This window comes from Streptomyces sp. NPDC002994 (assembly GCF_040611155.1).
GTDB lineage: Bacteria > Actinomycetota > Actinomycetes > Streptomycetales > Streptomycetaceae > Streptomyces.
The window spans coordinates 115343-226344 of record NZ_JBEXNQ010000012.1 but is presented as its reverse complement, the minus strand read 5'-3'; the positions used below and the strand labels follow the sequence as shown (position 1 = coordinate 226344).

Genomic DNA, 111002 nt, shown 5'->3' with positions numbered 1-111002 from the left:
GCGAGTTCGCCGGCGAGCACGTAGGCGCAGACGACCGCCGCACCGGTCCCCATGCCGCCCATGGTGGCGCCGTAACCCGCGTCGCCGATCAGAACCACCCGGCCCTTGGACAGCCGGTCGATGTGGATCTGCGCGATCGCGTCGAAGTACAGGCTGTCGGCGGCGTCGAGGGCGTCCAGCGCCTTGGGGGTCTCCCACCCCATGTCGGCGAACTTCGCGGCGAGGATCTTCTTCTGCCGGCCGAGGTCGTCGCGGTCGTACGCGAGCTGCTCGGAGGCGAAGATGAAGCCGGCGCCGGCCCGGTCGGGGTCGCCGTCGTAGTTCGCGATGGAGAGCATGCGGCCCGGGTCGCTGTAGATGCGGGCGGTCCGGTCCAGTCCGAGGTGGTTGGGCATCTCGAAGCCGGCGACGTAGTAGCCGAGGTAGCGCAGATACCGCGACTCGTCGCCGAAGGCGACGCGGCGGGTGTTCGAGTGCAGTCCGTCGGCGCCGACGACGAGGTCGAAGCGGCGGGGGGCGCCGTGGTCGAAGGTGACGTCTACGCCGTCGACGTCCTCTGCCATGGTGGCGACCGAGTCCCCGAAGACGTACTCGACGGTGTCCAAGGTGCGCTCGTACAGGATGGCGGAGAGATCGCCGCGGAAGATCTCCACGTCGCCGCTCATCATGGCGGAGGGCAGGTCGACGCGCGGGCTTCCGTCGATGTCGACGACGGTCTGCGTGCCCATGTGGGTCTGACGGCGGTGGACGTCGTCCCAGATGCCGAGCTCCTGGAGGACCCTGCGGTGGACGTGACCGCGGAAGTCGACGGCGAAACCGCCGGTGCGCAGGGCCGGTGCCTTCTCCACGACGGTGACGCGGGCGCCGTACCGGGAGAGCTGGAGGGCGAGGGCGGGGCCGGCGATGCTGGCGCCGGAGATGAGGACGTTGAGGTTGCGCAGCTGGGTGGTCATGGGGCGAGCCTGGCCCCCACAGCTGACCGCCCCCTTACCGTCGGCTGACCGCGACCGGCGACTCCGCCACGCGGAGCCAAGCCCCGGCCCCGGCCCCCCGGACGCCCTCCGGCCGTGTCCTCAATCGCCGGACGGGCTGGGTTTTCCTGGTGGCGGCATGATCCTGCGTCCCGACTTTCCGGCTGCCACCTTTGTGGCTCCGCCACGGGAGCGGGGGCAAGCCCCGGACCTCTGACGCCCTCCGGCCGTGTCCTCAATCGCCGGACGGGCTGGATTTCCTGGCGGCGGCATGATTCCTCGCCCCTCCGGAACTACCGCACGCGGTAGCCTTTCCCGGGCAAATGACCGCGCGGCGCCCCTCCCGAGGCGGCGGCTTTTCCCGTGCGCGGCAAACTTCCCGACCGCAGCACCACTCGGTGTGCGGCAGCCCCCTGGGTCCGGTGTGCGGAGGCCCTCCCGGGGACGTGGCTCCTTCCGTGTTGCGGCGCCTCCTTGCAGCCCGTCCGGCGTTTGAGGACCGGGGTCCGGGGCGGAGCCCCGGTTACGGGAAGGGGCGGGTGGGGGAAAGAACCCTCAGCCCGCCCCGGAGCTCGCGCCCGTGCGCGTACGCCTTCTCGTACGTCCCGGGCGGCAGGCCCGCGCGAGCCCGGTCACGGACACGCGCCACATCGGGGTCCAGAGCGAGCGCCGCCCCGCGCAGCCCCTCCGCCGCGCCGAGCAGCCCGGCGGCGTCTTCGGCGGCGGCCAGGGACGCCATCGCCTCGGCCACCTCCGCCAGGTCGAGCCGCGACCCCGGCTGCTCCAGCGCCAGTTCCCGCGCCTGCCCGAACCAGTCCGCGGCCTCGTCGACACGGCCCTCGGCCCCGGCGGCCCGGCTGAGGCCGACAAAGATCCGCAGGGTCTCACCCACGCTGAACCACGTCGCGGCGACAAGCTCCAGCGCCGCCCCGTAATGCTCCCGCGCCCCCGCGGTGTCACCGGCCAGCCGAGCCGCGTCGCCCAGCCCCCGCACGGCTCCCGCGGCCTTGTCCGGGACGCCGACGCTGCGGGCCAGTTCCGCCGCGCGCGTGTACAGCCCGACCGCATCGTCCGGCCGGCCCGTGTGCAGCAGGACCGCCGCCCGGCGCACCACCAGATCGGCCGTCTCCTCGGGCGCTTCCAGCACCTGTACGAGCGCGAGCGCCTCGTCGAGCAGCACCAGCGCCCGCCCGGCGTCGCCGCGCCAGTGCGCGAACATCGCCAGCGGGTCAAGGGAGTTGGCCATGCCCCAGCGGTCCCCGGCCGCCCGGAAGCCCTCCAGCGCCGCACCGAAGGCGGCTTCGGACGCCGCGGGCCGCCCGGAGAGCATCTCCTGGAAGCCGTGCCCCATGTCGAGCACGGCTCCGGCCCACAGACCGTCGCCCAGCCGCCCGCGCGCCCACTCGATGTCGCCGCTGCGCGGACCGCTCACCAGGGACCACAGCACGAGCGTGAACGGCAGCCGCAGCGGCTGAGCCAGGCCGGTCATCAGTGCGTCGGCGCGCTCGATCAGCCCGTCGTCCCCCGGATCACCACGCCCCGCGACGGCGTTGACCAAGCACAGGACGTACTCCTCGACGAGCCCCTCGGGCGGCTCGGTCCCCACCGCCAGCAGTTCGGCGGCGACCGGCACCAGCTCTCCCTGCCGGCCGCGCAGGCGCACGTACCAGGAGATCGCGGCCAGCAGCCGCAATCGGAGCCGCAGCCGCAGCGCGGTGGCCCTGTCGCCGTAGAGCAGGGGCGGGCGCAGCGCCGCGAGCAAGTTCGCGTGGTCGGAGTCCAGCCGCGCCAGCCACTCCAGTTGCGCGCCGCCCCGCAGGAACGGCTCGGCGGTCTCGGCCAGCTCCAGGAAGTACGCCGCATGCGCCGCCCGCAGCGCGCTTTCCTGCGCGGGTTCCCCCGCGAGACGCTCCGCGCAGAACACCCGGATGGTCTCCAGCATCCGGTACCGCCTGCCCGCCACCTCCACGAACGACTTCTCGGCGAGCGAGGCCAGCACGTCCTCGGCCCCCGGAACATCACAGACCCGCTCGACCGCGTCGAGCGTCGCGCCCCCGGCGAACACGGTCAGCCGCCGGGCCAGCAGACGTTCCTCCTCGTCGAGCAGCTCCCAGCTCCACTCCACGACCGCGCGCAGTGTCCGGTGCCGCGGCGCCTTGGTGCGGTCGCCGCCGCGCGACAGCAGCCGGAAGCGGTCGTCGAGGCGCGCTGCGATCTCGTCGAGCGTGAGCGTCCGCAGCCGGGCCGCCGCCAGCTCGATCGCGAGCGGCAGCCCGTCCAGCGCGGCGCAGATGCGCTCCACGCGCGTGTGGGCGTCGTTTTCGTGTTCCGGCCCGGAGCCGGGGCGTACGGCGGGCGGCAAGACCGCGTTGACCGCCGCCGCCCGGTCCGCGAACAGCGCGACGGCCGCCGGCAGCGCGAGCGGCGGCAGCGGGCACACCACCTCACCGGTGATCCCCAGAGCTTCTCGCCCCGTCGCCAGAACGCGCACACGGGGGCACGCACCGAGGAGCAGACCGGCGAGCCGCGCCGCGCCCTCGACCACATGCTCACAGTTGTCCAGCAGAAGCAGCAGCTCCCGCTCTTCGAGCGCGGTCAGCAGCCGTTGTGTGGCATCACCCGCGGCCGTTCCCTGGAAGCCGCTTTCGCGCACCCCGAGAGCGGTCAGTACGGCGTACGGGAGCTGCGCTTCATCGGAGACCGGCGCCAGTTCGACGTAACAGACTGTTCCCGCCCACCGCCCGGCCGTCTCCACCGCCAGCCGGGTCTTGCCCGCCCCGCCGGGCCCGGTCAGCGTCACCAGCCGCCCGGCGCCGAGGAGCCGGCCGATCCGCTCCAGCTCCTCGTCGCGCCCCACGAAGCTGGTGAGCTGCGACGGCACTCCGCGCGGGGCGGCGGTCCGCTCGGCGGACTGCCCCCGCAGCAGCTCCAGATGGAGTGCGGCCAGCTCGGCGGAGGGATCGGCGCCGAGCTCGTCGGCCAGCCCGCGGCGGGCCTGCTCGTACACGGTCAGCGCCTCGGCGGGGCGGCCGCCCGCGTGCAGTGCCCGCATCAGCTGTCCGTACAGGCGCTCCCTCAATGGATGTACGGCGATGAGCTCCCGCAGCTCCGGCACCAGCTCGGGGCCGCCGCCGAGCGCGAGATCCGCGTCGACGCGGTCCTGGAGCGCGGCCAGCCGCAGCTCGTCCAGCCGGGCCGCCCGAGCCTCGGCGAACGGCACCCCGGCCAGGTCCGCGAGCGCCGGCCCGCGCCACAGCCCGAGCGCCTCCCGCAGCAGCTCGCCCGCCCGCGCGTGAGCTCCCTCGGCCAGCGCCCGGCTTCCCGCGCGGGACAGCCGCTCGAAGCGGTGAGCGTCCACGTCGTCCGGGTCCGCGACGAGCCGGTAGCCGGCCGACAGCGACTCGATGGTTACGCCGAGACGCTTGCGGAGCCGGGACACCTGGGACTGGAGTGCGTTGGCGGCCCCGGCCGGCGGCTCGTCGCCGTACAGCCCGTCGGTCAGCCGGTCCGTGCTCACGGCCCGGCCCGCCTCCAGCACCAGCAGGGTGAGGAGCGCGCGGGGGCGGGGGCCACCCGGATCGAGCGCGTCACCGTCGGCGGAACGGATGTCGAGAGGACCCAGGATGGCGAAGCGCACGCGCCGATTCTGGCAGGTCACAGGCGTTCTGACAGGCTCAGGACATAAATCCGGGCATAAAAAGAACCGGCCCACCGCGAGGGTGGACCGGTTCTTAAGCAACCAGCTAGGTGGCCGCGCTTGGCATACGTCAGCGCGAGACCTTGCCGGCCTTGATGCACGAGGTGCAGACGTTGAGCCGCTTCGGCGTCCGACCGACCACTGCACGCACGCGCTGGATGTTGGGATTCCAGCGACGAGACGTACGGCGGTGCGAGTGCGAAATGTTGTTGCCGAAGCCCGGCCCCTTGCCGCAGACGTCGCAGTTGGCAGCCACGGGTCACTCCAAAGACTTCAGATGCACTTACAGTGGATCCCGGCATGCCGGGATCGAAGAATCGAGTGGCGTAGCCGGGGGAATGTCCCGATTTTCATCGGGCAACCGGAGCAGCATACATCGGCTGCTCCCGTAGAACGAAACTACCACGGCTCCCGAGGGCCCCCGCCCCGTCCCCCGCGTCCGCCCCCGCCTCCTGTGCGGCGCATGGCGCGACTACCCTGCGGTTCAACCCGCTCTCAAGGAGGACGCCAGGTGCCGCAGACCCTCGACGCCGTCGCGGTACGCACCTGGTGCTCGCTGGCACTGGAGGCCTTGGGCAGAGCCCGCGAGGAAATCGACGCGATCAATGTCTATCCGGTCGCGGACGGGGACACCGGCACCAACCTCTACCTGACCGTGGAATCGGCCGTTCAGGCCGTGGAAGCGGTGTTCACCGCTCACGAGACCGTCACGGGCGGCGCCGACGCTGTACAGGCCTCGGGGCCCGCTCTCGCGGACTCCGTACGGGCCATGGCGCACGGCGCCCTCATCGGCGCCCGGGGCAACTCGGGAACCATCCTGGCGCAGTTGCTGCGCGGCATGGCGCAGGTCCTTTCCGACCGGGCCGCCGACGCCGAGGGGCTACGGCGGGCGCTGCGCAGGGCGAGTGAATCGGCGTACCAGGCAGTCGCGCACCCCGTCGAGGGCACGGTCCTGACCGTCGCCACGGCGGCGGCAGACGCCGCCGAGAGCGCGGGCGGCGACGACACCAGCAGCGTGGCGCGCGCGGCGTACGAAGGCGCGCGCGCCGCACTCGACGAGACCCCCCGGCAGCTGGCGGTGCTCGGCCGTGCGGGCGTCGTCGACGCGGGCGGGCGGGGCCTGGTGGCCGTGCTCGGCGCGCTGGTCGAAGCGGTCTCGGGCGAGGCCGTCGCCGTACGCAAGTGGGAAGCGCCGGCGGCGCCGCTGTCCATGGCCGATGAGACCGACTGCCCGGCGGAGGCGGCGCAGGAGGGCGGTCCCGCCTTCGAGGTGATCTACCTGCTTGAGGCGGACGACGCGGCGGTGAGCCGGCTGCGTACCCGGCTCGACGGGCTCGGGGACTCGCTCGTCGTCGTCGGGGGCGACGGCCTGTGGAACGTCCATGTGCACGTGGACGACGCGGGCGCGGCGGTGGAGGCGGGCGTCGAGGCCGGCCGGCCGTACCGGATCCGCATCACGCACTTCGCCGCCGACCGGGTCGCGCCGCCCCGGGAACGGGCCCAGCGGGCGGTCGTCGCCGTCGTACCCGGCGAGGGCCTGGCGGGACTATGCGCCGAGGCGGGCGCGACCACTGTGCTCGCGCGCCCGGGGGAGCCGCCCGCGAGCGGGGAGCTGGCGGAGGCGATCCGGCGCGCCCACGCGCGCGAGGTCGTCCTGCTGCCGAACGACGCCGACCTGCGGCACACCGCCGCCGCGGCGGCGGAACAGGTCCGCGCCGAAGGGGTACGGGTCGCCCTCATCCCCACCCGCGCGGCGGTCCAGGGCATCGCGGCCCTCGCCGTCCACGAACCGGACCGCCGCTTCGACGAGGACGTCGTGGCAATGACGTCGGCGGCGGGCGCCACCCGCTACGGCGAACTGACCGTGGCCGAGCGCCAGTCCTGGACGATGGCCGGCATCTGCCAGGCGGGTGATGTGCTCGGCCTGATCGACGGCGATGTGGTCGTGATCGGGTCCGACCTGACGGCGGCGGCCCGTACGGTGCTGGACCGCATGCTGGCGGCGGGCGGCGAGATGGTCACGCTGGTGCTGGGCGAGGACGTCCCGCCGGGCCTGGCGGAGTACCTGGAGGCGCACGTCCGGGAGTCCCACCTGGCGGTGGACACGATCACGTACGACGGCGGCCGCCAGTCGTCCCCACTGCTGATCGGCGTCGAGTAGACATGTGCGGCTCCGCCGCGTGGGGCTCCGCCCCAGACCCCGCTCCTCAAACGCCGGAGGGGCTGAATTCGCCGGGGCGAGCCGCCGAGCCGGCTTTGCCGACCAGGGCGAGGTGAACCCGGCCGAGCGGCCTCCGCCAAGCCACCGCTTGGCCGACCGGACTCCGCCGGGCCCAGTGCTTCGCCGAGCGTGCTTCCCGGGCCGGCATCTCGCCGAACCGGGCTTCGCCGGGCCCAGTGCTTCGCTGGGCGTGCTTCGTGAGCCAGCGTTTCGTCTAGCCGGGGTTCGGCTGGCGCAGTGCTTCGCCAAGGTGGCCTTCGTAGAGCCGGGGCTCCGGCCGAGGGGGGGTGCTTGAGGCTCCGTCTGAGGTGGGCTTCGGCCCAGCCGAGATTGCCGCGCTCCGAGGATCCACTCCAGCAAAATCCAGCCCGTCCGGCGATTGAGGACCCGCCCGGCGGGCGTCCGGGGTCCGAGGGCCGCCCCGCGCCGGAGGCGCGAATGACGCAGGGGGAAGGGGCGGGGCGGGGAGAAATCCGGCCCTCGCGCCTCCGGACGTCGCCCACTGTCAGTGGTGTGGTGTGCAATGGATCCCGTGCCCGCGCTCGACGAACCACTCAAGAAGACGCTCGGCGGCACCACCGCGAAGGTGATGGCCGAGCACCTCGACCTGCACACGGTCGGTGACCTGCTGCACCACTACCCCCGGCGGTACGCCGAACGCGGTGAGCTGACCCAGCTCGCCGACCTCCCGCTCGACGAGCACGCCACCGTCGTGGCGCAGGTCGCCGACGCCCGCGTCCTGCGGTTCGCCAACGGCAAGGGCCAGCGCCTGGAGGTGACCCTCACCGACGGCAGCGGACGGCTCCAGCTGGTCTTCTTCGGCAAGTCGATCTACCACCACCAGAAGGAACTGCTGCCGGGCCGCCGCGGCATGTTCTCCGGCAAGGTCGGCATGTTCCGCAACATCCGCCAGCTCAGCCACCCCGCGTACGAAATGCTCGGCAAGGACACCGGCGCCGACGCCGTCGAGGCCTGGGCGAACCAGCTGATCCCGCTCTACCCCGCCTGCGCCCAGATGGAGAGCTGGAAGATCGCCAAGACGGTCGACGTCGTCCTGGCCTCGATGGAGGCCACCGGCTGGCAGGAGGTCGCCGACCCCCTGCCGCCCGCCCTGCGCGAGGGCCGCGGGCTCACCGACCTGCCCGACGCGTTCCGCAAGGTCCACCGGCCGCGTACCAAGGCGGACATCGCCGAGGCGCGAGACCGCCTCAAGTGGGACGAGGCGTTCGTACTCCAAGTCGCGCTCGCCCGGCGCCGGTTCGCCGACACCCAGCTCCCGGCCGTCGCCCGCCGACCTTCCCCCGGCGGCCTGCTCGACGCCTTCGACGCCAAGCTGCCCTTCACCCTCACCGACGGCCAGCAGAAGGTCTCCAAGGAGATCTTCGACGACCTCTCCACCGAGCACCCCATGCACCGCCTCCTCCAGGGCGAAGTGGGCAGCGGCAAAGCGCAGCCGCTCGATGCGATGGTTCTGACCCCGCAGGGATACCGGCTCATGGGGGATATGGCCGTAGGCGACACCGTGGTGGTCCCCACTGGTGAACTGGCCGTGGTGGACGGGGTCTTCCCGCAGGGCGAACGGGAGGTGTGGCGCATTGTGCTGTCCGACGGCACGGCCGTCGAATGCGACGATGAGCATCTCTGGATCGTGGGCACCAGCCGCGCCTGGGACCGCGGACAGACACCGAAGGTCATGACGACACGCGAGATCCGACTGGACACCCACAAGGCGAACGGTCATTCCAAGTGGTACATCCCGCCGGCGGCCCCAGTCGACCTCGCCGGCGATGCGGAACCGCCTCTCGATCCCTACCTTTTCGGTCTCCTCTTGGGGGATGGCTCATTCCGTCACCACCTGAGGCTGTCCACGGTCGATGACGAGATCCTCGCTGCCGCCAGTGCGGCCGTTACCCCGGAGTGTGAACTTCGACCGGTGCCCGGATCCCGGTGCGACTACACGATCCAGATGGCTGCGGCGAAGGATGGGACACGCGGAAATCCGGTGATCAGCGCCCTTCGGTCCTTGGGGTTGTGGGGCATCACATCGCACGGAAAGTTCATCCCGGCTGTCTTCAAGAACACGACGATCAAAAACCGCCTGGCTGTTCTGCAGGGTCTGCTGGACACCGACGGCACTGTGCCGTCCAGCGGCATGAATGTCTCGTTCTGTTCCGCGTCGAGACAACTGGCCGACGACGTGGCCTGGCTTGTGCGTTCCCTCGGTGGCAGGGCCAGGGTGCTGCCGAAGAAGGCCGCCTTCAACGTGTCGATCGCCCTCCCTGACTTGTACGCGCCGTTCAGGTTGGGGCGTAAGGCGGTGCGCATGCAGCCCAGGCCGAAGTGCAACACCTTCCGGCGTGGAATCCGCGCAGTGGAGTACGTCGGGCGGAAAGCAGTTCAGTGCATCAGCGTTGCTCATCCGAGTCATGCGTACGTGACAGACCACTTCACCGTGACCCACAACACCATGGTCGCGCTGCGGGCCATGCTCGCCGTCGTCGACGCGGGCGGCCAGGCCGCGATGCTCGCGCCCACCGAAGTGCTCGCCCAGCAGCACCACCGGTCGATCACCGAGATGATGGGCGAACTGGCCGAGGGCGGCATGCTCGGCGGCGCCGAGCAGGGCACCAAGGTCGTGCTGCTCACCGGCTCCATGGGCATGCCCGTCCGCCGCCGGGCCCTCCTCGACCTGGCCACGGGCGAGGCAGGCATCGTCATCGGCACGCACGCCCTCATCGAGGACAAGGTGCAGTTCCACGACCTCGGCCTCGTCGTCGTCGACGAACAGCACCGCTTCGGCGTCGAGCAGCGCGACGCCCTGCGCTCCAAGGGCAAGCAGCCCCCGCACCTGCTGGTCATGACGGCGACGCCCATCCCGCGCACGGTCGCGATGACGGTCTTCGGCGACCTGGAGACCTCGGTCCTCGACCAGCTCCCGGCCGGCCGCTCGCCCATCGCCACCCACGTCGTCCCGGCCAAGGACAAGCCCCACTTCCTCGCCCGCGCGTGGGAGCGCGTGCGCGAGGAAGTGGAGAACGGGCATCAGGCGTACGTCGTCTGCCCCCGCATCGGCGACGACGAGGACGACCCGAAGGCAGCCAAGGGCAAGAAGAAGCAGGCCGAGGACGATCCTGAGAAGCGGCCGCCGCTCGCCGTCCTGGAAATCGCCGAGCAGATCTCCGCCGGCCCCCTCAAGGGCCTGCGCGTCGAAGTCCTGCACGGGCGGATGCAGCCCGACGACAAGGACGACGTGATGCGCCGCTTCTCCGCGGGCGAGGTCGACGTCCTCGTCGCCACCACCGTCATCGAGGTCGGCGTGAACGTCCCCAACGCCACCGCGATGGTGATCATGGACGCCGACCGGTTCGGCGTGTCGCAGCTGCACCAGCTCCGCGGCCGGGTGGGCCGTGGCTCGGCCCCCGGGCTGTGTCTGCTGGTCAGTGAGATGCACGAGGCGAGCCCGGCCCGCGCCCGGCTGGCCGCAGTGGCCGCCACCCTGGACGGTTTCGAGCTCTCCCGCATCGACCTCGAACAGCGCCGCGAGGGCGACGTACTCGGCCAGGCACAGTCCGGTGTCCGGTCGTCGCTTCGGATGCTCGCCGTCATTGACGACGAGGAGGTCATCGTGGCCGCCCGCGAGGAGGCCGTCGCCGTCGTCACCGCCGACCCCGAACTCGAACGGCTCCCGGAGCTGCGCACCGCCCTTGACGCCCTGCTGGACAAGGAGAGGGAGCAGTACCTCGACAAGGGCTGACAATGGGTGCAGCAGGATCTGCTCCACTCACCCCTACCGACCCTAGGAACCGACACCCATGACCCGCGTGATCGCCGGCACGGCCGGCGGACGCCGCTTGGCCGTCCCGCCGGGCAACGGCACCCGCCCCACCTCCGACCGTGCGCGCGAGGGCATGTTCTCCACCTGGGAGTCGCTGCTCGGCACGCTCGAGGGCATCAGGATCGCCGACCTGTACGCCGGCTCGGGCGCCGTGGGCCTGGAGGCGCTGTCGCGCGGCGCCGTGCACGCCCTGCTGGTCGAGGCCGACAGCCGGGCCGCCCGCACCGTCCGGGAAAACGTCCGCACCCTGGGCCTGCCCGGCGCCGAAGTCCGGGCGGGCAAAGCGGAGCAGATCATCACAGGTCCGGCGCCCGAGACGCCGTACGACGTGGTGTTCCTCGACCCTCCGTACGCCGTCACCGATGACGATCTTCGCGAGATCCTCCTCACACTCCGCACCCAGGGCTGGCTTACGCACGATGCCGTCGCCACCGTGGAGCGCAGCACAAGAGGTGGAGAATTCAACTGGCCCAAGGGATTTGAACCATTGCGGGCCCGTCGCTACGGCGAGGGAACGCTTTGGTACGGTCGCGCCGCCTCTACGTGCGAAGACGCACGATGACCGGACCGGAGAGCGAGGGACAACAGATGCGCCGCGCAGTCTGTCCCGGGTCATTCGACCCGATCACCAATGGACATCTCGACATCATCGCCCGCGCCTCCAAGCTGTACGACGTCGTACACGTCGCGGTGATGATCAACCAGTCCAAGCAGGGACTGTTCACGGTCGAGGAGCGGATCGACCTGATCCGCGAGATCACCGCCGAGTTCGGCAACGTCGAGGTCGAGTCCTTCCACGGCCTTCTCGTCGACTTCTGCAAGGAGCGCGACATCCCGGCCATCGTGAAGGGCCTGCGCGCGGTCAGCGACTTCGACTACGAGCTCCAGATGGCCCAGATGAACAACGGCCTCTCGGGGGTCGAGACCCTGTTCGTCCCGACCAACCCCACCTACAGCTTCCTCTCCTCCAGCCTGGTCAAGGAGGTCGCGGCCTGGGGCGGCGACGTCTCCCACCTGGTCCCCCCGAGGGTCCTCGGCGCGCTCACCGAGCGTCTCGCCAAGAAGTGACAGAAGAAGTGCAAAAGAAGTGACAATCTGACGGAGCGTCACCAGGTGTCGGGCGGGGGCCGACTGCCCGTACAGTCGTCCCGTCCGTCTCCAGCCGGAAGAACAGGTGGCGAGCACACGGTGGACGTGCAGAAGAAGCTCGACGAGATCGTCGAAGCGGTGGGCAGCGCCCGGTCCATGCCCATGTCGGCCTCGTGCGTGGTCAACCGCGCCGATCTGCTCTCGATGCTCGAAGAGGTACGCCAGGCCCTGCCCGGCTCCCTCGCGCAGGCGCAGGAGCTGCTCGGCGGCCACGAGCAGATGGCCGAGCAGGCCCGCCAGGAGGCCGAGCGGATCATCGAGTCCGCGCACGCCCAGCGTGGTTCGCTCATCTCGGACACCGAGATCGCGCGCCGCTCCCAGGAGGAGGCGGACCGCATCCTCAGCGAGGCCCGCCGGGACGCCGAGGAGATCCGCGCCGAGGCCGACGAGTACGTCGACTCCAAGCTCGCGAACTTCGAAGTCGTCCTCACCAAGACCCTCGGCTCTGTCGACCGCGGCCGCGAGAAGCTGCTCGGCCGCGGCCCCGGCCTCGACGATCAGGGTTACGCGGACCCCGACTTCGCAGAAGCCCCGGAGCGCAGCCACGACCCGGAGACCCTGCGCCAGCGCGCGGACGAGTACGTCGACACCAAGCTTGGCGCCTTCGAGGCCGTGCTCTCCAAGACCCTCGAAGCGGTCGGCCGCGGCCGGCAGAAGCTGCACGGACGGGTCGCCTCGGACGAGCTCGGCGCGCACATGGTGGCCCAGGACGAGGCCGGAGCGCAGCGCAGCAGCGACGCGGACTTCCTCGCCGACCTGGCCGAGCCGCAGGCCGCCCTCCCGGTGCCCGGGCAGCCGCACATCCCCGCGCAGCAGCCGTACGACCCGTACGCGTACCAGCAACCGCAACAGGAGCAGGACCCCTACGCGTACCAGCAGCCGCAGGACCCGTACGCCGCCCAGCAGCCGGATCCGTACGCCTACCAGCAGCAGGATCCCTACGCGTACCAGCAGCAGGGCTACGACCAGGGGCAGGGCTACGGCCAGCAGCCGCAGCACGTCCCCCAGCAGCAGGCCGCTCTCGACGAGACCAGCCTTTTCGACACGAGCATGATCGACCTGGATCAGCTGCGGGAGTACGAGCAGGGGCGCTAGGGACCGATTGGGCCCTGAGCGAAGCGTCAAGTATCCTGGCACTTCGGTCGCGCGTATGCCCGCGATCACGGCTGCCCGCTTCGCGTTCCGCGACGGCGACACGGCGGCCCACCACAGCGAACCGAAAGCAGGAAGACCCCTGAACGCCCACCTCGACCACCGCAACCCCCTCGTGTTCGACACACACGAGCTGGGCCGGCGTCCCGGTGCGCTCCAGCGGCTGACCCGCTCGGTAGCGGCCCCCAAGGACTTCGGTATCGAAGGGGTCGTCGGTGTGCCGGAGGGCGCGCCGGTGAATCTCAGGCTCCGCCTCGAATCCGTCATGGAAGGGGTGCTTGTCACAGGCACCGCCCGTGCGACGGCCAAGGGGGAGTGCGTAAGGTGTCTGGAGCCGCTGGAGCTGGACGTTGCAGCGGACTTCCAGGAGATGTTCTCGTACCCTGCCGCCGATGACCGGGGCCGCCACAAGGCGGAACCGGCCGACGACGACGAGGACGACGAGGACAGGCTCTATCTCGAGGAAGGTCTGTTCGACCTCGAGTCCGTGCTGCGTGATGCGGTAGTGCTCGCACTACCGATGCAGCCGGTGTGCCGGGAGGACTGTCCCGGCCTGTGCCCGCAGTGCGGGATCAGGCTGGAAGAGGACCCCGAGCACAATCATGACGCCGTCGACATTCGATGGGCGGCACTGCAAGGACTCGCCGGGACCAACCAGGACGGCGAGAAGGACAACATTGGCGACGCCGCCGAGTCGGGCGTCGACGAGAAGCAGGAGAAGTAGCCGTGGCTGTTCCGAAGCGGAAGATGTCGCGCAGCAACACGCGCCACCGCCGGTCGCAGTGGAAGGCTGCGGTCCCCACCCTGGTTTCGTGTGAGCGTTGCCAGGAGCCGAAGCTCCAGCACATCGCGTGCCCGAGCTGCGGCACGTACAACAAGCGCCAGGTCCTCGAGGTCTGAGCGGCTGGTGAGAGGCACTGTGTCCAGCCCCAAGAAGGCGGATGACGCCAAGGCGGACTACGCCGGCAAGTCGGCGGAAAAAACAGCCTCGTCCCACACGCTTCTGGAAGGGCGGCTCGGCTATCAGCTCGAGTCCGCCCTTCTGGTGCGTGCGCTGACCCACCGTTCGTACGCGTACGAGAACGGCGGTCTGCCCACCAACGAGCGCCTCGAGTTCCTCGGGGATTCCGTGCTCGGCCTGGTGGTCACGGACACGCTGTACCGGACCCACCCCGATCTGCCCGAAGGCCAGCTGGCCAAACTGCGGGCCGCGGTGGTCAATTCTCGTGCACTCGCGGAGGTGGGCCGCGGCCTCGAACTCGGCTCCTTCATCCGGCTCGGCCGGGGCGAAGAGGGCACGGGCGGCAGGGACAAGGCATCCATCCTGGCCGACACCCTTGAAGCGGTGATCGGCGCCGTTTATCTCGATCAGGGCCTGGGAGCCGCATCAGAACTGGTGCACCGGCTCTTCGATCCGCTGATCGAGAGGTCTTCGGGCCTCGGTGCGGGCCTGGACTGGAAAACCAGTCTCCAGGAGCTCACCGCGAGCGAGGGTCTCGGCGTACCCGAGTACCTCGTTTCGGAGACCGGACCGGACCACGAGAAGACCTTCACTGCTGCTGCCCGCGTCGGTGGTGTCTCGTACGGCACCGGCACCGGCCGCAGCAAGAAGGAAGCGGAACAGCAGGCGGCGGAGTCCGCGTGGCGCGCGATTCGCGCGGCCGCGGACGAGCGCGCGGCGGCCGAGGACACGGCCGCGGCAACGCCCGTGAGGGACACGGCCGACGACGCGACGCCGTCGGCCCAGACCACCGCCTGAGTCACGCGAGCACTGCCCTCTGTGCCCCCTGCCGGATCCCGGCAGGGGGCACAGAGGTATGCTGCATCCGTGCCTGAGCTGCCCGAAGTCGAAGTCGTACGACGCGGGTTGGAGCGCTGGGTCACCGGCCGCACCGTCTCCGAAGTGCAGGTGCTCCACCCCCGGGCGGTACGCCGCCACCTCGCCGGCGGTGAGGATTTCGCCGTACGCCTCAAGGGGCACCGCATCGGGGCCGCGCGCCGCCGCGGCAAGTACCTCTGGCTGCCGCTCGAAGACACCGCCGCGTCCGTCCTCGGACACCTCGGGATGAGCGGCCAGCTGCTCGTACAGCCGGAATCCGCCCCCGACGAGAAGCACCTGCGCATCCGCGTCCGCTTCGACGATGACTTCCGCACGGAGCTGCGCTTCGTCGACCAGCGCACCTTCGGCGGGCTCTCGCTGCACGACAATTCCCCCGACGGGCTCCCCGACGTCATCGCGCACATCGCGCGCGACCCGCTGGACCCGGCCTTCGACGACGCCGCGTTCTGTACGGCGCTGCGCCTGCGCCGTACGACCGTCAAGCGCGCCCTGCTCGACCAGTCGCTGATCAGCGGTGTCGGCAACATTTACGCCGACGAGGCGCTGTGGCGCGCGCGGCTGCACTACGAGCGCCCCACCTCGACCCTCACGCGCCCCCGCGCGGCCGAGCTCCTCGGCCATGCGCGGGACGTCATGAACGCCGCGCTCGCTGTCGGCGGCACCAGCTTCGACAGCCTGTACGTGAATGTGAACGGCGAGTCGGGCTACTTCGAGCGGTCCCTGGACGCGTACGGGCGTGAGGACGAACCGTGCCGCCGCTGCGGGACGGCGATGCGCCGGCGCCCCTGGATGAACCGCTCCAGCTACTTCTGCCCGCGCTGTCAGCGCCCTCCGCGCGTCTCGTCGTAACGCTCGCGCGCCGTCAGTACCTCCGGCATGCGTCCCTCGACCAGGTCGATCAGGGCGAGCAGCCGTTCCGCGATGTCCTGCCCCAGCGGCGTCAGCTCGTAGTCGACGCGGGGCGGGTTGGTCGGCTGCGCCTGCCTGCTGACGAGTCCGTCCCGCTCCAGCGCGTGCAGCGTCTGGGACAGCATCTTCTCGCTCACGCCCTCGACCCGGCGGCGCAGTTCATTGAAGCGGAGGGTGCCGCCCTCCTGTAGGGCGCCGATCGTCAGGCTGCCCCAGCGCCCCGTCACATCCTCCAGCGTGCCGCGCGACGGGCACAGCTTGGAGAACACGTCGAAGTCGGAGTCGCCGCAGGTCTGCTGCGCGGTGCTGTCCATGCGACCAGCATACTCGGGCGCAGCGCTAACCAATGGGTTGCGCTTTCTGAAAGTTAGTGTTTTTCTTCTGTCGCCAGTCACCGAGCAGAAGCACCGACGAGGAGACCGTCAGTCATGACCACCCCCGCTGTCCCGCCCGTAGTCTCGATCGCCTACCACTCCGGCTACGGCCACACCGCCGTCGTCGCCGAGGCCGTCCGCGCCGGAGCGGCCGACGCCGGAGCCACCGTTCATGTGATCAAGGTCGACGAGATCAGCGACGAGCAGTGGGAACTGCTCGACGCCTCCGACGCGATCGTCTTCGGCTCGCCCACCTACATGGGGACCGCGTCGGGCGCCTTCCACCAGTTCGCCGAGGATTCCTCTAAGCGCTGGTTCACGGACGCCTGGCACGACAAGCTGGCGAGCGGGATTCACCAACTCCGCCTCCAAGAGCGGCGACAAGCTGCACACCCTGCAGTTCTTCCAGACCCTCGCCGCACAGCACGCCATGCACTGGGTGAGCCTGGGCCTCAAGCCCGGCTGGAACTCCACCGAGGGTTCCGAGAACGACCTCAACCGCCTCGGGTTCTTCTCGGGCGCCGGCGCCCAGACCAACTCCGACGAGGGCCCCGAGGCCGTACACAAGGCGGACATCGCGACCGCCGAGCACCTCGGCCGCCGTATCGCGGAAACCGCCAAGGTCTTCGCGGCGGGCCGGGAAGCCGTCGCCGCCTGACCTTCCTGTACGGAAGGAGGCTCAGAAGCCGAAGTTCTGTGTCCACCAGGGGCCGCCGGGGCCCATGTGCACGCCGACGCCCAGGGTCTTGAAGTCGCAGTTCAGTATGTTCGCCCGGTGGCCTTCACTGTTCATCCAGGCGTCCATCACCGCCTGGGCGTCGGCCTGGCCGCGGGCGATGTTCTCGCCGCCCAGGCCGCTGATGCCCGCCTTTTCGGCGCGGTCCCAGGGGGTCGCCCCGTCCGGGTCGGTGTGGTCGAAGAAGTCGCGGGCGGCCATGTCCTGGCTGAAGTCCTCGGCCAGCGTGGACAGGAGGCCGTCCGTCCGGACCGGGGCGCAGCCGGCCGTCGCCCGCTCCTGGTTCACCAGGGCAACGACGGTGGCCTCGGCGGTGGCTTCGGAGCCGGAGCCGGAGCCGTTGCCGAGGCCCGGGATCTTGGCCGGGGGAGTGGGCACGGCGCGGTCGGGCTTGGGGCTCTGGCTCTGGCTTCTCTCGGGCGCGGCCGGCTTTTCGGTGCGGCGGTCCGGGGCGGCCGTCTTGCGCTCGGAAGGCTTCGCCGACGGCTCAGCGGACGGCTTCTGGGAGGGCTGCGTGGGCTTCGGCTTGGGCGAAGGGGACCCCGACGGCGCCGAGGGCGCCTGCGCACGTCCGGTGTCCTCGGCGGCGGGCGTCGTCGCCCGGTCCGTGGGCTCCACCGAGCTGCCGCCCTGCGTCTGGAGCTCGGGCGCGCCTTCGGTGCGCACCTGGTCACCCGAGCCGCCGCTGAAGGAGTAGTTGTCCCCGCCGGGAAGCAGCCCGGAGGTGACGGCCACCGCACCCATGGCCACGGCGGCGGAGACGCCGAGCAGCCCGGTGCGTACGGGCGCGGCCCGCTTCTTCCGGCGGCGCGTACCACCCTGATACCGGCCGGCCGGGGCGTCCGCGTGGTCTGCTGCTACGGGTCCGGCGGCGGAGCGACGATGGCGTCCCATCTGCTGTGCCTTCCTCAATGCTTACTCGACGTGGTCAACGTCAATGCGCCTCACCCGAATGAGTGAGGCCTCATTTCGTCGGGACTGTACGCCATGACGCGTGGGGGCGAAGTGCCTCGTGAGCAATTGGCCAGTTAGCGTGCAGTCATGAACGAAGATGTGCGGCTCACCGCCTGGGTACGCGGTCGAGTACAGGGAGTGGGCTTCCGCTGGTTCACCAGGGCAAACGCATTGGAAATCGGCGGCATCGCCGGCTTCGCCCTCAACCTGGACGACGGCCGGGTACAGGTGGTGGCGGAGGGACCGCGTGAGAATTGCCACCGTCTGCTGGAATGGCTGCGCTCGCCCGACACTCCCGGGAAGGTCGACGGAGTGACGGAGATCTGGGGCACACCGCGCGGCGGTTATACGGGCTTCGCGATCCGGTGATCAATCCCGGCGCGGGGCGCCACCGGCGCATTCCGCAGCTGCCCGTGGCAGGTGCCTGGGACAGAAACGACCTGGTGGTTGCCAAGAAACGCTTGTCGTGGAAAGCTGCCGACTACGGATGATCTCTACGCCCCCAGGGCCCCGCAGAAGAGGCGGCACCGCGCATTCCGCGGCTGCTCGCCCCCGGGCTGCCCAGCGATACGGGGCGTGATCGTGTTGACCGTCAAACTTTTTGGTGAGACTCTGGAAGCCCCGCGCACCTTAGCTGTTTGGCATTGAGAACAACAGAGATGACAAGCACCGCGGGTGCGATTCCCTCACGACCCACCACCGCTTCGGTCGGTCACTCAGTGTGGAGGACCATCCATCATGGCAAAGGCGCTTCTCGGTTACGTCGGCGGCTCCGACCCGCGACTCCTCGCCGAGATGCGACGGCTTCAGCAGCGCGTCCAGGATCTTGAATCCGAGCTCAACCGGATTCAGTCCGAGAACGACGCGCTCAGCGCCGCCGCTCACCACCGCGGAGATTCGCTGCTCGACAGCATCGACATCGACGTACCCCAGGCGGAGCCTGCGCTCACCTGACACGGTTCGTAGGAGAATCCGAGCCCGTCAGGCTGTCCGTATCAGCCGCTTGAGATCTGCATCAAGATCTACCAGCAAGACATTGCAAGGGACGCTTCGGCGTCCCTTCTTTTTTTGCGCCCCGTGTGTAGACCTCTTCCCTTACCGTCTGATGTGCCCTGCACCTTCAGAGGTGAAACCGGCGGTGAAAGGTAGAGTGCGGCGGTGCATCTCAAGGCCATGACTCTCCGCGGTTTCAAATCATTCGCATCGGCCACGACGCTGCGGTTCGAACCAGGGATCACCTGCGTCGTAGGCCCGAATGGCTCGGGCAAGTCCAACGTGGTGGACGCCCTGTCGTGGGTGATGGGAGAGCAGGGCGCGAAGTCGCTGCGCGGCGGCAAGATGGAGGACGTCATCTTCGCCGGGACGACCGGGCGGCCACCGCTCGGCCGCGCCGAGGTCTCGCTGACCATCGACAACTCCGACGGTGCGCTGCCCATCGAGTACGCCGAAGTCACCATTACGCGGATCATGTTCCGCAACGGCGGCAGCGAATATCAGATCAATGGCGATACGTGCCGACTGCTCGATATCCAGGAGTTGCTCTCCGACTCCGGGATAGGGCGGGAGATGCACGTGATCGTCGGGCAGGGCCAGCTCGACTCCGTACTGCATGCCGATCCGATGGGGCGCCGGGCGTTCATCGAGGAGGCCGCGGGAGTCCTCAAGCACCGCAAGCGGAAAGAGAAGGCGCTGCGGAAGCTGGACGCGATGCAGGCGAATCTCTCGCGCATACAGGACCTGACCAACGAACTGCGCCGGCAGCTCAAGCCGCTGGGGCGGCAGGCGGCGGTGGCGCGGCGGGCCGCCGTCATCCAGGCCGACCTGCGTGACTCCCGGCTGCGGCTGCTCGCCGACGACCTGGTGAAGCTGCGCGAAGCGCTGCGCGCGGAGATCGCCGACGAGGCGGCGCTCAAGGAGCGCAAGGACGCGGCGGAGGCGCAGCTGCGGGCCGCGCTCGCGCGGGAGGCGGAGCTGGAGGAAGAGGTACGCCGCCTCGCTCCGCGACTGCAGCGGGCGCAGCAGACCTGGTACGAACTGTCGCAGCTGGCGGAGCGGGTGCGGGGCACGGTTTCGCTGGCCGACGCTCGGGTGAAGAGCGCCACGACGGCCGCCCCCGAGGAGGAGCGGCGCGGGCGCGAGTTCAGAGACCCTGAAAGCATGGAGCGCGAGGCCGCGAAGATCCGCGAGCAGGAGGCGGAGCTCGAAGCCGCGCTGGAGGCGGCGCAGCGGGCGCTGGAGGACACGGTCGAGCACCGGGCCGGACTCGAACGGGAGCTGGCCGCCGAGGAACGCAGGCTGAAGGACGCGGCCCGGGCCATCGCCGACCGGCGCGAAGGGCTCGCCCGGTTGAACGGCCAGGTCAACGCGGCCCGTAGCAGGGCCGGTTCCGCCCAGGCGGAGATCGACCGGCTGGCCGCCGCGCACGAGGGCGCGCGGGAGCGGGCCGTCGCCGCACAGGAGGAGTACGAGCAGCTCAAGGCCGAGGTGGACGGGCTGGACGCGGGCGAGTCCGACCTGGCCGAACAGCACGAGGCGGCCAAACGCGACCTCGCCGAGGCGGAGGCCGACCTCACGGCGGCCCGGGAAGCGGCGACCTCCGCCGAGCGCCGCCGGGCGGCGACGTCGGCGCGGCACGACGCGCTGGCCCTGGGGCTGCGACGTAAGGACGGCACGGGCACACTGCTCGCCGCGCAGCCCCGGCTGACCGGCCTGCTGGGACCGGCGGCGGAACTCCTCACGGTGGCCCCCGGCTACGAGATCCCGGTGGCGGCGGCGCTGGGCGCGGCGGCCGACGCGATCGCGGTGACGGACCCGGCCACGGCCGCCGAAGCGATCCGCCTCCTGCGCAAACAGGACGCGGGCCGAGCGGTACTCCTGCCGGGCGCGCCGGCGGCCCCGGCGACCCCTGAGGCCCCGGCAGCCGCATGCGTCCCGGCGGGGACCGCGGTGCCGGCCGGGTGCGACGGGGATTCTGGTCACGCCTCGGCAGCCGTCGGCGCCTACGGGTCCGCAGCCGTCGGCGGTGTGCCGGACCAAGCGGGCGGCGCCGGAGTCGGCGTGCCGGCCGGGGCCGGGCACGGCGTGCCCGGGCAGGGGCGTGCGTATGGGCCGGGGGACGAAGCTGCCGGTGCCGGGGTGGAGCGTGCCGTGGTCGCCCCCCGGCAGGAGAGCGGTGCGGCCCCGGCTGTTGCCGATCTGGTGCGGGGGCCCGTTGAGCTGATGGCTGCCGTGCGGCGGCTGGTGCGGGACATGGTTGTCGTAGGGACGCTGGAAGACGCCGAGGATCTGGTTGCTGCTCGGCCCTCGCTGACCGCTGTCACCGCTGAGGGCGATGTTCTCGGGGCGTACTTCGCGCAAGGCGGGTCGGCCGGGGCGCCCAGCCTGCTGGAGGTGCAGGCCTCCGTCGACGAGGCCGCCGCCGAGCTGGAGGAGCTGGCCGTACGGTGCGAGGAGCTGGCCGGGGCGCAGCACCGGGCGCAGGAGCGGCGTACCACGTGTGTCGCGCTCGTCGAGGAGCTGGCCCAGCGGTGCCGGGCCGCCGACCGGGAGAAATCGGGCGTCGCGCAGCAGCTCGGGCGGCTCGCCGGGCAGGCGCGCGGCGCCGCCGGCGAGGCCGAGCGGTCGGCCGCTGCCGCCGCCAAGGCCCAGGAGGCGCTGGAGCGGGCCACGGAGGAGGCCCAGGAGCTGGCCGAGCGGTTGCTGGTGGCCGAGGAGGCGCCCGTACAGGAGGAGCCGGACACTTCCGTGCGCGACCGGCTCGCCGCCGACGGGGCCAACGCTCGCCAGACCGAGATGGAGGCCAGGCTCCAGGCCCGTACGCACGAGGAGCGGGTGAAGGGTCTCGCGGGGCGGGCGGACGCGCTCGACCGGGGGGCGCGCGCCGAGCGTGAGGCGAGGGCGCGCGCCGAACAGCGGCGCGCCCGGCTGCGCCACGAGGCCCAGGTGGCGGCGGCCGTCGCGTCCGGTGCGCGGCAGTTGCTGGCCCACGTCGAGGTCTCTCTCGTACGGGCCGACGAGGAGCGGGCCGCGGCTGAGGCGGCCAAGGCCGAGCGGGAGGGCGAGCTCGTGGCCGAGCGCGGTCGCGGCCGGGACCTCAAGGGCGAGCTCGACAAGCTGACGGACTCGGTCCACCGCGGCGAGGTGCTCGGCGCCGAGAAGCGGTTGCGCATCGAGCAGCTGGAGACCAAGGCGCTGGAGGAACTGGGCGTGGAACCGGCGGGACTGGTGGCGGAGTACGGGCCCGACCAGCCCGTACCGCCGTCGCCGCCCGCCGAGGGCGAGGAGGCGCCGGAGGATCCGCAGGACCCCCGCAACCAGCCGCGGCCGTTCGTGCGCGCGGAGCAGGAGAAGCGGCTCAGGGCGGCCGAACGGGCGTACCAGCAGCTCGGGAAGGTGAACCCGCTCGCCCTGGAGGAGTTCGCGGCCTTGGAGGAGCGCCACAAGTTCCTCTCCGAGCAGCTTGAAGACCTGAAGAAGACGCGCACCGACCTGATGCAGGTCATCAAGGAGGTCGACGAGCGCGTCGAGCAGGTCTTCAGCGAGGCGTTCCGGGACACGGCGCGGGAGTTCGAAGGGGTCTTCTCGCGGCTCTTCCCGGGCGGTGAGGGGCGGCTGATCCTGACGGATCCCGACAACATGCTCACCACGGGTGTCGATGTCGAGGCCAGACCGCCGGGCAAGAAGGTCAAGCGGCTGTCGCTGCTCTCCGGCGGTGAGCGGTCGCTGACGGCCGTCGCCATGCTGGTGTCGATCTTCAAGGCCAGGCCGAGCCCGTTCTACGTGATGGACGAGGTCGAGGCCGCGCTCGACGACACCAATCTCCAGCGGCTGATTCGGATCATGGAGGAGCTCCAGGAGAGCTCCCAGCTGATCGTGATCACTCACCAGAAGCGGACGATGGAGGTCGCCGACGCGCTGTACGGCGTGTCCATGCAGGGGGACGGCGTCTCCAAGGTCATCAGCCAGCGGCTTCGCTGAGAGGCTCGCCATAACCTTCAAAACTTGAACGCAAGGCGACATGTCCGGGCCGTGAATTTCACGTTCCCCACCTCTTGACTTCGAAACCTGAAGACATAGTCTCGGCAACGTCGTTTTTACCTTCAAGTGGTGCGCGGCGGGATGTCATGCCCCACTTGAAGTGCTTGCCCCCCACGCCAGGCGACGCGGCCAGGCACCAGGAGTTGATGTGACCAGCACTGCGAAACCACTGGCGTCCGGAGCCCGCGAGGCCCACCCGGACCACCTCGGCCACGTCATCTTCATCACGGCGGCAGCCGCCATGGGCGGCTTCCTCTTCGGCTACGACAGCTCGGTGATCAACGGCGCCGTCGAAGGCATCCGCGGCAAGTACGACGTGGGATCCGGCACCCTCGCCCAGGTCATCGCCATCGCCCTGATCGGCTGTGCCATCGGCGCCGCCACCGCGGGCCGCATCGCCGACCGCATCGGCCGGATCCGCGTCATGCAGATCGCGGCCGCACTGTTCACCATCAGCGCCGTCGGCTCAGCGCTGCCGTTCGCCCTGTACGACCTGGCCTTCTGGCGCGTGCTCGGCGGCATCGCCATCGGTATGGCCTCGGTCATCGGCCCGGCGTACATCGCCGAGGTCGCCCCGCCGGCGTACCGCGGCCGCCTCGGCGCCTTCCAGCAGGCCGCCATCGTCATCGGCATCGCCGTCTCCCAGCTCGTCAACTGGGGCATCCTCAACCTCGCCGACGGCGACCAGCGCGGCAAGCTGCTCGGCATCGAGGCCTGGCAGGTCATGCTCGGCGTGATGGTGGTCCCGGCCGTCTTCTACGGTCTGCTCTCCTTCGCCATCCCCGAGTCGCCGCGCTTCCTGATCTCCGTCGGCAAGGTCGACAAGGCCAAGGAGATCCTGGCCGACGTCGAGGGCAAGAACATCGACCTCGACCTGCGCGTCGCCGAGATCGAGCACGCGATGCGCAGCGAGCACAAGTCCACCTTCAAGGACCTGCTCGGCAGCCGCTTCGGCTTCCTGCCCATCGTCTGGGTCGGCATCGGCCTCTCGGTCTTCCAGCAGCTGGTCGGCATCAACGTCGCCTTCTACTACTCCGCGACGCTGTGGCAGTCCGTCGGCATCAACCCGAGCGACTCCTTCTTCTACTCGTTCACCACGTCGATCATCAACATCGTCGGCACCGTGATCGCCATGATCTTCGTCGACCGCATCGGCCGCAGGCCGCTCGCGCTCATCGGCTCGACCGGTATGGCGCTCGCCCTCGCCTTCGAGGCCTGGGCCTTCTCCGCGAACCTGATCGACGGCAAGCTGCCGCACACCGAGGGCATCGTCGCGCTGATCGCCGCCCACGTCTTCGTGCTCTTCTTCGCCCTCTCGTGGGGTGTCGTCGTCTGGGTCTTCCTCGGTGAGATGTTCCCGAACCGGCTGCGCGCCGCCGCGCTCGGCGTCGCCGCCTCCGCGCAGTGGATCGCCAACTGGGCGATCACCGCGAGCTTCCCGAGCCTCTCCGAGTGGAACCTCTCGGGGACGTACGTGATCTACACATTCTTCGCCGTGCTCTCGATCCCCTTCATGCTCAAGTTCGTGAAGGAGACCAAGGGCAAGGCGTTGGAGGAGATGGGCTAAACCCCCGCTGCCCCGCTCCTCGAACGCGGTACTGCCCCGGCTCACCCATTGAGCCGGGGCAGTACGTTTTCGCAGAACAGATGGAGGCTTCGCCAGCCCTCGTCCACCGGCATGCCGCCGCACAGCGGATGCAGTACGAGACTGTCGGCGGCCAGCGCCACGCACTCGTCCGGCGTCACGACGCGGTAGACCCCCTCCTCGCGCAGCTCCTCGACGCTGGTCGCCCGCGAGCGTACGGCCGACTTGATGTCCTTGGACTGCCAGGAGGCGTACGTCTGCGCCTCGTGCAGGAAGTGCTCGCCGTACTCGGCCCACGTACGGTCCGGATCCTCCGCGACATGCAGCAGCGGCGTCTCGGCCGCCGGCATCATGCAGAAGCCTTCGGTCCCGGACTCCGCCCGTCGCGCGTGGTAGTACGACTCCAGCTCGGGCAGGTGCGCGCTCGGGAAGAACGGCAACCCGAGCCGCGCCGCGCGCCGGGCCGCCGCCTGCGAGGACCCGCCGACCAGCAGGAGCGGATGCGGCTGGGTGTACGGACGCGGCGTGACGCGCACGGTCCTGCCCCGGTACGGGAACGGCTCGCCGGTCCACGCCAGCAGCAGCGTTTCGAGCACCTCGTCCTGGAGCCTGCCGCGCCGCCCCCAGTCGACGCCCAACTGCTCGTACTCCTCCGGCCGGTAGCCGATGCCCGCGACCGTGACCAGGCGTCCCTTGCCGATCAGGTCGAGTACGGCGATGTCCTCGGCCAGCCGCAGCGGCTCGTACAGCGGACCGATGATCGCGGAGACGGTGACGGTGATGCGCCGGGTCGCGCCCAGGACCGAGCCGGCGAAGACGAAGGGGGAGGGCAGCCAGCCGTTGGCGGTGCCGTGGTGCTCCTCGGTCTGGACGGTGTCGAGGCCGCGGTCGTCGGCGTACGCGGCCATCTCCAGCGCGGCGCGATAGCGGGCGGCGTGCGTGTCGGGGGTCGCGTCCGGATCGACGAGATTGAAGCGGACCACTGTGAAGGCCATGACGAAACGTCCCCCTCCGCCGGGTGTCGATGTGGCGAAGGGGGACGTTAGTTGACGTTACGTCAGTTGGACAGGCTTCCGACGCGCTCGGGCTGCGGCGCCTCGGCCTCCGGCTCCGGCTGTGGCACCGGCTTCGTCCTCGGCAGCACCGCGTACAGCACCGCCGCCACGACGACCGTCGCCGCCCAGCCCAGGCCGTTGCGCCCGATCCAGGAACCGGCGAGCGGCCCGGCGAACCAGTCGACCTTGGTGAACAGCAGGCCCGCCACCAGCGCGACGCCCCACGCCGTCATGGCCTGCCAGGCGAAACCGCCCCGGTACCAGTAACCACTGGTGCGGGTGGTGTCCATGAGCGCCTCACCGTCGTACGTACGACGGCTCAGCATGTCCACCCCGAAGACGCCGATCCACGCCGAGAACGCCACGGCCAGCAGCGTCAGGAAGGAGATGAACGAACCGAAGAAGCTCGTCGCCACCACCATGAGCAGGAAGCCGAAGATCAGGCTGATGATCGCGTTCACGCTCACGGCCCAGGCGCGCGACACGTTGATGCCCAGCGTCTGCGCGGTGAAGCCGGCCGAGTACATCGACATCGAGTTGATCAGCAGCATGCCGATCAGGGCGATCAGCAGGTACGGAACGGCGATCCAGGTCGGCAGCAGCTCGCCGATGAACGACACCGGGTCGGTGGCCGACGCCAGGTCCGGCGTACTGACGGCCATGACCGCACCCATCAGGACCATGGGCAGGACGACGACGCCCGCGCCACCGATGGTCGCGGCGACCAGGCCCTTGCCCGACGCCGTACGCGGAAGGTAGCGGGTGAAGTCGGGGCCGGAGGGGACCCAGCTGATGCCGCCGGCCGCGATGGTGCCGATGCCCGCGATCATCATCGCGGTCGAGCCGGCCGGCTTGGCGAACACGGCGGACCAGTCGGTGCCGGCGATCAGGTAGACCAGCACGAGCACGCTGAAGGCGCCGAAGAGATACGTCGACCAGGTGCTGCACCGGCGCAGGGCGTTGATGCCGAGGCCCGATACGAGGAAGGTGCAGCCGACGAAGAGCAGCAGCGTCACGACGATGAGCACGGTGTTGCTCTTGATGCCGAAGAGCAGATCGAGGACCGTCAGGACGGCGTACGCACCCGTCACCGCGTTGATCGTTTCCCAGCCCCAGCGCGCGACCCAGATCAGCGAGCCGGGGAAGAGATTGCCCCGCTGACCGAACACCGCCCTGGAGAGCGCCATGCCCGGGGATCCGCCGCGCTTGCCCGCGATCGAGATCAGGCCGACGAGCCCGTACGAGACGACGGGCGCCGCGACGGCCACGGCCAGTACCTGCCAGATGTTCAGGCCGTTGAAGACGACCAGGCCGGCGCCCATGGTGAGCAGGAGCACGCTGATGTTGGCGGCGACCCAGGTGGGGAAGAGTTCACGGACGCGGCCCGAGCGCTCGCTGTCGGGGACGGGCTCAAGACCGCGGGTCTCTATCGCGCCCTCGGACTCCGGGGCGGACGTTTCAGGCATGGTGGAACTCCGTGCAGGGGTGGGGGGAACGAACAGCATCTTACGGGCACACCTGCGTGCGGTCCCCCCAAAAGGTCCAAATCCTACGCAAGGCCCTCGTGTGAGCCTCCGACAAGGCTCTGCGTCGCGGCTGTGGCTGATACTGGGTGGGTTATGGAAATCCTCATTCTTGCTGTAGTCATCGCCCTGGTCGCGATCGGCGCCATCAGCGGGCTCGTGGTCAGCAGCCGCAAGAAGAAGCAGCTGCCGCCCCAGGCGCCGCCGACCACGCCGACCATCACCGCTCCGCCCGCCGAACCGCAGGTCGGCGAGGACGCGGCGCCACCGCGCGACGAAGCGCGCCGGACCATCGAGGAGGTGGGCCTCCCCGACGCGTCGACCGCCGTCGAGGAGCCCGTCGCCGTCGAGGACCCGGTCGTCGCCGAACCCGTCGCGCCCGAGATCGAGATCCCCGAGCCCACCGCCGGCCGCCTGGTGCGGCTGCGCGCCCGGCTCGCCCGCTCGCAGAACACGCTCGGCAAGGGTCTGCTGACCCTGCTCTCCCGCGAACACCTCGACGAGGACACCTGGGAGGAGATCGAGGACACGCTGCTCACCGCGGACGTCGGCGTCGCCCCGACCCAGGAACTGGTCGAGCGGCTGCGTGAGCGCGTACGGGTGCTCGGCACGCGTACGCCGGACGAGCTGCGCGGGCTGCTCCGCGAGGAGCTGCTGAACCTGCTCGGTACGGACATGGACCGCGCGGTCAAGACCGAGAGCGCCACCGACGTCCCGGGCATCGTCATGGTCGTCGGCGTCAACGGCACCGGCAAGACCACGACCACGGGCAAGCTCGCCCGTGTGCTGGTGGCCGACGGGCGCAGCGTGGTGCTGGGCGCGGCGGACACGTTCCGCGCGGCCGCCACCGACCAGCTCCAGACCTGGGGCGACCGGGTCGGCGCGCGCACGGTGCGCGGGCCCGAGGGCGGCGACCCGGCGTCGGTCGCCTTCGACGCGGTGAAGGAAGGTATCGCCGAGGGCGCGGACGTCGTACTCATCGACACGGCGGGCCGCCTGCACACCAAGGCCGGGCTCATGGACGAGCTCGGCAAGGTCAAGCGGGTCGTGGAGAAGCACGGGCCGCTGGACGAGGTGCTGCTGGTGCTGGACGCGACGACCGGGCAGAACGGTCTGGTGCAGGCGCGGGTGTTCGCGGAGGTCGTGGACATCACCGGGATCGTGCTGACGAAGCTGGACGGCACGGCGAAGGGGGGCATCGTGATCGCGGTGCAGCGCGAGCTGGGCGTGCCGGTGAAGCTGATCGGCCTCGGCGAGGGCGCGGACGACCTGGCGCCGTTCGAGCCGGAGGCGTTCGTGGACGCCCTGATCGGCGACTAGGGCGGGCGGGGCGCCTGCGGGGCGGCTCCGCCGCGTGAGGGGCGCTGCCCCAGTCCCCCGGTCCTCAAGCGCCGGACGGGCTGGAGTGGGCCGGGGGTAGCTGGGGCGCTGCCCCAGACCCCGCTCCTCAAACGCCGGAGGGGCTGGATGGTGCCGCTGAGCGGGGATGTGTCCGTTGCGAGGCAAATCCAGCTCGCGCCGGCAAATCCAGCCCGTCCGGCGTTTGAGGACACGCCCGCAGGGCGTCTGTGTGGTCTGGGGGCTGGGGCTTGCCCCTCACGCGGCGAAGCCGCAAAGTGTCACAGCGGGAAGGGGCGGGTAGGGGAAAAGGCAACGCCCTACGTCGGAGACCGGTGCGCCACATACGCCAGCGTCCCCAGCAGCAACCTCGCCGGCGGCGGCGACTGGGCCGTGTCCAGGGAGGGCGGACGAAGCCAGCGCACCGGCCCGAGGCCGGCCAGATCGGACGGCGGCGCCGTGATGTGGTCGCCGGGACCGAGGCCGCGCAGGTCCAGGTCCGCGTCGTCCCACCCCATCCGGTAGAGAAGGCGGGGGAGCTCCGACGCGGCACCCGGCGCGACGAAGAAATGCGCCCGCCCGTCAGGAGTCGCGGCCACCGGTCCCACCGGCAGCCCCATCCGCTCCAGCCGTACGAGTGCCCGCCGCCCCGCGGCCTCGGCGACCTCGATGACATCGAACGTACGCCCGACGGGCAGCAGCACCGACGCCCCCGGGAAGCCGGACCACGTCTTCGTCACCTCGTCGAGGGTCGCACCCGCCGGTACCTCGGGCGCGAAGCCCAGCGGGTGAGCCCCCGGCGCCCGGCACGACGTATCGCCGCACGAGCACTCCCGCACCGCGGATCCCGTTGCCGAGGCTCTGGCGCCCGGCACGGCCGCCCAGCCCCACAGCCCGGTGTACTCAGCCACCGTTGTGCAGTCCGACATGCGGCCGCGGCGCCGTGAGCCGGACCGCGTCTCCCGGCCGATCGTGAAGCCCATGCCCCCTCCAACGGGTCCGGTGCACCGGTGGTTACGTCTTGGAGTCAATCTGTGACGCTGTGCTTCCGTCGAGGTGGTCCACGGCGGCGCACAGAGGCATAAGAGGTGGTGCGGACCGGACCGAGCGCCCCGGCGCACACCGCTCCGCCGACTCCCGATCGGCGTGTGTCAAGTGAATCGCGCCCGGCGTTGGAGGAGTTCATCCGTTGGGGTGGCGAATGGTGGCGTTTCTGGAATCGCCATGGCCGGAGGGGTGATCGTAGGATTACTTTGAGTACACGAACCTCGGAATGGCCGCGCATGTGGGTATGCCGGAGGCAAGCCGGTTTCCTGTTCGAGGGGGCGCATCCCGGGGACAGCAGGCCGCAAGTCACGGCATTCTGTTTGAGGTTCGGGGCAACGAGGCAAAGAGGCTTCAGCGGGATGGGGGCGTTCCAGTGAGCGGCAGTGGCGCAGGCGGTACGAACGCTGGGAAGCGCCCGAACGAGCAGCTGGGCTCGTGGTTCGTGCGCAGCGGCTGGTCCAAGGGTGAGCTCGCACGCCAGGTGAACCGCAGGGCGCGCCAGATGGGCGCCCACCACATCAGCACGGACACCTCACGGGTCCGCCGCTGGCTGGACGGCGAGCAGCCGCGCGAGCCGATTCCGCGCATCCTCTCCGAGCTCTTCTCCGAGCGCTTCGGCAGCGTCGTCGCCGTGGAGGACCTCGGGCTGCGCTCCGCGCACCAGTCACCCTCGGTGTCCGGCGTCGATCTGCCCTGGGCGGGCCCGCAGACCGTCGCGCTGCTCAGCGAGTTCTCGCGCAGCGACCTGATGCTCGCCCGGCGCGGCTTCCTCGGCACCTCGCTCGCGCTCGCCGCGGGACCTGCCCTCATCGAGCCCATGCAGCGCTGGCTCGTGCCGGCGCCCCCCGGTGAGCCCGGCCGTCCGGAATCCGCCGCGGCCGCGCGGCGGCCGTCCCGGCTCTCACGGCCGGAGCTCGACCTGCTGGAGTCCACGACCGTGATGTTCCGCCAGTGGGACGCCCAGTGCGGCGGCGGACTGCGGCGCAAGGCGGTCGTCGGACAGCTCCACGAGGTGACGGACCTGCTCCAGGAGCCCCAGCCCGAGGCCACGTCCAAGCGGCTCTTCAAATGCGCCGCGGAGCTGGCCGAGCTGGCCGGCTGGATGAGTTACGACGTCGGACTCCAGCCCACAGCCCAGAAGTACTTCGTCCTCGCCCTGCACGCCGCCAAGGAGGCGGGCGACAAGCCCTTCGGGTCGTACGTCCTGTCGAGCATGAGCCGGCAGATGATCCACCTCGGCCGCCCCGACGACGCACTGGAGCTCATCCACCTGGCGCAGTACGGCAGCCGCGACTGCGCCACCCCCAGGACCCAGGCCATGCTGTATGCGATGGAGGCCCGCGCCTACGCCAACATCGGCCAGCCCAGCAAGTGCAAACGTGCCGTGCGGATGGCCGAGGACACCTTCGCCGACGCGGGCCTGGACGGCGAGCCCGAGCCCGACTGGATCCGCTTCTTCTCCGAGGCCGAGCTCAACGGCGAGAACGCCCACTCCTACCGCGACCTGGCCTACGTCGCCGGCCGCAGTCCCACGTACGCCTCGCTCTCCGAGCCCGTCATGGAGCGCGCGGTCGAGCTCTTCGGCAAGGACGACGAGCACCAGCGGTCGTACGCACTCAACCTCATCGGCATGGCCACCGTGCACCTGCTGAAGCGAGAGCCCGAGCAGTCCGTCGTACTGGCCGAAAAGGCACTCGGTGTCGCCAGGCGCGTGCGCTCCGAGCGGGTCAACACCCGGCTCCGCAAGACCGTCGACACCGCCGCCAGGGACTTCGGCGACGTGGCCCAGGTCCTCGACCTCACCGACCAGCTCGCAGCCCAGCTGCCCGAAGCCGCGGAAGCGGTCTGAGGGCCCGGCCGGCGGCCGCCACAGACGCCGGTCGCGACAGCCACCCCGTGAAGCCGACTCGGCTCCCCCACCGCCAGGTCAACGGGTAGCCGTCGCGGCCGGTTTTGGCTGTGCGGGCGCTCCCGTACATGACGTGGGCCGAGGGTATCGGCGGCTCGCCGGCCCGGTCCCGCGGTTCATCCGTACGTAACACGCATGACCTCTTCGTCACTGCGGCGAAACATCGAGCGGCATCGTCGGAAACGGCGCTGCGCCAATCTCATGGCGCATAACCGGCTCATCCCTTTGCTGCCGACAGGCCAACAGGCTCCGCCCCCGCACGGGCCGCACCGACGACGAGGAGACGCCGATGCCTCCAGGCATCATGACGCTCGCCGCAGACAAGATCGAACTGTCTGCCGCCAATACCGGCTTCATGCTCATCTGTTCCGCCCTGGTGATGCTCATGACGCCGGGCCTGGCCTTCTTCTACGGAGGCATGGTCCGGGTCAAGTCCACCCTGAACATGCTGATGATGAGCTTCATCAGCCTCGGGATCGTCACGATCCTCTGGGTGCTGTACGGCTTCAGCCTCGCCTTCGGCACCGACGTCGGATCGGTCATCGGCTGGTCCTCGGACTACGTCGGACTGAGCAACATCGGAGTCACCGAGCTCTGGGACGGCTACACCATCCCGGTCTACGTCTTCGCCGTCTTCCAGCTGATGTTCGCCATCCTCACCCCCGCCCTGATCAGCGGCGCCCTGGCCGACCGCGTCAAGTTCACCGCCTGGGCGCTGTTCGTCACCCTCTGGGTCACCGTCGTCTACTTCCCGGTCGCGCACTGGGTGTGGGGCTCCGGCGGCTGGCTCTTCGAGATGGGCGTCATCGACTTCGCGGGCGGCACGGCCGTCCACATCAACGCGGGCGCCGCCGCGCTCGGCGTCATCCTCGTCATCGGAAAGCGCGTCGGTTTCAAGAAGGACCCGATGCGCCCGCACAGCCTCCCGCTGGTAATGCTCGGCGCCGGGCTCCTGTGGTTCGGCTGGTTCGGCTTCAACGCCGGCTCCTGGCTGGGCAACGACGACGGCGTGGGCGCCGTCATGTTCCTCAACACACAGGTCGCCACCGCCGCCGCCATGCTCGCCTGGCTCGGCTACGAGAAGATCCGGCACGGCTCGTTCACCACCCTGGGCGCCGCCTCCGGCGCCGTCGCGGGCCTCGTCGCGATCACCCCGGCTGGCGGCTCCGTCAGCCCGCTCGGCGCGATCGCCGTCGGCGCCATCGCCGGTCTGCTGTGCGCCATGGCCGTGGGCCTGAAGTACAAGCTCGGTTACGACGACTCCCTGGACGTCATCGGCGTCCACCTCGTCGGCGGTGTCGTCGGCTCGCTCCTCGTCGGCTTCTTCGCCACCGGCGGCGTCCAGTCCGACGCCAAGGGCCTCTTCTACGGCGGCGGGCTCGACCAGCTCGGCAAGCAGGCCGTCGGTGTCTTCGCGGTACTCGCCTACTCTCTGGTCGTCTCCGCGCTCCTCGCCTTCGTCATCGACAAGGCGATGGGCATGCGGGTCCCCGAGGACGACGAGGTCTTGGGCATCGACCAGGTCGAGCACGCCGAGACCGCGTACGACTTCAGCGGAGCGGGCGGCGGTTCGGCCTCCCGCACGGCCGTATCCCCGGCGACGGGCCAGACCGACAAGGCCGGCGCCGCGCAGAACAAGAAGGTGGACGCATGAAGCTCATCACCGCGGTCGTGAAGCCGCACCGGCTCGACGAGATCAAGGAGGCTCTCCAGGCCTTCGGAGTCCAGGGACTCACGGTCACCGAGGCCAGCGGCTACGGCCGCCAGCGCGGCCACACCGAGGTCTACCGGGGCGCCGAGTACACGGTCGATCTCGTACCGAAGATCCGGATCGAGGTGCTGGTCGAGGACAGTGACGCCGAACAGCTCATCGAGGTGGTGGTCAAGGCCGCCCGTACCGGCAAGATCGGCGACGGCAAGGTGTGGAGTGTGCCGGTCGAGACGGCGGTCAGGGTACGGACCGGCGAACGCGGCCCGGACGCCCTCTGACCTGAATGTGACAACGGGAGCTGCTGGGTGACGAGCGTAGAAGTGACTACCGAACCGTCCGACGACTCGGGACCCAGCGGCTACGCGGCGGCCCGGCTGCGACTCCTCCAGGAGGAGTCGCGGTCCGGGCCGCCGCGCCGTTCCGGCCTCGCCCGGCTGACCGACGACTGGCTGGACGCACTGTTCACCACGGCCGCCGCCGAAGCGGGCGTGCGCGGCGCGGCCCTCGTCGCCGTCGGCGGATACGGCAGGGGCGAGCTGTCGCCGCGCAGCGACCTCGACCTGCTGCTCCTGCACGACGGGCGGGCGGAGAAGGGCGCTCTCGCCGCTCTCGCCGACCGGGTCTGGTACCCCGTCTGGGACCTGGGCCTCGACCTGGACCATTCCGTACGCACACCCGCCGAGGCCCGCAAGACCGCCGGCGAGGACCTCAAGGTGCACCTCGGACTCCTCGACGCCCGCCACGTCGCGGGCGACCTCGGGGTTACGGCGGGTCTGCGCACCGCCGTACTCGCCGACTGGCGCAATCTCGCCCCCAAGCGGCTGCCCGAACTCCACGAGCTGTGCCAGGAGCGGGCAGCGCGGTCGGGTGAGCTCCAGTACCTCCTCGAACCCGACCTCAAGGAGGCGCGCGGTGGCCTGCGCGACGCCACCGCCCTGCGCGCCGTCGCCGCCTCCTGGCTCGCCGACGCCCCGCGCGAGGGCCTCGACGCGGCGCGGCGTCGGCTCCTCGACGTACGCGACGCACTGCACCTGACCACCGGGCGCGCCACCGACCGCCTCGCCCTCCAGGAGCAGGACCAGGTCGCCGCCGCGCTGGGGCTGCTGGACGCGGACACACTGCTGCGGGAGGTGTACGAAGCGGCGCGCACCATCTCGTACGCCAGCGACGTCACCTGGCGCGAGGTGAACCGGGTCCTGCGCGCCCGGTCCGTCCGCCCCAGGCTGCGCGCCATGCTCGGCAGCAAGACCGCGCCCGAGCGCACCCCGCTCGCGGAGGGCGTCGTCGAGCAGGACGGCGAGGTGGTGCTCGCCCGCACCGCGCGCCCCGAGCGCGACGCGGTGCTCCCGCTGCGGGCCGCCGCCGCTGCGGCCCAGTCGGGGCTGCCGGTCTCCCTGCACGCCGTACGCCGCCTGGCTGCCGTCGCGCGGCCTCTGCAGGTGCCGTGGCCGGCCGAGGCGCGCGAGGAGCTCATCACGCTGCTGGGCGCGGGCGAGGCGACGGTGGGGGTGTGGGAGGCGCTGGAGGCCGAAGGCCTCATCACGATGCTGCTGCCGGACTGGGAGCGGGTGCGGTGCCGGCCGCAGCGCAACCCCGTGCACACCTGGACCGTCGACCGGCACCTCGTCGAGACGGCCGTACGGGCCTCCGCGCTCACCCGCCGGGTCCACCGCCCCGACCTGTTGCTGATCGCGGCCCTGCTGCACGACTTCGGGAAGGGCTGGCCCGGCGACCACTCGGTGGCCGGCGAGATCATCGCCCGCGACATCGCCGCCCGGATCGGCTTCGACCACGCGGACGTCGGCGTGATCGCCAAGCTCGTACGCCACCACCTCCTCCTCGTCGAGACCGCCACCCGCCGCGACCTGGACGACCCGGCCACCGTCCGCGCGGTCGCCGACGCGGTCGGCGCCACCGGCACCCTCGAACTCCTGCACGCCCTCACCGAGGCCGACGCGCTGGCCACCGGGCCCGCCGCCTGGTCCACCTGGCGCGCCTCACTCGTCACCGACCTGGTCAAGCGCGTCGCCGCCGTGCTCGCGGGCGAGGAACCCGCGGCCCCTGAACCCGCCGCGCCCAGCGCCGAGCAGGAACGTCTCGCCATCGAGGCGTTCCGTACCGGCGGCCCCGTGCTGTCGCTGCGCGCGCAGCCGGAGGGGCACGGGGAGGAGGCGGGGGAGGAGCCCGAGCCGCTGGGCGTCGAGCTGCTGATCGCCGTACCGGACCAGCCGGGTGTCCTGCCCGCCGTGGCCGGCGTACTGGCGATGCACCGGCTGACCGTACGCACGGCGGAACTGCGGGCCGCCGAGCTGCCGGACTGGGCGGACGGCCCGGGTGCGCGGACCGGCGTACTGCTGCTCGACTGGCGGGTCGCGGCCGAGTACGGGTCGCTGCCGCAGGCCACCCGGCTGCGGGCGGATCTCGTACGGGCCCTGGACGGCTCCCTGGACATCCCCTCGCGGCTCGCGGAGCGGGAGCGCGCGTACGAGAAGAACCCGCGCAGGCGGGGCGCCCAGGCACCGCCGCCGCGCGTCACGGTCGCCCCGGCCGGATCCCGCCTCGCGACGGTGATCGAGGTCCGCGCCCAGGACGCGCCTGGCCTGCTGCACCGCATCGGCCACGCCCTGGAGGCGGCGAAGGTACGGGTGCGCAGCGCGCACATCAGCACGTTGGGAGCGAACGCGGTCGATGCGTTCTACGTCACAGGGGCGGAGGGCGCGCCGCTGCCGGACGGTGACGCGGCGGCGGTGGCCAAGGCGCTGGAACAGGCCCTGGGGTGGACAGCGGCGTAACCTCCTGCCGCCTGCGGGTCCGAGAGGGTGTCGAAGCGCTCCCCGCAGCGGCGGGGACCAGCCCTCTCCCGTACTTAGTACGGGCGAGGGCTTTCCGCTTGGCGAGGTCCGGATACCCTGGAGGGCGATTGACCTGCCCCACCCCCGACCTTGAGGACCGACGAGCGCCGTGTTCGATACTCTTTCCGACCGCTTGGCGAGCACTTTCAAAAGTCTCCGGGGCAAGGGGCGCCTCAGCGAGGCGGACATCGATGCCACCGCCCGCGAGATCCGTATCGCGCTGCTGGAAGCGGATGTCGCGCTGCCCGTTGTTCGCGAGTTCATCAAGCAGATCAAGGAGCGCGCCGCCGGGGCCGAGGTCTCGCAGGCGCTGAATCCCGCTCAGCAGGTCATCAAGATCGTCAATGAGGAGCTTGTCGGCATCCTCGGTGGCGACACCCGCCGGCTGCGGTTCGCGAAGAACCCGCCCACCGTGATCATGCTCGCGGGTCTCCAGGGTGCCGGTAAGACGACCCTCGCCGGAAAGCTGGGCCTGTGGCTCAAGGGCCAGGGCCACTCCCCGATCCTGGTCGCCTGTGACCTCCAGCGCCCGAACGCCGTCAACCAGCTGAGCGTCGTCGCCGAGCGCGCCGGCGTCGCGGTGTTCGCGCCGGAGGCCGGAAACGGCTCCGGTGACCCGGTCAAGGTCGCCAAGGACTCGATCGAGTACGCCAAGAATAAGCTGCACGACATCGTCATCGTCGACACCGCGGGCCGCCTCGGTATCGACCAGGAGATGATGCAGCAGGCCGCGGACATCCGCGACGCCGTCAGCCCCGACGAGATCCTCTTCGTCGTCGACGCGATGATCGGCCAGGACGCGGTCAACACCGCCGAGGCCTTCCGCGACGGCGTCGGCTTCGACGGCGTCGTGCTGTCCAAGCTCGACGGTGACGCCCGTGGTGGCGCCGCGCTGTCGATCGCCAAGGTGACCGGCCGCCAGATCATGTTCGCCTCCAACGGCGAGAAGCTGGACGACTTCGACGCGTTCCACCCGGACCGCATGGCGTCCCGCATCCTCGGCATGGGCGACATGCTGTCGCTGATCGAGAAGGCCGAGCAGACCTTCAGCCAGCAAGAGGCCGAAGCGATGGCGGCCAAGCTGGCGAAGGGCCCGAAGGAGTTCACGCTCGACGACTTCCTGGCTCAGATGGAGCAGGTCAGGAAGATGGGCTCGATCTCCAAGCTGCTCGGCATGATGCCGGGCATGGGGCAGATCAAGGAGCAGATCGCCAACATCGACGAGCGCGACGTGGACCGTACCGCCGCGATCATCAAGTCGATGACCCCCGCCGAGCGTCACGACCCGACGATCATCAACGGCTCGCGCCGTGCCCGCGTCGCCAAGGGCTCGGGTGTCGACGTCAGCGCCGTGAAGAACCTCGTCGAGCGGTTCTTCGAGGCGCGCAAGATGATGTCGAAGATGGCCCAGGGCGGCGGAATGCCGGGTATGCCGGGGATTCCGGGGATGGGTGGCGGCCCCGGCCGTCAGAAGAAGCAGCAGAAGCAGGCCAAGGGCAAGCGCAAGAGCGGCAACCCCCTGAAGCGCAAGCTGGAAGAGCAGGCCGCGGCCGAGCGCCGCGAGCAGGCCGCGCAGTCGGGCGGCGCGCTGGGTCTGCCGGCCGGCCAGAACGCTCCTCAGGACTTCGAACTCCCTGACGAGTTCAAGAAGTTCATGGGCTGACACCCCGGACACGTACGCGCTGTGGGCGCCCTCTCCTTCACGGAGCGGGCGCCCACAGCGCTTGTATCGCCGGCATCAAGGGGTACGCGCGATCAAGTAGCGGAACACGTTCGACATCCAGACCGTTCCGTCCCGCCGCACATGGGGGTGCAGCGCCTCGATGAGCTCCTTTTCCACCTGCGCCGGATCCGTGGCCCGTACGGCCGCGTCGAAGAGCCCGGTCGACAGCAGGCCGCGTACGGCGCTGTCCATGTCGGCGTAACCGAACGGGCATGCGACCCGCCCCGAGCCGTCCGGTTTCAGACCGGCCCGCGAGGCCACGTCCTCCAGGTCGTCCCTGAGCGCGGGACGCCAGCCGCGTCCGCCGCCGGTGGCGCGCAGTGTCTCGGTGAGCCGGGAAGCGACCCGCAGCACCGAGGAGGTCGCGCAGCGCTCGGGCGGGCCCCATCCGGCCAGTACCACCGCGCTGCCGCGCTCGGCGAGCGGTATCGCGCTTTCGAGCGCCGCGGCGAGTGTCTCGGAGTCGCCGGCCGCACAGCCGAGCGGTTCGAAGGCGGTGATGAGGTTGTACGCCGGGGCAGTGCCGTCGCACACCTCCGCCGAATCGCCTTCGTACAGGCGCGTGGGTTCGTCCGGCGTGTTCTCGGTACTGCTCAGGCGCTCGCGGGCCAGCGCGACCCGGTCGGGATCGGCCTCGACGCCTGTCACCCGCGCGCCTCGCGCCGCGGCGATCAGCAGAGCGAGTCCCGAGCCGCAGCCGAGGCCGAGCAGCCGGGTGGCGGGGCCCACCTCGAGCCGCTCGTACGCCGCTTCGTACAGCGGGACCAGCATCCGTTCCTGAATCTCGGCCCAGTCGCGGGCGCGCGCGCCCGCGTCCGCCGGCGCTGAGGCTGCGTTCGCGTGGTGCCGGTGGTGCCGGACGAGCGTTGGTGTCATCGAAAGCGCCCCAATCCGCCGAGAGGTCAGTTACGTGTCCTGATGGACGTTCCCCCGTGTGCGTGCGCTTGTACTCCCCGTAGCCAGGGAACTCCGCATCCGTCACCAAGTCCAGGGGTTGAAAGGCAATGCTTGTGTGCCCCTGCCGTGCGCCCCCGCGCCGGAGCGGATCCACGTTCCAGAGTGCCGTCGCCCGGCCGATCCCGCCACGGGAAGGGGTAGTGGCGTGAGCGGGGTGCGCCCCAGGTACTGTCGCCGTCGGTGGCCGGCGTCCATTGGTGCGAGCGGCGCATGCCCCGGCGTGCGGTCTTTGTCTACGCGCTGGGGCGTACGCGCTGGTACGACCCGGGTTGATGCGAGCTGGGCGGGTCCTCCGCAGATCAGCGCACCCGCCCTCGTCAGGACGCATCAAGGGCAACTGACTGGTACGTGCAAATTATTTGGGATGGCCCGGAATAGGAACACCGGGGCACCCCGGCTCGTTGTCACGACGTGAGCACGACACCACCTGTTCTCGCCGCAGAGCTGGCGCAGGCGTGGACCGACATTCAGCGGTACCACCCCGAGCTGCCAGACCTAGCCGCGCCCGAATCCCTGATCGGAGAGTCGTCGTCCGCCTGTGGCGCCGAGCTCTCCTTCGAACGACTGCTGCACGAGGCAGTCCACGGCATCGCCGCCGCGCGCGGCGTCCGTGACACCTCGCGCGCCGGCCGCTACCACAACCGCAGATTCCTCGCGATCGCCGAGGAGATGGGCCTCGACCACCCCGAGGAGCCGCATCCCAGCAGTGGCTTCTCGCTGGTCTCGCTCAACCCCGAGGCGAGGCGGCGCTACCGGCCGACGATCGAGCGGCTCCAGCGCGCCCTCAAGGCGCACACGGTCGCGACCACGTCGGACACCAAGCGCTCCTTCCGCGGGCCTGCCGCCCGGCACGGCTCGTCCGGCGGCGGGGTGCGGGTCAAGGCCGTCTGTGACTGCGGGCGCAACGTCCGCGTCGTGCCCTCGGTCCTGGCCCAGGCCCCGATCGTGTGCGGGGGCTGCGGAAAGCCGTTCCGTATCCCGGAAGTGGTGGCCGCAGCGAGCTGACCGCCTTTTGCTGACTCCATATACGCCCGGTGTACGCCCGTGCGGAGCCGTGCTGGTCGGGCGCCGGTCGGGCGCCGGCCGGGTGATGTCTGTGCCACAGGCGTGTGGCACAATGGCTAGCTGTACTCGACAGCCGCACAGGAACCCTCTCGCCTCCGGCTGACGCGTCCATCGGGCACCCCGAGTACCGCAACCCCACGTGGCATCTTGTTGTGCCCAACCACGTCATAGACCAGGAGACACCACTCCAGTGGCAGTCAAGATCAAGCTGAAGCGTCTGGGCAAGATCCGTTCGCCTCACTACCGCATCGTCGTCGCCGACTCCCGTACCCGCCGTGATGGCCGGGCCATCGAGGAGATCGGCCTGTACCACCCGGTGCAGAACCCCTCGCGCATCGAGGTCAACTCGGAGCGTGCCCAGTACTGGCTGTCCGTCGGCGCCCAGCCGACCGAGCCGGTCATGGCCATCCTGAAGCTCACCGGTGACTGGCAGGCGCACAAGGGCCTCCCGGCCCCCGCGCCGCTGCTGCAGCCGGAGCCCAAGGCCGACAAGCGTGCCGCGTTCGACGCGTTCGCCAAGGGCCTCGAGGGCACCGACGAGTCCAAGGGCGAGGCGATCACCCAGAAGGCGAAGAAGGCCGACAAGAAGGCTGACGAGGCTCCTGCGGCTGAGTCCGCTGAGTCGACCGAGGCCTGAGCATGCTCGAGGAGGCTCTTGAGCACCTCGTGAAGGGCATTGTCGACAACCCCGACGATGTGCAGGTCGCCTCGCGCAACCTGCGCCGCGGACGCGTGCTCGAGGTCCGGGTTCACCCCGACGACCTCGGTAAGGTGATCGGCCGCAACGGCCGCACCGCTCGCGCTCTGCGTACGGTCGTGGGTGCCATCGGCGGCCGTGGCATCCGCGTCGACCTCGTCGACGTGGACCAGGTCCGCTGAACAAGTTGGCCGTTTTACCTAGATACGCCGGCTCGGGCCGGGAAGGGCTCGCGAGCCCTTCCCGGCCCGTAGTCGTACGACAGGAGAAACATCAAGTGCAGCTCGTAGTCGCGCGGATCGGCCGCGCCCACGGGATCAAGGGCGAGGTCACGGTAGAGGTACGTACGGACGAGCCGGAGCTGCGGCTCGGGCCCGGCGCCGTACTCGCCACCGACCCGGCCTCCGTGGGGCCGCTGACGATCGAGACCGGCCGGGTGCACAGCGGACGGCTTCTGCTGCGCTTCGCCGGCGTCAAGGACCGCACGGCCGCCGAGGCCCTGCGCAACACCCTCCTCATCGCGGAGGTCGACCCCGAGGCGACCCCGGAGGACCCCGAGGAGTTCTACGACCACCAGCTGATGGACCTCGACGTCGTCCTGACCGACGGCACCGAGATCGGCCGGATCACCGAGATCACCCACCTGCCCTCGCAGGACCTGTTCATCGTGAAGCGCCCCGACGGCAGCGAGGTGATGATCCCCTTCGTCGAGGAGATCGTCACCGAGATCGACCTGGAGGAGCAGCGCGCGGTCATCACCCCGCCGCCCGGCCTGATCGACGAGAGCCAGGCAGAGGTCGTGTCGTCGCGGGACGACGGCCAGAAGGACGACCAGGCATGAGGCTCGACGTCGTCACGATCTTCCCCGAGTACCTGGAGCCGCTGAGCGTCTCCCTCGTGGGCAAGGCTCGCGCGCGCGGGCAGCTCGGCGTACACGTGCACGACCTCAGGGACTGGACGTACGACCGCCACAACACGGTCGACGACACCCCCTACGGCGGCGGCCCCGGCATGGTCATGAAGACCGAGCCCTGGGGAGCCGCCCTCGACGACGTCCTGGCGGACGGCTACGAGAGCGGGGCGCACGGCCCGGTGCTGGTCGTGCCCACGCCCAGCGGCCGCCCCTTCACCCAGGAACTCGCCGTAGAGCTCTCCGAGCGGCCCTGGCTGGTCTTCACGCCCGCGCGTTACGAGGGCATCGACCGCCGCGTCATCGACGAGTACGCCACCCGCATGCCGGTGTACGAGGTGTCCATCGGGGACTACGTCCTGGCGGGCGGCGAGGCCGCCGTACTCGTGATCACCGAGGCCGTCGCCCGGCTGCTGCCCGGCGTCCTCGGCAACGCCGAATCGCACCGCGACGACTCCTTCGCCCCCGGCGCGATGGCCAACCTCCTCGAAGGCCCCGTCTACACCAAGCCGCCCGAGTGGCGCGAGCGCGGTATCCCGGACGTGCTGCTCAGCGGCCACCACGGGAAGATCGCCCGGTGGCGCCGGGACGAGGCGCTGCGGCGTACGACCGCCAACAGGCCGGACCTCATCGAGCGCTGCGACCCCGCCGTCTTCGACAAGAAGGACCGCGAGATGCTGAGCATCCTCGGCTGGCGGCCCGGCCCCGACGGCCGATTTGGGCGTAACCCCGAGGCCGTGGAAGAATAGGCCGCTGCTGTACGTCCGGCGTGCGCCCCTGCCACAGGGGGAACGACGCCCGCCCGACGCGGACAGCGCCCCGAAACTCTCTTATCGAATTCCGTCGATGACCTGTGGCATCGGCGAGGAAGCAGACTCACATGTCCGGCCTTCTCGACTCCGTCGACTCCGCATCGCTGCGTACCGACCTCCCCGCGTTCCGCCCGGGTGACACCGTGAACGTCCACGTTCGCGTCATCGAGGGCAACCGCTCGCGTGTGCAGCAGTTCAAGGGTGTAGTCATCCGCCGCCAGGGTGCGGGCGTCCGCGAGACCTTCACGGTCCGCAAGGTCTCCTTCGCCGTCGGCGTCGAGCGCACCTTCCCGGTGCACAGCCCGATCTTCGAGAAGATCGAGCTCATCTCCCGCGGTGACGTCCGCCGCGCGAAGCTGTACTTCCTCCGTGAGCTGCGCGGCAAGGCCGCGAAGATCAAGGAGAAGCGCGACCGCTAAGTCGCGCGTTCGGCGCCCGGGACCGGCCGGATAGGCTCACGTCCCGATGGACACCGAAGCACACGTCACGGAGCGCGACCGCTCTTCCAGCCCCGAAGGAGGGGCGGAAGAGGGGTCGCGCTCCGCGCGTTTTCTCGACGCCCCGTGGCGCGGGCCGGCTCTGCTCGGCGCCGCGTGCGTGGCTTTTCTGCTGCTCTTCAGCACCTTCGTCATGCAGCCCTTCCTCATCCCCAGTGGCTCGATGCAGCCCACCCTGGAGATCGGCGACCGGGTGCTCGTCAACAAGTTGGCGTACCGTTTCGGTTCCGTACCGCAGCGCGGTGATGTGGTCGTCTTCGACGGCACGGGGTCCTTCGTACGCGAGGCGCCCGCCGGGAATCCGGTCACCGGGCCGGTGCGGTGGGCGGCCGCGGCCGTGGGACTGGCCGAGCCCGCCGAGACCGACTACATCAAGCGCGTGGTGGGCGTGGGGGGCGACCGGGTCGTGTGCTGCGACAAGCGGGGGAGGGCCGAGGTGAACGGCCGGCCGGTGGACGAGGAGTACCTGTATCCGGGCGACGCGCCGTCGCGGGTCCCGTTCGACATCGTCGTACCGCAGGGGACGCTGTGGGTCATGGGTGACCACAGGTCGCGCTCCCGCGACTCCCGGGACCATCTGGGTGAGCCGGGCGGAGGCATGGTGCCCGTCGAGAAGGTCGTGGGGCGGGCGGACTGGATCGGCTGGCCGGCGGGCCGCTGGGGCTCGCTGCAGCGGCCGGACGCCTCTACGGACGTACGCGCGCCTGGACCGGTCGGGTCCCATGGGTAACCGGGGGCGGGCACGGGCGAGCCACCGTGCGGACACCCGGCTGCCCACGGGTACGCGGCCGACGAGCGGGCCCGCGCTGCCGGGGCGGGCGGACCGGCGCAAGCTGGCGCGGCGGGTCAAGCGGCGGCGGCGGAGGTCGGCCGTCAAAGAGATACCGATCCTGATCACAGTGGCGCTGCTGATCGCGCTCGTACTCAAGACCTTCCTGGTGCAGGCATTCGTGATCCCGTCGGGCTCGATGGAGCAGACGATCCGGATCGGGGACCGGGTGCTGGTCGACAAGTTGACACCGTGGTTCGGATCCAAGCCGGAGCGCGGTGATGTCGTGGTCTTCAAGGACCCCGGCGGCTGGCTGAAGGAAGAGAAGACCGACATCAAGGACGACCCGGTCGTCGTCAAGCAGATCAAGGACGGCCTGACCTTCATCGGGCTGCTGCCGTCCGAGGACGAACAGGACCTGATCAAGCGGGTGGTGGCGGTCGGCGGGGACACCGTCAAGTGCTGCGACAAGGACCGGCGGGTCACCGTCAACGGCGTACCGCTCGCGGAGCCGTACCTGAATCCGGGCGATCGTCCCTCCGACCTGCCGTTCGATGTGAAGGTGCCCCCCGGGCGGCTGTTCGTGATGGGGGACCACCGGTCGAACTCCGCCGATTCCCGTTTCCACCTGGACGAGCAGTTCGAGGGCACGGTCGGGGAGGAGGAGGTCGTCGGGCGGGCCGTCGTCATCGCGTGGCCGTTCAGCCACTGGCGGAAGCTGGAGGAGCCCGAGACGTACGCGAGCGTTCCTGATCCGCGCGGCGGGGCGACGTCGGCCACCGGCCCGTCGAATAGGGTGTCGTCCCAGGATCCGAACGCGATGATCCTGCTCCCGACCCCTGCGGAACTCCCGCTCGTTATGGGAGTGGTGGGCCTGCGTCAGGTTTGGCGTGGGCGGTGGAACGGAGTAAGGAGTGGATGTGGGGGATTTGGCGGTCGGCGCACGATCCGAACGCGACGAGCCCGAGGAACGACCGGAGTCACCCGCAGCCGTGAGCGATGACGTACGGGGCGAAGACCCGAGCAACAGCGACAGCAGCAGCGACAGCAGTGGTGACAGCAGTGGTGAGGGCGCGGGGCCGAAGAAGCCGCGCTCGTTCTGGAAGGAGCTGCCGCTGCTGATCGGCATCGCGCTCCTGCTGGCGCTGCTGATCAAGACCTTCCTGGTGCAGGCGTTCTCGATTCCTTCGGACTCGATGCAGAACACCTTGCAGCAGGGCGACCGGGTTCTGGTCGACAAGCTGACACCGTGGTTCGGCTCGGAGCCGGAGCGCGGCGAGGTCGTGGTGTTCCACGACCCGGGCGGCTGGCTGGAGAACACCGCGGCGCCGGACCCGAACGTCGTACAGAAGTTCCTCAGCTTCATCGGCCTGATGCCGTCCGCGGAGGAGAAGGACCTGATCAAGCGGGTCATCGCGGTCGGCGGGGACACGGTCGAGTGCAAGAAGAACGGGCCGGTCAAGGTCAACGGGAAGGCGCTCGACGAGAAGTCGTACGTCTTCCCCGGTGACACCCCGTGCAACGACGAGCCCTTCGGGCCGCTCAAGGTGCCGGACGGCCGGATCTGGGTGATGGGCGACCACCGCCAGAACTCGCTGGACTCGCGTTACCACCAGGAGCTGCCGGGTCACGGCACGGTCGCGAACGACGAGGTTGTCGGGCGCGCCATCGTGGTGGCGTGGCCGGTCAACCGCTGGTCCACGCTGCCGGTTCCGGGCACGTTCGACCAGCAGGGGCTGGGGGCCGCTGGTGTCGCCATGGCGGCGGCGCCCGGGGCGCTGGGGCTCGCGGGAGCGGTGCCGCTGGTGCTGTGGCGCAGGCGGAAGCTGACCGGCGGGCGTACCGCCGGGTAGGGTGCCGCTCGGATCAGCGATTTTCGATCTCCGAGGTGGGGAGCGCTGCGATGGGCGGAACAGGACGTACAGAAGGCGGCCGCGGCCGGCTCGGCAACGCGTTGTCCGGGCTGGCCGTGGCCGTCGGCTGTGTGCTCTTCCTCGGCGGTTTCGCCTGGGGAGCGGTGCAGTACAAGCCCTACACGGTGCCGACCGATTCGATGACGCCCTCCATCAAGGCGGGGGACCGGGTGCTCGCGCAGCGAATAGACGGCGGCGAGGTGCGGCGCGGAGACGTGGTGATCTTCACCGACTCCGTGTGGGGCGATCTGCCGATGGTCAAGCGCGTGGTCGGGATCGGCGGCGACAAGGTCGCCTGCTGCGGCAAGGACGGCCGGCTGACGCTGAACGGCAAGCCCCTCGACGAGCCGTACCTGGCGGGCGGGGAGCCTGCGTCGACCACTCCCTTCACCTCCGAGGTACCCGAGGGCCATCTCTTCCTGCTGGGTGACGAGCGGCGTACGTCGGTGGACTCCCGGGGGCACATCGAGGACGCCGCGAAGGGAACGGTCCCGGTGGGCAAGGTGGACGCGCGCGTCGATGCCGTTGCCTGGCCGTGGGGCGGGATTCTCGGCAGGCCGGACTCTTTTGAGGCGCTGCCCGGCGGGGTTTCGGAGCCCGGACCGGTCGCTCTGGTGCTGGCGGCTGTGGCCGCCGGTGTGGTGCTGATCTTCGGTGGGGCGGCGTACGGACCTGTCGCGAAGCGGGTCGGGCGGCGGAAGGCGGGTACCGGTGGACGGTGAGGCGACTGTGGAATCGACTGTGGACTCGCAAGCAGCGGCGCTAGAGCCGGTACGGCTTCGGAAGGTCGCGCGGGTGATCCTGCTCGACCCGGACGACCGCGTCCTGCTGATGCACGGGTACGAGCCGGAGGACCCGGCGGTCACCTGGTGGTTCACGCCGGGCGGCGGGCTGGAGGGCGACGAGACGCGCGCCGAGGCCGCGCTGCGCGAGCTGGCGGAGGAGACGGGGATCACAGAGGTCGAGCTCGGGCCGGTGATCTGGCAGCGGCACTGCTCGTTCCTGTTCGACGGGCGGCGCTGGGACCAGGACGAATGGTTCTACCTGGCTCGTACGGCGCAGACCGAGACGGTGCTGGACGGGCTGACCGGACTGGAGCTGCGGAGCGTCGCGGGGTTGAGGTGGTGGACCTCCGCCGAACTGTCCGCGACGCGTGAGACGGTGTACCCCATCAAGCTCGCCGGGCTGCTGCGTACGCTGCTCGACGAGGGTCCTCCTGGTACGCCGATGGTCTTGGCCCCGGAAGTCGCATAGGGGCGCACGGGGCTGGCGCACAATAGGGGGACGCAAGGCTGAAGGGGAACATGCCATGAGCGCCGAGGACCTCGAGAAGTACGAGACCGAGATGGAGCTGAAGCTCTACCGGGAGTACCGCGATGTCGTCGGTCTGTTCAAATACGTGATCGAGACCGAGCGGCGTTTCTACCTCACGAATGACTACGAGATGCAGGTGCACTCGGTCCAGGGTGAGGTCTTCTTCGAAGTTTCCATGGCGGACGCCTGGGTCTGGGACATGTACAGGCCGGCCAGGTTCGTCAAGCAGGTGCGCGTCCTCACGTTCAAGGACGTGAACATCGAGGAGCTCAACAAGAGCGATCTCGAGCTTCCGAGTGGCTGACTTTTCCACAACTGACGGGTTGTCCACCAAGATCCACTAGTTGGCGGTGATCGCGGCACATTCGGTTCCGGAGGTGGAACCGGATGAACGCGAAGAATGCCACAGGAGCACTCGGCCGGTACGGCGAGGATCTCGCGGTGCGCAGGCTGGTCGAGGCCGGAATGACCGTCCTGGAGCGCAACTGGCGCTGCCGCGCGGGAGAGATCGACATCGTCGCCCGGGACGGCGACGCACTGGTCATCTGCGAGGTCAAGACCCGCAGGGCCGGACCGTTCGAGCACCCGATGCAGGCCGTCAGGACCACGAAGGCAGAGCGGCTGCGCCGCCTCGCCGAGCGCTGGACGCACGAGCACGGAGGACCGCCGCCGGGCGGGGTGCGTATCGACCTTGTCGGGGTGGTGCTGCCCCGGCGCGGGGCGCCCGTCGTCGAGCATGTGCGGGGGGTGGCGTGATGGGGTTCGCGCGCACGTGCTCGGTGGCCCTGGTCGGGGTCGAGGGTGTGGTGGTGGAGGTCCAGGCGGACCTGGAGCCGGGAGTGGCCGCCTTCACGCTGGTGGGGCTGCCGGACAAGAGCCTGGTCGAGAGCCGGGACCGGGTGCGGGCGGCGGTGGTCAACTCCGGCGCGGACTGGCCGCAGAAGAAGCTCACGGTGGGGCTCAGTCCGGCCTTCGTACCCAAGAGTGGCAGTGGGTTTGATCTAGCGAACGCCTGCGAAAGACGTACCTAAAGTGCCAGGCTGAGGGCATGGCCGCCACCGATGCCCACTCAGCGCCGCCCCTCGCCGTTATCTACTGCCGAATCAGCAGCGACCGCGAAGGCGCCGGCCTCGGCGTCGCTCGCCAGCGCGAGGACTGTGAAGCGCTCGCCGCGCAGCTCGGCATCGAGGTCTATGACGTCTACGACGACAACGACCTCAGTGCCTACAGCGGCAAGCCCAGGCCTGGATACCAACGAATGCTCGACGACCTACGAGAGGGGCGCGCAGGCACCGTCTTGGCCTGGCACACCGACCGGCTACACCGGTCACCGGCGGAGCTGGAGGAGTACATCGACGTGTGCGAACCGCGGCGAGTCGAGACGCGCACCGTCGTGGCCGGGCACCTCGACCTGACCACCGCGACCGGGCGCATGATCGCCCGACAGCTCGGCGTCCAGGCCCGGTACGAGGTCGAGCGGATGGTGGAGCGCCAGCGCCGCAAGCGCGACGAGATGGCGCAGAAGGGTCAGCACTTCGGCGGCCGCCGCCCGTTCGGGTGGGAGGCCGACGGGATGACCCCCATCGACTTCGAGTCCGAGCACATCCGGGAAGCGGCGAAAGCCGTTCTGGCCGGAGCTTCCCTCCGTTCCATCGCCGCGGGCTGGAAGGCCCGCGAGATCAAGACCAGCACGGGCGGAGAGTGGACGGGCAGCGAGCTTGGCCGGATGCTCCAGCGCCCCCGGAACGCAGCGATCTTCGTGCACCGCGGTAACGAGGTCGGAGCTGCACAGTGGCCGGCCGCGCTCGATGAGGCCACGTGGCGCAGCGTGGTCGCGGTGCTTACAGAGCCATCTCGCCGTACGACACCCGGTGGCGGGCGCAAGCACCTGGGTTCCGGCCTATACATCTGCGGCGTCTGCGGGAACACCGTGCTGGGGGCTACGTCGAACGGTCGGAACCCGGGGTCCGAGACACGGTATTGGCCGGCGTACCGCTGCTCGACTCGCAAGCACTTCAGCAGGCGCCGTGATCTGGTGGACGATGCGGTGCAGCTCGCGCTGCTGGATCGGCTGTCGCGCCCGGACGCTGGTGACCTGCTGGCGGCGCGTGAGGATCCGGTGGATGTGCGTGGTGCTCAGGAGGAGATGCGGGCTGCTCGCGCGACGTTGGACGAGCTGGCCTCTGCGCTCGGTAGCGGGGCTCTGGACCTGCGGTCCTGGCAGGTCGCCTCGGAGGGGGCCAGGACGCGCCTGGCGGGCGCTGAGGTGGTTCTGTCGCGGGCGGTGAAGGCGAACCCGGTCGCAGGTCTCGTTGGCGCTGAGGACATCGAAGCCGCGTGGAACGACCTGGCGCGTGGGCCGGATCTGTCGCGGCAGCGGGCGGTGATCTCGTACCTGATGAGGGTGACTCTGCTACCTGCGAGGAGGGGGCGGTTGCCGGGCGGCGGGTACTGGGACCCGGACGCCCTGCGCATCGAGTGGAAATGACTGCGCCCCCGGCCGTGAAGCCAGGGGCGCAGCAGCCACTCTCCGCGTGCCTGGGGGGCGGTGCGGGGAGCGCTGTTCGTGGTGGGGTGTGGTCCGGGTGGAGTACCCATCCCCCCTTTGATCAAACACTGTAGGTTTTGCCCTACATACATTTGATCATGGACCCTTGAGCGTGGACAGGTGCCGCGCTCCGTCCCTCCGCCCGACTGGGTCATCGCCCGTCGCCGCGCCATCGGGGACCGAATCCGAGCGGCGCGACTTCACGCCAACCTGACGCAGCAATCTGTCGCTGAGCGGATCGGCATGGATCGGGCGGCTTACAACCGGGTGGAGCAGGGCCACAGTGCCGCGCTGATCGACACCCTGATTCGCATCGCCGACGCGATCGGCGTACCGCTCGCCGACCTCGTCAGGCAGTGAAGAGCCCCGGCCGGCCGCCTCGGGGGGGAAGCGTCCGACCGGGGCAGTGGGTCAGCCCTTCGGCGTGGGGACGACGAATCCCCTCACCGGCTTGGGCTGCGGGTCACGCGAGTCGGGCTGCTGCGCGCGCTTCCACGCCGCGACCAGTTCCGCGTACCGGGGGTCGATCCACTCGGACATGAGCCACCTCCTGCGCTCAGGCTAGGGCCATTCAGGTTTGGGCATGGGGCGGATCGTGCACGAGGGGGCGTGCTGGCACTTCGCCGCGACGGAGACGAGCAGGTCGTCGGTCGGCGGGCGCCACAGCTCCTCGTCGACCGCGAACCCTGCCTGCTCGATCATCTGGCGGGTGCGGTCGAGGATCGGCGGGTCGTAGTGCGTCGGGTCCCATCCGGGGTAGTGGTGGACCATCCCGCCGAACTGGGCGCACAGCTTGGCGTAGGCCGCGGAGTGCAGGAGCAGCGCGTGCCATCCCTCGTCGATGATCCGGGACGGGGCCATCCCTACGCCGGGGTTCTGAGCGCAGGCGACGACGAACTTCACAGCCTCGTCGGCGATGCGGCCGGCCATGTCCTCGGCCATGTCCGGGTTGTCGTCGAGAATGGTGCGGCAGACGCTCTTGTGCGTCTCCTCCGGGAGGAGCGCGCGGGCGTTGAGCATGGTGGTATTCATGGATGTGCCTCCGTTGCTTGTGGTGGAGGTGCATGAACCCGTCTCGGCCGCTGTCCTGCCAGGGAATGAGCGTCCGGGGCGGGGGCTTAGTGGGAGTGCTGGCTGAGCGCGCGTTGCGCCGGTGCGGTCGGCCGCGTCGCGCGCGGCGCGAGGGGCTCGGGCGTGAAGTCCTCAGGAGTGATCGGCGGCCCGTGCCAGAGCAGGGTGACGCCGTGCTCGTCGCAGCGAGCGCCCGTGTCGTCCTCGTCGGGGAACTGGTGGTCGCCCATCACACAGCGCGTCATCGCCGTGCCTCCCGCGCTGCTCGCCGCAGACGGGCGCCGTCCTCGCACCCGGTCTCCAGGCAGGTCGGGCAGTCCGCGCAGTGCGCGAGGAGCTCCTCGTACTCGACCTGGCCGACATGGGTAGCGCAGGCGCGTGGGTACCACTCAGTGACGTAGTCGAGCCGCTTCACCGGGCGCGGCCCGAGGTCCACGGCTGTGGCAGGCGTGAGTGTGATGCCGCACCACACGCAGTCCATGCCGCGTTGCTGGTGCTGAGACAGGGTCTCGATGCGGGGTAAGCCCCTCACGACGGCGTTCACGGTCCGCTCCCTCGGCTGCGATGGGAGCGGCACCGGCCTATCTCTGGCGGAGTGGGGCCGGTGCCGCCTCATGCCCATCACGCTACGAAAGTGCGCGATCACAGCCCAGTGACGTAGTGCACCAGTCGGCCCGTCAATTCTCCTCCCACTAGGACGAGTTGTCCTACCCCCCTACAGGGTTGGGTCGACGCCAAGACGCGACGCGAGACCACGCAGAGGCGCGTTCCTGCGGCGCTCCGCCTCCAGCATCTCCCGCACCGTCGCCGCGGCCAGGGTCTGGAAACGGATCCACTCCGGCTGCTGCTCCTCCACCTCCAGCAGGTCGGCCAGCGCCCCGTCAAAGTCGCCGGTCTGGTAGCGGGCCTGCGCGACGTCGACGCGGTGAGACGCGGCGTGCACGGGGCGGGTGATCGCGTCCAGGTCCACGTGCTTGGCCAGCCTCAAGGCCTCCGCCGGTTTGCTCTCCTGCCCGGCCAGAGCGATGTTCACCTGCTGGGTCCGTACGTCCGTAACGGAGAACGCACTGCCGTATATCCGCTGCGGGCCGCTGCGCACTGCTGCGGACTCAGCGAAGGTCAGGAGCTGTTGGGCGTCGTCGCGCTGGTCCCGCCGCGCTGCCGGTGTCGCAGCAGCAATCAAGAGATTGCCGTAGACCGCCCACTGGGATGGCGACGACTTGCGGAAGCTGGGCTCCAGCGCGTCCGCCTTCTTCTCCGCGACGGCCTGCGCCTGCTCCCACCGGCCCTGCCGCAGCAGCACCCACGACAGCGTGGAGACACCCATGCCCTCCATCAGCGGATCGCTCGCCCGCTGCGCCGCGGCCAGCTGCTTCGCGACAGCGGCGAACGCCCAGTCCGGGTGGCCGGCCTGTGTCGCAAGCGACGCTGCGAGCTGGTAGGCGAGTGCCAGTTGCTGCCACACGCCTTCCTGGGGGTGCTCGCGGGTGACGGCCTGGCCGTCGCGGAGAAGGAGCGGCAGCACGCCGGACAGCTCGGAGTAGTCGCCCCGCCAGTACATGCTCGTGGCCGCTTTCACGTCCGCCGTCCATGCTTCCGGGGCCGGCGGGTCCTCCATGTCGTCGTCGGCGAGGACGCCGGGGAGGGTGCCGATGTCCTGGATCGCGTCGCGCAGGGCGAGGAGGCCGCCGTCGTCCTGGAGTTCTTGGGTCACGGTGGGCTGTCCTACCAGGCGCTCAAGTTGCACGTCGAGGGCGCGCGCGAGGCAGCGCAGGGTGTTGATGCGTGCGGACTGCCGGATGCCCTGCTCCAGTTTGCGGACGGTGTCGACTGAGACGCCGGCGCGCTGGGCGAGCTGCTCTTGGGTGACGTCGCGGAACTCCCGCAGGCTGCGGATGCGGTCGCCGATGGTCGTGTTCATGTGTACCCCCGCCAGAGGACTGGGTGTCTACGCTACGCCCGGCGGGAGGTGGGCGGCAGGGGTCTACTGCGTTCCAACGTCCGCGTCCTCGAACGCACGAAAGCGCCCCCTGCCCTCCCCGAAGGGAGAACAGGGGGCGTGGTCGTTCATGGGTACTGGCGGCGGTCAGCAGGTAGCCCCAGCACAGGGTTCTGTGAGGGCGGCGGGTCGGGTTCGTCCGGTGGCGGTGGGGCTCCGTCGCGGCGGCAGACCCGCGCGTCGGGGTCATCAGGCGGGGTCTGCCAGGAAAACCCCTCCTCGCACGACTGACCGGGCGGGCCAGCCGGGCCGGCCGGGCCGCGGTCTCCTTGCTCGCCCTGCTCTCCCCTCTCGCCACGCTCACCTTGTGGGCCCTCGGGGCCTTGCGGTCCCTGAGGGCCGACCGGTCCAGCGGGGCCGGTCTCCCCGGTGTCGCCCGGTCCGCCTGGCGTACCGTCCGCGCCGGGCGCTCCGTCGTCGCCCTCCGTACCGTCCGCCCCGTCACGTCCAGGCTTCCCCGATGCGCCGGACTCGCCCCTCGGACCAGGTATCGGAACCGGTACTTCAACGCGGTCTGGCAGATCCTCGACGGCGGTCGCCGGATCCGGTACCGCCGGCACGCCGCCCTTTGCCTGGATCTGCGCGCGCAGTATCCGCACGTCCGCGGCGAGGGTGCTGACGGCGTCTCCTCTGCGGTCTGCCTCCGCGGCCACCCGCTCCGTACGCCGAGCTTCCGCGTCGACACGGCGTGACTCCGAGTCGATGCGCAGCCAGACCAGGACGATCGCCCCGGACAACACGGCGAGGATCGCGGCGACGGCGAACGAACGCCAGCGTCGGGCCAGGACGCCCTCGGTGCGGTGCCGGGTGCGGGTCACAGCGAGGGCCCTCCTAGGTCGGTGATCTGTCGGTCACGAGCGGCGATCTCTTCACGGAGCGTGGCTATCTGGGCCACGAGTGCCGCCTTGTCGGCACGCTCACCAGCCAGCTCGGCATACGCGGCGGTCAACTTCGCGCGCAGGTCGGCGCGTTCTTCCTGCAGTTCGTTGACCAGCCCGCCGTATCCGGTGAGGACGACGCCTTGGTGGGTGGCCCTCGCGTTGTTCCGCTGCCCGATCCATGCGGCCGCGGCCGCTGCGAGCCCGACGAGGATGGTGCCAACCGCGCCGATGGTCGCAGCGTCCACGCGTGTGCCTCCGGTTGTGCGGTTCGATCAAGCGCTACGCGATGGTGGTCGGCCCACGGTGCGTATGCCGGGCAGCCCACCCAGCGACGAACGTGATCGCCGTCGGGATGAGCGCCAGCACGAACGGCTCCAGTCCGTCAGGCAGGCCGGCCACGAGGCCGCTGTTGTCCTGGATCGCGGTGAGCACAGCCAACAGGCCGGTGCTACCGAGGTATGCGGCGAGCGTCGCCGCGGTGACCTTCTTCTCTACGCGTGCAGCCATGATTCCTACTTCCAGTACAGGCCGCGGGCGCGGCTGCTTGTGATGGGGACGGGGGTCTCGTCGGCGGGGTCGTCCGGGTAGTAGACGGCCTCGAAGCGCACGCGTTCCCCGGTGTCGATGCTTCCGGCGTGGGGGAAGTCGAGGAAGCTGCCGCCGGTGGTGGTGATGCGTTCAGTGATGGGGCTCTTCCAGCGGGAGCCGTCCGGCCGCGAGTGGTAGAAGCGGCCCTGCACCGTGCCGCCGCGGGTCGCGGTGAGGTTGAGCCACGCGGTGACGGTGTACGCGGTCGCGCCGGCCAGGAGGTCGACGTTGCCGATGGGGACGGTCGTCCACTTGCCGGGGGTGAGCTGCCGTTCGCGGTCGTCGCTGCGGCTGAGGTTGTGCGGCACGTCGGTCTCCTCGGGGGTGGTGGTCTGGCCGTTGGCGCGGGCGACGATCCCGGGGAAGACGACCTCGCGGAACTGCTTGATGCGGGCCACGCCGGGGCAGGCGGTGCCGGACGTGGACCACTGGGGGAACATCGAGTGGTAGCCGAATCCGGGGTCGTCGTGGGTGCGGCAGATCCGCAGCGGGATGTCGTGCTCCTCGTGCGCCCACACGCCGAGGTCGATGAGCTCTTCCACCTGCGAGTCGTTCCACGGGTCCGTGGCCGTTGAGTTGGAGGCGGTCTCTACGGAGATCGCCCCGGTGCCGTCCGGCCGCCGGTTGGCCCCGGCGTTGGCGTCGGCTCGGGTTTCGGTGCCGATGTACTGGGCGATGTCCCGGAGTCCGTAGCCGATGCCGAAGTGGGATTCCAGGGTGGTGCTGTCTCGCCAGAACTCGTATGTTCTGCGGGCGGTCCAGTTGGCGACGATGCTGTGCAGGATGAGCTGCGTCGGCCGGATGGCTTCCTGCCGGTCACTCTCCGGCTGGAGCTCCATCTTCGTGGCGCCCGGGTACCAGGCCATGATTCTCCTTGGGCACGAGAGAAGCCCCGGCCGGACGGCGCGGGGCTCGGAGGTGGGTGGGGTCAGGCTGCGGTCTGGTATTCGCCGTAGGCCTGGAGCACGTCCCCGGCGGCACCGGCCCAGGGGCTTGCGTCGGCCCAGGCGTTCCAGTCGCCGATGGTGCCCGGGTTGGCGAGCCAGACGGTGTTGGTGTGGGTCGCCCCGCTCGGCAGAGGGGCAGCGCCCATGACGAAGTTCGGCGACGGGGCGCGGCTGTACGTGAAGTTGAGGACGCCCGGTCCGCCGGTGACACTGGCCCCGGTGAAGGGCAGCGACAGGCGGAGGTTGCCTGAGCCGAAGGTGGACGTGGACCCGATCGTGAGGATCATCGAGACCTTGCAGGTGCGGCCGATCTTCATGTACCGACCGACGAGGGTGCCGTTGCCCAGGGACGGGTTGGTGGTGGCACCAGTCCACGTAGGCGTGAAGGATGTCCAGGCGGCGAACATCGAGTTGAACTGGTCGCGGATCTCCTGGTTCATGATGGCCGCGCTGACGGTCTCGCCGACCACCCAGGTCCTTGGGGTGAACGTCACGGCAGCGGCTCCTCTACCGGGGGCTCGGGCTCAGCGGGCGGCTCGGGCTGCACGGGGTTGAGCGGGTCGTCGGCGTGCCACCAGTGCCGCAGGTGCGGGGCGAGCGGCATCAGCGACGCCTCGACCGAGGCCACGTCCTCGGGGAAGATCAGTGCGCACCAGCCCCAGCCGCATTCAGTGCACGCGTACCGGGTGTCGGTGGGGCTGGTGACCTGCGCCGACCCGCAGATGCAGTCGGCGACCCACCTGTTCCCGTTGATCCGCGCGTAGTACGCCTGGTCGACGGTCCCCTCGGGCGGGACGACGCGCCGCTGCATGCGGTACTCGATCCACCGGAAGACTCTCTCGGCTGCGGGCAGATGGTCCCAGGCGTCGCGGGGCTGGGTGGGCGGCGGGAGGTAGAACGTTTCGGCGCGGACGACAGCGATGGGCATGTGTCCCCCTTCAGTAGGCGAGGCGGGTGGTGGAGTCGAGGACGGAGTAGACGCTGTCGTCCAACACCCAGACGGAGTCGGTCGCGCTGCGCGAGGTGCGGAATTGGATCCGGTGATAGCGGTCGCCGATGGTCTCGCTGTAGCCCTCGACCGTGACCCGCAGCGTCGAGGCCGGCGCCTGCGCGGGTAGCCCCGTCACGCTGAAGTAACTGGAGATCTCCGCGTCGAGGATGTCGAGATAGGTCGCCATCGAGTACGCCTCGACCGGGACCTCGCGCAGCTCAGGCTGCGGGTCGGCGTAGCGGGAGACCAGCCAGTGCGCCGCATCCAGCACGGAATTGTCGCTGGTCTTGAGCAGGTCGAGGGACTCCTCGTAGGCGCCGAACGCGAGCACGCTTTCAGAGGCGGTGACGCGCTGCGTTGCTCCGCCGGGCCTGGACGCGTCAACAATGTTGACGAGCTTCTGGTCGTCGTCGGCCACCTCGACCTCGTTGGTGTCGAGGTCCGCGTAGTCGATCGTGAAGACTTCGGACAGGGGGTCAGGGTTGTAGCGCAGGTCGCGGCTTTGGTAGGCGAGCCCGTACCAGTCCCGCTCGGCGAACAGTCGCGCGGCCTCAGTGGTCTCCACCTCCCGCATCCTGGCCAGCGCCCCAGTGCCGGCAGGCCCTTGCCCGGCGACCGCGTCATGGGTGCTGCCCCAGACTGTGACCGACGACAGTCCGGCGTACCGGGCCAGCCGCTCGATCCGCGAGTCGGCCGTCTCGCCGTTGAACGCGGTGGTGCCTGCGGTGTAGTGCTCGGCCAGCGTCGTTCCGAGCGGTGTGCTCGGCGTGGTGTGCAGCGCGACGTGACCGATCGTCCCGTTCCATAGGCGGGCGTTCTTGAAACCGCCGACTGTCAGAACCCGCCCGTCGTACATGGGCGGCAGCACACTTCCCACGACCTTGGTGACCCCGTCGACGTAGACCTGGGCTGCCACTTCGTCGTAGACGATGTGGTGGAGTACACCGTCGGCGAGGTTCCCAGTGGTTACGGGGATGTGCGTGCTGACGTCGTCGCCGTACTCAATCTGCAGGGACCCGTCCGCTGACAGGGCGAAGACCAGCCGGAACGATTGGTCTTCGGACGCCACGGCGAAGATGACCCGGCCGGTGGTCGACGTGGAGAACCAGGCCTCCATGGCGTTCCATTGGCTGGTGCTCTGCGCCTCGTAGTCGGGACCGAGATTGGCGCTCAGGTATTTGCCGACGCTGGTGGACACGGGGGTGAGCTGCGCGGATGTCTCACTGGTGGCAGCTGGGCCGGGAGCGGAGCCGAATTCGAGGGTCCCGCCGGAGCCGACTTGGGTGATGGCCAGGACCCCGGCGGTGGTGCCGGACAGGTCGCCGGCACTGAGAGAGTCGGCCGGTTCGGTGAGTGGGTAGTAGGCCAGCGGCCCGTCGACGAGAGTCTCCTCAGTGAGGCAGCTCTTCAGGAGCGGGAGCCGGTTCAGGCGTTTGAAGAGATCCGTGGCCGACACCGTGACGGTGGAGTGGAGGCCTTCCCAGTGGACTGGCCAGTCGTTGACCATGCCCCAGAAGCGCGGCCGGATGTGGGCGCCGACGAGGTCCCACTCGACGTAGTCGGTGGTGCCGCCGGTGCGGGTCGCAGAGAAGTCGAGCAGCTGGATTTCGGCGCCGACCCAGGCGGGGGTGGCGAGGGTACGCCGTACCGTCCACCCGAACCCATCGCCGGATGTCTCCCAGTACAGAGTGCCGCCGGACTCCCTGACCCGCAGCCATGCGTGGTCGATCGCGGAGTACGTCAGTGAGGTCGACGCCCCATCGAAGAACGCGGTTTCGGACATGCAGCGCAGCAGGCCGGTGACCGGGCTGTACGAGAACCCGAGACGGGTACCGCTGGTGGTGGAGTTGATCCACATGCTGGCCGAGGCCGAGCTGCTCCCGTTGGCGGCCGGCACTCGTGCCAGCTTGGCCGTGAGCTGGGACCCGGCCAGCGTCCACGCCCGGGCGGTCTGGTAACCCGCGACCACCCCGGGGTTGAGCGGTACGCGGGCGCGGCCGCCGGTCTCGCTGCTGCCGCTGTAGACATTCGGCCACAGTGTCGTGTTCACCCGGTTGTCGTCGAAGTCGTCGCCGAGCTGGGCGAACGGCCAGGTAGGACCGGCTCCGGTGCGCTCGGGGATTACTGCGACCGCGACCCGGATGGGAGCGTTGCGCCGGACGAACGGGTAGTACGGCGAGGTGCTGTTGCCCGGGGTGAAGCGCCCGTCGGAGTTGTCCAGGCGCATGGTGGCGGTGCCGGGCTGGATCTCCGACAGCTCGTCGCTGGCCCCGCGGTTGATCGCCACTCCCTGCATCACGTCAACGTGCTGGGTGATGTCTGTCCACGTGATGGTCGTCGGGGCCTGGACGAGACCGCCCCACCCCGCCTCTACGAGCAGCGGCATCAGCCCACCCCCAGCGTGACGTTCAGTCCGTGACTGCGTTTGAGCTCAAGCAGAACCTTGCGGACCTGTTGCGCTACGGCCAGCGTGTCCATCGACTGGATGTTGAACGTGGCCTCAAGGACCACCGGGTCTCGGTTGCTGCGGCCATTGCCAGGCATGACGACGGGCCGGCCGATGACTGGGCGGGAGGCCTGCACTCGCCCGGTGACGACACCGAGCGCACGGTCGAGGGTGGGCACCGCGCCGGTGAGCCCGGCGGCCAGGCCCTCGGTGCTGTTCCGGCCGACCTGCGCCATCACCGTGCTCGGGCTTTTGATGCCGAGCGCCTTTTTGATGGACTTCTGCATCCCCTTGGCGATCTTCATCATCAAGTCTTCGATGCGCTTCTGCTCACTCTCCAGTCCCTTGACCAGCCCCTTCCCCGCGTTCTTCCCCGCGTCGTACAACCGGTCGGCGCCGTCGCGGCCCAGCGTGGTGCTGGCCTTGTCGATCCCGGCCTGCGTCTTGTTGACGTCCCTGATGACGCTCTTGGACGCACCAGCCAGCGCGGACGCGTAGGCGTACCCGGCCTCCGGCCCCATGTTGAGGATCTGCCGCAACAGGTTCTTGTTGAGCCCGCGCTTACCGAGCGTGTTGATGTACCCGGTGAAGGCTTTGATCTTCTGAAGCTTCGCGGCCAGGCCGCCCTTGATGCTGCCCGCGGTCACCTCCTCAGGCTCAAGGCCCAGGTTGGAAAGACCCGCCCCCTCGCGCGCCTGGCTCGTGATGTCCGCGGCGAACTTCTTCGCCGCCGCGATCTTCGCGGCCAACGCGTCGCGCTGGGACGCGAGCTTCTGCAGCTTCTTCGTGTCGCGGTTGACCATCGCCACGAGCCTCGAGTCCTTGGTGGACTTGGTGCCCTTCCACGCCGCCCAGATGTCCTTGACCAGATCCCGCGCGGTCGCGGAGATCTTCGCCTTGGACCCGGTCAGGCCGAGGAGCATGCCCTTCCCGGCGTCAGCCGCCAGCGCCCGCGTCCGCTTCGAGGGGCTGGAGATCTGCAGCTCGGCACGGATGCCGGAGAGGACCGCGCCAGCCATCGACCGCGCAGACGCAGCGACGCTGGCCGTGCTCGAAGCCATGCCTGCGGACAGGCCGCGGCCCGCCTGCTGGCCAGCGCCTGCCATGCCGCCGCCGCCCGACACAGCGGCCGCCATCCCAAGACGTCCCTCGTTGATGGCGCTGAGGAACTGCACCCCGTACCGGGCGACGCTCTTGGCGCGGACCACGAACTCACCGTTCGAGACGCGGGCGATGATGCTGTCTGACGTGCCGTTACCGGCGCCGCTCACCGGGCCGCCGCCGGGAAAGCCCACCAGGCCACCGGACGCGAACTGGTACCCACTGGCGTATGGGCCGGGCGGCTTGCCCTTCGAGTAGTACAGCGTCTCGACGTTGATGCGGGCCGTAGCCGAACGGCCGTCCATCTCCGCCAACCTGCGCTTCGCCATGCCGACCGCAGCGGTCAGCGCGGCAATGTCCGCCCGCACCTTGGCCTTGCGGCTGTCCGGAACCCGGGCGAGGCGCCCCTTCGCGACGGCCAGCTTCTCCTGCAGGTCGCCGATGTGACCCTTGATCCGCGCCGTCTTGTCCGGCGTCGAAGCAAGGTCCCGCTTAGCTTTCGCCACCTTCGCCTGAAGATCGGCGATGGTCGCCGTCAGCTTGGCGCGCTTACCTGGCGGCAGGTTCTTGTCCGACAGCTGCGCCTTGGCCGTGGCGATCTGCGATTGCCAGTTGCCGATGTTCAGCTTCAGCTGGCCCTTCTCCAGCTTCGGCAGGGTGCCCGCGGCGAACTCGCGCGCCTTCTGCTCCGCAATGTCGAGGCCGCTGAGGAAGCCGGTCGCGAACTTCCCGAAGGCCTGGTCGGCGCTCTTGAGCTTGTCGCCAATCCCAGGGATCCACCCGAAGGCGGAAGCCGCAGCGTGCAGGACTCCGCCCAGCGCGGTGACCATGCCGCCAGTGACCACCCGGAAGATGCCGATCAGGTTCGGCAGATGGGTCACACCGGCCGACACCAGGTCGATGAACGCGCTCGCGCCCATCCGGGACATCTCCTGGATGGCCTGCTTGTTGTTCCGGATCCCGTCCGACAGCCGTTGCAGAGGGCCGCGCGCCTTGTCGACCTCGGCGAAGGACGGCAGCAGGGCGCCGACGATGGCGCCCGCCGTGTCCCGGATCACGGGGCCGATGATGTCGAAGATCTGGTAGACCGACTTCACCCCGAAAGCCAAGTCCTTGAACACGGGCGCCAGTCCCTTGACGACCTGGCCCAGCACGTCCAGCGCTGTCGACGCCCGGCGGCCGCCGAGCTCGAGCACCTCGCCGAGCAGCGGGCCGAAGGTGCGAGCCGTCTCGCCCGCGAACCGGCCGATCGCGGGAAGCACCCGATTGATCATGGAGAACAAACCGTCGAGGAACTTGGCGCTGCCGCCGATCCCGACCTCGAGCCCCTTGAACATTCCGGGCAGGGCTTTGCCCAGCAGGTCACGGATCCCGCCGGAGAGGGCCTTCAGGGTGGGACCACTGGCCGCGCCGAAGGTCAGGAAGCCACGGCCCAGGCCGCCCAGCCCGGACGTCAGGTCACGGACGAAGACGCCGCCCAACCGGAGGGTGGTGGTGAAGTCCCGCTGGAATCCGGCGTCCTTCATCAGCCGACCCGCACCGGCGGCCGCGTCACCGAAGCCGCGGCCCATCTCGGTCATGGAGCGGCCGAGGATTTTGACGACGGGGTCAGCGGCCTTCACGGCCTTGGTGAAGCCGGGCAGCATCGCGGCCTGGACGTCCTTGCCGATCCCCTTGAACTCGCCCTTCAGCGAGACCAGTTCCTTCGTGAAGGACCGCGCCTCGGGCGACAGCTTTTTGAGCGCTGCGGCGTACTCCTTCTTGCCCTTGCTCGCGGCCGCGACCGCATCGCCCACCCCGTTGAAGCCGAGCTTGAGCGTGCCCGCCGCGACGGCGCCGCCGACCATCATCGGGACCAGGGCGCCGAGCGCGGGCAGCAGCGACAGCCCGGCGATCCCGGCGACGCCCTTCATCGTGCCGCCGAGCCCGCCACCGGCGGAGCCGAGCTGTTCGCCGGCGCCCGCCGCCGCGTCGCCTACGTCGCTGAGGGACCCGGGCAGTCCGGCCATCCCGGCCTGGAGTCGCCCGGCCCCGTCCGACGTCGACGAGAAGTGGGCACGCAGGGCGCGGAGCCGGGCCCCGGCCTGCGTGGTCAGCCGGTTGATGGCGGTACTGCTGTTGGTCGTGGCCGCGCTGATCCGGCGGTGCAACCGGTTCGCGCTGTCACCCGCCCCGTTCAGGACGTTGGTCAGCTGGTCACGCCCGTCGAGGATGAAGGACATCCGCTCAGCCATCGGCGGCCACCCCCTTCTGTGCTTGCTCTTGGTGGTGGTCGATCCAGCCGACAAGCCGTTCGAAGTCGTCGACCGTCAGGGCGTCGACATCAGTCGGGGTGAGGTGGAGCAGGTGCGCGAAGAGACCTAGATACTCGGCTCGCTGCTCGTCGATGTCGGGCTCTCGACGGCCTCTGCTTTTGGGCCGCCGTCGGTCATTTCCTTGATGAGGATCGCGGCCGCGTCGGGGTCGGCAGCGTTGCTCTCCAGCTCGCGCAGGGCGCCCTCGCGGTCCTCATCCGTGGCCTTGACCTTGAGGACCTCGGTGACGTAGTTGGCGACCTCTCGCTGGTCGAAGCGCGTGACCATCTCGTCGACCCCGGGGTCGAAGTCGCCGTATCGCAGCGTGGGGTTGGTGCGCTTCTTCATGACCCACACCACGCCGCGCATCGCGTCGAGGTCGTCCTCGACCAGGCGCGCCTTGATCTCCGCCCAGCGCATGTCGACAGTGCGGGACACGATGGACGCCTCGGAGGACAGCAGCTTGCGCGCGTCGTAGCGCTCTTCCTCGCCGCCCTCGGGCGTGTAGATGATGATCAACGTGCTCTCGCTTTCAGCCGCCGAGCTGGCGGCGGACGTCGTCGACGACACGCGCCACCTCGGCGCGCATCCTGGGTTCGTGCCGGCGCACGGTCTTGTCCCACCACAGCGGGGTTGCGGTCTGCGTCGCCCACCGCCGCCGGTTGCCGAACACCGGGTGCCTGATGCGCCCGGTGTTGATGACTTTGGGCATGCCGCGCAGGTCGGGCGGCAGGGACGAGTAGTCGATCCAGACGCGGGCGCCGGGGTTGCCGCTGGTGCGGACGCTGATCCGGATCGCGGCCGCGATCGTGGCCCGCAGCGGGCGGGTGGTCGGCGAGGGGCCGCCGCGCTTCCCTGACGAACGGCCGGTGCTGCTGATCGTCAGGCCACGCATCGTGTCCTGCAGGTCGTTGCGCAGGGGCTCGGCCGCGCGCCGGATACGCCGCGCCATGTTCTGCCGCAGCGGCGGTCCGCCCGCCGCGCGCAGCCGCCTGTTCAGCTGGATGAGCTGCCCGGTGCCGGTGATCTGTACGGAGCCGACAGCCACGGCGATCACATCCTCAGAGCGTGGTGTCGGTGCTGATGTACTCAATGACCGGCTGGTTCGTTCCGTCGTACAGCCCGGTGAACTGCAGGGTCGGCTTGACCACGTCGAACCCCTCGACTGTCGGGGGCGCGTCGTCGAATCGGATGGCGGGCAGCTTGATCCGGAACGTCTCGAAGAACGTGGACGCGATCAGCGGGCCGACGAACTCGACGACGAGGGACGTGGCGGCGTCCGAGGTGTTCAGGTCGTCGAGGATGGTGTCGACGTAGTCCATCTCGATGCTGCCGGAGATCTTGACCTGGTCGTTCGTGATGGGTTCTTTCTTGAGCCCGGCCTGCCCGGCGTAGAACCGGTCAACAGCCTGCGGGCGCTCCAGCTTGACGCTGACCTTGCGGATCCCGTCGCGCGCCGTTTCCGTCCCGAACGCCCCGGTCTTGACCGCGAGCTGGGCGAAGTGGAACGGGCTCATGCTGGGGTACGTGGCGACGGCCAGGGTCTGGGTCTCGTCGACGTCCTTGGCGTCGATCTCGAACGACGCGGTCAGCATGCCGCCGACCTCGCAGGAGAACTCCGCGCTGACGATCTTGCAGCCGACGAACGTCTTGTCCGTAACCACACCGGTGGTGAGCGGCACGCCCTTCTGGATGACGAGGCTCTTGCCCGCGGTGTCCGCGAGGGTGTGGGTCTGCAGGTAGGCCGGCCCTGCGCCCTGCTGCACCGGGGTCACCGTGGTGCCCATGAGCGACTGGAGCAGCACGCCCATGGCCTTGTTGGTGACCTCCATCTCCAGCGACCCGGACCCCTCCCGCTGCGTCACGACACGCCGCGAGGACAGGGGCAGCAGACGCCCCGCTGCGATGCCCGAGCTCTGGGCGGTCGTCTTCTTCAGCGCCAGCGATTCCTTCGTGAACTCGACAAATTTCGTCGGCGCCAGGAACGTCCCATAGGACACCTCCGCCGCGATGCCCACCTGTGCGCCGAGCCCGGATCCGATAGCCATGGGTCAGCTCTCCCTCTGCGGCCGGGCCGCGCTCTTCTTCAGGGCCGCCTGGATCGGCAGCGCCTTCGGTTCGTCCTCGGCGCGTGGCTCCTCGACGGCCTCCCACGTGTGCGGCTGGCAGACGTAGCCCTCGAACCGGGCGTCCGGTACTTCGACGACCTCGTCCGGGTGGATGGTGCGGTCGCCGAGTTCCGGCACGGTGACCGGCTCGGCGCCGATGTAGCGCACTCGCGCCATGGCATGACTCCTTGCTCAGGGTGGTGGGGTGATCAGATGCGGGCGCGGCAGGCCACGGTGAAGGCGATGCCAACCCGCACGCCCTGGTCCGTGTTCGCCTGCCGCAGGACCGAGCTGCTCAGCTGCGAGAACAGGACCGTGCCCAGCAGCGTCGGAGCCTGTGGTGCCGCGCCGGTCGCACGCAGCGAGTCCTCGATGAGGGCGAACAGTTCGTAGGCGCGGGCACGGCGTGCGCCGACGTCCGTGTCCCCGGTCCAGGTGTCGATCCAGCAGGCGATCGAGAAGTCCTCGTCGCGGGTGCGGGCGCCGGCGGAAGCGAACGACTGCAGTGCTTCCGCCGCCAGGTCGTTGCTCTCGGGCTGCCAGCCCACCGCGATGTAGTCGGCGGCGGACTGGTCCCCGGTCGGCGGCCCGTCCAGGACCTGCACCTCGGCCAGGCCGGGCAGGGCGCGCCACACGGTCAGCAGTGCGTCGATCGCGGCAGGCACCGCGGAGGTGGCCATCACGCGATCCCTGGCGGAAGACGGTCCGGGTCGAGCAGCTGCAGCGCCCGGTTGGGAATCGCGTAACCCAGCCCGGGAATGGGCTCGGTCACGGAGTAGTCGTCAGTGCCCATCTGCGGCCGACCCGGCCCCTGCTGCGTGCGCCACAGGTGCTGAAGAATGATCCGGGCCGCCGCACTGAAGTGAGCGGGGATGATGCGCCGCCCTGCCGTGTACGTGATGCGCAGCGGCCCGTGGATGCGGCCGCCGTCGAGACGGGAGACGATCCCGGTCTCGTTGTCGACGTCAAACTCGTCGACGGTGTACGACGTGCCGCCGGACCGCACAGCGTTGAGCGCGGTCACGGCCAGCACGGGTGCTTGCAGGAGGGCGATCTGGCGGGCCCATGGGCGGTCGTGCATCTCGGTGACGGTGCGCACGACGACCGGGCCGACGAACCACTCGACGGCCCGGGTGGTCGCCTCGACCCAGAACCTGACCTCGTCGTCGTCCGTGGTGCCGATCTTGTTCAGGTGCTTCTTGGCGTCGGCCAGCGACAGGATCGCCGGGGGCGTCGCCTCGCGCACGTCGAACACATCGGTGTAGGCCCCGGCGTTGATCCCGGTGGCTAGCCACCGCACGGTGTGCCGCCCGGCCTGCACGCTGGGGTAGTCGTAGGTGTAGGTCCCGGTCGAGGCCGGGGCGACGGCGACGGTCGTGGTGGTGGAGTCCGGCAGGGACAGGTGCAGCTGCATGGCGCCCGCGTTGGCCAGTGCGCCGGCGGCGTCGCGGACGGTCGTGGCGAGCGGCACCACCGCTCCGAGGTCGAACGGCATGGTCAACCCCCCGTCATGGTGGATGTGGTGTGGGCGGCCGGACCTGGCCCGGCTGCGGTGCGGTCGGCCGGGACGAGACGCCCGGCCCGGGTGACGTTCAGGCTGTCGACCTCGGCGTAGTCGGCGGGCCCCGCGTCGCGGTGCGCCTCGATGACCAGGGCCAGATCTGTCTGGGTAGCCCATGCCGGCGTTGCTGCGCTGCGTCGTACCGTCCAGGTCAGCCCGTCAGGGCTGGTCTCCCAGCGCAGGGTCCCGGCGTCCTCGCGCAGCCGCAGCCACGCGTGCGCCGCCGGGTCGTAGGCGGGGAACAGGGCCCCGGGGTCCGCGTATCCGACGCGCAGGTACAGGCCCATGGCGTTCTGGGCCGGGTCGATCAGGAACCCGGCGTCGGTGCCGGCCGTGCCGGTGAGCACGAGCAGCGAGCAGGCCGCACTCGTGGCGCCCGTCGCTGCGGGCGGGATGACCCGGGCCGCGATCTGCGACCAGCGCAGCGAGTACGCAGCAGCCGACTTGTAGGCGGCGTACCCGGTGGTGCAGGGGATACGGGCCCGGCCGCCGGCCTCGACCGGGTTGCCGTAGGACTGCGGCCACAGCACCGGATCGACCACACCGTCATCGAAGCCGTCAACGAGCAGGCCGAAGCCAGGCACCTGCCATCACTCCTTGCGGGCCGTCGTGCGGCGCGGCCGCGCTGTCTTCTCCCGGGTGCGAGTGGTCTCGGGTGTCTGCAGGGGCTCCTCGCGGACGAGCTCGGCACGCCGGCCGTCAGCCCACGCGGCCGCCTCGGAACCGGGCAGGTCGATCTCCTGCCCGCGCTCCCAGACGAACCCCTCACCCGACACGCTGGTCAGCATGCGGATGCGGACCATCAGTCACCCAGCCCCTGGTGGCGGTCGTTGACCTCACGCTCCGCCTGAGACTCGGCCGTCTTCACGGCCTCGTCCTGGGCGTCCTTGAGCGCGGCGATCTCGGGGTCGGGTTCGGCCCGGCCGGTGCCGTCCTCGCCCTGCCCCGCGGTCACGCCGCGCGCCGCGGTGTCGACCGCCGACGCGGCCTGGACGCCGAGTTGCTCCTTCGCGGCGGCGAGCGCCATGTCCTTGTCGCCGATGAACTCCGGGTTGATCTGGTCCATCGACCCGTCCGGGCGCCGGGACGCCATGACGATGCGGTCGTGGTCGCCGTGCACGGCGGCCTTCGGGGTGGGCTTGCTCTCAAGGACGCCACCCTCGGGCGCGTCCTTCTTCGGCGTGATCGCCATGAGACTGCTCTCCTTCTCGATCAGGTCGCGGAGTTGCGGTACGCCTTGTAGGCCGCGGTGTCCTGCGGGGTGCCGTCCGTGCGGGCGAAGGCCAGGAAGCCGACCTGCAGGTAGTCGGCGTAGCGCTCGGCCAGGCGCAGCATCTGCACGTCCTGGACGTCGCGGATCAGGTAGCCGGCGAAGAAGTCGCCGAACAGGACGGAGCGGGCGTTGGCCGCCATCACCGGCATGTCCTGGTTGACGGTGTACTTGTAGCCGAGCAGCCCGTCCGGGACGCCGACCTGTACGGACGGCTCCCACAGCGGGCGGTTCTGGGTGTCCTTGAGCTTGCGGGCGTTGGCGAGGGTCGCGTCGTGGAGCATCCACCCGACGCGACCGCTGTTGCGGTACGCGGGGTCGACGCTGTGGATCAGGTCGATGAAGTCGTCGTAGGTGACCGACGTCGTCTGCCCGGTGCCGCCGGTCTTGCCGATGACCGCGTTGGTCTGCACGCCCTCCGGCTGGGCGGTGCCCGTGCCGGTGGTGAAGTGGGCGTTCTGGGCGCGGCCGATGCGCCGGCCGAGGACTCCGGCGAGCCACGAGTCGAGGTTGAACGCGGAGTCGTTCAGCAGCTGGAGGCTGACGCGCACCAGCTTCGAGGTGTACATGTACGCGCCGACGTCGTTCGTGCCGATGGTGACGTCCTGCTCGGTGACCTGCGTGTTCTCCGAGAGGATCGCGCCGACGTTGGCGGTGTCGTCGTTCGTGGGCCAGGGCAGGGTTGCCCCGGTCTCGGTGGTGATGACCTCGGCGACGTCGCGCATCGAGCTGTAGAACTTCATCGTCTCGATGAGCTGGGCGCGGAACGGTGCGGGCACGGTGTAGCCGCCGGCCGCGCCGGTCGCCACGCCCTGGGCGCGCAGTTCCTTGCCGTCGACCCAGCCGGTGCGCAGCGTCGCGCGCTCCTCGCTGGTCAGCTCGGTGGAGCCCTCGCGGACCCAGCTGCGCCAGGCGTCCGCGTAGGCGGCGGCCCGGTCGGCGCCGCCGTGCTGCTCGGCGTCCGTCTCCTCGGTCGCGGCCACGACCTGGGAGTAGTCGACGTTCGAGAGGCGGGCGTGCCGCTCCTCGCGCTCGATGTCGGCGCCCAGGCGCTCGACGTCGGCGAGCGCCGCGTCCCACGCCTGACGGTCCTCGGCGGACATGTCGGCTTCGCTCGTGGCGCGGGACTGGAACTCCTGCGCCTTGTTCCACGCGGTGGCCCGCTGGTCCAGCAGGGCCTGAAGGGTGGGCATGTGTGCCTCCAGCACGAAGGGCCCCGTGCCGTTCTCGGCAGGGGCTGGGATGGGGTGTGAGAGCTGCTACAGCGCCAGGCTGTAGCGGGCGGAGAGCGCCTTCATGCGCATCGCCTGACGGCCCCCAGTGGTCTCTCCCGGCTGGGTTGCGTCGCTGCCGCGAGTGGACGCACGGTCCGGCTCGCGGCGGAAGTCGTTGAGTTCGGGCCGATACGCGGCCCGGCGGTCGAACGCCGCGCTGTCACCGCGGGCGGCCAGGGCCACCCCGACGGAGCGCAGCCCGGCGTCGGTCTCCTCGTAGGCGGGGAACGTGACGGCGGAGACCTCGAAGAGTTGGACCTCGCGCAGGATCCGCAGCTCGGCCTCGACCTTGGCCCCGTCGACGGTCTCGACCTCGACGGTTTCCCAGTCGTCCTTGATCGTGCGGAACCCGAAGCTCATGCCGGTGATGTTCCGGTTGTCGAGGTTGATGACCAGGTCGTTCACGTAGGACAGCCGCGCGTCCAGGTCTGCGTCGACCGCGAGGCCCACCTGATCCTGCGCCAGGCGCAGGCTGTTGCCGGACACGCGGGAGACGACGAGGCGGGTGTCGTGGTCGACAAGGAACCGGGCGTCACCCTCGGCCAGGGTCTTGGTGAACGCCCCCGGGGCGATCTCCTCGTAGAACCCCCAGGTCAGCGGGTTGCCGATCGCGGTACGCGAGTTGAACACCGCGGCGTGCCCGTCGAACCCCTGCATGGTCGTGTCGTCGCCTGCGGCGCGCAGCTGCACCCCGGCCGTGGCCAGGGCAAGATCGCGCCGCTCCTCAGTCCTCGTCATCGCTGTCACCCTCCGGTGGCTTCTGCATGTCCTGCGGGTCGTAGCCCAGAGGGGCCATGTACGTGGGCTGCAGGTACGTGTCGCCGTTCGCATCGGCCGGCAGCGGAGGCATGTCCTCAAGCGCCCTGATGTCGTTCGCACTCAGCGCCCCGACGTCGCGCATCGCCCGGTAGAACGTGGCCCGCCCCGAGGAGTCGCCGCGCAGCAGGCCCTGCAGCGCGTACTTGGCGTACTGCTTCCCAGGGGGCAGCAGCTCCTTGGTGACGCGCTGCTCGGTCGGCGTGAGCCACGTGGGCCCCAAGTCGAACGTCACGAACCCCTGCGCCTGCTGCTCCAGGCCCGTGCCCCAGCTGGTCGACTTGGTCGACTCCATCAGCAGGAACAGCGGCACCCCGAACATGCGGGCCACCTCGACCACCTGGAACATGCGCGACTCGAGGAACTGGCTGTCCTTGTACGGCATGGTCACCGGGGAGAACGAGGCGCCGGAGTCCAGCACGGCGACGTCGTGGGCGGACTGGTGTCCGCTGAGCTTGGCTTTCCAGCTGGCCTTGAGCTGCGCGGCCTGCTTCGCGTCCAGGCGCTGCTCGGTCTGCAGCACACCGCTGATCATGTTGCCCGACCCGTACAACTTGGCCGCAGACTTCTCGGCGGCCTGCGCCAGGCCGATGCCCTGCGCGGCCGCGCGGATCGGCGAACAGCCGGTGATCCCGTCGTAGCCCAGTGCTGGGGTGTGCAGGATCTCCCGCGACGTGAGCCGGTGCAGCCTGCCCTCGTCGTCCCTGACCCAGAAGACCTTGCCCCCGGGGTTCTCCGGTGTCGGCTGCTCGCGGTCGACCTTGACCCGGTCGGGGCGAACGGGCCACAGCTGGGCCACGTCCCCGCCCCCGTTGCGGACCTTCTGCAGATACCCGTTACCCCACAACAGGCGGTGCACGTAGTTCAGGCGCCACAGCTCGTAGGGCGTCAGCTCCGGGTGGGGGTTCTCCAGCAGCGGGACGGTCACCCTGTCCTTGGTCCCGGCCGCGTAGGTGTGCAGCGGCAGAGACGCGGACAGGCCCGCGATGACTGACACGGCCCGCCAGACGGCCGGCATGTGCAGTGAGCTGGTCTCTGTGACCGCGACGCCGGCGTCCGTCTCCGCGCCGCCCAGCAGCGCGGTCAGGGACTCGGACGTCAACGGGACCGCAGGGTTCTCTACGCTCCGTCGCTCGAAGAGGCCGAACAGGCTCACCGTCGTACCTCCTTCGGCTTGCGTTGGACGGTGGCCCGCTCAACGGCGAGGACACCCAGCAGGCCGCCCAGGACCAGGGCGGAGGGGACGGAGACCATGGCCACACCGGCCACGATCACGAGGACGAACAGGATCTCCAGCACGAGGAGCAGGCGCTCACGGGTCACCACAGGTTCGGCGCTCCCTCGTCCTCGACCTCGACACCGAGCCCCCAGCGGGCCAGCGTGACCGCGACCAGCGGACTGATGTCCGTGCTCACCCCGCGCCGGGCCCACGCCCAGGCGTCGCCCAGCGGGCGCTTGTCCGCGCCCGCCAGGGCCGTTGCGAGCGGCGCCTGGTCGAGGTGCACAAGGCTCTGGTCACTGACAGCGTCGTAGAACTGGCCGCAGGCCTGCGCCACTTCGCGCGTCTTGGGCTGGGCGATCTGCAGGCCGGCCCGTTCCAGGTCCGGGATCAGCGACCCCGCGGGGCCACCTGCGTCGACGACAATGGCGCGCGGCTTCCATCGCTCGCGCAGCTCGACCATGCGCTCCACGACCCAGCCCGTACCGGGCCGGTGGTCGACGACCTCAATGTGCACAGCGTCACCGTTCGAACCGGCCACGCCGATCGCCGTGTGCGTCCGCTCAGGCGTCGTGTCGATCGCGAACGCCACCGGGTCCCCAGGCTGGCTCGTCCCGTCGCCCAGCGCCCGCCACGCGTCTTCACCGATGACCTGCCATGCGTCCGCGACGTCCGACGGATAGGCACCCACGCCGAGCCGCTCACGGGCGTACCCAGCGGGGCTCATGGTCAGCCGCTCGTTCTCGATCTTCTCCAGCGACAGCCGGTACCCGATGCCGGGGTTGGCCTTCAGCGCGGACTCTGGTGCGGCCATGTCGTCATGCTCGGCACAGGCGGGGGTGCACTCGTCCTTGTGCTCGTCGATCGACCACTCGAAGTACGCCAGCGACGGGTCAGGCCGCGCGTGCTCAATGGCGGCCAGGGCCCGGCGGCGCAGGCGCCCGAGCTGTACGGACGGGGCACCGATGCCTGCTGACCCCAGGTACCAGATCTGCGGGTTGTCGATCGCGGCCATGGTCGGCATGAGCGCGTCCATCGCGTCGTCGCCGAGGATCATGTCCTCGTCCATGATGTTGCAGTCCCCGGTGAAGCCACGGCCGGAGCCCTTCGAACGGGCGATGAAGCGCAGCTCCTGCCCGCTGTGCAGCACGATGCCTTCCTCGCCCACCGTCTGCCGGTACTGCTTGACGCGTTTGTGCAGGTCAGGGCACCGGCGGATCAGGGCCTGGATCCGCTTGAACGCGTTCTTCGCCGTCTTGAACTCGTGCGCCGAGTGAAGGATCAGCTGCTCGCCGCCGATGAACAGGCCCCACAACTCGCGGGCCTCGATCACGCCGCCCTTGCCGTTCTGGCGAGGGACGTTCACACAGCACTCGAACGCCGACCAGTCCCCCTCCGCGTCCTCACTCATCCCCTGATCGAGGATGAACTGCTGCCACGGATCGAGGATCAGCCCGGCCCGCGCGGCGAGATCGATCGCTTCCTGGCCGGCGCTGGACACCCGGGTGGGCGGAACGGTGAGGAGGCGGGGACGCTGGTGCCCGTATACGGGTGCGTCAGCCCGACTGCTCGCCGCGCTTGCGGGCTTCTGACCTGCGCTTTTCTCGCTGCTCAGCAATGTCATCGACTGCGTCCCCCTTCACGGCGGGCGGGGCGAGGCCGCGCAGCTTGGTCATGATCGCGGTGAGCTTGTCGGCGACGACCGCTTTCGATGTCGGAGCGTCACCGGCCGGGATCTCGTCGAGCGCCTCGGCGAGGTTGATCGCTACGGCGGCGAGGCCGGGCGACACGATCGTCACGCCGAGTTGATCAAGTTCGGCGCGGATGGCGTCAGCGATCATGGACCGACCCCCGTCACTCTCCGCTATGTCACGCTGAGTGACGGCGAACTTAGTGCTGAAACTGGTTTCACGGTCAAGATCGGCTTTGAAAATCGGCGCGCAAAAATCACGGCGAGAAGGGCGTTTGGGTCGCCCGCTTTCACCGTGAACTTTGAATCCACTCTCACTCGTCGAGCGCCGATGACCTGCGTGAACCGATTACGGATCGCGGTGGCAGAGGGCCCCGACATGCTCACCAGGACCGTGATGCCTGCCGGGTGACGGGGCGTGACCCACCCTTGCGATGGTCGCGGTACCAGCGGGTGACGACGGCTTCCATGCCGGGCTGGCGCATGTCCCGCACGCGCTGCCTCACTATCTGTTCGCCTGGATCGACGACGACGATGCGTGCACCGAGGCGCTTGTACCGTGCGCGCGCCTTCGCCTGCGGCATCGTGTGGATCAGGTAGACGTCGACCTGGTCGAGGTGCTGCTCGGCCTCCCGGATGGCTGCCTGGCGTGCGCGGTGCACGACGCGCAGCAGGACGTCACCGTGTGCGTGGTGGTCGGCACCGGGCCCGGCCATGGCCAGGGCTATCAGGTCCAGGTCGATGACCACGTCGGCCGGCTTCGCGTGCGCTCGGATCCAGCTGCTCTTGCCTGCGGCTGGTGGCCCGGTCACGACGTACAGCATGGGCACCGCGACATGGGCGGGGGGGGCGGAGGGGGGAGGGGGGTGCGTTTGATCGTCAGCGTCGTCTTCTGCGTCACGGTCACCTCCGTGCGAGCCTGGCCACCTCGGTCATGGGTACGTCGACAGACTCGGGCGTGAGGGTCGGGCTCGGAGCCCGACCGAACCACGCCTCGGTGACGTCGACCCCGTCGACCGTGTCCACCCGGATCGGGTTGTGGCAGGTCTCGATCACGGCGACGGTGACGGTCTGCTCGATGACGGGGATCAGGTACCGCTGGACAAGCTTGACGAGGGGGAAGTCGACCTCGTTGTAGTCGATGCCGTGCTCGTCGCAGTAGTCCAGCCAGGTCTCGGGGTCTTCGCCGTCGTTGAAGCCCCACTTCGACAGCAGGTCATCGCTGAACAGCGTCACGTGCCGCTCGGTCATGGCCTCCATGCTGTCACCACCTCCGCGAGGCTCGGGCTTGCTTGACCGACGTGCGGTTGCCGCGGGCGCTGTTGCACCGCCGGTGCGCGCTGCGCGCGTTGGCCGGGTCGAGGAGGTCGCCGCCGCGGCTGAGGGGTACGAGGTGGTCGAGGGTGAACGCGAGCGGGTGACGGCCGGCGAGGGGGCCGCGGATCTCGTAGGCGATGTTGTGACCGCACAGCCAGCATGGGAGGCCGAGCCTGCGCTGCTGGTCACACAGCGTGCGGTAGCGGCGCCCGTTGCGCGGATTACCGGTCACGCCCGAGCCCGTGGGTCCGCTTGAGGTCGATGAGTTGACGCCGGATCTCCCGCGCGACGGCCGTGGGGTCGAGCTGCTCGACACGGACAGTGATGCTGGTGGTCGGCTCGTGGCGCCCGCAGGTGGGGCAGACGTGCTTGCAGGCGGCCACGGGCGTCTCCTCAGGTCAGGGGGTGGTGACGCCTTGTTCGATCAGGTCGTCTGTGACCTGCTCGATGGCCTGGTCCAACTCTTCGTCGGACAGGTCGCCGCATGCGCTGTAGCCGTCGGTGGCTTCGATGCTGTCCGAGGAGTCGAGGAGCTCGCCCTCGATCCATGCCCGGCACTCGTCGGAGAGCTCGGCTGTCTCTGTGGCGGTCACGGTGACGGTGGGCCTCGGCTTGGCGTCGCTGCTGCTGCCGCCGCACGCTGTGAGGGTGGAGAGGAGGATGGCGGCCGCGGCCGCGGTGGTTCTGGTGCGCATGGTCCCCCCAGGACGTTGCGTGATGAGGGGGGAAGCATGGGGCATGTGAGCGTGGCGTGTTCGGCGTGTGGCCGAGCTGTGACATGCGTGAGCCCCGCGCGGTGGCGGGGCTGGTGTGTCCGGGCACAACGGACGTGGGGCCAGGATGCGGGACGATCAGTGGTCACGTCAAGCGAGGAGGCCCCACCACGATCAGTCGGTGGGGCCTCATCCCGGGCGCTACCCGGGGCGCAGTCGCCAGTGTGGCAGGCGGTCAGTGGCTGTGTGCCGGGTAGTGGCCGCCGCAGGTGGGGCAGTACGGGCGCTCTTGGGTCTCCCATGCGAGGAGGATCAACAGGGCGTGGATCATTCTCCGTTCACCTCCTCCCGCGTTACGTGCAACGTGCACTGGACCCCGCTCGCCTTGTACTCCACTCTCGCGAGACGCTCGGGCCCACCTGCGTAAACGTCGCCAGAAGAGCCAACCCCTTCCGGTGGGGGAGTGGCGGACGAATCGGACACCGACCGTCTCGCTGCCCACCAAATCCACGTCACCCCGCACCCCCAGACCGCCAGCACCCCGACGGACGGGGAGGCGGCGAACGCGCCTGCTCCAGACCCGCCGACGACCACCGCGAGCACGCAACCGCCGGCCGCGCGGCTGCTCATCCGACAGCCCCGTACACGGCGTTGCCTGCCCAGTTCGCGGCCTGCGCGAGAGGAGCAGCGGCGAACCCGGCGACGCCGGCCGAGGTGCTCAGGCAGATCCCGCACCAGGCGCCGAGCTTGATGTCCTTGCCGTGGCGGGACTTCTTCACTGCGGCCAGCACGGCGACGGTGAGGATGAGCACCAGGGCGCCCCCGGTCTGGGTGAGGGGCAGGTACGAGGTGCGGGCGGCTGCCTGCCTGGTGCTCCCGCCGACGCCCCACACGAGGGCGACGTCACCGAGCCAGTTGGAGATCCACAGGGCGGTGTCGGCGGCCCACCCGATGAGCCCACCGACGGTGAGGAGAGTGAGGGCCCCGTACGCCCAGGCGGCGAGGAAAGGCGCTACCTGCGCGGCCTGTCCGAGGGGGTCCTTCTTGAGGGCCTTGATGCCCGGCCACCAGGTGACGAGGTAATGGGCGAGGATGGCGAGGCCGACGGTGACGCCGCCGATCGTTACGTAGGTCATGAGGTCCTCAGTGGAGGATGGCCACGCCGAGCGCGGCGAGGGTGACGATGAGGGCGACGGTCCCGGTGATGCGGGGGACGTCGGACAGCGCGACAGCGGCGAGGCCGAGGAGCGCGAGCAGCATGGAGCCGACGAAGAACGCGGCGAGCATGGCGAGACGGCTCGGTGTCTCAGCCTGCGGAGGCGAGTGAGGGCAGCGTCTCGGGGTCGTAGAGGTTGCCAAGCCCGGGGTCGACGAGGGCTGGGGTGACCTTGCCACGGTCCTTCCAGGTGCCGACGGTGGAGGGCTTCACGCCGTACAGGACGGCGACTTCGCGGGTGGTGAGAAAGCGCGGCGCCTCAGGCTGCTCGCTGCCCTGCTCCTCCATCTCGCGGAGGGTCTCGTCCTGCTCAGTCGCCTTCGGGGCCTGCTCGACGGGGGTGGGCGCTGTGGCTCGCACGGGTGTCGCGGCGAGGTGCAGGAGGTGCCCGAGGACGAGCGGCGGGACGCATGAGACGGCGATGACAAGGGCGAGCGGGGTCCGCGGCTCACTGCTGAGATGCCCAGTCACGAACATGTGACTGACGGGCTGGGCGGCCATCGCGGCGCCGAGCGACATGAACGCCCCGGTGACGGCTGAGCGCTTCCCGGGGGCGCCCTTGGGGCGGGCGCTGGCTACGGCGGCGGCGATGCCTGCGTACGCGGCGAGGACACCGGCCATGCCCCATGCGAGTCGGCTGTCCCATCCGGCGAGCACGGCGAGGTGGTGTTCCCCGGGGGCGCACATGCCGAGGACGACGATGGCGATGACGGGGCGGCCGGCGGTGGTGAAGGCTCGAACCCACCAGGGCGCGGGGGCGGTGGGGTGAGCAAGGGGGGTGCTGCCGGGGTTGTCACGGCGCATGAGGCGCGAGATACGATCACGCATAGCCACGAGGAGACCTCCGAGTCTCTGAGTGGTAGCCGGAGGCAGAGTTAGCGCTCTGCCTCGGTCAGGCCCTCGTTCGGTGTTCCACCACCGGGCGGGGGCCGTCTTTTTTGTTGTCTAACGCGGGACTATAGCACGGTAGTTGACTGTCTGTAAGGGTTTGTGGGTGCCTGGTTCGGGTTGGGATGGGTAGCTCACTCGGCCGTCTCCAGGTGCGGCATGGGTGAGTTGGGATGAGGCTGGTGGCATGTCCGTGCTGCCAGTGATCGTGTATCCCCCGAGCCCGACGGGCGGCCGACGCGTCCGAGTCGACGGGGAGATCCTCGGCCTCGCTCACAGCCTGCGGGACGTGGCGGAGTTCCTGCGCCGTGCGGGCATGGAGGGCATCGACGAGACGGACGTTGAGCGGTCTGAGCTGATCGACTGGCGTGGGGGCGGGCCAGACGTGTGGTCCGCCCCCTGAGCGGCTCAGGCGACGAGCTGGGCTGAGATAGTCCGGCCGCACCGGGTGCAGCTGATCGCGGGCGGGTGCCCGTCGCCGCCACCGATGGTGAGCACCCCACCGCAGGCGCACGTCTCGGTGAGCGGGCGGGTGAGCCGGGTGAGCTGGAGCGCCCGGTCGATGCGGCTCACTGACTCGGTGGCCACGTTGGCGATGTGCCGCTCGTGGTGCTCTGCGAGCCGCTCGAACGGACCAGGGCGCCGCTCGACCCTCGCGAGGAGCCACAGCGCGGTGTACTGCGCCCCGGGACGGGTCCCTCGGTAGCGCCAGCGGCGCGGGTCGGCCACATCGGCGTTGGCGAGCTGGTTGCGCCTCGCCTGGTCCGCCGGCGGCCAGCTGCTCGGGGCGAACGACATGGGGGAGCGCTGGACGGCGGCCGCGGTGTGGTCGGCGACCTCGACCAGGGCCGCGTGGACGGTGCGCTGGGTATCGAGGATCTCGATGCGCAGCGGGGCGGGGGACTCCCCGGTGCCGGATCCGTCGCGGGCCCCGCGCTGGGGGACGTCGAGGAGGTCCAAGTCGTTGAGGTAGTCGGCCATGCGCCCGGCGGGGGGCCAGTGGGCGCCGCCGCGGGTGTCGAGCGCGTCGGCGAGGTTCGGCCAGGTGCTGATGATGGTGCGGAGATCACGCGCTGCGGCGGTGGTGTTCACGTTGGCTCCAGTGGTGCGGCGGTCAGGTGGTCGGCTGCTGCTCGGGCCCGGGGCAGATGAACGGGTACGGCGGGTTCGTCCCGTGGCATGCGGGGCAGTCCTCCGCGTTGCCGCCCACGTGGACAGCCGAGGCGGCGAGCCGATCGTGTTCGCTGAGGAGGTGCTCGATGTGGGAGCGGAGGAGGTCTGCCTCGGCCTCGGACTGGACGCCGCGCTGTACGCGCGACAGGAGGACGAGCAGCGACTCGCGGAACTCGTAGCCGATGCCGGGAGTGGCAGGCGTGTGGGGCTCGGTCATCGGGTGCTCCAGGTGTGGCAGTCGGGTGCGTGGACGAGGCCGGCGGACGAGGTCCAGAACGGGCAGCACGGGACGAGGAGGGGCTGCTCCTGGGCGTTGCCGCGGGCCGTGCGCTCCCGGGCCTCGGCGATGCGGTGGGCGCGGGCCTCGCGGATGCTGGCCTCGATCAGGAACACGGCGACGAAGCCGAACATGCCGGCCTCCCACCACAGCCCGTCGAGGGCGCACGTGGTGCCGAAGAGACCGAGCACTGCGGCCCCGCTCGCGGCCAGGGTCTGGTAGCTGCGGTGGCTCATCAGCTGCCGTCCTCATCGATCTCGGGCAGCGGGTAGCCGGCCTGCTCCAGCCGGTCGGTCAGGTCGTTCGCGTCGAGGCCCCCGATGTCGTTCGACTCGATGACGTACTCGGTGACGATGCGCATGACCTCAGCCAGCTGGTTGGTGGGCGGGCGAGCGTTGAGGCAGCGGGTGTCCGACCCGGGGCTGTGGATCCAGCTACGCGGGTCGGCGTCGTCCATGAGCTGGATGGAGTCGCCGCAGACGCAGCGGGGGCCTTCCTCGGCGGCGAGGTCGTGCAGGCCGAGCCGCTCGGTCGTCCTGGTGGTGCGGTCGAAGCGGATGTCAGCGATCGCCGGCAGTGACACGAGTTGCTCAGCTACGGCGAGGACTTCGGGCACTGAGCGGTGGCCGGTGGACCAGTCGACCCAGTTGCCGGTGCGGTCGATGCGGATGACGACGGACAGGGATACGTCGCGGCGAGTCTCGGTCATCGGGGTCTCTTTCTCGTGTCGCGCGGGGTGTGGTGGAACCGAACCGGCGGCCGGTCAGGCAGGGGTGCCGAAGATCGCGGCGTACGTCTGGCGGTAGCGCTCCCGCATGGGCCGGTCCTCGACGTGGTCCGGGGCGACGCACCCGCGGTGTTCGCAGCCGGGCAGGACCTTGCCGACCGGTTCGCGGCCGTGGCGCAGGCGGAACGCCACACGGAAAGGGCTGAACGAGTTGCCACCGGTGCGGAGGATGGGCAGGCCGTGCTGGTCTCGTGAGCCGGTCCACTCCAGGTGCCCGCCGTCGACAGCGATCGTCCGGGCGTGGAAGTGGCTGGCCTTGTCGCGGGGCGCAGTCCCCGGTCGGACGTTGGGCAGCTTCATGGCGCGGCGGGCGGCGCCGACGGCGTGAGGGTCGACGCCGAGTCGATTGCCGATCGCTCGGTTCGACAGCCCGGTGTGGAGGAGCTCGGCGATGTCGGCGCGGATCTTCACGCGGCTGCCTCCTTGCGTGCTGCACGGACGGCCCCGGCGCGCTTCCAGTAGCGCTGTCCGGGGGTGAGGCCGGCGCGGATCCCGTAGCGGCTCTCCTTGCCCTTGCCGCCCTCGTCTGCGATGGCGTCGATGAGGCATTCCCGTTGCACGGGGCAGGTGTTGCAGACGGCGATCGCGGCTTCGGTGAGGCGCTCGTTGCCCTCGTGGAAGAACAGCTCGGGGTCGGTCTGGGCGCAGGCGGCTTCGGTGAGCCAGTCGGTGCGGGGCGTCATGATGCGATCTCCTGCCACTGGAACGCTGCGTGCTGGGCGGGGGTGAGCTCTTGGATGTGGAGGACGAGGCGCCCGCCGCCCTTGGCTACGGGGCCAATGCGCATGTCGGGTCCGACGACGTGGGTGTGGTCGTCGTCCTCGAGGACCCCTGCGTCGACGAGCCCGTCAACGGCCGCCTTGAACGAGGGGTACCAATTGGCCGGGTCGGCTCGGCGGCGCGACGGAGGGTGGATCACTCCGAGGATGTACGCGTGGGCGAGGAGCGGCTGTTCGCCTGCCTCGGCGAGCGCGGCCCGCATGGTCGGGTCCTCGCTGCAGGTGGCCATCGCTGCGGCGCGGATGTTCGCGGTGACGCGGGCTCGGACCGCGTGGTGGGGGCGCTGGTTCGCGTTGAGGAGGACCAGGCCGCGGGGGAGGGTGAGAGTGAAGGCGCGGAGCGTGGTGGTCACAGCAGCGTCTCCTGTACGGGCTGGGGTGGGCAGTGGTGGTCGCGGAGTACGGGGTGCCTCGCGGGTCCGGCGCGGATGTGGGTGGTGCCGCGCCAGGTGATGCGGCGGGTGCCGAGGGCCCCTTCGACGAGGTGCCATGTGAGGCGGCCTTCGAGGAGGGCGAGGATCTCTGCGGCCGTGTCGAGGGGCTGGGGGTCCGCCGTCACGTCCAACGCGGCGATGCGGCCGGCGCGTGCGGTGAGGATCGGGGCGCCGCAGCGGGGGCAGGTGGTGTCGCGTGCGTGGTCGGCGGAGGCTTCGATCTTCGCTGCGATGCCCGGGTGCGGCTGCTTGGTGGTCATCGGGCACCCCTGGTGGGCAGTGCCGTTGCAGTGCCGTTAGGGATGTGAGTGTTTTCGCAGGTCACATGGGGTGCCCGTGCCATCAGTGCCATCAGTGCCTGATTTTTTGCATTAAGGCCCTTGCCTGCGCACGGGGCTGGAATAGGGATTTCAACGGCACTGATGGCACTGCCATGCTCTGACCTGCGGTGACGTTGGTTTTCAACGGCACTTTTGATGGCACTGCAACGGCACTGCAACGGCACTTTGATCATGGTCACTGGTCGTCCCACCGATCTTCAGCGGGCGCCTGGAGGGCGACGTTGATGTACGAGTACGTCCCGTTTGACGGCTTGCGAATGATTTGGAACCGGTCCTTCAACTCCCGGCCGAGCTGCCGCGAGGGCATGGGCTCTTCGCCCTCGGCGCGGCACCAGCGTTCGTACGCAGTGCGGAACACCTCGGTCGCCGTGCGCACTTGGACGCCTCCGCCGACGTGGCACGCCTCGTCGAGGAACCGGGCGAGCGCGTCCTCCTCGGCCGCGTACTGCGCCGTCGCGGCCTTCACCGACTCGGGGTCGCGCAGCCCGTTGCGGAACACGTCGACCGCGCCTGCGATGACCCAGGCGAGGATGCCTGGGGCCTCCTCGGTGATGAGCATCAGGTCCAGGTCCTCGATGACCTCCTGGGGGGTGCGGACGAACGGCATGAGGCGCAGGCGGCGCCAGAACGATTTGCCACCTGCGCTCACGCGGGGCTGGTGGTTGCCCATGAGCCAGAGCTTGTGCGTGGGCTCGAAGGTGAAGTGGTCCTGCCGCATGAACCTTGCGGTGAGCCCGTCGCCTCCGGTGAGCTCCTTCACCTTGGCCTCGTCGAACTTGGCTTCCTGGTTGACCTCGCTCGCGATGACGAGGCGCAGCCCGTGGAGTCGGGCGATCTCGGTCTCGTGGCGCTGCCCGCCGGCCATGAGGAACGCGTTGGGCGCGGTGGCCGCGTAGTCGCCGAGGATGTTGCGGAGCACGTTGAGGAACACGCCTTTGCCGTTGCCGCCGCCTCCGTGGAGGAAGGGCAGGACGTGCCACTTGACGCTGCCGGACGCGGAGTATCCGGCCATGCGCTGCACGTACCGCAGCAGCTCCTGGTCGCCGCCGAACGTCTCGTCGAGGAACCGATCCCACTTCGGGGTGGGCGCGTCCGTATCGGGGGCGACGCTGGTGGACCGGGTGTGCATCTCCTCGGGGTTGGGCGGCCGTACGTCCCCAGTGGCCAGGTCGACCGCGCCCGCGGGGGTGTTGAGGAGCATGTGGTGTGCGTCGAGGGTGGCCGCGGAGGCGACGATGCGCGGGTCGGTCGTCGCCATGCTGACCATGGCGGAGATGCCTGGGGCGGAGAGGGACCGGGCGCGGTGCTTGGCTTGGCCTTCCCCGTTGGGGAGTTGGCGGGCGATGGCGCGGGCCATCTCGCGGACCAGGCCGGCCTCGTCCCATGCCCAGCGGTGCCCGTCCCATCGGAGCCACCGGCCGCGCTGGGGTACGAAGCGGATGTCCTGCTCGTGCTCGTCGACGAGGCGGAGCGCGTTCCCGTCGTCGGTGCGGGTGTACGTGCCGGGGCTGTCACGGGCGGCCGGGTGCTGGACGACGTTGAGCGCGTTCGCCCCGTGCGTCGCAGGCTGCTGGTTGGGCACCGCGGTGAGGTGACGTACTGGCTCGGGCGCGGGTGCCCCGTAGCTCTGGCGGCGCAGCGCGGAGGCGGCGGCCGAGTGGTTGCCTCCGTGGTTGAGGAGGGCGTACGCGCCGAACTTGGTGTAGGGGATCTCTGCGGCGAACTCGGTGCTGGTGGTGAAGACGTACAGCCGATCGCGGTCCATGGACCGCCCGGTGGTGGCCGAGGGTTCGCGCCCGTCCTTCCCGGGACGCTGCCAGTACGACGTCTGGCCGCTGGTGAACATCAGCTTCCACCCGTGCGGCTGGAGGATGTCCGCCCAGGTGGCGCGCTGCTCGAAGTCGTCCCCCGGGGTGAGCCCGCCCGGGGGGAAGTCCCCGCTGGGGCTGCTGCTGAAGAGGAACGCTGCGGCCTCGTCGAGGGGGGCGTTGACCTGCGCGGTGATAATTTCGCGCCCGGAGTTAAGGGTCGGCTCGTCGGCCGGGACGGTGTCGAGCATGCGGCACACGGTGTGGAGCGCCTGGTGCTCGTCCGGGGTGATGGTGGGGATGGTCGCGGGCCCGCCGGCCAGCAGCTCGTAGGGCAGCCCTGTCGCGTGGACGGTGCCGTGGCTGGGTGCGGTGACGACGAACCCGCCTTCGCCGCGGGTCTCGATGAGCGGCCGGATGATGCGCTTGTGCGGGTGGCGTACGAGCAAGTCGCGCTCGGCGTCGGTCAGCTCGTGCTCGTGGGCCAGGCGACTGGCCAGCTTGGTGTTGCCCGGGACGGGTGCCCCGTCGAGGAGGTAGTGGAGGTGGAGGCCGCCGGAGGGGGAGCGCTCCAGCCACCCGGTGGCGAGGCGCTCCCACAGCTCGGCGAGCCCGGACCCGAGGAGGATCTCGACCAAGCGATCGAGGACGCCCTCGGTGACGGCGCGGCCCTCGAGCTCCAGCATTTCCAGGCCACCGGATACGGCGCCGCAGACGATGCCGATGCCCGGGTACCCGTTGGCGAAGATGGCGCGGACCTGTTCCTCGGTGGCGCGCTCGCTCTGCGCCGTCTTCCAGGTGCCACGCGGGTGCTTGCTTCCGTCGGTGCGGACGGGCACGACTGAGCAACCGGCAGTGTGCAGCGTGAGCGCTGCGGCGAGCGTGTCCGGTGACGTGCTCAAGAGGGCTGCTCCTTGCTGTGGTGCTGAATCCAGGGGGGAGTGCCCGCCCCGGGCGTCGAACTCCGGGGCGCCGGCCTGACTACCGGTCGGGCGGGACATCAGGCGGCGACGCTGGTGAGCTGCTCGTGCAGGGCGGCGCACGCGTCGCACGAGCAGGTCCGGACGATGGGCGCACCGCTCATGGAAGCGAGTCCTTCGCCGGGCGGGATGAGCCGCTCGATGGGCTGCCCCTTTGTGTCGAAGGTGGGGATGACCTCCGGGTCCGGGCTGGGTGTGCAGCCTCGGCCGCAGGAGGCGCCAGAAGCGGCCTGGCAGGTTCCGGCGGGTCCTTCTCCGCTGTGCTGGAGGTCGCTGTGTCCGCAGCCGCAGCGGTGTCCGATGTAAGCCATCAGGTGGTTCTCCTTGCTGGTCGGGTGGCCCGCCCGCAGCCGCGTGGCGGGGGGATGGGCAGCGGCTGCGGGCGGTGCTGATGGGCGGGGGACTAGAACGGGGGTGCGGCGCCTGCGGGCTGGGCGGCTGCGGCTGCCTGCTGCTGGGCGAGGAGTGCCGCGGTGGCGGGGTTGGCCATGGCTGCCTGGTGCTGCTGCGGGGTGAGCCCCGGGACGGCGGCCGCCGCGGGGGGTGCGTACTGCTGCGGCGCGGCGGGCTGGACGGTGCCCGGGTCCGGGGTGTGCAGCGCGTTGGTGGCCGCCGGGACGTACTGCGCCGCGTACTGCTTGGCGGGGCTCATGCCGGGGCCGGCCGCCGGGAGTTCGTGGGTGAAGGTGACGGTCAGGGTCCCGTCGACTTCCAGCCCGGGCGCCCCGGAGGCGCGGACCGCGTCGGCGATGGCGTTCTTCATCTGGCCCTTGACGAAGAGTCGCCGGCGCCCGTCGTCGTCCACGTTCTGCGGGTCGCGCTCTTGGGTCTGGACGGTGACGACGAGCTGCTTCATGGGGTTGCCGTCCTTCCAGAACTTGAGGCTGCCGTCCTTGATGTCGCGCTGCTGCTCGACGGTCGGCTTCTGGGTGAGGCGCCCGGTGATGGTGGCTCCGGGGGTGGGGAACTTCCCGGTGGGGGCGCCGCCGCCGCCCATGAGGAAGTCGTCTGCGCTCTGCTGCTGGTGCGGTGTGGTCATGGTGTGTGTGTGCTCCTGTGTCAGGCGATGAGCGCTTCGAGTGAGGCGCCCGCGTTGGTGGATGTGGCCCCGGGGCAGCCGACGGAGAGGTCGGTGCTTCCGGGCTTGAGCCACGGGCAGAACCGGCAGTTGGGCTTGTCCGGGATGGGGATGAGGGACCAGCGCTCGGGGTTGGACTCGGGGTCCAGCTCGATGACGCGGTCGCGGATACGGTCGAGCCGGGCGAGCGCGTTGAGGGCGACGGTCCTGTCGTAGGGCTCGGACCACACGTGGACCTTGAGCTGGTGGTACCGGGCGATGAAGACGACGACGACGCGGTCGACTTGCTCGCCGGCGTTTTCCTGGCCGAGCCCGTAGAGGTGGGCCTGGACCCGGTACTTCACCCCGGGGCCTTGCCTGCGGTACTTGTCGTGGCTGCTGGTGCCGACGAGCTTCCAGTCGAGGTTGGCCTTGATCAGCCGGTCGTACAGGTCCGCGCTGCCCGCGAGCCTGGCCGTGGGGATGGGGCTGTCTCGCACGGTGACGCGGGCCTCGACCTTGTAGCGGGACCCACCCAATGCCTCATTGCGGGCGTCGAACTTCTCGCCCATGTAGAGGTGGAACCCGGTGCCGATGATCGCGGCGATCGGGTCGCGGTCGGTGTTGGTCTCGGGCCAGTCGAGGACCTTGTACGAAAGCTGCCGTTCGCACGGCTCCCCGACCTCGCTCGGGCCGATGGCCTTCTGCATGGTCCGGGCGCTGTTGGCGTCCGCGTCGATGATGAACTGGCCGATGCGCTCGGCCAGGGACTGGCTGTACTCGTCGTTCCCGGTGGCGATCATTCGGCCTCCGTTGTGGTGGTGCAGGTCCAGCAGGTGCGGGACCCGTCGGGGTGGAACGCGTGGACGCGGCGCCCGGGGCAGGTGTCGCACCACGCGGTGTCGTTGTTGTCGAGCTGCCCTGCGGCGAGGAGTGCGGCGATCGGTGCCAGGTCCGCCTCGACCCGGGACGCGCGGTGCTTGCCGCGCGGGAGGACCAGCGACACCAGGCGGGCGATGCGTCGGCCGGCCATCACTCGGCCTCGTGCTTCGCGTAGTTCGGCCTGTACGAGACGCGCCCGGGCTGGTTGTGCTCGATCAGGTAGCCGAGTGCGGCGAGGTGCTGGAGCACGAGGCGGACCCGGTAGCGGGACGCGTTGGGGGCGAGGTTGGCGACGACCCAGCGGTGCGCGCGGCCGGTGGTCCACTCGCCGCCGGTGCCGAGGATGTGGTCGTAGAGGCGGGTGGCCCGGTCGTCGAGGTGGGGAGTGGATTCGCCCTGCTCGGCGGCGCCGGCCATGCGGCGGACCAAGTCCTCCGCGAGTTCCATCCCGTCCGCAGCAGCAGCGGAGCGGCGGGTGTCTGCCAGCATCTCGATGACCTCGGTCAGCACGTCGGCGCGGGACGGGGCCAGCCACCGGGCGACCTTCGCGCGGGTCTCCGGGTCCAGCAGCAGGGCCACCGGGCGCCCGTCCTCGGCGATGCACCCGATGGTGAGGATCGGCTCCTCCTCGGGCGCGGGCTCCATCGCCACGTCGAACCGGGACACGATGAGCGGGTCGTGGTCGGTCATCAGATGCCTCCGAGCAGGATCGAGAGCGCCAGGAACGCGGCGCAGCATGCGGCGAAGAGGACGAGGTACGCGGTGACGATCACGCGGTCACCTGCCTCTGCTGCTTGGCGAGGAGGTCGCGCAGCTTGCGGACGGACTCGATGCGGCGCGGGTCCGGCAGGGCGCCGGCCTTCTCGGTCAGCGCGTACGCGATCGGGTCCTCGTCGACCGTCCGCGTACTCCCGTCACCGGACTCGGCGTCCAACTCGGACGCGCGGAGGGCCAGCGTCAGCTCGGCGAGCGCGGCGTTCGTCGTGTGCCGCTCACCCAGCAGCGAAGCCACCTGCTCCCGCAGGGCCTCCAACTCGGCCGCGATCTCCGGGGACTGGAGCATCCCGGCCGCGTCGATGGCGAACGCGATCCCCATCGGGGTGCGTGCACCGTTGGCCTGTGCCCGGCAGATCAGTTCCGCCAGCTGGTTCAGGGCGCGAGTGTTCATGCCGACACCTGCGCCGTGTCGGCCACAGCCGAGGCCGGCATCAGCGACCAGGCCGTCACCTGCACCCCGCGGTGAAGTCCGCCGCACGCCTCGGTGAACACCCCGTCGTCGTCCTGGACGGTGGTGGTCACGTCCAGGTACAGCTCGTCCGCGAACCGGGCCACGGCAGCGGCGTCGCGGTGGAAGTAGAAGCGGAGCGTCGCCTCGTCCGGCGCGACGTCCGCGCAGGTGACGGCGAAGTGGGTGGGGATGACGGTCGTCTCGCTGAGGATGGTCTCTGCCAGCGACAGGGCCGCCATGTAGTTCATGCGGCGAACGTCGATGCTGTCCGGCTGGACCGGGTCGGTAGTCTGTGTGATCACGGTGTCCTCGTTTCTCGTGTGGATGAGGTGCCGAGGGGCTGCCATGGACCTGATCCGTCCGGGCGGCCCCGCTTTGCGTTGTGGGTCAGGCGGCGCGCGGTGCGGGCACGCTGACCACGGGGTGACGGACGGACTCGAAGACCGCGTGCAGCTGCATCAACTGCTCAGGGCGAAGAGCCGGAGCCGCGTCAACCGATTCCTTGATGGCCTTCACGGCGGCCGGGCCGAGTCGCTTCTCAGCAGCGGCGCGGCTGAACGGGGCGGCGGCGGTCATGTCGTCACCGACAGGCCCGGCATCCGGGAGACGCTCAACTCAGCGCGCTCGATGGGGATGAACAGGACGAGCAGGTCCACACCGAGGGCCGCAGCGATGGCATGGGCGGCGTCCGAGTAGACGCCTTCCTGCTCTCCGGTGAGGAGGTTGCCGATGGTTCCGTGCGGGACGCCGGCGCGGCGGGCGAGCTGTCGCACGCTCACTGCGTCGCCGCGTCCGGTGCGCTTCATCAGCGTCTCCAGGAGACCGATGCTGACGAGCTTGTAGCGGAGTACAGGTGTGGTCACGTCCACCTCGTGCAGTAGTTCGTTGCACTGCTTGGATGGATAGAGCATTGCATAGCTTGGACGGATCGTCCAGCGTCTTGGATGTGGTGTGTTGATTCGGTCAAATACGAGAGGCGACCTAGTCATGGTTGCCTTACTGCATGGACAATCTGTCCAGCGCGTGAAATGACCAGCACGCGCCATCAGGGGGGATGCAGCTCGCGCCACCCTGGCCCCATGGACACCCCACGGCCCATGACCAGACTCGGAGTGGCAGGATGAGCCTCATGGCTGCTGAAGATCGCGCCCCAGCCCCAAGTGGGAGGACCCAACTCACGGACCTTGTGCGTGAGCGGAAGTCCGCACTTGGGCTGAGCTATGACCGCCTCGCGAAGCGATGCATCGACCCCGAAAGTGGCGAGCAAACGGTGAAGTCATCGTGGCTGCACCGTTTGGCCACGGGAGAGCCGGTCATCTCTCCAGACTTGGCTCAGTTGCGCGGCATGGCGGCCGGTCTCGATGTCCCGTTGGGGCGAATTCAGGACGCGGCGGGCAGCCAGTTTTTCGGCATCGACGTGGTGACGGCGCGGTCGGGTGAGGTGCGGGCCCTGGTGGAGCGGGCGGACCGCATGTCCCCTGAGCAGCTCGAACAACTCATGCGCCTGCTGGACGCCTTCACCTCGCGCGACTAACCCGCCTTGGCATATTCCTCTGGCCAAAGCGTGCACGCAGAGTGGTTCCTTGTTGTACGTGTAGTCAGAAGTGATTGAAGGTGACAGGATTCCACTGCATCCGCCTGGGGGGCGCGACGTCAGATAGCCTGCTGAGGCGTTCGGTCGAACGTGCGATCGAACGGTAGGCCGCGCCAATGGGGGTCTCATGGAGGACAGCGGAAGTCACGTACGCCTGCGTGTCGAGCTGAGCGAGCTGGTCCCCGAGGGGACCGGCGTGGTCCGAGTGCAACGGCCAGACGAGACACTGCTGGTAGTGCGGCCCAATGAGCCGCTGACCCCAGCGCTCACCGCCGAGATCAATCGCCACCTCGCCCACGGGCACGCAAGGATCCTTGGCGCCGACCCCTCCCAGTCCGAGGACACGGCCAGACCGCACCCCCGGACTGAATTTTAAGAGTGTCTTTCGCGCGCCTTCGATCTTGCTGTCGCGGTGGCCGTGCTGGGGGCGGCGGAGCGGATCGATCCCCGGGAGATCACAGATCTGGTGATGATCGGGGAGCTGGGACTCGACGGGCGGGTCCGGCCGGTGCGCGGCATCCTGCCAGCCGTCCTCGCCGCGGCCGAAGCCGGGTACCGGCAGGTCGTCGTACCGGAACAGACGGCGGCGGAGGCCGGGTTGGTGCCCGGGGTCTCGGTTCTCGGGGTGCGGAGCCTGCGCCAGCTCATCGCCGTACTGACCGGGGCCGAAGTGCCGGAGGAGGCGCGGGACGAGGAAGGGCGGCCCGACGCCATGCTCGCGGGGCTGATGGTGCCGGGCGCCGGGGTGGGGACCGGGCTGGCCATCGGCGACCGAGGAGGTGACGGCGGCCCGGACCTCGCGGATGTCGCGGGGCAGCACGCGGCTCGTACCGCCCTTGAGGTCGCTGCCGCGGGTGGCCACCATCTGCTGCTCCACGGGCCGCCGGGCGCGGGCAAGACGATGCTGGCTGAGCGGATGCCGGCCGTCCTGCCGCCGCTGACCCGGCAGGAGTCGCTGGAGGTGACCGCCGTGCACTCGGTGGCGGGCATCCTGCCGCCCGGCGAGCCGCTGGTCAGGACAGCGCCGTACTGCGCCCCGCACCATTCGGCGACGATGCAGTCGCTGGTGGGAGGCGGCAACGGACTGCCGAGGCCGGGGGCCGTCTCGCTGGCGCACCGCGGGATTCTCTTTCTGGACGAGGCTCCAGAATTCAGCGGGCGGGCACTGGACTCCTTGCGTCAGCCGTTGGAGTCCGGGCACGTGGTCGTGGCGCGCAGCGGGGGTGTGGTGCGGCTGCCCGCCCGGTTCCTCATGGTCCTGGCGGCCAATCCGTGCCCCTGCGGACGGCACACCCTGAACGGCTCGGGGTGCGAGTGCCCGCCGTCGGTGATCCGCAAGTACCAGGCGCGGCTGTCGGGGCCGCTGCTGGACCGGGTCGACCTGCGGGTGGGCGTGGAGCCGGTGCGGCGGGCCGATCTGCTGGGCCAGGGCGGGCGGGGTGAGCCGACGGCGGTGGTCGCGGAGCGGGTGCGGGAAGCGAGGGCGCGGGCGGCGGCGCGGCTGGAGGGCACCCCGTGGAACACGAATAGTGACGTGCCGGGGCACGAGTTGCGTACGCGCTGGCAACCGGCGGCCGGCGCCCTCGGCGCGGCCGAGCGGGACATGGAACGCGGGCTGTTGACGGCCCGTGGCCTCGACCGGGTGCTGCGCGTGGCCTGGAGCGTCGCAGACCTGGCGGGCCGCGACCGGCCCGACGCAGGCCATGTCGACCTGGCGCTGGAGCTGCGTACGGGGATCGCGCGGGGCGCGCCCGCGCTGATGGGAGGCGCGGGATGAGCGGGCGAGCGGGCGAACAGACCGCCGAGGAAACCGGTGTGGGAACGGGCGAGGGGACTGGCGAGGTGATGTCCGAGGGGGCGGTCGGCGGCTTGGGGCAGGGATCCGGCCAGGCAGTGGGCGATCTCGAGAGGCTGGCGAGAGCGGCGTTGACCCGGGTCATCGAGCCCGGGGACGAGGTCGGCGGGCGGTGGCTTCGGGAGTGCGGGGCGGTGGAGCTGATGCGCAGGCTGACCTCGCTCGATTTCGACGATGCGGCCGAGGTGCTGACCGGCGTGACGGGGAAGCGGCTCGGCGGCTACCGGATGCGGGCGGCGGCCGCCGACCCCGTGCGTGACCTGGCGGCAGTGGCCGAGGTCGGCGGCCGCTTCGTCTGCCCCGGCGACGAGGAGTGGCCCGGGCAGCTCGACGACCTGGGTGACGGCAGACCGGTCGGGCTGTGGGTGCGGGGGCGGCCGCATCTGCGGATGTGGGCGCTGCGGTCCGTCGCCCTCGTCGGGGCACGGGCCTGCACGTCGTACGGCGCGCACATGGCGGCGTCACTGGGCGCCGGGCTCGCGGAGCGCGGCTGGGTCGTGGTGTCCGGGGCGGCGTTCGGGGTTGACGGCGCCGCCCATCGGGGGGTGCTGGCCGCAGGCGGCGCCACCGTGGCGGTGCTGGCGTGCGGGGTCGACGTGGTGTATCCGCGCGGGCATGCGGAGTTGATCGGACGCATCGCCGAACAGGGCCTGGTGGTCGGCGAGTTGCCGCCCGGCGGGCATCCCACACCCAGCCGGTTCATCCTCAGGAACCGGGTGATCGCGGCCCTTACCCGGGGCACGGTCGTCGTGGAGGCGGAGTACCGCAGTGGCTCGCTGGTCACGGCGCGCAGCGCGCAGCGGCTCGGGCGTTTCACGATGGGCGTGCCGGGCCCCGCCACCAGTGGACTCTCGGCCGGCGTGCACGAACTGCTGCGGGGCGAGGGTGTGCTGGTCACCGACGCCGCGGAGGTGGTGGAACTGGTCGGGGACATCGGCGATCTGGCCCCGGCGCGCCGGGGGCCCGTACTGCCCAGGGATCTGCTGGATCCCCTCGCGGCACTCGTGCTGGAGTCCCTGCCGGCCCGGGGCTCCGTCGACGCGCGCGGCGTCGCCCGCGGAGCGGGGACCACCCCCGACGACGCGCTCGGCAAGCTGTACGAACTGCACTCCTTGGGGTTCGTTGAACGCAGGGGTGACGGCTGGCAGTTGACGCCCGGGGCCATACACCATGCGAACGTGCGGCGAGGCGGTACTTGACCAGCGGCATTCGGGTGAAAAGGTACTGGTGATGACCTTCTCAGCCCTCCCGGACCGCTCTCCGGGGCTGTCGTACACGTTGACGGCCCCGGGGCGGGGTGTGCCTCACGGCATTCATCTTGAAGGGGGGCATCCCATATCCTGCGCGGACTGCGACACCTCAGTCACGCTACGCTCACGAGGTTCCCGCCCAGACGCACGATCCCCCCGACGTCACAGCAGAACGGCTCAAGGCAACGCATGCCCCAGCACACCTCCGGGTCTGACCGCGCGGCAGTGCCACACGCGGCGCGTGGCAGCGTGCGGCCCCCCGCACCCTCGTCGCTCGACGAGTTGTGGCGGTCGTACAAGACCACGGGCGACGAGCGGCTGCGGGAGCAGCTGATCCTGCACTACTCGCCGCTGGTGAAGTACGTCGCGGGGCGGGTGAGCGTCGGGCTGCCGCCCAATGTCGAGCAGGCCGACTTCGTCTCGTCCGGAGTCTTCGGGCTCATCGACGCCATTGAGAAGTTCGACATCGAGCGGTCGATCAAGTTCGAGACATACGCGATCACGCGCATCCGCGGCGCCATGATCGACGAACTGCGGGCGCTGGACTGGATCCCGCGTTCGGTGCGACAGAAGGCCAAGGCGGTCGAGCGCGCCTACACGACGCTGGAGGCGCAGTTGCGCCGTACGCCCTCCGAGAGCGAAGTCGCCTCGGAGATGGGCATCCTGCTCGAAGAACTCCATGCTGTTTTCAGCCAGTTGTCGCTGGCGAACGTCGTCGCCCTGGAGGAGTTGCTGCACGCCGGGGGTGAGGGTGGCGACCGGCTGAGCCTCATGGACACGCTGGAGGACACGCACGCCGACAACCCGGTCGAGGTGGCCGAGGACCGGGAGTTGCGCCGGCTGCTGGCCCGGGCGATCAATACGCTGCCCGAGCGGGAGAAAACCGTGGTCACGCTGTACTACTACGAAGGCCTCACGCTGGCTGAGATCGGCAATGTGCTGGGGGTCACCGAGAGCCGGGTGAGCCAGATCCACACGAAATCGGTCCTCCAGCTGAGGGCGAAGCTGGCCGACGCGGGGCGTTGACCGCGGCGCTGAATCGTCCCTGCCGCGCTCGTTGAGTCGTCCGTTACGTCGTCGGGTGCGTCGTCATCGCGGCGGCTCATCCGTAGAGTGGGACCGTGCCAAGGATTCGAGCGGCCTCGGTGGCCGAGCACCGGACGATGCAGCGCGGCGCCCTGCTGGACGCCGCCCGCTCCCTGCTGTCCGAAGGCGGTACGGAAGCGCTGACCTTCCCCGCCCTCGCTGAGCGCACCGGGCTCGCCCGGTCGTCCGTGTACGAGTACTTCCGATCGCGGGCCTCTGTGGTTGAGGAGCTGTGTGCGGTCGACTTCCCGGTTTGGGCTGCGGAGGTCGAGAACGCCATGGAGTCGGCCGATACGCCGGCGGGCAAGGTCGAGGCGTATGTACGGGCGCAGCTGGTCCTGGTCGGCGACCGGCGTCACCGGGCCGTCGTCGCGATCTCCGCGAGTGAGCTCGATGCGGGTGCGCGGGAGAAGATCCGCGCTGCGCACGGTGGGCTGGTGACGATGATCGTCGCGGCGCTGGGGGAGCTGGGGCATGAGCAGCCCCGGCTGGCGGCGATGATGCTTCAGGGGGTTGTTGACGCTGCGGTGCGTCGTATTGAACTTGGTGCGGCCGAGGATCCGGGCGTGATCGCGGATACGGCTGTCGCTATGGCGCTGCGGGGCGTCCAGGGCTGACCCTCGGCTCGCGCCTGCGGCGGTCCTTTCCCCACCCCGCCCTCGTCCCGAACTGGGGCAAGCCCCAGACCCCAGACCGCACAGACGCCCTCCGGGCGTGTCCTCGAACGCCGGACGGGCCGAAGGGGGCCGGGGGTAGCTGGGGCCAGCCCCAGACCCCGCTCCTCAAACGCCGGAGGGGCTGGACTTTGCCCGTCGGTCGGGTCGGCTGCCGTCGGCGCCGGAGGCTGCGGGAAGCCGAAGACCGGCAGCAGCCGTGGCGGACCCCGGTGGAGCAGATGGGGTGGGAGCAGCATCAAGGGGTTCAGGTAGGTCTTGCCTCGGAGTAGGCCCCAGTGCAGGCAGGCGGTCGGGCAGTGGAACGGGCCGGGCTGGAGTACGGCCACCACTTGGCCCGCGGTTACCTCGTCGCCCTTCGCCACCAGCGCGCGCACCGGTTCGTACGTCGTGCGCAGGGGTGGGTCGCCCGTGTCCGGCAGGGTGATGGACAGGACTCCGCGTCCGGCTACCGGGCCCGCGAACGAGACCCGGCCGGCGGATGACGCCCGTACCGGGTCTCCCGGCGCCGCCGCCAGGTCCACGCCGCGGTGGCCCGCCGCGTAGGGGGACGGGGGTGGCTCCCAGGCCCGTACGACCAGGGGGCGCTCGCCCACCGGCCACACCGCCGCCTCCGGGAGCCGGGTGGACATCGCGGTCATGAGGATCAGTACCAGCGCCGTCATGGGGTGCATGACCGAACCGTCGCGTGATCGGGCGATTCGTGGGGATCATGGCCCCGATCTGTGGATTGGCGGCCGGTTGTGGACATCGCCGTCACCCGGCACCGCATAGGTCCCGTACACTTCTTGTGGCGATCCGGGTCACCGGGTCGACTTCGCACGCCCCGCCACCACACCCTCTTTGCGGTCGGTGGCCGCGCCGCTCGGTCCCTTGTGGCACGGCGCATGGGGCGTCAGGCGTGACCGCAATCCTGCGGTCGCGGCAAACCGAGTAACTCAAGGAGTACGGCCATGGCCGTCGTCACGATGCGGGAGCTGCTGGAAAGCGGCGTCCACTTCGGTCACCAGACCCGTCGTTGGAACCCGAAGATGAAGCGATTCATCTTCACGGAGCGCAACGGCATCTACATCATCGACCTGCTCCAGTCGCTGTCGTACATCGACCGCGCCTACGAGTTCGTCAAGGAGACCGTCGCCCACGGCGGCTCCATCATGTTCGTCGGCACCAAGAAGCAGGCGCAGGAAGCGATCGCCGAGCAGGCGACGCGCGTGGGCATGCCCTACGTCAACCAGCGCTGGCTCGGCGGCATGCTGACCAACTTCTCCACCGTCTACAAGCGCCTTCAGCGTCTGAAGGAGCTTGAGCAGATCGACTTCGAGGATGTGGCCGCGTCCGGCCTCACCAAGAAGGAGCTCCTGGTTCTCTCCCGCGAGAAGACCAAGCTGGAGAAGACCCTTGGCGGTATCCGCGAGATGTCCAAGGTGCCCAGCGCCGTCTGGATCGTGGACACCAAGAAGGAGCACATCGCCGTCGGTGAGGCGCGCAAGCTCCACATCCCGGTCGTCGCGATCCTCGACACCAACTGTGACCCCGACGAGGTCGACTACAAGATCCCGGGCAACGACGACGCGATCCGCTCCGTCACCCTGCTCACCCGCGTGATCGCCGACGCCGTCGCCGAGGGCCTCATCGCCCGTTCCGGCGCCGCGACCGGCGACCAGAAGCCGGGCGAGAAGGCCGCTGCCGAGCCGCTCGCCGAGTGGGAGCGCGACCTGCTCGAGGGCGACAAGAAGGCTGATGAGGCCGCTCCGGCCGCCGACGCCGAGGCCGCTGTCGAGACCTCCGCCGAGACCGAGAAGGTCGCCGACGCCGAGCAGGCCGACGAGGCTGCCGCTCCGGCCGTCGACGCCGAGCAGGCCGACGAGGCTGCTGCCCCGGCCGCCGAGGCCGAGCAGGCCTGACACCCGTCACGGTTGACGACGGCGGGGGAGGGCGCGACGAGCGCCCGCCCCCGCCGCCACCCGTAGATCTTCGCTTCGACTTCGAGAGAGATTCACAAATCATGGCGAACTACACCGCCGCGGACGTCAAGAAGCTCCGTGAGCTCACCGGCGCCGGCATGATGGACTGCAAGAAGGCGCTCGACGAGGCCGACGGCAACGTCGACAAGGCCGTCGAGGCCCTGCGCATCAAGGGTCAGAAGGGCGTCGCCAAGCGCGAAGGCCGTTCTGCCGAGAACGGTGCCGTCGTCTCCCTCATCTCCGAGGACAAGACCTCCGGCGTCCTGCTCGAGCTGAAGTGCGAGACGGACTTCGTCGCCAAGGGTGACAAGTTCCAGGCCGTCGCCAACACGCTCGCCGCGCACGTCGCCAAGACGTCCCCGGCCGATGTCGCGGCGCTGCTCGCCTCCGAGATCGAGCCCGGCAAGACCGTCCAGGCGTACGTCGACGAGGCCAACGCCAACCTCGGCGAGAAGATCGTCCTGGACCGCTTCGCGCAGTTCACCGGCGGTTACGTTGCCGCGTACATGCACCGCACCATGCCCGACCTCCCGCCGCAGGTCGGCGTGCTCGTCGAGCTGGACAAGGAAAATGCCGAGATCGCGAAGGATGTCGCTCAGCACATCACCGCGTTCTCGCCGAAGTACCTGAACCGCGACGAGGTCCCGGCCGAGACGGTCGAGAACGAGCGTCGCGTCGCCGAGGCCACCTCCCGCGAGGAGGGCAAGCCCGAGGCGGCTCTGCCGAAGATCGTCGAAGGCCGTGTCAACGGTTTCTTCAAGGACGTCGTCGTGCTGGAGCAGCCGTTCGCCAAGGACAACAAGAAGTCCGTCCAGAAGGTTCTGGACGAGGCCGGCGTCACGCTGAAGCGCTTCTCGCGCATCCGCGTCGGCGGCTGAGTCCGTACGCGATCGACCCAAGACCCCGATAGGGTCTGACGCAGTCGTCCGCGTGCGCGCCGGACGACCGCAGATCTGACGAGGAGGCCATTGCCGTGAGGGAACCGCGAGGATCCACCGGCAATGGCCTTCTTCGTATGTGCACGAGGAGATCTCCATGAAACAGGGCGCGGACGCCAAACAGTCTGCCGACGACAAGATCGACAACGGCAAAAAGGTCGGCCGCTTCATGCTGAAGCTGTCCGGTGAGGCGTTCGCCGGCGGTGGAGGGCTCGGCGTCGATCCCGACGTCGTGCACAAGATGGCGCGTGAGATCGCCGCGGTCGTACGCGACGGCGCCGAGATCGCCGTCGTCATCGGCGGCGGCAACTTCTTCCGTGGTGCCGAGCTCCAGCAGCGCGGCATGGACCGGGCGCGCTCGGACTACATGGGCATGCTCGGTACGGTCATGAACTGCCTCGCCCTCCAGGACTTCCTGGAGAAGGAGGGCATCGACTCCCGCGTCCAGACCGCCATCACCATGGGCCAGGTCGCGGAGCCGTACATCCCGCTGCGCGCCGTACGCCACCTGGAGAAGGGCCGCGTCGTCATCTTCGGCGCCGGTATGGGCATGCCCTACTTCTCCACGGACACCACCGCGGCGCAACGCGCCCTGGAGATCGACGCCGAGGCCCTGCTCATGGGCAAGAACGGTGTGGACGGCGTCTACGACTCCGACCCCAAGAAGAACCCGGACGCGGTGAAGTTCGACGCGCTGGAGTACGGCGAGGTGCTCGCCCGCGACCTCAAGGTCGCCGACGCCACTGCCATTACCCTCTGCCGCGACAACGCGCTTCCGATCCTTGTCTTCGAGCTGCTGGCCGAGGGCAATATCGCGCGCGCCGTCAAGGGTGAGAAGATCGGCACCCTCGTGAGCGCGCAGGGCACCCGGAGCTGATCCGAAGCGCCCTGTGAGGGGATAGACAAAGCCCTGGCGGTCGGACACCGTGCAGGACAAGACGCGGGTTACGCCGGGCCTGAATGCTGAGTTCCGGGCCCACTCAAGACATGCAGGAGCAGTGGTGATCGAAGAAATCCTCCTCGAGGCCGAGGAGAAAATGGAGAAGGCCGTCGTGGTGGCCAAGGAGGACTTCGCCGCGATCCGCACCGGCCGTGCGCACCCGGCGATGTTCAACAAGATCGTGGCCGACTACTACGGTGCGCTGACGCCGATCAACCAGCTCGCCTCGTTCTCGGTCCCCGAGCCGCGGATGGCGATCGTGACGCCGTTCGACAAGAGCGCGCTGCGCAACATCGAGCAGGCGATCCGCGACTCCGACCTGGGCGTCAACCCCAGCAACGATGGCAACATCATCCGGGTGACGTTCCCCGAGCTGACGCAGGACCGCCGCAAGGAGTTCATCAAGGTCGCCAAGACCAAGGCCGAGGACTCCAAGATCTCGATCCGCGCCGTCCGCCGCAAGGCCAAGGAGACCCTCGACAAGCTCGTCAAGGACAAGGAGTCCGGCGAGGACGAGGTCCGCCGTGCCGAGAAGGAGCTCGACGACACCACCGCGAAGTACGCCGCGCAGGTGGACGAGCTGCTGAAGCACAAGGAAGCCGAGCTGCTCGAGGTCTGATGAACGACTCTTCCTGGGGGGCCCCGGCGCGCGGCGGCCACGCCGCTGCGTGGGGACCCTCCGACCAGGGGCCTGCCCCGGCGGGTCCCGCCTACGATGCGCAGCAGGCCGAGCAGACTCGCCCCATGCCCATCGTGCCGCCCGAGGAGCCCATGCCCACCCCGCCGCAGCCCCCGCAGAAGAAGCGTGCGGGGCGTGATCTGCGTGCCGCCATAGGGGTGGGCGCGGGACTCGGCGTGGTGATCGTCGCGTCGCTGTTCATCTGGAAAGCCGCTTTCGTCGGCGTGATAACGGTCGCCGTGGTGGTCGGGCTGTGGGAGCTGACTTCGCGGCTGGAAGAGCGCAAGGGGATCAAGGCTCCGCTGGTGCCGCTCGCGGTCGGCGGCGCGGCGATGATCGTGGCCGGGTACGTCAGGGGCGCGGAGGGCGCGTGGGTCGCCATGGCGCTCACCGCGCTCGCGGTGCTGGTCTGGCGGATGACCGAGTCGCCCGAGGGCTACCTCAAGGACGTTACGGCGGGCGTCTTCGCGGCGTTCTACGTGCCGTTCCTGGCGACCTTCGTCGCGATGATGCTGGCGGCCGACGACGGTGCGCAGCGGGTGCTCACCTTCCTGCTGCTGACGGTGGTCAGCGACACCGGGGCGTACGCCGTGGGCTGGCGCTTCGGCAAGCACAAGCTCGCGCCGCGGATCAGTCCCGGGAAGACCCGGGAAGGGCTGGGCGGCGCGGTTGCCTTCGCGATGGCGGCGGGCGCGGTGTGCATGGAGTTCCTCGTGCACGACGGGACCTGGTGGCAGGGACTCGTGATCGGTTTCGTGGTGGCCGCGAGTGCGACGCTCGGTGACCTCGGCGAGTCCATGATCAAGCGCGATCTCGGCATCAAGGACATGGGCACGCTGCTGCCGGGCCACGGCGGAATCATGGACCGGCTGGATTCGCTGCTGCCGACCGCTCCGGTGGTCTGGCTGCTGCTGGTGATCTTCGTCGGTACGGGCTGAGCTTGGGTTTTCGCTGTCAAGGGTCCGTCGTCCACAGGGCGACGGACCCTTTCTGTATGTCTGCGACACTGGTAAGACCATGCCTGTACCTGGAGAACTCACTTTCGTCGCGCCGCGCGGAGCCAAGAAGCCGCCGCGGCACCTCGCCGACCTCACGCCCGCCGAGCGCCGCGAGGCCGTGGCCGCGATCGGTGAGAAGCCGTTCCGCGCCAAGCAGCTTTCGCAGCACTACTTCGCGCGGTACGCGCACGACCCGGCGGAGTGGACCGACATCCCCGCCGGCGCGCGCGAGAAGCTCCAGGCGGAGCTGCTGCCCGAGCTGATGACCGTGCTGCGGCATGTCAGCTGTGACGACGACACCACCCGCAAGACCCTGTGGAAGATGCACGACGGGACGCTCGTCGAGTCCGTCCTGATGCGCTATCCGGACCGGGTCACGATGTGCATCTCGTCCCAGGCCGGGTGCGGCATGAACTGTCCGTTCTGTGCCACCGGGCAGGCCGGTCTCGACCGCAATCTGTCGACCGCCGAGATCGTGCACCAGATTGTCGACGGCATGCGCGCGCTGCGCGACGGTGAGGTTCCCGGCGGCCCCGCGCGGCTGTCCAACATCGTCTTCATGGGCATGGGTGAGCCGCTCGCCAATTACAAGCGTGTGGTCGGTGCGATCCGCCGGCTGACCGACCCGGAGCCGGACGGGCTCGGGCTGTCGCAGCGCGGCATCACCGTGTCGACCGTGGGCCTGGTGCCCGCGATGCTGCGGTTCGCCGACGAGGGCTTCAAGTGCCGCCTCGCCGTCTCGCTGCACGCGCCCGACGACGAGCTGCGCGACACCCTCGTGCCGGTCAACACGCGCTGGAAGGTGCGTGAGGTCCTGGACGCGGCATGGGAGTACGCCGAGAAGTCCGGCCGCCGTAGCTCCATCGAGTACGCCATGATTCGCGACATCAACGACCAGGCGTGGCGCGGTGACCTGCTGGGCCGCCTCCTCAAGGGCAAGCGGGTGCACGTCAACCTGATCCCGCTCAACCCGACCCCGGGCTCGAAGTGGACCGCGTCCCGTCCCGAGGACGAGAAGGCGTTCGTCGAGGCGATCGCAGCCCATGGCGTGCCCGTGACCGTACGGGACACCCGTGGCCAGGAGATCGACGGAGCGTGCGGACAGCTGGCGGCCACCGAGCGATAGGCCGGTGAGGGGCCCGTGTAACGTGGGCCGCACATTTACATATTCCGACAGGGGAGCGCCACAGCGCTGAGAGTGCGGTACGCCGCAGACCCTCTGAACCTTGCCCAGGTCATTCTGGGTAGGAAGTTCGGTCGCTACTCGAGCTGTTGCGCCCTGCCCGTTTTCTGCGGGCAGGGCCGCGTCTCTTCCTGGATGTGCCATCCCAGGAGGAATTCAGTGAGCACCACCAAGAAGTTCGCGGTCACGGCTCTGGCCGCGGCCCTCGGCGTCTCTACGCTCGCCGCATGCGGGGGCGGCAAGGACGACTCCGGGTCCGGCGACGGGCAGCAGAAGTCCAAGACCGTGACGCTCGTCAGCCACGACTCCTTCAACGCCTCCGACGCCGTACTGAAGGCGTTCACCAAGGAGACCGGCTACACGGTCAAGGTTCTCAAGAGCGGGGACGCAGGCGCCGCCCTCAACCAGGAGATCCTGACCAAGGGCTCACCGCGCGGCGACGTCTTCTTCGGCGTCGACAACACGCTGCTGTCGCGGGCGCTGGACAACGGAATCTTCACGCCGTACGAGGCCAAGGGGCTCGACGGGGTACCGGAAGATGTTCAGCTCGACAGTGGAAAGCACCGGGTCACGCCTGTCGACACCGGCGACATCTGCGTCAACTACGACAAGAAGTACTTCGCCGACAAGAAGCTCGCGCCGCCGAAGTCCTTCGACGACCTGATCAAGCCGGCGTACAAGAACCTCCTCGTCACCGAGAACGCCGCGACCTCGTCGCCCGGCCTCGGCTTCCTGCTCGGCACGGTCGGGCAGTACGGCGACGACGGCTGGCAGGGTTACTGGAAGAAGCTCAGGGCGAATGGCGTCAAGGTCGTCGACGGCTGGGAGCAGGCGTACAACGAGGAGTTCTCGGGGTCTGCCGGCGGTAAGAAGGCCAAGGCCGACCGGCCGCTCGTCGTCTCGTACGCCTCCAGCCCGCCCGTCGAGGTGCTGTACGCCGAGCCGCAGCCCAAGGAGGCGCCGACCGGCGTCGCGACCGGCACCTGCTTCCGGCAGACCGAGTTCGCCGGACTGCTGACCGGGGCGAAGAACGAGGAGGGCGGCAAGGCGCTCATCGACTTCCTCATCGGGCAGAAGTTCCAGGAGGACATGCCGCTGAACATGTTCGTGAACCCGGTGGTCAAGGACGCGAAGCTGCCCGAGCTGTTCACGAAGCACGGCGTGGTCGTCGACAAGCCGCAGACCGTGGCCCCGGACAAGATCGCCGACAACCGTGAGCAGTGGGTCAAGTCGTGGTCCTCGCTCGTCCTGAAGTAATCAAGGCGAAGGCGAAGGCGACCAGAGACGTGCGCGGGAGCGCGGTGCGGTTCGGTCTCCTGACCGTGCCCGTCGCGTTCTTCGCGGCCTTCTTCGCCTACCCCGTGGCCGCGATCGTCGGCCGCGGGCTCAAGGTGGACGGCGTCTGGCAGCTCGGCCGGATCGGTGAGGTGCTCGCCGATCCGCACATCGCGGATGTTCTGTGGTTCACGACCTGGCAGGCTCTCGCCTCGACCGGGCTGACTCTGCTGATCGCGCTTCCCGCTGCGTACGTCTTCGCCCGGCTCGACTTCCCCGGCAAGCAGCTGCTGCGCGCCGTGATCACTGTGCCGTTCGTGCTGCCGACCGTCGTCGTCGGGACCGCGTTCCTCGCGCTGCTCGGGCGGGGCGGGCTGCTGGACGAGCTGTGGGGCGTACGGCTCGACACCACCGTGTGGGCGATCCTGCTCGCGCACGTCTTCTTCAACTACGCGGTGGTCGTACGGACCGTGGGCGGCCTGTGGTCACAGCTCGACCCGCGTCAGGAAGAGGCCGCTCGGGTGCTCGGCGCGGGGCGGTTCGCCGCGTGGCGGCGGGTGACGCTGCCGGCGCTCGTGCCGGCCGTCGCGGCCGCGGCGCTGATGGTCTTCCTGTTTACGTTCACCTCCTTCGGCGTCGTGCAGATCCTCGGCGGGCCCGCCTACTCCACCCTCGAGGTGGAGATCTACAGGCAGACCGCGCAGTTCCTGGACCTGCCGACCGCTGCCGTGCTCACGCTGGTGCAGTTCGCGGCGGTGGGCGCGATCCTCGCCGTACACGCGTGGACCGTTCGGCGCAGGGAGAGCGCGCTGAAGCTGGTCGACGCGGCGCGGACCTCGCGGCCGCCGCGCGGGGCCGGGCAGTGGGCGCTGCTGGGGGGAGTGCTCGCGACGGTGGTGCTCCTGATTCTGGTGCCGCTCGGGGTGCTCGTCGAGCGGTCGGTGGACGGGCCGGACGGGTACGGGTTCGGGTACTACCGGGCGCTTCAGTCGGCGGCCGCGAGCGGGGGCACGTTCCTCGTACCGCCGCTGGAGGCGGTGTGGAATTCGCTCCAGTACGCCGTGGTGGCCACCGCCATCGCGCTGGTCGTCGGCGGGCTCGCGGCGGCGGCCCTGACCCGGCGGGCGGGGCGGCTGGTGCGCGGTTTCGACGCGCTGCTGATGCTGCCGCTGGGGGTGTCGGCGGTGACGGTGGGCTTCGGTTTCCTCATCACGCTCGACCGGCCGCCGCTGGATCTGCGTACGTCGTGGATTCTGGTGCCGCTGGCTCAGGCGCTGGTGGGTGTGCCGTTCGTCGTACGGACGATGCTGCCAGTACTGCGGGCGGTCGACGCGCGGCTGCGCGAGGCGGCGGCGGTGCTCGGGGCCTCGCCGCTGCGGGCGTGGCGGGAGGTCGACCTGCCGATGGTGCGGCGGGCGCTGCTCGTCGCCGCCGGGTTCGCCTTCGCCGTATCGCTGGGCGAATTCGGGGCGACCGTGTTCATCGCGCGGCCCGACAATCCGACGCTGCCGGTGGCGGTGGCGCGGCTGCTGGGGCGGGCGGGGGACCTCAACTACGGGCAGGCGATGGCCCTCAGCACGATTTTGATGGTGGTGTGCGCGGTGGCGTTGTTGGTTCTTGAGCGTGTTCGGCCCGACCGTTCCGGATCCGGGGAGTTCTGATGTTGCGGCTGGACGGGGCGACCGTACGGTTCGGGAAGCGGGCGGTGCTCGACTCCGTGGACCTGGAGGTCGCCGACCACGAGATCGTGTGCGTGCTCGGGCCGAGCGGCAGCGGGAAGTCCACGCTGCTGCGGGTCGTCGCGGGGTTGCAGGCGGCGGACGCGGGACGGGTGCTGCTCGACGGGCGCGACCAGCGCGGGGTGCCGGTGCACCGGCGGGGCGTCGGCCTGATGTTCCAGGATCACCAGCTCTTCCCGCAGCGGGATGTCGGCGGGAACGTCGCCTTCGGGCTGCGGATGCGGGGGGAAGGGAAAGCGGAACAGGCGCGGCGGGTCGGTGAGCTGCTGGAGATGGTCGGCCTGCCGGGCGCGGGGCGGCGCGCGATCAGCACGCTGTCGGGCGGTGAGCAGCAGCGGGTCGCGCTGGCGCGGGCGCTGGCTCCGGAGCCGAAGCTGCTGATGCTGGACGAGCCGCTGGGGCAGCTGGACCGGGGGCTGCGTGAGCGGCTGGTGGTGGAGCTGCGGCAGCTTTTCGGGCGGCTGGGTACGACCGTGCTGGCCGTCACCCATGATCAGGGCGAGGCGTTCGCGCTCGCCGACCGGGTGGTGGTCATGCGGGAGGGTCGGATCGCGCAGACCGGTACGCCGCTGGAGGTCTGGCAGCGACCGGCCTCCGAGTTCGTCGCGCGCTTCCTGGGCTTCGACAATGTGGTGGCGGCGACGGTCAGTGGCGAGGCGGCCAACACGGTGTGGGGCAAGATCCCTGTCCCGGCGGGGACGGCCCAGGGGGAGGCGCGACTCCTGGTCCGGCCGGCGGGCGTCAGGATGGTGCCGGCCGAGGACGGGCTGCCGTGCGTGGTGACGGGGCGGACGTTCCGGGGCAACCATGTCGCCGTACTGCTGCAGCCGGTGGGCGCGCCGCTGCTGGAGGCGGAGTGCGCGTTGCGGGACGCGCCGGACGAGGGGGCGGAGGTGGGGGTCGCCTTCGCGGCGGAGGAGGTTGTAGTGCTGGCGGGGTCCTCCGCCGGCGACGACGGGCCGCGGGGCGGCGGCGATCACAGCGAGCCGCGCACGGCGGATCGCCGCGTCTGACCGGGGCACGCGTATCGCCGTGGAGGTGTTCGGTGCGGGTGGCGCGGGCCGGCGCCACGCCGTACGACAGCGGTGGGGTTCGCGGCTTCGTTCGTACGGCGCGCGTGCTCCCGCCGTTCGTCGCCCGTAGGCCAGGGCCGCGCCGAGTGCGGACACCACTGCCCGTGCGGCGTACGCGATCGGCCACCACCGTGCGGTGCGGTCGGCCCAGGCTTCTGGGCTACTTGGACGAGAGACGGGCTAGCGCCTCCGGGGCCTCTTCGACTGTGTCGACCAGGGCGATGCGGGACTCCATCGGGCGGGCCTTCGCCAGGGACTGGAGGAGGGGCCACGTGGGGAGCTTCTCGGTCCAGTGGGCGCGGTTGACGAGGACCATGGGGGTCGGTTCGCCGCGTGACTCATAGTAGTTGGGCGTCGCGTTGTCGAAGATCTCCTGGACCGTGCCGGCCGCGCCGGGGAGGAAGACGACGCCGGCGTTGCAGCGTGCGAGGAGGCCGTCCTCGCGGGTGGCGTTGGCGAAGTACTTGGCGATGTGGCCGGCGAAGGCGTTCGGGGGCTCGTGGCCGTAGAACCAGGTGGGGAGGCCGATGGAGTCGCCTCCGGCCGGCCAGCGGTCGCGTACGTCGAAGGCGGTGCCGGCCCAGTCGGTGATGGAAGGGGTGAACGACGGGACCTTGGCGAGGAGTTCGAGGGCCTCGTCCAGTGCGGCGTCGTTCTGGAAGGGTGCCATGTACGCGCCGAGGTTCGCTGCCTCCATCGCGCCGGGGCCGCCGCCGGTGGCGACGGTCAGGCCGCTGCGGGCGAGTGTACGACCGAGGCGGGCGGCGCCGGCGTAGGCGCTCGTGCCGCGGCCCATGGCGTGGCCGCCCATGACGCCGACGACGCGGGCGCCGGCGAGGTGTTCGTCGAGGGCGTCGGAGACGGCGTCGTCGTGGATGGAGCGGAGCATCGAGGCGAATATGTCGCCGTCGGCCTTGGTGCGCTGGAACCAGGCGTAGGCGAGGGCGTCGGGTGTGGCCTCGTACCCCGCGTCCAGGTGCTCGAAGAGGGCGCCGGGCGTGTAGAGGAGCCCGCGGTAGGGGTCGAAGGGCAGGTCGGGGACGGGCGGGAAGACGAGCGCGCCGTCCGCGCGGACCTTGGCGAGGCCCTCGGGGTGCATGGGGCAGCCGAGGAATACGGCGCCGGCGGTGGCGACGGCGAGGAGGTCGGGCGTACGGGCCGTCAGGTCGACGGCCTGGACGCGGTAGCCGCGGAGCGAGCCGCGCGCGACGGCTTCGTCGAACTCGGCGAGGGTTTCGATCTCGCGATCGTGGGCGGGGTCCTGGGCGTCGTGGTCCGTGAGTTGAGGCACGCGGAAGATGCTAGGGGGTGGGGGGTGCGGTGCGGTGCCCCGGGACAGGCCCCGGAGGAGTGCGCGGGGTGACAGTGGCTTCGGGGTCGGTGCCGCGCTGCGGCGTCTCCTCGGGTGCCGAACGTTCGGGTACTCGGTTTTCTTCGGGGTGGTTGCGTTCGACACCCTGCGGGGAGCGCCCCAGCAAGTCCCCTCCTGGCACCTCGGTCCGCGAAACGGGGCCATCAATGGGCGAGCGAGACCGGTCAGGTCGTCAAGGGGAAGGCCGCCAGGGCTGCCAGGGCGATGGTGACCGGGGTGAAGACCGTGAGGACCGCTGCCGCGCGCAGGGCCGCTGCCGTACGGAGGGTCTGGGCCGGGGTGCCCAGGCCCGCCAGCGCTTCGGTCGTCGCGGTGCGGGACTGTTTCGCCTCCAGGGCCGCTGTCAGGAGCGTGGCGACCGCGCAGCCCATCACCAGCGCCGCGCCCAGGCCGGTCAGCGGGCCGAAGGGGGGCGGGGTGAGGGCGGAGGCGGGGGAGCCGCCGGCCCCGTGCAGGGTTGCCGCCGCGATCGCCGCCGACGCCACCGCGCACACCACGCCCAGCGGCCGGCCGATGCGGCGGGCTTCGGCCATCAGGACCCGGCCCGCCAGGAGCCGCACCGCGCCGGGGCGTACGGCCTGGAGCATGCGTCCCGAGAGGTACGTCAGGCCCGGGCCCGCCAGCGCCAGGCCGAGGGCGGTGAGGGCCCAGCCCGCCAGGACACCGGCCGGCACGGCGTCCAGCCGGCCCGGCAGCGAGAGGGCGGCCCCGGGCGTACCGCGGCTCGCGTACGTCTCGACCGCGAGGCCCACCGCGACCAGCGCCACGCCCCACGGCAGGCTGGTCGGGGCAAGGGGGCCGGAGGGCTGGTCGTCCGGGTGCTTCGGGGTGCGCGGGCGCAGCGCAAGGGCGCTCGCGGCTGCCGCGGCGACCGGCACCACGCTCAGCAGGGTGAGCGCGGCGGCCAGCGGCAACGGCTGCCCCGCGGCCAGCAGCTCCGCCTGCGCGCCGTCGAACGGCAGGCCGGAGAGGTCGCCCCGCAGGTGGAGGAAGAAGAGGAGGGCGAGCGCGCTGCCCAGGGTGCACGAGAGCGCCGTGGACACGGCCGCGAGAGCCGCCAGGCGGACCGGGCCGAGACCCACGGCGGAGAGCCCCGCGCGCGGCGGCTTCGTGCTCGGGTCGGCACGGGCCACCGCCACCGCGAAGTAGACCGTGGCCGCCAGCGGCGGCAAACACCAGAGCAGGCGCCGCACCGAAGCCGCCGACTGCTCGGGGTGGCCCATGGCGTAACCCAGGGTGCACAGGAGCAGGAAACCTACGCCGCCCGACGCCGCCGCGACCAGCAGACGGCGCAGCAGGACCAGCGGGTGGGTGCCGCGGGCTAGACGGAGAGCGAGCACGCGGCCCGGCCTTCCGCGCCGTCGGTGCCGTCCAGCTGTACGGAATTGACGCGGCGCCCGTCGAGCAGCGACACCGTACGGTCCGCGAGCGCCGCCACCTCGGCGTCGTGCGTGGCGAGGAGGACCGTGATGTCGTGCGAGCGGGCGGCGGTGGTGAGCGTACGCAGGACCTGGGCGCGGTCGGTGCGGTGCAGCGACGCCGTCGGCTCGTCCGCGAACAGCACCGAGGGGCCGCCGACCAGCGCTCGCGCGACGGCGACCCGCTGGCGCTGCGACTGCGGGAGCGCGGCCGGGCGCTTACGCGCGACCGTGCCGATGTCGAGCCGCTCCAGCCACTCCATGGCGGCCTTCTTCGCGGCGCGGTGGGAGGCGCCGTGCAGGAGGAGCGGGAGGGCCGCGTTCTCCCAGGCGTTCAGTTCCGGTACGAGCCCCGGTTCGGGGCCGATCCAGCCGAAGCGGTCGCGGCGCAGGCGCTCGCGCAGCGGCGGGCTCATGGTGTGCACGGGCGCGCTGTTGAACCACACCTCGCCCTGCTGGGGGACCAGCTGCCCGGAGAGGCACCGCAGGAGGGTTGTCTTACCGCTGCCGCGCGGACCGCTGACGGCGAGGATCTCGCCTTCGCGCACTCCCAGCGAGACGCCGGTGAGGGCGGGGGATCCGCCGTGGGAGTAGTGCAGGGAGCGTGCCCACAGCACATCGTTGTCGGGCGGGGCCACCATGGCGTACACCTCACGTCGTCTTGAGTGTCACAGCACGTCTGAGTGTCAGCAGATATCCCGTCCCCCGTATGGGGGAACGAAGACGGGGCCGATCGGTCACTGCACCGTAAGGACGCGAGGCGTGGTGGCGTGGCAAGCGCGCGGCCCGGAGGCATCCGTTCTCACTCGAACGGGCGCATCCGGGCCGCGACTGGGTCATACGATCAGAGCAAGCGACAGGCCGGCTCCGGCTCTGGGATCAGAGCTTGGTCCAGGCCTCCGTGAGCACCTGGCGCAGGATCCCCTCGATCTCGTCGAAGGTCTCCTGGTTGGAGATCAGCGGCGGCGCGAGCTGGACGACCGGGTCGCCACGGTCGTCGGCGCGGCAGTACAGACCGTTCTCGAAGAGGGCCTTGGAGAGGAAGCCGTAGAGCACGCGCTCGGTCTCCTCGTCCGTGAAGGACTCCTTGGTGACCTTGTCCTTCACGAGCTCGATGCCGTAGAAGAAGCCGTTGCCGCGTACGTCGCCGACGATCGGCAGGTCGTGCAGCTTCTGCAGCGTGCTGAGGAACGCGCCCTCGGTGTCGAGGACGTGCTGGTTGAGGCCCTCACGCTCGAACAGGTCGAGGTTGGCGATACCGACGGCCGCGGAGACCGGGTGGCCACCGAAGGTGTAGCCGTGCAGGAAGGTGTTGTCACCCTTGTAGAACGGCTCCGCCAGGCGGTCGGAGATGATGCAGGCACCGATCGGGGAGTAGCCCGACGTCATGCCCTTGGCGCAGGTGATCATGTCCGGCACGTAGTCGAACTTGTCACAGGCGAACATCGTGCCGAGGCGGCCGAAGGCGCAGATCGTCTCGTCCGAGACGAGCAGCACGTTGTACTGGTCACAGATCTCGCGGACCCGCTGGAAGTACCCGGGCGGCGGCGGGAAGCAGCCACCGGCGTTCTGCACCGGCTCGAGGAAGACGGCGGCGACCGTCTCGGGGCCCTCGAAGAGGATCTCCTGCTCGATCTGGTCGGCGCACCAGCGGCCGTAGGCCTCCGGGTCGTCACCGAAGATCGGGGCGCGGTAGATGTTGGTGTTGACCACCTTGTGAGCGCCCGGGACGAGCGGCTCGAAGGGGGCCTTCAGGGCCGGCAGGCCGGTGATCGACAGGGCGCCCTGCGGGGTGCCGTGGTAGGCGACCGCACGGGAGATGACCTTGTACTTGGTCGGCTCGCCGGTGAGCTTGAAGTACTGCTTGGCGAGCTTCCAGGCGGTCTCGACGGCCTCGCCACCACCGGTGGTGAAGAAGACCTTGTTGAGGTCGCCGGGCGCGTAGTCGGCGAGGCGCTCGGCCAGCTCTACGGCCTTGGGGTGGGCGTACGACCAGATCGGGAAGAAGGCGAGTTCCTGAGCCTGCTTGTACGCGGTCTCGGCGAGCTCGTGACGGCCGTGGCCGGCGTTCACCACGAACAGGCCGGAGAGGCCGTCGAGGTACTTCTTGCCCTTGTCGTCGTAGATGTAGGTGCCCTCACCACGCACGATGGTGGGCACGGGTGCGTTCTCGTAGGACGACATGCGGGTGAAATGCATCCACAGGTGGTCGTACGCGGTCTTGGAGAGGTCCTGGCTCACGACTATCGGGTTCCCCACATATAGGTCTGCTTCTTCAGCTTGAGGTAGACGAAGCTCTCGGTGGATCGCACGCCGGGGAGCGAACGGATCCTTTTGTTGATCACTTCGAGCAGGTGGTCGTCGTCCTCACAGACGATCTCCACCATGAGGTCGAAGGAGCCCGCGGTCATGACCACGTACTCGCATTCGGCCATGGCTGTCAGCGCTTCGGCGACGGGATCGAGGTCGCCCTCGACATTGATGCCGACCATGGCCTGCCGCCGCAGGCCCACGGTGAGCGGGTCGGTGACGGCGACGATCTGCATGACGCCCTGGTCGAGCAGCTTCTGTACGCGCTGGCGTACCGCCGCTTCGGAAAGGCCCACGGCCTTGCCGATGGAGGCGTAAGGACGACGTCCGTCCTCCTGGAGCTGCTCAATGATCGCCAGAGAGACGGCATCGACCGTTGGAGACGAGCCGTTCCCGGTTCTGGAGTCTGCGCTTCTACTGGCCACGTCTTCACTGTGCACGACGTCTCGCCTGTTCCGCAACCCCAAACCGATGAAATTCGTTGTTTCGGGCATGGGATCTCACTGAATCCGAAGTTCCTGGCGTGCGGGTATGTCGAAAGCGATACCCGAGCGACTAGGGTGGGGATCTCAGTAATCGGACATCTGACAAGGGAAGGGGTCGCTGTGACCACCGAACTGCGCCGCCTGCGCAACTACATCGACGGAGAGTTCCGCGAAGCCGCCGACGGGCGGACCATCGACGTGGTCAACCCGGCCACAGGCGACGTGTACGCCACCTCGCCGCTGTCCGGCCAGGAGGACGTCGACGCCGCCATGGCGGCCGCCGCCGCGGCCTTCCCGGCCTGGCGCGACACCACGCCCTCGGAGCGTCAGAAGGCGCTGCTCAAGATCGCGGACGCTTTCGAGGAGCGGGCGGAGGAGCTGATCGCGGCCGAGTCCGAGAACACCGGCAAGCCGCTCGGCCTCACGCGGACCGAGGAAGTCCCGCCCATGGTCGACCAGATCCGCTTCTTCGCGGGTGCGGCCCGGCTGCTCGAAGGCCGCTCGGCCGGCGAGTACATGGAGGGTCTGACCTCCATCATCCGCCGCGAGCCGGTCGGCGTCTGCGCGCAGGTCGCGCCGTGGAACTACCCGATGATGATGGCCGTCTGGAAGTTCGCCCCGGCGCTCGCCGCAGGCAACACCGTCGTGCTGAAGCCGTCGGACACGACCCCCGCGTCGACCGTCCTCATGGCCGAGATCATCGGTTCCATCGTCCCCAAGGGCGTCTTCAACGTCGTCTGCGGCGACCGTGAGACCGGCCGCGCGATGGTCGAGCACCCGGTACCGGCGATGGCCTCCATCACCGGTTCCGTACGGGCCGGCATGCAGGTCGCCGAGTCCGCCGCCAAGGACGTCAAGCGCGTGCACCTGGAGCTCGGTGGCAAGGCGCCGGTCGTCGTCTTCGCCGACACCGATATCCCCAAGGCTGTCGAGGACATCTCGGTCGCGGGCTTCTTCAACGCCGGCCAGGACTGCACCGCCGCGACGCGCGTGCTCGTACAAGAGTCGATCCACGACGAGTTCGTGACCGCGCTGGCGAAGGCCGCCGCGGAGACGAAGACCGGGCAGCCGGACGACGAGGACGTGCTCTACGGTCCGCTCAACAACGCCAACCAGCTGAAGCAGGTCACCGGCTTCATCGAGCGGCTGCCGGCGCACGCCAAGGTCGAGGCGGGCGGCCAGCGGGTCGGCGACAAGGGCTACTTCTACGCCCCGACCGTCGTCTCCGGCCTCAAGCAGGACGACGAGATCATCCAGAACGAGGTCTTCGGCCCCGTCATCACTGTCCAGTCCTTCACGGACGAGGCGCAGGCCCTGGAGTGGGCCAACGGCGTCGAGTACGCGCTGGCGTCCTCGGTGTGGACGAAGGACCACGCGCGGGCGATGCGCATGTCCAAGAATCTCGACTTCGGCTGTGTATGGATCAACACCCACATCCCGCTGGTCGCGGAGATGCCGCACGGTGGCTTCAAGAAGTCCGGTTACGGCAAGGACCTTTCGGCGTACGGCTTCGAGGACTACACGCGCATCAAGCACGTGATGACCTCGATCGAGGGCTGATCGGAACCGGCTGATCAGGACGCTGTTCCTGGAGGGCGGGCGATAGACAGACTGTCTATTGCCCGCCCTTCGTGCGTGGGACGAGAGTGGGCGACATGAGTGATCTTGGTCGTGTGTCGCGTCGTACGCTGCTCCGCGGAATCCCGGCGGCAGGCGCGCTGGCGGCGCTCGCGGGGTGCGGGGTGCCGGCGGCGTACGTCGAACCGGGGGACAGAGCCGCGGACGACCGCTCCGAGCGCGACCACAGCCTCCAGTTCGCCAACTGGCCGCTCTACATCGACACCGACGACGCGGACGAATCGCGGCGCCCCACGCTCGACGCCTTCACCGAGCGGACCGGCATATCCGTCCGCTACACCGAAGAGATCAACGACAACGACGAGTTCTTCGGGAAGATCAGCCCCGCGCTGATGAACCACCAGGAGACCGGCCGCGACCTGATCGTCATCAGCGACTGGATGGCCGCCCGGTTCGTACGGCTCGGCTGGGTGCAGGAGATGGACCGGGCCAAGCAGCCGAACGTCGCCAAGTACCTCGACCCGCAGCTGCGTACGCCCGCCTTCGACGAGGGGCGGCTGCACTCCGTGCCCTGGCAGTCCGGGATCACCGGCATCGCGTACAACCGCGGGAAGCTGGGCCACGAGATCCGCTCCACCTCCCAGCTGTGGGCCGACGACCTGCGCGGCAAGGTGACCCTCTTCTCGGGGCTCGACGAGAGCTTCGCGCTGCTGATGCAGGGCAACGGCGCGGATGTCACGCGGTGGACCGCCGACGACTTCCACGCGATGTGCGAACAGGTGGAGAAGCTGGTACGGCGGGGGCACGTCAGGCGCTTCACCGGCAACGACTACATCAAGGACCTGGCGAGCGGCGACGTACTGGCGTGCCAGGCGTACTCGGGCGACGTCATCCAGCTCAAGGCCGACAACCCCGACATCGAGTTCGTTGTGCCGGAGGAAGGGGCGGAGCTGTGGGCGGAGAGCCTGATGATCCCCAACCTCGCGCGCCACAAGCGCAACGCGGAGAAGCTCGTCGACCACTACTACGAGCCCGAGGTCGCTGCGGAGCTGGCGGCCTGGGTCAACTACGTCTGCCCGGTGCCGGCGGCGCGCGACATCCTGGCCTCGGCCAAGGACGAGGAGACCGCCGCACTCGCCGAGGACCCGCTGATCTTTCCCGACGACGCCATGCGAAAGCGCCTGGCGATCGCGCGGGACATCACGGCGGACGAGCGCGTGGGGTTCGCGAAAACGTGGAACTCGATCGTGGGGCTCTAGCAGAATCGCGATCATGAGCGATGACCGCGATGGCCTCAACCCCCTGGTGACGTACGGGCTGTTCGCCGCCTGGGCCCTGCACGACGTCGAGGAGCT

General features: G+C 70.0%; 119 protein-coding genes, 4 pseudogenes and 1 riboswitch (2 of these 124 running past the window's edge). Of the genes and pseudogenes, 54 read left to right on the top strand and 69 right to left on the bottom strand.

Annotated elements, in window-relative coordinates:
• The 3 genes from ABZX79_RS18625 to rpmB all read right to left on the bottom strand — a co-directional run.
• Positions 1 to 953: the 5' portion of an FAD-dependent monooxygenase gene (locus ABZX79_RS18625; RefSeq protein WP_355258255.1), read on the bottom strand. Its footprint begins 241 nt before the window's first position; only the first 953 of its 1194 coding nucleotides appear in the window; its start codon is at positions 951 to 953; its stop codon lies beyond the left edge, outside the window.
• A 541-nt stretch (positions 954 to 1494) separates the two neighbouring features.
• Complete coding sequence (locus tag ABZX79_RS18620; protein WP_355258252.1) at positions 1495 to 4608, bottom strand: BTAD domain-containing putative transcriptional regulator; 3114 nt, start codon at positions 4606 to 4608, stop codon at positions 1495 to 1497.
• A gap of 130 nt (positions 4609 to 4738) precedes the next feature.
• Positions 4739 to 4924 (bottom strand): 50S ribosomal protein L28, encoded by a 186-nt coding sequence (rpmB, locus tag ABZX79_RS18615; protein ID WP_003957616.1) that lies wholly within the window; start codon positions 4922 to 4924, stop codon positions 4739 to 4741.
• Positions 4925 to 5131: 207 nt separating this feature from the next.
• On the opposite strand from rpmB, the gene ABZX79_RS18610 reads away from it, so the two are divergent.
• From ABZX79_RS18610 to mutM, 9 genes are all read left to right on the top strand, one after another.
• Positions 5132 to 6829, top strand: a complete 1698-nt coding sequence (locus tag ABZX79_RS18610) for a DAK2 domain-containing protein (protein WP_355258249.1) — start codon at positions 5132 to 5134, stop codon at positions 6827 to 6829.
• Between the two features lie 583 nt (positions 6830 to 7412).
• Positions 7413 to 10643, top strand: coding sequence for a helicase-related protein (locus tag ABZX79_RS18605; protein ID WP_355258246.1), 3231 nt, complete (start codon positions 7413 to 7415; stop codon positions 10641 to 10643).
• Between the two features lie 58 nt (positions 10644 to 10701).
• Entirely contained in the window at positions 10702 to 11286 is a 585-nt protein-coding gene (gene rsmD / locus ABZX79_RS18600) for a 16S rRNA (guanine(966)-N(2))-methyltransferase RsmD (RefSeq protein WP_355258243.1), read from the top strand.
• A 26-nt stretch (positions 11287 to 11312) separates the two neighbouring features.
• Positions 11313 to 11792, top strand: coding sequence for a pantetheine-phosphate adenylyltransferase (coaD, locus tag ABZX79_RS18595; RefSeq protein WP_206281711.1), 480 nt, complete (start codon positions 11313 to 11315; stop codon positions 11790 to 11792).
• A gap of 120 nt (positions 11793 to 11912) precedes the next feature.
• The gene (locus tag ABZX79_RS18590; protein WP_355258240.1) at positions 11913 to 12968 is read left to right on the top strand and encodes a cell division initiation protein; all 1056 of its coding nucleotides are present in this window, start codon (positions 11913 to 11915) and stop codon (positions 12966 to 12968) included.
• A 139-nt stretch (positions 12969 to 13107) separates the two neighbouring features.
• Complete coding sequence (locus ABZX79_RS18585; protein WP_355258299.1) at positions 13108 to 13749, top strand: DUF177 domain-containing protein; 642 nt, start codon at positions 13108 to 13110, stop codon at positions 13747 to 13749.
• Positions 13750 to 13751: 2 nt separating this feature from the next.
• Entirely contained in the window at positions 13752 to 13925 is a 174-nt protein-coding gene (gene rpmF / locus ABZX79_RS18580; protein ID WP_003965982.1) for a 50S ribosomal protein L32, read from the top strand.
• 7 nt (positions 13926 to 13932) lie between these two features.
• A complete protein-coding gene (gene rnc, locus ABZX79_RS18575; RefSeq protein WP_355258237.1) occupies positions 13933 to 14784 on the top strand; it encodes a ribonuclease III in 852 nt (283 codons plus the stop codon).
• A gap of 69 nt (positions 14785 to 14853) precedes the next feature.
• Positions 14854 to 15714, top strand: a complete 861-nt coding sequence (gene mutM / locus ABZX79_RS18570) for a bifunctional DNA-formamidopyrimidine glycosylase/DNA-(apurinic or apyrimidinic site) lyase (RefSeq protein WP_355258234.1) — start codon at positions 14854 to 14856, stop codon at positions 15712 to 15714.
• Here the strand turns inward: mutM and ABZX79_RS18565 are convergent.
• Positions 15687 to 16088: a helix-turn-helix domain-containing protein gene (locus tag ABZX79_RS18565; protein WP_355258231.1), complete on the bottom strand. Its 402-nt coding sequence runs from the start codon at positions 16086 to 16088 to the stop codon at positions 15687 to 15689. The two genes, mutM and ABZX79_RS18565, sit on opposite strands and share 28 nt — an antisense overlap.
• Positions 16089 to 16202: 114 nt before the next feature.
• Between ABZX79_RS18565 and ABZX79_RS18560 the strand changes: the two are divergent.
• Positions 16203 to 16806: pseudogene (locus ABZX79_RS18560) on the top strand (flavodoxin family protein).
• Positions 16807 to 16827: 21 nt separating this feature from the next.
• Here ABZX79_RS18560 and ABZX79_RS18555 read toward each other — a convergent pair.
• Positions 16828 to 17778 (bottom strand): CAP domain-containing protein, encoded by a 951-nt coding sequence (locus ABZX79_RS18555; RefSeq protein WP_355258228.1) that lies wholly within the window; start codon positions 17776 to 17778, stop codon positions 16828 to 16830.
• A gap of 147 nt (positions 17779 to 17925) precedes the next feature.
• On the opposite strand from ABZX79_RS18555, the gene ABZX79_RS18550 reads away from it, so the two are divergent.
• The 4 genes from ABZX79_RS18550 (at position 17926) to ABZX79_RS18535 (ending at position 24442) form a co-directional block, all read left to right on the top strand.
• Positions 17926 to 18207 carry an acylphosphatase gene (locus ABZX79_RS18550; protein WP_355258226.1) on the top strand — a complete coding sequence of 94 codons (282 nt, stop codon included), beginning with the start codon at positions 17926 to 17928 and terminating at the stop codon, positions 18205 to 18207.
• 369 nt (positions 18208 to 18576) lie between these two features.
• A complete protein-coding gene (locus tag ABZX79_RS18545; protein ID WP_028814575.1) occupies positions 18577 to 18792 on the top strand; it encodes a hypothetical protein in 216 nt (71 codons plus the stop codon).
• A 204-nt stretch (positions 18793 to 18996) separates the two neighbouring features.
• On the top strand, positions 18997 to 22815 hold the full coding sequence (locus ABZX79_RS18540) for an AAA family ATPase (protein ID WP_355258222.1): 3819 nt from the start codon (positions 18997 to 18999) through the stop codon (positions 22813 to 22815).
• A gap of 208 nt (positions 22816 to 23023) precedes the next feature.
• Entirely contained in the window at positions 23024 to 24442 is a 1419-nt protein-coding gene (locus tag ABZX79_RS18535) for a sugar porter family MFS transporter (RefSeq protein WP_355258219.1), read from the top strand.
• Positions 24443 to 24483: 41 nt separating this feature from the next.
• Here ABZX79_RS18535 and ABZX79_RS18530 read toward each other — a convergent pair whose 3' ends face one another.
• Together ABZX79_RS18530 and ABZX79_RS18525 are read right to left on the bottom strand one after the other, a co-directional pair.
• The gene (locus ABZX79_RS18530; protein ID WP_355258216.1) at positions 24484 to 25455 is read right to left on the bottom strand and encodes an LLM class flavin-dependent oxidoreductase; all 972 of its coding nucleotides are present in this window, start codon (positions 25453 to 25455) and stop codon (positions 24484 to 24486) included.
• Between the two features lie 62 nt (positions 25456 to 25517).
• Positions 25518 to 26981, bottom strand: a complete 1464-nt coding sequence (locus ABZX79_RS18525; protein WP_355258213.1) for a cytosine permease — start codon at positions 26979 to 26981, stop codon at positions 25518 to 25520.
• A 153-nt stretch (positions 26982 to 27134) separates the two neighbouring features.
• On the opposite strand from ABZX79_RS18525, the gene ftsY reads away from it, so the two are divergent.
• The gene (ftsY, locus tag ABZX79_RS18520) at positions 27135 to 28358 is read left to right on the top strand and encodes a signal recognition particle-docking protein FtsY (RefSeq protein ID WP_355258210.1); all 1224 of its coding nucleotides are present in this window, start codon (positions 27135 to 27137) and stop codon (positions 28356 to 28358) included.
• A gap of 338 nt (positions 28359 to 28696) precedes the next feature.
• On the opposite strand, the gene ABZX79_RS18515 is transcribed toward ftsY, so the two are convergent.
• Positions 28697 to 29359, bottom strand: a complete 663-nt coding sequence (locus ABZX79_RS18515) for a bifunctional DNA primase/polymerase (RefSeq protein ID WP_355258208.1) — start codon at positions 29357 to 29359, stop codon at positions 28697 to 28699.
• Between the two features lie 437 nt (positions 29360 to 29796).
• Here ABZX79_RS18515 and ABZX79_RS18510 point away from each other — a divergent pair, with 437 nt between their 5' ends.
• From ABZX79_RS18510 to ffh, 5 genes are all read left to right on the top strand, one after another.
• Positions 29797 to 31272, top strand: coding sequence for a hypothetical protein (locus ABZX79_RS18510; protein ID WP_355258205.1), 1476 nt, complete (start codon positions 29797 to 29799; stop codon positions 31270 to 31272).
• Between the two features lie 349 nt (positions 31273 to 31621).
• On the top strand, positions 31622 to 32986 hold the full coding sequence (locus ABZX79_RS18505) for an ammonium transporter (RefSeq protein ID WP_355258202.1): 1365 nt from the start codon (positions 31622 to 31624) through the stop codon (positions 32984 to 32986).
• Positions 32983 to 33321, top strand: a complete 339-nt coding sequence (locus tag ABZX79_RS18500; protein ID WP_136723172.1) for a P-II family nitrogen regulator — start codon at positions 32983 to 32985, stop codon at positions 33319 to 33321. The genes ABZX79_RS18505 and ABZX79_RS18500 overlap by 4 nt, the downstream gene beginning before the upstream one ends.
• Before the next feature lie 27 nt (positions 33322 to 33348).
• Positions 33349 to 35835 (top strand): [protein-PII] uridylyltransferase, encoded by a 2487-nt coding sequence (locus ABZX79_RS18495; RefSeq protein WP_355258198.1) that lies wholly within the window; start codon positions 33349 to 33351, stop codon positions 35833 to 35835.
• Positions 35836 to 36004: 169 nt separating this feature from the next.
• Positions 36005 to 37558, top strand: coding sequence for a signal recognition particle protein (ffh, locus tag ABZX79_RS18490; RefSeq protein ID WP_355258196.1), 1554 nt, complete (start codon positions 36005 to 36007; stop codon positions 37556 to 37558).
• A gap of 75 nt (positions 37559 to 37633) precedes the next feature.
• On the opposite strand, the gene ABZX79_RS18485 is transcribed toward ffh, so the two are convergent.
• Complete coding sequence (locus tag ABZX79_RS18485; protein ID WP_355258193.1) at positions 37634 to 38494, bottom strand: methyltransferase domain-containing protein; 861 nt, start codon at positions 38492 to 38494, stop codon at positions 37634 to 37636.
• A gap of 492 nt (positions 38495 to 38986) precedes the next feature.
• On the opposite strand from ABZX79_RS18485, the gene ABZX79_RS18480 reads away from it, so the two are divergent.
• The 16 genes and pseudogenes from ABZX79_RS18480 (at position 38987) to ABZX79_RS18405 (ending at position 49460) form a co-directional block, all read left to right on the top strand.
• Entirely contained in the window at positions 38987 to 39580 is a 594-nt protein-coding gene (locus ABZX79_RS18480) for a hypothetical protein (protein ID WP_355258190.1), read from the top strand.
• 250 nt (positions 39581 to 39830) lie between these two features.
• Positions 39831 to 40277: a 30S ribosomal protein S16 gene (gene rpsP / locus ABZX79_RS18475; RefSeq protein ID WP_214975088.1), complete on the top strand. Its 447-nt coding sequence runs from the start codon at positions 39831 to 39833 to the stop codon at positions 40275 to 40277.
• 2 nt (positions 40278 to 40279) lie between these two features.
• The gene (locus tag ABZX79_RS18470; protein WP_005311361.1) at positions 40280 to 40519 is read left to right on the top strand and encodes an RNA-binding protein; all 240 of its coding nucleotides are present in this window, start codon (positions 40280 to 40282) and stop codon (positions 40517 to 40519) included.
• Between the two features lie 95 nt (positions 40520 to 40614).
• Positions 40615 to 41178, top strand: a complete 564-nt coding sequence (rimM, locus tag ABZX79_RS18465; protein WP_355258187.1) for a ribosome maturation factor RimM — start codon at positions 40615 to 40617, stop codon at positions 41176 to 41178.
• Positions 41175 to 41996 carry a tRNA (guanosine(37)-N1)-methyltransferase TrmD gene (gene trmD, locus ABZX79_RS18460; RefSeq protein ID WP_355258184.1) on the top strand — a complete coding sequence of 274 codons (822 nt, stop codon included), beginning with the start codon at positions 41175 to 41177 and terminating at the stop codon, positions 41994 to 41996. Before rimM ends, trmD begins: the two co-directional genes overlap by 4 nt.
• A 131-nt stretch (positions 41997 to 42127) precedes the next feature.
• Positions 42128 to 42478, top strand: a complete 351-nt coding sequence (rplS, locus tag ABZX79_RS18455; protein WP_214975097.1) for a 50S ribosomal protein L19 — start codon at positions 42128 to 42130, stop codon at positions 42476 to 42478.
• A 46-nt stretch (positions 42479 to 42524) separates the two neighbouring features.
• The gene (gene lepB / locus ABZX79_RS18450; protein WP_355258180.1) at positions 42525 to 43286 is read left to right on the top strand and encodes a signal peptidase I; all 762 of its coding nucleotides are present in this window, start codon (positions 42525 to 42527) and stop codon (positions 43284 to 43286) included.
• Positions 43279 to 44328, top strand: coding sequence for a signal peptidase I (gene lepB / locus ABZX79_RS18445; protein WP_355258177.1), 1050 nt, complete (start codon positions 43279 to 43281; stop codon positions 44326 to 44328). Before lepB (ABZX79_RS18450) ends, lepB (ABZX79_RS18445) begins: the two co-directional genes overlap by 8 nt.
• Positions 44255 to 45178 carry a signal peptidase I gene (gene lepB / locus ABZX79_RS18440; protein ID WP_355258296.1) on the top strand — a complete coding sequence of 308 codons (924 nt, stop codon included), beginning with the start codon at positions 44255 to 44257 and terminating at the stop codon, positions 45176 to 45178. Before lepB (ABZX79_RS18445) ends, lepB (ABZX79_RS18440) begins: the two co-directional genes overlap by 74 nt.
• 50 nt (positions 45179 to 45228) lie before the next feature.
• On the top strand, positions 45229 to 45960 hold the full coding sequence (lepB, locus tag ABZX79_RS18435) for a signal peptidase I (RefSeq protein WP_355258174.1): 732 nt from the start codon (positions 45229 to 45231) through the stop codon (positions 45958 to 45960).
• A gap of 19 nt (positions 45961 to 45979) precedes the next feature.
• Positions 45980 to 46492 carry an NUDIX hydrolase gene (locus ABZX79_RS18430; protein ID WP_355258171.1) on the top strand — a complete coding sequence of 171 codons (513 nt, stop codon included), beginning with the start codon at positions 45980 to 45982 and terminating at the stop codon, positions 46490 to 46492.
• A gap of 55 nt (positions 46493 to 46547) precedes the next feature.
• Positions 46548 to 46856 (top strand): DUF2469 domain-containing protein, encoded by a 309-nt coding sequence (locus ABZX79_RS18425; RefSeq protein ID WP_003993268.1) that lies wholly within the window; start codon positions 46548 to 46550, stop codon positions 46854 to 46856.
• An 83-nt stretch (positions 46857 to 46939) separates the two neighbouring features.
• On the top strand, positions 46940 to 47308 hold the full coding sequence (locus ABZX79_RS18420; protein ID WP_355258168.1) for a YraN family protein: 369 nt from the start codon (positions 46940 to 46942) through the stop codon (positions 47306 to 47308).
• Positions 47308 to 47568: pseudogene (locus tag ABZX79_RS18415) on the top strand (magnesium chelatase domain-containing protein); the annotation flags it as partial. The gene ABZX79_RS18420 and the pseudogene ABZX79_RS18415, both read left to right, overlap by 1 nt.
• Before the next feature lie 32 nt (positions 47569 to 47600).
• Positions 47601 to 49040: a recombinase family protein gene (locus ABZX79_RS18410; RefSeq protein ID WP_355258165.1), complete on the top strand. Its 1440-nt coding sequence runs from the start codon at positions 47601 to 47603 to the stop codon at positions 49038 to 49040.
• A 180-nt stretch (positions 49041 to 49220) separates the two neighbouring features.
• Entirely contained in the window at positions 49221 to 49460 is a 240-nt protein-coding gene (locus tag ABZX79_RS18405; protein WP_355258162.1) for a helix-turn-helix transcriptional regulator, read from the top strand.
• A gap of 51 nt (positions 49461 to 49511) precedes the next feature.
• Here the strand turns inward: ABZX79_RS18405 and ABZX79_RS18400 are convergent, their stop codons facing one another.
• The 36 genes from ABZX79_RS18400 to ABZX79_RS18225 all read right to left on the bottom strand — a co-directional run bounded on the left by ABZX79_RS18400 (position 49512) and on the right by ABZX79_RS18225 (position 75430).
• The gene (locus ABZX79_RS18400) at positions 49512 to 49640 is read right to left on the bottom strand and encodes a hypothetical protein (RefSeq protein WP_355258159.1); all 129 of its coding nucleotides are present in this window, start codon (positions 49638 to 49640) and stop codon (positions 49512 to 49514) included.
• A gap of 21 nt (positions 49641 to 49661) precedes the next feature.
• The gene (locus tag ABZX79_RS18395) at positions 49662 to 50132 is read right to left on the bottom strand and encodes a hypothetical protein (RefSeq protein ID WP_355258156.1); all 471 of its coding nucleotides are present in this window, start codon (positions 50130 to 50132) and stop codon (positions 49662 to 49664) included.
• A gap of 86 nt (positions 50133 to 50218) precedes the next feature.
• Positions 50219 to 50416 carry a hypothetical protein gene (locus tag ABZX79_RS18390; RefSeq protein WP_355258153.1) on the bottom strand — a complete coding sequence of 66 codons (198 nt, stop codon included), beginning with the start codon at positions 50414 to 50416 and terminating at the stop codon, positions 50219 to 50221.
• A complete protein-coding gene (locus tag ABZX79_RS18385) occupies positions 50413 to 50715 on the bottom strand; it encodes a hypothetical protein (protein ID WP_355258150.1) in 303 nt (100 codons plus the stop codon). Before ABZX79_RS18385 ends, ABZX79_RS18390 begins: the two co-directional genes overlap by 4 nt.
• Positions 50716 to 50886: 171 nt before the next feature.
• The gene (locus tag ABZX79_RS18380; RefSeq protein WP_355258147.1) at positions 50887 to 52092 is read right to left on the bottom strand and encodes a helix-turn-helix transcriptional regulator; all 1206 of its coding nucleotides are present in this window, start codon (positions 52090 to 52092) and stop codon (positions 50887 to 50889) included.
• Positions 52093 to 52238: 146 nt separating this feature from the next.
• Positions 52239 to 52988, bottom strand: a complete 750-nt coding sequence (locus tag ABZX79_RS18375; RefSeq protein WP_355258144.1) for a collagen-like protein — start codon at positions 52986 to 52988, stop codon at positions 52239 to 52241.
• Positions 52985 to 53296: a hypothetical protein gene (locus ABZX79_RS18370; protein ID WP_355258141.1), complete on the bottom strand. Its 312-nt coding sequence runs from the start codon at positions 53294 to 53296 to the stop codon at positions 52985 to 52987. Before ABZX79_RS18370 ends, ABZX79_RS18375 begins: the two co-directional genes overlap by 4 nt.
• Positions 53297 to 53330: 34 nt before the next feature.
• Positions 53331 to 53558, bottom strand: a complete 228-nt coding sequence (locus tag ABZX79_RS18365) for a holin (protein ID WP_355258138.1) — start codon at positions 53556 to 53558, stop codon at positions 53331 to 53333.
• A 5-nt stretch (positions 53559 to 53563) separates the two neighbouring features.
• Positions 53564 to 54505 (bottom strand): N-acetylmuramoyl-L-alanine amidase, encoded by a 942-nt coding sequence (locus ABZX79_RS18360; RefSeq protein ID WP_355258135.1) that lies wholly within the window; start codon positions 54503 to 54505, stop codon positions 53564 to 53566.
• Positions 54506 to 54567: 62 nt separating this feature from the next.
• Positions 54568 to 55080, bottom strand: a complete 513-nt coding sequence (locus ABZX79_RS18355; RefSeq protein ID WP_355258132.1) for a hypothetical protein — start codon at positions 55078 to 55080, stop codon at positions 54568 to 54570.
• Complete coding sequence (locus ABZX79_RS18350) at positions 55077 to 55514, bottom strand: hypothetical protein (RefSeq protein WP_355258129.1); 438 nt, start codon at positions 55512 to 55514, stop codon at positions 55077 to 55079. The genes ABZX79_RS18355 and ABZX79_RS18350 overlap by 4 nt, the downstream gene beginning before the upstream one ends.
• A gap of 10 nt (positions 55515 to 55524) precedes the next feature.
• Complete coding sequence (locus tag ABZX79_RS18345; protein WP_355258126.1) at positions 55525 to 57963, bottom strand: LamG-like jellyroll fold domain-containing protein; 2439 nt, start codon at positions 57961 to 57963, stop codon at positions 55525 to 55527.
• Entirely contained in the window at positions 57963 to 61358 is a 3396-nt protein-coding gene (locus ABZX79_RS18340) for a hypothetical protein (RefSeq protein ID WP_355258123.1), read from the bottom strand. Before ABZX79_RS18340 ends, ABZX79_RS18345 begins: the two co-directional genes overlap by 1 nt.
• 126 nt (positions 61359 to 61484) lie before the next feature.
• Complete coding sequence (locus ABZX79_RS18335; RefSeq protein ID WP_355258121.1) at positions 61485 to 61988, bottom strand: hypothetical protein; 504 nt, start codon at positions 61986 to 61988, stop codon at positions 61485 to 61487.
• Positions 61951 to 62466 (bottom strand): hypothetical protein, encoded by a 516-nt coding sequence (locus ABZX79_RS18330; protein WP_355258118.1) that lies wholly within the window; start codon positions 62464 to 62466, stop codon positions 61951 to 61953. The genes ABZX79_RS18335 and ABZX79_RS18330 overlap by 38 nt, the downstream gene beginning before the upstream one ends.
• Before the next feature lie 13 nt (positions 62467 to 62479).
• A complete protein-coding gene (locus ABZX79_RS18325; RefSeq protein WP_355258115.1) occupies positions 62480 to 63466 on the bottom strand; it encodes a phage tail tube protein in 987 nt (328 codons plus the stop codon).
• A gap of 3 nt (positions 63467 to 63469) precedes the next feature.
• Positions 63470 to 63703 (bottom strand): hypothetical protein, encoded by a 234-nt coding sequence (locus ABZX79_RS18320; RefSeq protein ID WP_355258113.1) that lies wholly within the window; start codon positions 63701 to 63703, stop codon positions 63470 to 63472.
• 32 nt (positions 63704 to 63735) lie between these two features.
• Positions 63736 to 64206 carry a hypothetical protein gene (locus tag ABZX79_RS18315; RefSeq protein WP_355258110.1) on the bottom strand — a complete coding sequence of 157 codons (471 nt, stop codon included), beginning with the start codon at positions 64204 to 64206 and terminating at the stop codon, positions 63736 to 63738.
• Positions 64206 to 65021 (bottom strand): hypothetical protein, encoded by an 816-nt coding sequence (locus ABZX79_RS18310; RefSeq protein ID WP_355258107.1) that lies wholly within the window; start codon positions 65019 to 65021, stop codon positions 64206 to 64208. Before ABZX79_RS18310 ends, ABZX79_RS18315 begins: the two co-directional genes overlap by 1 nt.
• A 2-nt stretch (positions 65022 to 65023) precedes the next feature.
• Entirely contained in the window at positions 65024 to 65671 is a 648-nt protein-coding gene (locus ABZX79_RS18305; protein ID WP_355258104.1) for a hypothetical protein, read from the bottom strand.
• 6 nt (positions 65672 to 65677) lie between these two features.
• On the bottom strand, positions 65678 to 65890 hold the full coding sequence (locus tag ABZX79_RS18300; protein ID WP_355258101.1) for a hypothetical protein: 213 nt from the start codon (positions 65888 to 65890) through the stop codon (positions 65678 to 65680).
• Positions 65890 to 66279 carry a hypothetical protein gene (locus tag ABZX79_RS18295; protein WP_355258098.1) on the bottom strand — a complete coding sequence of 130 codons (390 nt, stop codon included), beginning with the start codon at positions 66277 to 66279 and terminating at the stop codon, positions 65890 to 65892. The genes ABZX79_RS18300 and ABZX79_RS18295 overlap by 1 nt, the downstream gene beginning before the upstream one ends.
• A gap of 20 nt (positions 66280 to 66299) precedes the next feature.
• On the bottom strand, positions 66300 to 67550 hold the full coding sequence (locus tag ABZX79_RS18290; RefSeq protein ID WP_355258095.1) for a phage major capsid protein: 1251 nt from the start codon (positions 67548 to 67550) through the stop codon (positions 66300 to 66302).
• Between the two features lie 66 nt (positions 67551 to 67616).
• Positions 67617 to 68369: an HK97 family phage prohead protease gene (locus ABZX79_RS18285; RefSeq protein WP_355258092.1), complete on the bottom strand. Its 753-nt coding sequence runs from the start codon at positions 68367 to 68369 to the stop codon at positions 67617 to 67619.
• A complete protein-coding gene (locus tag ABZX79_RS18280; protein ID WP_355258089.1) occupies positions 68356 to 69603 on the bottom strand; it encodes a phage portal protein in 1248 nt (415 codons plus the stop codon). The genes ABZX79_RS18285 and ABZX79_RS18280 overlap by 14 nt, the downstream gene beginning before the upstream one ends.
• Positions 69600 to 69770 (bottom strand): hypothetical protein, encoded by a 171-nt coding sequence (locus ABZX79_RS18275; RefSeq protein WP_355258086.1) that lies wholly within the window; start codon positions 69768 to 69770, stop codon positions 69600 to 69602. Before ABZX79_RS18275 ends, ABZX79_RS18280 begins: the two co-directional genes overlap by 4 nt.
• The gene (locus ABZX79_RS18270; RefSeq protein ID WP_355258083.1) at positions 69767 to 71167 is read right to left on the bottom strand and encodes a terminase; all 1401 of its coding nucleotides are present in this window, start codon (positions 71165 to 71167) and stop codon (positions 69767 to 69769) included. Before ABZX79_RS18270 ends, ABZX79_RS18275 begins: the two co-directional genes overlap by 4 nt.
• A 55-nt stretch (positions 71168 to 71222) precedes the next feature.
• Positions 71223 to 71507, bottom strand: coding sequence for a hypothetical protein (locus ABZX79_RS18265; protein WP_355258080.1), 285 nt, complete (start codon positions 71505 to 71507; stop codon positions 71223 to 71225).
• Between the two features lie 232 nt (positions 71508 to 71739).
• Complete coding sequence (locus ABZX79_RS18260; protein ID WP_355258077.1) at positions 71740 to 72168, bottom strand: AAA family ATPase; 429 nt, start codon at positions 72166 to 72168, stop codon at positions 71740 to 71742.
• Between the two features lie 91 nt (positions 72169 to 72259).
• Complete coding sequence (locus tag ABZX79_RS18255; protein ID WP_355258074.1) at positions 72260 to 72607, bottom strand: hypothetical protein; 348 nt, start codon at positions 72605 to 72607, stop codon at positions 72260 to 72262.
• Between the two features lie 13 nt (positions 72608 to 72620).
• Positions 72621 to 72905, bottom strand: a complete 285-nt coding sequence (locus ABZX79_RS18250) for an HNH endonuclease (protein WP_355258072.1) — start codon at positions 72903 to 72905, stop codon at positions 72621 to 72623.
• The gene (locus tag ABZX79_RS18245; RefSeq protein ID WP_355258069.1) at positions 72895 to 73056 is read right to left on the bottom strand and encodes a hypothetical protein; all 162 of its coding nucleotides are present in this window, start codon (positions 73054 to 73056) and stop codon (positions 72895 to 72897) included. Before ABZX79_RS18245 ends, ABZX79_RS18250 begins: the two co-directional genes overlap by 11 nt.
• A gap of 15 nt (positions 73057 to 73071) precedes the next feature.
• Positions 73072 to 73368 carry a hypothetical protein gene (locus ABZX79_RS18240; protein WP_355258066.1) on the bottom strand — a complete coding sequence of 99 codons (297 nt, stop codon included), beginning with the start codon at positions 73366 to 73368 and terminating at the stop codon, positions 73072 to 73074.
• Between the two features lie 644 nt (positions 73369 to 74012).
• The gene (locus ABZX79_RS18235) at positions 74013 to 74522 is read right to left on the bottom strand and encodes a hypothetical protein (RefSeq protein WP_355258063.1); all 510 of its coding nucleotides are present in this window, start codon (positions 74520 to 74522) and stop codon (positions 74013 to 74015) included.
• Between the two features lie 7 nt (positions 74523 to 74529).
• Complete coding sequence (locus ABZX79_RS18230; protein WP_355258060.1) at positions 74530 to 74673, bottom strand: hypothetical protein; 144 nt, start codon at positions 74671 to 74673, stop codon at positions 74530 to 74532.
• Positions 74674 to 74692: 19 nt separating this feature from the next.
• Positions 74693 to 75430, bottom strand: coding sequence for a hypothetical protein (locus ABZX79_RS18225; RefSeq protein WP_355258057.1), 738 nt, complete (start codon positions 75428 to 75430; stop codon positions 74693 to 74695).
• Between the two features lie 247 nt (positions 75431 to 75677).
• On the opposite strand from ABZX79_RS18225, the gene ABZX79_RS18220 reads away from it, so the two are divergent.
• Positions 75678 to 75893 carry a hypothetical protein gene (locus ABZX79_RS18220; RefSeq protein ID WP_355258054.1) on the top strand — a complete coding sequence of 72 codons (216 nt, stop codon included), beginning with the start codon at positions 75678 to 75680 and terminating at the stop codon, positions 75891 to 75893.
• A gap of 5 nt (positions 75894 to 75898) precedes the next feature.
• Here the strand turns inward: ABZX79_RS18220 and ABZX79_RS18215 are convergent, their stop codons facing one another.
• The 18 genes from ABZX79_RS18215 to ABZX79_RS18130 all read right to left on the bottom strand — a co-directional run bounded on the left by ABZX79_RS18215 (position 75899) and on the right by ABZX79_RS18130 (position 86099).
• Entirely contained in the window at positions 75899 to 76582 is a 684-nt protein-coding gene (locus ABZX79_RS18215) for a hypothetical protein (RefSeq protein ID WP_355258051.1), read from the bottom strand.
• A gap of 22 nt (positions 76583 to 76604) precedes the next feature.
• Positions 76605 to 76880 (bottom strand): hypothetical protein, encoded by a 276-nt coding sequence (locus ABZX79_RS18210; protein WP_355258048.1) that lies wholly within the window; start codon positions 76878 to 76880, stop codon positions 76605 to 76607.
• A complete protein-coding gene (locus ABZX79_RS18205; RefSeq protein ID WP_355258045.1) occupies positions 76877 to 77176 on the bottom strand; it encodes a hypothetical protein in 300 nt (99 codons plus the stop codon). The genes ABZX79_RS18210 and ABZX79_RS18205 overlap by 4 nt, the downstream gene beginning before the upstream one ends.
• Positions 77176 to 77649: a hypothetical protein gene (locus ABZX79_RS18200; RefSeq protein ID WP_355258042.1), complete on the bottom strand. Its 474-nt coding sequence runs from the start codon at positions 77647 to 77649 to the stop codon at positions 77176 to 77178. Before ABZX79_RS18200 ends, ABZX79_RS18205 begins: the two co-directional genes overlap by 1 nt.
• Positions 77650 to 77703: 54 nt before the next feature.
• A complete protein-coding gene (locus tag ABZX79_RS18195) occupies positions 77704 to 78138 on the bottom strand; it encodes a hypothetical protein (protein ID WP_355258039.1) in 435 nt (144 codons plus the stop codon).
• Positions 78135 to 78410 carry a WhiB family transcriptional regulator gene (locus ABZX79_RS18190; protein ID WP_355258036.1) on the bottom strand — a complete coding sequence of 92 codons (276 nt, stop codon included), beginning with the start codon at positions 78408 to 78410 and terminating at the stop codon, positions 78135 to 78137. The genes ABZX79_RS18195 and ABZX79_RS18190 overlap by 4 nt, the downstream gene beginning before the upstream one ends.
• The gene (locus ABZX79_RS18185) at positions 78407 to 78859 is read right to left on the bottom strand and encodes a hypothetical protein (RefSeq protein WP_355258034.1); all 453 of its coding nucleotides are present in this window, start codon (positions 78857 to 78859) and stop codon (positions 78407 to 78409) included. Before ABZX79_RS18185 ends, ABZX79_RS18190 begins: the two co-directional genes overlap by 4 nt.
• Positions 78856 to 79200: a hypothetical protein gene (locus ABZX79_RS18180; RefSeq protein WP_355258031.1), complete on the bottom strand. Its 345-nt coding sequence runs from the start codon at positions 79198 to 79200 to the stop codon at positions 78856 to 78858. The genes ABZX79_RS18185 and ABZX79_RS18180 overlap by 4 nt, the downstream gene beginning before the upstream one ends.
• Positions 79201 to 79456: 256 nt before the next feature.
• Positions 79457 to 81991 (bottom strand): phage/plasmid primase, P4 family, encoded by a 2535-nt coding sequence (locus ABZX79_RS18175; RefSeq protein ID WP_355258028.1) that lies wholly within the window; start codon positions 81989 to 81991, stop codon positions 79457 to 79459.
• Between the two features lie 98 nt (positions 81992 to 82089).
• Positions 82090 to 82380: a hypothetical protein gene (locus tag ABZX79_RS18170; protein WP_355258025.1), complete on the bottom strand. Its 291-nt coding sequence runs from the start codon at positions 82378 to 82380 to the stop codon at positions 82090 to 82092.
• Positions 82381 to 82472: 92 nt separating this feature from the next.
• A complete protein-coding gene (locus ABZX79_RS18165) occupies positions 82473 to 83108 on the bottom strand; it encodes a hypothetical protein (protein WP_355258022.1) in 636 nt (211 codons plus the stop codon).
• Between the two features lie 20 nt (positions 83109 to 83128).
• Positions 83129 to 83929: a hypothetical protein gene (locus ABZX79_RS18160; protein WP_355258019.1), complete on the bottom strand. Its 801-nt coding sequence runs from the start codon at positions 83927 to 83929 to the stop codon at positions 83129 to 83131.
• On the bottom strand, positions 83926 to 84159 hold the full coding sequence (locus ABZX79_RS18155; protein WP_355258016.1) for a hypothetical protein: 234 nt from the start codon (positions 84157 to 84159) through the stop codon (positions 83926 to 83928). Before ABZX79_RS18155 ends, ABZX79_RS18160 begins: the two co-directional genes overlap by 4 nt.
• Positions 84159 to 84698 (bottom strand): hypothetical protein, encoded by a 540-nt coding sequence (locus ABZX79_RS18150; protein WP_355258013.1) that lies wholly within the window; start codon positions 84696 to 84698, stop codon positions 84159 to 84161. The genes ABZX79_RS18155 and ABZX79_RS18150 overlap by 1 nt, the downstream gene beginning before the upstream one ends.
• A 79-nt stretch (positions 84699 to 84777) precedes the next feature.
• Positions 84778 to 85176: a hypothetical protein gene (locus tag ABZX79_RS18145; RefSeq protein WP_355258010.1), complete on the bottom strand. Its 399-nt coding sequence runs from the start codon at positions 85174 to 85176 to the stop codon at positions 84778 to 84780.
• Positions 85173 to 85538 carry a hypothetical protein gene (locus ABZX79_RS18140; RefSeq protein WP_355258007.1) on the bottom strand — a complete coding sequence of 122 codons (366 nt, stop codon included), beginning with the start codon at positions 85536 to 85538 and terminating at the stop codon, positions 85173 to 85175. Before ABZX79_RS18140 ends, ABZX79_RS18145 begins: the two co-directional genes overlap by 4 nt.
• A gap of 85 nt (positions 85539 to 85623) precedes the next feature.
• Positions 85624 to 85812: a hypothetical protein gene (locus ABZX79_RS18135; protein ID WP_355258004.1), complete on the bottom strand. Its 189-nt coding sequence runs from the start codon at positions 85810 to 85812 to the stop codon at positions 85624 to 85626.
• Positions 85809 to 86099: a helix-turn-helix domain-containing protein gene (locus tag ABZX79_RS18130; RefSeq protein ID WP_355258001.1), complete on the bottom strand. Its 291-nt coding sequence runs from the start codon at positions 86097 to 86099 to the stop codon at positions 85809 to 85811. Before ABZX79_RS18130 ends, ABZX79_RS18135 begins: the two co-directional genes overlap by 4 nt.
• Positions 86100 to 86365: 266 nt before the next feature.
• On the opposite strand from ABZX79_RS18130, the gene ABZX79_RS18125 reads away from it, so the two are divergent.
• The 5 genes and pseudogenes from ABZX79_RS18125 to ABZX79_RS18105 all read left to right on the top strand — a co-directional run bounded on the left by ABZX79_RS18125 (position 86366) and on the right by ABZX79_RS18105 (position 91638).
• Positions 86366 to 86770 (top strand): hypothetical protein, encoded by a 405-nt coding sequence (locus tag ABZX79_RS18125; RefSeq protein WP_355257998.1) that lies wholly within the window; start codon positions 86366 to 86368, stop codon positions 86768 to 86770.
• Positions 86771 to 87224: 454 nt separating this feature from the next.
• Positions 87225 to 88607: pseudogene (locus ABZX79_RS18120) on the top strand (ATP-binding protein); the annotation flags it as partial.
• A 68-nt stretch (positions 88608 to 88675) separates the two neighbouring features.
• A complete protein-coding gene (gene dprA, locus ABZX79_RS18115; RefSeq protein ID WP_355258293.1) occupies positions 88676 to 89884 on the top strand; it encodes a DNA-processing protein DprA in 1209 nt (402 codons plus the stop codon).
• A 240-nt stretch (positions 89885 to 90124) separates the two neighbouring features.
• Positions 90125 to 90961 carry an RNA polymerase sigma factor WhiG gene (gene whiG / locus ABZX79_RS18110; RefSeq protein ID WP_355257995.1) on the top strand — a complete coding sequence of 279 codons (837 nt, stop codon included), beginning with the start codon at positions 90125 to 90127 and terminating at the stop codon, positions 90959 to 90961.
• A gap of 119 nt (positions 90962 to 91080) precedes the next feature.
• Positions 91081 to 91638, top strand: coding sequence for a TetR/AcrR family transcriptional regulator (locus ABZX79_RS18105; protein WP_214976790.1), 558 nt, complete (start codon positions 91081 to 91083; stop codon positions 91636 to 91638).
• A 224-nt stretch (positions 91639 to 91862) separates the two neighbouring features.
• Here the strand turns inward: ABZX79_RS18105 and ABZX79_RS18100 are convergent.
• Positions 91863 to 92297 (bottom strand): annotated as a pseudogene (locus ABZX79_RS18100) (M23 family metallopeptidase); the annotation flags it as partial.
• A gap of 351 nt (positions 92298 to 92648) precedes the next feature.
• Between ABZX79_RS18100 and rpsB the strand changes: the two are divergent.
• The 9 genes from rpsB (at position 92649) to ABZX79_RS18055 (ending at position 102424) form a co-directional block, all read left to right on the top strand.
• Positions 92649 to 93599: a 30S ribosomal protein S2 gene (gene rpsB / locus ABZX79_RS18095; protein ID WP_355257992.1), complete on the top strand. Its 951-nt coding sequence runs from the start codon at positions 92649 to 92651 to the stop codon at positions 93597 to 93599.
• Positions 93600 to 93700: 101 nt separating this feature from the next.
• Positions 93701 to 94537: a translation elongation factor Ts gene (gene tsf, locus ABZX79_RS18090; RefSeq protein WP_355257989.1), complete on the top strand. Its 837-nt coding sequence runs from the start codon at positions 93701 to 93703 to the stop codon at positions 94535 to 94537.
• 157 nt (positions 94538 to 94694) lie between these two features.
• A complete protein-coding gene (gene pyrH / locus ABZX79_RS18085; RefSeq protein ID WP_355257986.1) occupies positions 94695 to 95474 on the top strand; it encodes a UMP kinase in 780 nt (259 codons plus the stop codon).
• 124 nt (positions 95475 to 95598) lie between these two features.
• Complete coding sequence (gene frr / locus ABZX79_RS18080; RefSeq protein WP_355257983.1) at positions 95599 to 96156, top strand: ribosome recycling factor; 558 nt, start codon at positions 95599 to 95601, stop codon at positions 96154 to 96156.
• Positions 96156 to 97154: a phosphatidate cytidylyltransferase gene (locus tag ABZX79_RS18075; protein ID WP_355257980.1), complete on the top strand. Its 999-nt coding sequence runs from the start codon at positions 96156 to 96158 to the stop codon at positions 97152 to 97154. The genes frr and ABZX79_RS18075 overlap by 1 nt, the downstream gene beginning before the upstream one ends.
• A 79-nt stretch (positions 97155 to 97233) precedes the next feature.
• Entirely contained in the window at positions 97234 to 98340 is a 1107-nt protein-coding gene (rlmN, locus tag ABZX79_RS18070; protein ID WP_355257977.1) for a 23S rRNA (adenine(2503)-C(2))-methyltransferase RlmN, read from the top strand.
• 39 nt (positions 98341 to 98379) lie between these two features.
• Positions 98380 to 98483, top strand: a riboswitch (TPP riboswitch).
• A 73-nt stretch (positions 98484 to 98556) separates the two neighbouring features.
• Complete coding sequence (locus tag ABZX79_RS18065; protein WP_355257974.1) at positions 98557 to 99654, top strand: thiamine ABC transporter substrate-binding protein; 1098 nt, start codon at positions 98557 to 98559, stop codon at positions 99652 to 99654.
• A 44-nt stretch (positions 99655 to 99698) separates the two neighbouring features.
• Positions 99699 to 101333, top strand: a complete 1635-nt coding sequence (locus ABZX79_RS18060; RefSeq protein WP_355258290.1) for an iron ABC transporter permease — start codon at positions 99699 to 99701, stop codon at positions 101331 to 101333.
• Positions 101333 to 102424, top strand: a complete 1092-nt coding sequence (locus tag ABZX79_RS18055) for an ABC transporter ATP-binding protein (RefSeq protein WP_355257971.1) — start codon at positions 101333 to 101335, stop codon at positions 102422 to 102424. The genes ABZX79_RS18060 and ABZX79_RS18055 overlap by 1 nt, the downstream gene beginning before the upstream one ends.
• A gap of 220 nt (positions 102425 to 102644) precedes the next feature.
• Here ABZX79_RS18055 and ABZX79_RS18050 read toward each other — a convergent pair whose 3' ends face one another.
• From ABZX79_RS18050 to ABZX79_RS18030, 5 genes are all read right to left on the bottom strand, one after another.
• Entirely contained in the window at positions 102645 to 103775 is a 1131-nt protein-coding gene (locus tag ABZX79_RS18050) for an LOG family protein (RefSeq protein ID WP_355257968.1), read from the bottom strand.
• Positions 103776 to 104020: 245 nt separating this feature from the next.
• Entirely contained in the window at positions 104021 to 105196 is a 1176-nt protein-coding gene (locus ABZX79_RS18045) for a hypothetical protein (RefSeq protein ID WP_355257966.1), read from the bottom strand.
• On the bottom strand, positions 105178 to 105915 hold the full coding sequence (locus tag ABZX79_RS18040; protein ID WP_355257964.1) for an ATP-binding cassette domain-containing protein: 738 nt from the start codon (positions 105913 to 105915) through the stop codon (positions 105178 to 105180). Before ABZX79_RS18040 ends, ABZX79_RS18045 begins: the two co-directional genes overlap by 19 nt.
• A gap of 238 nt (positions 105916 to 106153) precedes the next feature.
• Entirely contained in the window at positions 106154 to 107533 is a 1380-nt protein-coding gene (locus tag ABZX79_RS18035) for an aspartate aminotransferase family protein (protein WP_355257962.1), read from the bottom strand.
• Positions 107518 to 108024, bottom strand: coding sequence for an Lrp/AsnC family transcriptional regulator (locus ABZX79_RS18030; protein ID WP_215133344.1), 507 nt, complete (start codon positions 108022 to 108024; stop codon positions 107518 to 107520). Before ABZX79_RS18030 ends, ABZX79_RS18035 begins: the two co-directional genes overlap by 16 nt.
• Before the next feature lie 165 nt (positions 108025 to 108189).
• Between ABZX79_RS18030 and ABZX79_RS18025 the strand changes: the two genes are divergently transcribed.
• The 3 genes from ABZX79_RS18025 to ABZX79_RS18015 form a co-directional block, all read left to right on the top strand.
• Positions 108190 to 109629, top strand: a complete 1440-nt coding sequence (locus ABZX79_RS18025; RefSeq protein WP_355257958.1) for a gamma-aminobutyraldehyde dehydrogenase — start codon at positions 108190 to 108192, stop codon at positions 109627 to 109629.
• Between the two features lie 113 nt (positions 109630 to 109742).
• Complete coding sequence (locus ABZX79_RS18020) at positions 109743 to 110906, top strand: spermidine/putrescine ABC transporter substrate-binding protein (RefSeq protein ID WP_355258288.1); 1164 nt, start codon at positions 109743 to 109745, stop codon at positions 110904 to 110906.
• 13 nt (positions 110907 to 110919) lie between these two features.
• A protein-coding gene (locus tag ABZX79_RS18015) for an HXXEE domain-containing protein (protein WP_355257955.1) crosses the window boundary here: on the top strand, positions 110920 to 111002 show its 5' end (the start). Its footprint extends 481 nt past the window's final position; 83 of the gene's 564 nt are visible here — the first part of the coding sequence; the start codon lies at positions 110920 to 110922; its stop codon lies beyond the right edge, outside the window.

Coding starts and splice junctions, on each gene's coding strand:
- ABZX79_RS18425 (WP_003993268.1), top strand. CDS start 46,548: ATGAGCGCCGAGGACCTCGAGAAGTACGAGACCGAGATGGAGCTGAAG.
- ABZX79_RS18205 (WP_355258045.1), bottom strand. CDS start 77,176: ATGAGCCACCGCAGCTACCAGACCCTGGCCGCGAGCGGGGCCGCAGTG.
- ABZX79_RS18550 (WP_355258226.1), top strand. CDS start 17,926: ATGAACGAAGATGTGCGGCTCACCGCCTGGGTACGCGGTCGAGTACAG.
- ABZX79_RS18410 (WP_355258165.1), top strand. CDS start 47,601: ATGGCCGCCACCGATGCCCACTCAGCGCCGCCCCTCGCCGTTATCTAC.
- ABZX79_RS18190 (WP_355258036.1), bottom strand. CDS start 78,410: ATGACGCCCCGCACCGACTGGCTCACCGAAGCCGCCTGCGCCCAGACC.
- ABZX79_RS18390 (WP_355258153.1), bottom strand. CDS start 50,416: ATGACGCGCTGTGTGATGGGCGACCACCAGTTCCCCGACGAGGACGAC.
- ABZX79_RS18400 (WP_355258159.1), bottom strand. CDS start 49,640: ATGTCCGAGTGGATCGACCCCCGGTACGCGGAACTGGTCGCGGCGTGG.
- rsmD (WP_355258243.1), top strand. CDS start 10,702: ATGACCCGCGTGATCGCCGGCACGGCCGGCGGACGCCGCTTGGCCGTC.
- ABZX79_RS18515 (WP_355258208.1), bottom strand. CDS start 29,359: ATGGGCTTCACGATCGGCCGGGAGACGCGGTCCGGCTCACGGCGCCGC.
- ABZX79_RS18210 (WP_355258048.1), bottom strand. CDS start 76,880: ATGACCGAGCCCCACACGCCTGCCACTCCCGGCATCGGCTACGAGTTC.
- ABZX79_RS18290 (WP_355258095.1), bottom strand. CDS start 67,550: ATGCCCACCCTTCAGGCCCTGCTGGACCAGCGGGCCACCGCGTGGAAC.
- ABZX79_RS18325 (WP_355258115.1), bottom strand. CDS start 63,466: ATGGCTATCGGATCCGGGCTCGGCGCACAGGTGGGCATCGCGGCGGAG.
- ABZX79_RS18525 (WP_355258213.1), bottom strand. CDS start 26,981: ATGCCTGAAACGTCCGCCCCGGAGTCCGAGGGCGCGATAGAGACCCGC.
- ABZX79_RS18470 (WP_005311361.1), top strand. CDS start 40,280: ATGCTCGAGGAGGCTCTTGAGCACCTCGTGAAGGGCATTGTCGACAAC.
- rpsB (WP_355257992.1), top strand. CDS start 92,649: ATGGCCGTCGTCACGATGCGGGAGCTGCTGGAAAGCGGCGTCCACTTC.
- dprA (WP_355258293.1), top strand. CDS start 88,676: ATGTCCGAGGGGGCGGTCGGCGGCTTGGGGCAGGGATCCGGCCAGGCA.
- ABZX79_RS18320 (WP_355258113.1), bottom strand. CDS start 63,703: ATGGCGCGAGTGCGCTACATCGGCGCCGAGCCGGTCACCGTGCCGGAA.
- pyrH (WP_355257986.1), top strand. CDS start 94,695: ATGAAACAGGGCGCGGACGCCAAACAGTCTGCCGACGACAAGATCGAC.
- ABZX79_RS18360 (WP_355258135.1), bottom strand. CDS start 54,505: ATGGCCTGGTACCCGGGCGCCACGAAGATGGAGCTCCAGCCGGAGAGT.
- ABZX79_RS18155 (WP_355258016.1), bottom strand. CDS start 84,159: ATGGCCGGCCGACGCATCGCCCGCCTGGTGTCGCTGGTCCTCCCGCGC.
- ABZX79_RS18605 (WP_355258246.1), top strand. CDS start 7,413: ATGGATCCCGTGCCCGCGCTCGACGAACCACTCAAGAAGACGCTCGGC.
- ABZX79_RS18310 (WP_355258107.1), bottom strand. CDS start 65,021: ATGCCGTTCGACCTCGGAGCGGTGGTGCCGCTCGCCACGACCGTCCGC.
- trmD (WP_355258184.1), top strand. CDS start 41,175: ATGAGGCTCGACGTCGTCACGATCTTCCCCGAGTACCTGGAGCCGCTG.
- rlmN (WP_355257977.1), top strand. CDS start 97,234: ATGCCTGTACCTGGAGAACTCACTTTCGTCGCGCCGCGCGGAGCCAAG.
- ABZX79_RS18285 (WP_355258092.1), bottom strand. CDS start 68,369: ATGACGAGGACTGAGGAGCGGCGCGATCTTGCCCTGGCCACGGCCGGG.
- lepB (WP_355258174.1), top strand. CDS start 45,229: ATGGGCGGAACAGGACGTACAGAAGGCGGCCGCGGCCGGCTCGGCAAC.
- ABZX79_RS18265 (WP_355258080.1), bottom strand. CDS start 71,507: ATGATCGCTGACGCCATCCGCGCCGAACTTGATCAACTCGGCGTGACG.
- ABZX79_RS18160 (WP_355258019.1), bottom strand. CDS start 83,929: ATGATCGCCACCGGGAACGACGAGTACAGCCAGTCCCTGGCCGAGCGC.
- rplS (WP_214975097.1), top strand. CDS start 42,128: ATGTCCGGCCTTCTCGACTCCGTCGACTCCGCATCGCTGCGTACCGAC.
- ABZX79_RS18135 (WP_355258004.1), bottom strand. CDS start 85,812: ATGACCGCCGCCGCCCCGTTCAGCCGCGCCGCTGCTGAGAAGCGACTC.
- ABZX79_RS18180 (WP_355258031.1), bottom strand. CDS start 79,200: ATGACCACCAAGCAGCCGCACCCGGGCATCGCAGCGAAGATCGAAGCC.
- ABZX79_RS18485 (WP_355258193.1), bottom strand. CDS start 38,494: ATGACACCAACGCTCGTCCGGCACCACCGGCACCACGCGAACGCAGCC.
- ABZX79_RS18165 (WP_355258022.1), bottom strand. CDS start 83,108: ATGACCACACCGCACCAGCAGCAGAGCGCAGACGACTTCCTCATGGGC.
- ABZX79_RS18395 (WP_355258156.1), bottom strand. CDS start 50,132: ATGAATACCACCATGCTCAACGCCCGCGCGCTCCTCCCGGAGGAGACG.
- ABZX79_RS18555 (WP_355258228.1), bottom strand. CDS start 17,778: ATGGGACGCCATCGTCGCTCCGCCGCCGGACCCGTAGCAGCAGACCAC.
- ABZX79_RS18235 (WP_355258063.1), bottom strand. CDS start 74,522: ATGACCTACGTAACGATCGGCGGCGTCACCGTCGGCCTCGCCATCCTC.
- ABZX79_RS18295 (WP_355258098.1), bottom strand. CDS start 66,279: ATGGCGATCACGCCGAAGAAGGACGCGCCCGAGGGTGGCGTCCTTGAG.
- ABZX79_RS18225 (WP_355258057.1), bottom strand. CDS start 75,430: ATGCGTGATCGTATCTCGCGCCTCATGCGCCGTGACAACCCCGGCAGC.
- tsf (WP_355257989.1), top strand. CDS start 93,701: ATGGCGAACTACACCGCCGCGGACGTCAAGAAGCTCCGTGAGCTCACC.
- ABZX79_RS18200 (WP_355258042.1), bottom strand. CDS start 77,649: ATGACCGAGACTCGCCGCGACGTATCCCTGTCCGTCGTCATCCGCATC.
- ABZX79_RS18315 (WP_355258110.1), bottom strand. CDS start 64,206: ATGGCCACCTCCGCGGTGCCTGCCGCGATCGACGCACTGCTGACCGTG.
- ABZX79_RS18610 (WP_355258249.1), top strand. CDS start 5,132: ATGGCGCGACTACCCTGCGGTTCAACCCGCTCTCAAGGAGGACGCCAG.
- lepB (WP_355258177.1), top strand. CDS start 43,279: ATGGGTAACCGGGGGCGGGCACGGGCGAGCCACCGTGCGGACACCCGG.
- ABZX79_RS18145 (WP_355258010.1), bottom strand. CDS start 85,176: ATGAACACTCGCGCCCTGAACCAGCTGGCGGAACTGATCTGCCGGGCA.
- ABZX79_RS18230 (WP_355258060.1), bottom strand. CDS start 74,673: ATGCTCGCCGCGTTCTTCGTCGGCTCCATGCTGCTCGCGCTCCTCGGC.
- ABZX79_RS18565 (WP_355258231.1), bottom strand. CDS start 16,088: ATGGACAGCACCGCGCAGCAGACCTGCGGCGACTCCGACTTCGACGTG.
- ABZX79_RS18340 (WP_355258123.1), bottom strand. CDS start 61,358: ATGGCTGAGCGGATGTCCTTCATCCTCGACGGGCGTGACCAGCTGACC.
- coaD (WP_206281711.1), top strand. CDS start 11,313: ATGCGCCGCGCAGTCTGTCCCGGGTCATTCGACCCGATCACCAATGGA.
- ABZX79_RS18150 (WP_355258013.1), bottom strand. CDS start 84,698: ATGACCGACCACGACCCGCTCATCGTGTCCCGGTTCGACGTGGCGATG.
- ABZX79_RS18500 (WP_136723172.1), top strand. CDS start 32,983: ATGAAGCTCATCACCGCGGTCGTGAAGCCGCACCGGCTCGACGAGATC.
- ABZX79_RS18345 (WP_355258126.1), bottom strand. CDS start 57,963: ATGCCGCTGCTCGTAGAGGCGGGGTGGGGCGGTCTCGTCCAGGCCCCG.
- ABZX79_RS18240 (WP_355258066.1), bottom strand. CDS start 73,368: ATGCGCACCAGAACCACCGCGGCCGCGGCCGCCATCCTCCTCTCCACC.
- ABZX79_RS18505 (WP_355258202.1), top strand. CDS start 31,622: ATGCCTCCAGGCATCATGACGCTCGCCGCAGACAAGATCGAACTGTCT.
- ABZX79_RS18170 (WP_355258025.1), bottom strand. CDS start 82,380: ATGGCTTACATCGGACACCGCTGCGGCTGCGGACACAGCGACCTCCAG.
- ABZX79_RS18530 (WP_355258216.1), bottom strand. CDS start 25,455: ATGGCCTTCACAGTGGTCCGCTTCAATCTCGTCGATCCGGACGCGACC.
- ABZX79_RS18350 (WP_355258129.1), bottom strand. CDS start 55,514: ATGCCCATCGCTGTCGTCCGCGCCGAAACGTTCTACCTCCCGCCGCCC.
- whiG (WP_355257995.1), top strand. CDS start 90,125: ATGCCCCAGCACACCTCCGGGTCTGACCGCGCGGCAGTGCCACACGCG.
- lepB (WP_355258180.1), top strand. CDS start 42,525: ATGGACACCGAAGCACACGTCACGGAGCGCGACCGCTCTTCCAGCCCC.
- ABZX79_RS18220 (WP_355258054.1), top strand. CDS start 75,678: ATGTCCGTGCTGCCAGTGATCGTGTATCCCCCGAGCCCGACGGGCGGC.
- ABZX79_RS18380 (WP_355258147.1), bottom strand. CDS start 52,092: ATGAACACGACCATCGGCGACCGCATCCGCAGCCTGCGGGAGTTCCGC.
- ftsY (WP_355258210.1), top strand. CDS start 27,135: ATGGAAATCCTCATTCTTGCTGTAGTCATCGCCCTGGTCGCGATCGGC.
- ABZX79_RS18365 (WP_355258138.1), bottom strand. CDS start 53,558: ATGGCTGCACGCGTAGAGAAGAAGGTCACCGCGGCGACGCTCGCCGCA.
- ABZX79_RS18040 (WP_355257964.1), bottom strand. CDS start 105,915: ATGGTGGCCCCGCCCGACAACGATGTGCTGTGGGCACGCTCCCTGCAC.
- ABZX79_RS18055 (WP_355257971.1), top strand. CDS start 101,333: ATGTTGCGGCTGGACGGGGCGACCGTACGGTTCGGGAAGCGGGCGGTG.
- ABZX79_RS18075 (WP_355257980.1), top strand. CDS start 96,156: ATGAACGACTCTTCCTGGGGGGCCCCGGCGCGCGGCGGCCACGCCGCT.
- ABZX79_RS18420 (WP_355258168.1), top strand. CDS start 46,940: ATGAACGCGAAGAATGCCACAGGAGCACTCGGCCGGTACGGCGAGGAT.
- ABZX79_RS18255 (WP_355258074.1), bottom strand. CDS start 72,607: ATGACCGAGCGGCACGTGACGCTGTTCAGCGATGACCTGCTGTCGAAG.
- ABZX79_RS18125 (WP_355257998.1), top strand. CDS start 86,366: ATGGCTGCTGAAGATCGCGCCCCAGCCCCAAGTGGGAGGACCCAACTC.
- ABZX79_RS18545 (WP_028814575.1), top strand. CDS start 18,577: ATGGCAAAGGCGCTTCTCGGTTACGTCGGCGGCTCCGACCCGCGACTC.
- ABZX79_RS18300 (WP_355258101.1), bottom strand. CDS start 65,890: ATGGTCCGCATCCGCATGCTGACCAGCGTGTCGGGTGAGGGGTTCGTC.